Source organism: Polyangium jinanense, from assembly GCF_028435365.1.
In genome coordinates this window covers 57,672-152,696 of sequence record NZ_JAGTJJ010000016.1, presented here as the reverse complement: position 1 = coordinate 152,696, position 95,025 = coordinate 57,672, and the positions used below count along the sequence as shown (strand labels likewise).

Sequence of the window (95,025 nt, the reverse complement as noted above, 5' to 3'; positions counted from 1 at the left end):
TTCGCGGGGGTATCTTCCCGCTCGACCGCCTCTGTGGGGTCGTGGGGGGCTTACCCGCCGACAACGACGACCTGACCATTCGAGAGGATATCCGCGGCGTGCCGGCGATGCCGGACATTCATGGCCGCGGCGGACGACCAGGTGTTCATGGTCGGGTCGTAGATCTCGCAGCTCTGCAGCGAGACACCGTTCGTGGTCAAGCCGCCGGCCACGAGGACGCGGCCGTCCGAAAGGACCGTCGCCGTGTGGTAATTGCGGGGGACGGTCATCGGCGCGGCGGCGGTGATGGTGTTCGTCGCGACGTCGTAGATATCGACGACAGCCGTCGGTAAATCCCAGTTGCCCGTGGTCGCGCCGCCCGTGATGAGGACTCTGCCGTCTTGCAGGAGCGCCGCCGCGTGGTTCCAGCGCGGCGTGGTCATGGCCGGCGGCGAGGTCCACAACGGGTCGACGAGGAGCGACTCGCCCTCGATGTCGGCGAAGAGCTCGATCGTGGCCTCACGCGCGACGAGCTTCACGTCCACAGGACGCCCGTCCTCGGCCCAGGCTGCCGGCGCCGTGACGCGTACACGCGTCCCGCCCGCCGCGTCGAGCACCTCCACCGCGTCCCCGTCCTGCCGGAGCGCGGCGCCTTCGACGTCCCACGTTGCGACGGGCCCGTCCCCCGCCGTCGCGTGCTCGTCGAGCAGGAGCCACTCCTCATACCCTGCCTCGACGGCGGTCCAGAAGGACGAACCCCCCTCGCGAGGATACACGACCGCGAGGTTTTCGGGCGCGCCCGGGCCGACGATGCCTCGCTCTCGCACGCGGATCTCGAATCCGTCGGGCGTATGCAAAACGACTGCGCGGGTCGCCGCCGCGGGCAGGCTCATCATGAGCCCCCTGCGGCCGGAGGTGCGCGAGAGCGGGGACGGAGAGGCGAAGCCGTTCTCCACAGGGAGGAAGCTCTCTCCTACGTCGAGGATCGCCGGCGCTTTCTGAGGAAAACGCGCGCGGAGCTCCGTAGCGCCGGCGCCGGCTCTCCCACCGCGCCCGCCCGTATCATTGCTGATGCTCTCGCTCGGCGTGGACGTGTCGGGACGACAAGCGGCGCCGCCCGCGATACCGGCGATGGCGCAAAGGAAGACAGCGATTCGATTCTGCATGAATTCTCCTTGGCAGCTTGCACTGTGCTCGTCGCGCCCCCCGTAGCCACGGGACCGCATGCTGAAGCGCTTCGTGTCAAAGGGCCATGACACGGCCATCGTGCCATTTGCCTCGTGACAGAGCGAGAGCCGGGAGCGCCAGAAACGAGATCAGGACGCGTCAGAGCGAGGCACCCGGTTCGCCGCCGCACGCGCTGGTAACAGGACGGTGCAAAGGCCGGAGCGCCGGCGGCAGAGCGCCTGTATGGGCGCGAGCAGGCGTGCGGGAAGTCGTTCTTCCACTGGCGTTCGTTTGCGTGGTCGCCTCACAGGGTTCCGCGATTCGTAGGTTCCAGAACAGACAAAGGCTGGACGGTGGAAAGCGGGATCCGACCCGCAGGTCGACGCCGGCCCTTGCGCTTGTCCTGACGACGGCAACCCCTGCACGGACGACGTTTGCGACGCGAGCGGTGCCTGCGCGCATCCTCCGAGCTGCGCGTCGGAAGCCTTGAAAGGAGAAGCGTTCCGGCAGCAGCAGCAGCAGCAGCAGCGGCAGCAGCAGCAGCAGCAGCAGCGGCAGCAGCAGCGGCAGCGGCAGCGGCAGCTTGTCCCGAGGGTTGTCCTTTGACAGGGAAGCGCTGTCGGAAGAACATGTGCCTCGCACCGTCATGGCCCCTTCCGCCGATTCATCCTCCGCCGCTCGAAAAGGCGTCTCCACACCTCATGAGCCCGCGGATGCGCTGATGGACACGCTCGCCGCGCCTTCGAGCGCCACGCCTGCCTTCGCTCCAGGCAATCGGGCGATGCCCGCGGGAGCCTCCAGCGCCCATCTCCACTTGCAGCCCGGCACGGTCCTCAAACATTACGAGCTCATTCGCAAGCTCGGCGCGGGCGGAATGGGGATGGTGTTTCTGGCCCGTGACGTTCGCCTGGGCCGGCTCGTCGCCATCAAGTTCCTGCTCGAGCATACGGGGCAAGCGGCAACGCGTTTCCTCGCCGAGGCGCGCGCGACGGCGCAATGCAAGCACGAGAATATCGTCGTCATCTACGATGTCGACGACGCGCAGGGCTCTCCGTACATGGTCCTCGAGTATATCGAGGGCCGCACGCTGCGCGAGGCCATGACGGAGAGGGCGCATGACACCACGTCCGTGGTCGTGGAGCGGATGCTCCCCGTCGCGCGCGCCCTCGCCTGCGCGCACGCCATGGGCATCGTCCATCGGGATCTGAAGCCCGAAAATATCCTGCTGGCCGACGGCGGCCAGGTGAAGGTGGTCGATTTCGGCATCGCCAAGCAGGTCGCCCTCGATCTCATGCAAACGTTGCCCGCCACGCTCGCCTCGAAGTCCCCAATGCTCGATCTGACGCAGGATGGCGCGCTCGTGGGCACGATGCCGTACATGTCGCCGGAGCAATGGCTCGGCGAGCCGCTCGACGGGCGCAGCGATGTCTGGGCCGCGGGGCTCATCCTGTTCGAGCTCGCGACCGGCGCGCATCCGCTCGCGCCGCTCACGCTACCGGATCTCGTGGGGGTCTCGGATCTCGATATGCCGATGCCGAGCGCCCGTGACAAGCTTGGCGCGGGCCATCCGCTCGCGGAGGTGATCGATCGGTGCTTGAAGAAGCGCAAGAGCGAGCGAATCGGCTCGGCCAAGGAGCTCGTGGGGCTGCTCGAGCGACTCGGCGCAGAGACGACGAAGCCCGCGGCGCTCGCCGAGGACGAGAGCCCGTTCGCGGGCCTTTCCGCATTTCAAGAATCGGACGCCGCGCGTTTCTTCGGGCGTGACGACGATATCGCCGCGGTGCTCGGCAAGCTCCGCCATCAGCAGCTCGTCGCGATCGCGGGCGCTTCGGGCGCGGGGAAATCCTCGTTCGTGCGAGCGGGCGTCATCCCGGCGCTCCGGCGCGCGGGCCGCGAGATGGAGGCGTTCGTCCTTCGCCCGGGGCGGCGTCCTCTCGCCGCGCTCGCCGACGTGCTCGCGTTTTTCGTGGACAGCTCGGGCAACGCGGCCGAAGGCGGAGCCGATCCGGCGGCGATCGCCGAGCTCTTGCGGGCCCAGCCGGGAGCGCTCGGCGAGAGGCTGCGCGCGCGATGCAGAAAGCGCGGCGGCGAGCACCGCATTCTGCTCGTCGTGGATCAGCTCGAGGAGCTGTATACGCTGGGGAGCGATGCGTCGGAGCGGGCCGCGTTTTGCGCGTGCCTCGAGGGCGTGGCGGACGACGCGTCGTCGCCGCTGCGGGTGATCGTGACCATCCGTGCGGATTTTCTCGATCGCGTGTCGGAGGACCGGCGGTTTCTGTCGGCGATGACGCGGGGGCTCATGTTCTTGCCGCCCATGACGGCCGATGGGATGCGGAGCGCGCTCCAAAGGCCGCTCACGGCGGCGCGTTATCGGTTCGAGGACGAGGGGCTCTGCGACGAGATGCTCGGCGATCTCGGGGGGATGAAGAGCCCACTGCCGCTCTTGCAGTTCACGGCGACGAAGTTATGGGAGGCGCGCGACCGCGAAGAGCGGCTCTTGACGCGGAAGGCGTATCGCGCGCTCGGCGGCGCCTCGGGCGCGCTCTCGACGCACGCGGATGCGGTGCTCGCGGGGATGAGCGTGTCCGAGCAGTGCCTCGCGCGGGCGATCTTCTTGCGCCTGGTGACGCCGGAGCGGACGCGCGCGGTGGTGCGCTTGGAGGAGCTCTGCGCGCTCTCGGAGGAGCCCGCCCTTGCCGAGCAGGTGGTGCACCATCTGGCGGACGCGCGGTTGCTCTCCATCGAGGCGGGCGGCGAGCGCGAGGGCAAGACCGTCGAGCTGACGCATGAATCGCTCATCGAGCGGTGGGCGAAGCTCGAGCAATGGCTCGACGAGAACGAAAAGGACGCGGAGTTTCTGGTCGAGCTGCGGAGCGCGGCTTCGCAATGGGAGAAGAACGGCAAGGCAAAGGGGTTTTTGTGGCGCGACGAGGCGGCCAGCAAGGCGGAGCAATGGCTCGCGCGGAAGAAGGCCGAAGGCGACGCGGAGGGGACGCTCGGGCTCGGGAAGCGGGATCGGGGATATCTCGAAGCGGTCGTCAGGCTCGCGGAGCGGTCGCGGCGGAGGCGCCGCCAGGTGACCGGCGGGGTCATTGCGTTTCTCGCGTTCTTTGCATTCGTGGTCTCGCTCCTCGGCGTGCAGGCCAAACGCCAGGCGAGGCGGGCCGATGACAAGGCCGTAGAGGCCCAAGAGAGCGCCGCGGAGGCGCAGAAGAGCGCCGATGACGCCCGGAAGAGCGCTGCCCAGGCGGACAAGCGTGCGGCCGAGGCGCGTAATGCCAGCCGTATGGCGAGCGCCCGCGAGCATCAGTCCGACCCGACCCTGGTCCTCGCCCTCCTACGCGAGATGGAGCCTGCGGGCGAGCTTCCGCCGCGGTGGCGCGAGCTGGCCCTCTGGGCCAAGCATCAGGGAATCGCGAGCGTGGTTCTCTCCCACCAGGATGTCGTCTATTCGGCGGCGTGGAGCCCCGACGGCACGCGCATCGTCACCGTTTCAGGGGACAAGACCGCCTGGGTCTGGAACGCCGATGGCACGGGCAAGCCCCTGCGGCTCGACGGGCACCAGGATGTCGTCTATTCGGCGGCATTCAGCCCCGACGGCACGCGCATCGTCACGGCTTCGTTGGACAAGACCGCCCGGGTGTGGAACGCCGATGGCACGGGCAAGCCCCTGCGGCTCGACGGGCACCAGGATCGCGTCTATTCGGCGGCGTGGAGCCCCGACGGCACGCGCATCGTCACCGCTTCCGGGGACAAGACCGCCCGGGTGTGGAACGCCGATGGCACGGGCAAGCCCCTGCTTCTCGAAGGGCACCAGGCTAGCGTCCATGCGGCGGCGTTTGGCCCCGACGGCACGCGCATCGTCACCGCTTCCTGGGACAAGACCGCCCGGGTGTGGAACGCCGATGGCACGGGCGAGCCCCTGCGGCTCGAGGGGCACCAGGATCGCGTCTATTCGGCGGTGTTCAGCCCCGACGGCACGCGCATCGTCACCGCTTCCTGGGACAAGACCGCCCGGGTGTGGAACGCCGACGGCACGGGCAAGCCCCTGCGGCTCGAGGGGCATCAGGCTCGCGTCTATTCGGCGGTGTTTAGCCCCGACGGCAGGCGCATCGTCACCGCTTCCGGGGACAAGACCGCCCGGGTGTGGAACGCCGATGGCACGGGCAAGCCCTTGCTGCTCGAGGGGCACCAGGAGCGCGTCTATTCGGCGGCGTTTGGCCCCGACGGCAGGCGCATCGTCACCGCTTCCGGGGACAAGACCGCCCGGGTGTGGAACGCCGACGACACGAGCAAGCCCCTGCGGCTCGAGGGGCACCAGGATGGCGTCTCTTCGGCGGTGTTTGGCCCCGACGGCACGCGCATCGTCACCGCTTCCTTGGACAAGACCGCCCGGGTGTGGAACGCCGATGGCACGGGCAAGCCCCTGCGGCTCGAGGGGCACCAGGATCGCGTCGCTTCGGCGGCGTGGAGCCCCGACGGCAGGCGCATCGTCACCGCTTCCTGGGACAAGACCGCCCGGGTGTGGAACGCCGATGGCACGGGCAAGCCCCTGCGGCTCGAGGGACACCAGGATCGCGTCGCTTCGGCGGCGTTTAGCCCCGATGGCACGCGCATCGTCACCGCTTCCTGGGACAAGACCGCCCGGGTGTGGAACGCCGATGGGACGGGCGAGCCCCTGCGGCTCGAGGGGCACCAGGATCGCGTCTATTCGGCGGCGTTTAGTCCCGACGGCACGCGCATCGTCACCGCTTCGGCAGACAAGACCGCCCGGGTGTGGAACGCCGATGGGACGGGCGAGCCCCTGCGGCTCGAGGGGCACCAGGATGGCGTTTCTTCGGCGGCGTTTGGCCCCGACGGCACACGCGTCGTCACCGCTTCCTGGGACAAGACCGCCTGGGTGTGGAACGCCGATGGCACGGGCAAGCCCCTGCGGCTCGAGGGACACGGCGCACCCGTTGGCACCGGAGCAAGGGGAGGGGGGGCGTTTAGCCCAGATGGCGCCCAGATCGTCACCTTCTCGGATGACAAGACCGTGCGCGTGTGGAACGCAGATGGTACGGGCGAGCCGGCGATCCTCCGCATCCCCGAGTTCGAGGCCCATTCGGCGGCGTGGAGCCCGGACGGCACGCGTATCGTCACCGCCTCGCATAGCGGGATCGACCCAGCCACCGGCAAGATGAAGTCCTGGGCCACCGTATGGCCCCGCCTCCAGCGCTTCACCAGCCTGGAGGACCCGGCGCTCTGGACGGCCACCCGTTACTGCCCGCCCATCGAGCTACGAAAGGAGCTGCTCGGCGTATCCGAGGACGTCGCCGCCGAGCAGCTCGCGAGCTGCCAGCGCCGCGTCGCCGAGGCGAACGACCGCCGAGCGGCGCACCCTTGATACCTCGACGCCGAGGCGTCCCGCGAGCGCCATGGCCGGAGGTATGGCGACGCCTGTAGCGGAAAACCGGACCACGTGCTCAGGCGCCGAGCAAGAGGTCGCGGTCGGCCCGCAGAGTGGCCACCAGAAAATCGACCAGCACGCGCACCCGGGGGGTTTGCCGCAAGTCCCGGTGCACGGTTAGCCATAGCGGTTGCCCAGGCTCGCGCGGCATGGGCACGTGCGTCAGGCCCGGCGTCCGGTCCCCGAGGAACCTCGGCAGCACCGCCACCCCGGCGTCGGCCTGCGCGGCCTCGGCGAGGGCCAGCGATACATCGCTCACGAAGGCGGGCCGCACGCCCGGCGATAGATGTTGCAGCCAGGCCAATTCGACGCCGCTCGCAGGCAGCAGCAGCGGGTGCTCGTGCAGATCGTCCGGCGTCCGAACCGGGTGCCGAGCCAAATACGCGGCGGACGCATAGAAGCCGTGCCGCACCTCCCCGACGCGGCGGACCCGCAGCGATTCGTGCGACGTACGCACGAATCGCACCGCCAGCTCGGCCTCGCTGCGGCTGAGGTCGAGCACCGCGCCAGCCGGCAAAAGCTCGACGCACAGCGCCGGGTACTGGCGGCCAAAGCGCGCGAGGCGCGGGGCCAGGTACGCGATGCCGAAGGTCTCGGGCGAGGTCACCCGCACTGTGCCCTCCAGCGCGCCGCGCTGCGCATGGACCCCGCGCTCCAGCGCAAGCACCGCGTCCTCGACCTGGCGCAGGGGGGAAAGCAGCCGCTCGCCGTCGCGCGTCAGGACGTAACCTGCGGCCGTGCGCGTGAACAGCGGCAGGCCGAGAGCGCGCTCGGCCGCCTCGATACGCCGGCCGACCGTGGTGTGATCGACGCCGAGCACCGCGGCCGTCTTGGCCAGCGAACCGGCGCGCGAAAGCGCGGCGACGAAGCGCAGATCGTCCCAATTCATAGGCTGTGGATTCTTGCACGGCCGTCGGGTGCCGACGTGCATTCTCACCCGGCCTCTCGGGCGCTACGCCTGTCGAGTCCCCCCACCCCCACAGAGGTTTTCATGCGCGCCCTTCTTTCGCTCGTGTTCGGCCTCGCCCTCGTCGCCTGCGCCGATAGCCCCGCCCCTGATTCTGCCGATCCGTCGCCCGGCCCCGGAGCGCCCGTTCACACGCTGACGCTGCCAGCGAGGTATGCGTCGTCGTCCGACGTCGACGCCTACGCCGAGCTCGCGAATGGGCAGGCGAACGAGGAGACCGAGTTGATCTACGGGCTCGGCGATGGCTACCCGCGCGAAGTGACGCTCGTGCCGCAGGACGGCTACGTCCTTTCGTCCGATTGCCAGATGCACCCCGGCCCGGTGGTCTGGAAGTCGATCACCGACGTGCAGGGGACGGCCGCGACGGTCGAGCTCGTCGGCGGCGCGCTCGCTGTCGAGCTCCGGGAGGAGGGCACCGTGACCGTGCTCCTCGAGGGCGAGATCACCGGGCAGCACTGCCCCTCCGGGGACGGATCGATTGCGACCGCGCTGCCGCTCCAGCACCGGCTCGTGCTGCACGTCAAGCGCGTCGTCGGCTTCGTGGTCGAGCAGTTTCACCAGCAACTGGCCGGCTGCTGGGACACGATGGTGCTGCCGTCGGGGGCGCCGCTATGGGCGCCGACGGCACGCCCGCTCGATGCGACAGGAAAGCCCTTTTCGGCGATCAATGCGCCCGTGCCCGTTGCCCTCACGCTGCAATCGAATGGAGACCTGGCGCCTGGGCCCGGCGCCACCTACCTGACCGCAGGCCCAGGCTCGGTGACGGTATCGGTCGACACGACGCTGCCGGTGCAGGGGATGCACGCCTTCCAGGTGGTGGGCCCAGACGCGCTGACGTCCGTCGATGCCTCGTTCTACCTTCGCAAGGCCGCCCTCAAGGGCAACGTCTCCGAGCCCATCGAGGAAGGTGCGTCGTATGAGCTCTTCCTCCCCGAGCAGAGCAATGGTGTCGACCTCCACGTCGATGCGGCGATGACGACGCACGGAAAGCTCTGCGAGCACGTGCCGGGGGCCTGGTTCGCGTCGGCGTCGTCGACGCCCACGCAATGCGAGGCGAACGTGGGCGTCGTCGAGCCATACGCTTCCAGCACCATTCCGGTGGCCGCAATCGGCGACGCCGGCGAGTGCCGGCTTTCGGTGACGATTCCGGGCACGACGCATCGCTGGACGACGCGGTTCAGCATCGCGCCGTGAGCGCGGAGGCGGTTGCCGAGGGCTCGGACGCCTGTCAGTGCTCGAAGTCGAATACCACGGCGGCGTCCATGATGGGCTCGATGAACCTCGTCTTCACGTCGACGTGCACCGGATGGGTCAGATAGACATCGCGGGACTCGATGTCGCGGAACGTCATGCGAAACCCGAAATCCCAACCCCGGCCCGGAGCTTCGGGGCTGTTCTGCCGGCCCCCGACGTAGGCGTCGATTCCGGGGATCTGCTTCGGGAGGCTGGCGATCGCCTCCTCGGCGTCCTTCTTCGCCGACTCGGATGCGGTGGACTTCCAGCGAAGAATCACGAGGTGCTCGACGGGTTTCTTTTCCGTGGTGGACATGATAGGCATCGTAGTTCTCCTTCGTGAGCGTTGACCTCTCGAGGTCGCCATTCTATCGCGAGTGACCGGAGGGCGCGCTGTTCAGCGTGGAGCGCGTGAACGGACGCCACCAGGTTCGCTCGGAGGCAGAGCGATGGATTAGCAGCGTTCGTGCCAGGGTCGTGCTGAGGCGAGAGGAGCGCCGGCCGGGCAATACCCGGGCCCGCACGACGGATCATCATGTGCCGCCCGCGTCCGTGACAGTAACAGTGACAGTCACTGTTACTGTCACTCAGACTGTGTGGAAAGGGAGGGTTGGGGTGGGTGAGGTCAGAGCGAAAGCCGCCGACGTGCCAGGCCGAGCCGGGCATACGCGGTGTCGAGGGGAATCCGCAACGTCCGAGCGATCTCCGGCATCGACCGGCCGTCGGTCAGATACGCGCGGGCCACCACCCACACCTTCCGGCTGAGCCTCCGGACGGCCCTCTCCACCCGTCGCGCGGCATCCATCGCCTCCACGACCCGCGGCTCGAACGTCGGCTCCGGCGGATCGCGGTCGGCGAGATGCTCCACGCGATATCGCAAGAGCTTTTGGTGATTCGAGGCGACATAGAACGCAATCGTAGAAATCCACGACCGCGCGCCCTCGGGCGTCACGAGGCTGTCCCAGCGGCGCCAGGCGATGACGAAGACCTCCTGCACGAGGTCGTCTGCCTCCCGCTCCGGGACGCCGCGCTGCAGAACGATGGAGCGGACGAAGGGGCGGCATTCGCGGTAAAACCGCTCGAAAGACGCCTCCGGGGAGGGAATGTGTGTAGGTTTTTTGGCGGATTCAGGATGGACGTCTACATTAGGCATAGCCTGGAACTCCGTTCGTGCGGGTTTCGGGTCAGACGCCGGTCGGTGATGTGAGCGCCGGCCGGCGTCGCTTTTTTGTGTCTCATGGTTTGTCGGGGAAGGCAATGGGAAAGTGGGGGATATGGTTCGTCTAGGAAGAACCAGGATCCATCGGGACTGCGTGGCGCGGCCGCTTGAATGAGAGGAAGATCCAAGCTGGCAGAAGGCGTGCGCCTCCGCTTCCGTTACGGTTCATTCGCCGCGCATCGTCGGGTCGTGGCTCGCTTGCCGCCTGACGTCCCCATCACAACATGATGGTCAGGACGCTCTCGAGAGCGACCGGGAGGGAGAACTCCATGAAAAAGTCATCCCTGGCTTGTTTCGCAGGCCTCACCGCGCTACTGGTGGCGACCAGCGCGTTCGCGAGGATCGACTTTACCTTGAACCCACGCGAGGGCGAGACCACGCTTCGGGCTGGTTTCTCGGGTGACCCATTTCTCGTGATTGTCACGGCGGGTGGGTCCAACAACGTGAGCTCGGTCCGCTCCGGCTGCGAAGGCTTCGTTGCGGATGCGCCAGACTACCGCGTCCGTCGCGAGGGCGTCTCGACCTTGCTGCGCTTCTACGTGACGTCGGGCGAAGATACCACGCTGCTCATCTCCGACCCGTCCGGCCAATGGTACTGCTCCGACGACTCGTATGGCACGCGGAATCCGACGATCGATTTGTCGAACGCTCCGGAAGGCCGATACGATATCTGGGTCGGCACCCGCTGGCCAGACCGCTCCGCGCAGGCCGTCCTGAGCGTTACAGAAGCGGAATCGAATCATCCATAGCGCAGCCCCTCATCTTCGCCCCCGCTATCGCGAAAGCAGGCTGCCACGTCCCGAGGCACGTCTACCGGCGCCCCCTACCGTCGCGTGAGGCGGTGCAGGGGGCCGATGATGTGACGCAGCGTGTTGCGCAGCTGCGCAGCGGCAGCAGCGGCAGCAGCAGCACGCCGCCCTCACGACCGATACGGAGCCTGGGGATGTCGCCCCACCGACGCTCGAGAAAGAAATCGTCGCCGGAGAGATCACTTCAGCTCCAGCCGGCCACCTATCGCGTCTCGGTGCTCGCCACCGCGCTCTTCGGCGTCGCGTTCCATGCCTCCCGCGCAGTCCACGTGACCACGCTGCTCGGGCTCGACGCCGACGTGCTCGACACGCGCTACGTGACGCAGGTCGGCGGGGAGACCCACCACGTGCTCGTGCCGTGGCGGGTGCGTGGGGTGCTGACGATGGGCGTGGACTGGGTGCTTTGAGAGAAGGTGGGTGCGGGTTCGACATTCACGCGGGCGCGGTGATCGATGGCCGCGATCGCCGCCGTGTGGAGAGACTGTGCCGGTATCTGGCCCGGCCGCCGATTGCATAGGAATGCGGCGCTGCGCAGGCACGTCGTGGCCTCTCGGCGCCCCTCGGCCCTGGCGATGGAGCCAGCCCCTACGACGTTGAAGACACCAGGCACACGGTTGACCGCCGCGCGAGATGCGTGCTACGCGCCCGAGGAGGCGGAAATCCTGGTTTATTTGTCCTAGGTGCTCCCGTTCACGTCGTATGGCTGCATTCCCTTGCACGCCACGCCAAATTCGACGACGGTCGAGCGCGCCGCCCTCCCCGGGCGCGCCTCGAACTGGAGGTCCCGCAGGATGGCTGGAAACGTGCTCGGTGCAACGCGCTTCAACGCGCCCGGAATCTTCCAGGGCGTCGCCTTTTCGCCGGACGCGCGTGTGCTCGTCGGGCTCGTCGCCGGCAAGAAGCGCGCGCGACTCCATCGCTTCCGTGTTCCGGATGGACAACCCCTCGATCCCATCACCGTCCCCGGCACCTTCACGGAGCTCGCCGTCCTGCCGGGGGGCGACTTCCTCCTCTGGTCCCGCGAAGGCGTGGCCCGGTTCACCGCCGATGGCGAGCGCATCTGGCACGTCGGCACCGCGAAGACCGGCGCCTTCGACTCCGTCGCGCTGAGCACCGATGGAACGTCGTTCGCGACGCACGGGCGCGATTCGATCGCGAGCATCTTCGACGCGCGCACGGGCAAGCGCGAGGGCGTCATCAAGGAAGACGGCGAGATCTACGCCTTTGCGTTCGCGCCGGAGGGTCGGACGTTCGCGACCGGTGGCGAGAAGGGCGTCGTGCGCGTCTTCGACCAGAAGACCCGGAAGGAGCGCGCGAAGCGGAAGAGCACGAAGGTCCTCGCGCTCGCGTTCTCGCCCGACGGGGAGCGGCTCGCGGGTGGGCATGGCCAGGGGAGAATCCTCTTCTGGGACGCCGGGACCCTCACCCCGATCGCCACGAGGCACCTCCCGACCCACCGCTTCTTCGCCGAGGAAGCCGGCGGCGACGTGGATCGAGGTCCGGCGGCCTGCCGGTGGCTCGCCTTCTTGCCGGGGGGCGGGCTGGTCTCGTACGGGAACGAGCACGCGCTCCGCTGGTGGACGGCGGACGGCGCCGAGGTCCGCCGCGTGACGGTCTCTCGCCAGCACGCGCAAGGCTCCGCCATGGCCATCGCGCCGGGAGGCGCCTGGATCGCGACGGGCGCCACCGCCTCCGGCCTCGGCGTGTGGAGTGGCACGGGCGAGCGTGTGACGGGCGAGCCGGCGCTCGCCGAGCCCCGCGCGATCGCGCTGACCCGCGATCGCCTCGTCGTCGCCACGCCGTGGACGCTCGTCTCGCTCCGCCGCGGCGACGGCACGCTCATCGAACGCCCTTCCCACGGACCGAACACCGCGATCGGGGCCCTGCCGGACGGCGAGCTTCTCGTCGTCGGCGAAGACCACGCGCGGGTCGTCCGCGAGCTTTCGGACGCCGAGCGGCGCCTCTTCGACAACGCCGCGAGCTCGCCCCGCCCACGGGTGAGCATCTCGCGCGACGGGAAGACCGCCCTCTACGCGGCCGACCTCGTGCTCGAGGTCTGGGATCTCACGCGCTCCGTGCGCACCGCCGCGCTCTCGCACGAACAGCGCGTCACGGCATTCGCCTACGGTCCGGGCGACGGCTGGGTGGTCAGCGTGTCCGAGGACGTCCGGATCTGGCGCCCGACCACCCCGGACGAGCCCGTTCGCACGATCGCGCTCCCGGACGGAGCACCCGCGTACTGCGGAGGCGTCGCGGTCTCCAGCATCGGCTGGATCGCGGTGAGCGTCGACCGGTCGAGTGGCAACCACGATTCGAACAGCCTGCTGGTCTTCATCGATCCGCGCTCCGGCGCCGTGACGGCGTCGCTCCCTCACCCCGTCATGCGCCTTGGTCAGCTCGCGTTCGTCGACCATCGGCGGGTCGTCGTCGTCGATTCCGCCGGGCGGCTTCGCACGGCCGATGCCGAGACCGGCACGTGGCTCGACGAGCCCGCCGCGGAGGACATCGACGTTCACGGGTTCGCGATCCGCGCGCTCGCGGCGTCGGACGACGGCACCGAGATCGCGCACGTGGACGGATGGGGGAACGTCGTCGTGCGCGCGTTCCCGCGCACCGGCGAGGAAGCTACCACGCCCTTTGATCTCGGACTCGACGCCGCGGCGGAGAAGCCCGCCGAGGATCCGACGAAGCTGTTCGAGAAACGCCTCGCCGGCACCCGCTTCCTCTATGCGGGGAAGTTCCAGAGCTCGGCGCTGGAGGTTCGGACGAGCAAGGAGTTCCGGGAAGAGACGCTCCGCGAGCTCGGCGGCGAGGTCACGAAGAAGAGCAAGGACGCCACGCACTTCGTCCCCGCGCTCATCCCGTACACGAAGCACGTCCCCTCGAAGGTGGAGCTCGAGATCGACGCACGCATCGCGAAGGGCGAGCGCGTCGTGAAGATGAGCGAGAAGAAGCTGAACGAGCTCCTCTTGCCCACGTTCGCCGAGGCCCGCGCGATGCTGCGCGGCGAGATCCCGGACGGCATCGCTCGCTGGAACCGCTGGCGCTCCCGCTGGCAGACGGAGTACGGCGAGTTCATCTCCCTCGCGGGGATGGATCTCGAGGGGATCGACCTCCGCGGCGCGAACCTGGGCGCCGCGCCCCTCCAGGAGGCGAAGCTCGCGCGCGCCAATCTCGCGGGGGCCGAGCTCTACGACGCCGTCTTCCGCGGCGCCGACCTCCGCGGCGCGAACCTCGACGGCGCGCGCTGCGGTCGGGTCGACTTCACCCAGGCCGACCTACGCGAGGCCCGGCTCGGCGCGCAGCTCGGCGGGGCGCGGTTCGACGGCGCCGATCTGCGTGGCGCCGACCTCTCCGGCGCGGATCTGTCGTACACGAGCTTGGCCGGCGCACGCCTCGAGGGCGCGCGCTTTCCGGACGGGTACACTCCAAGCTGACCGGATCAGCCTCCCCGCCGCACGGCGCGGGGTCGTTGAGGCGCGTCATCGCGGATCGCTCGACACCTCCGCCGCGCGATCGTCCTCGAAGCGCAGACCGAGCACCTCACCGCCGGCGACATGGTGTGGCCCGAAGGATCGGAGGGCCGCGAATGCGTCGCGCTGGAGGTCGATCTCGGCCCCGGCCGTGAAGATGCCCGCGAGCCACAGGAAAGGGAAGTTCCACCAACGCCATTTCGAGAGATCGGCCGAAAAGCTCACGTAAAGCACGTCGGATGCGCGATCGCGACGGATCGTGAGCGCAAGGCTGACGTATCCGCGCCGGCAGAGGTATTCGCTGCGATCTTCGTCACTGTGCTCGAGGTCGGAAGTGACCGCGATGCCGCGCTGGCGGAGCGCCGCGACGACATCCCTCGCTCGGCAGGCGCGGGCCGGGATTTCGAGGATCAGTGGGCAGGACACGCGAGGAGGGGTAGGCGGCGCGAAGGGCTTTGTCCAGGTCCGGCGGCGGGCACACTTGTTGTGCACCGCTCGACCTTCGGCGCGACACCGCCGGCGCCGGGGCGGCTGCGTCATTCGGTGGGTGCGTCATCCCTAGGGAGCAGCTGCCACTGCCGGCGCGACGCCCCAGAAGTTCGTCTCGAAGAGGTCACCGAGGCGCTGCGCTACGAAGTGGCGGCGCTCTCGTCGCGCCCCCGCGCATCGACGCGTACCGCCCCCTCCGCGACAGCGCGTTCCGGGCGATCGATGCTGCGCTCGCCGCCGCTCCCGACCCTGCACCCGTCGCCGAGCGCATCGTACAGATCGCGGGGAGCGACGCGCCCGCGCTGCATCATCGCGTCGGGATGTGGGCGCACCTCTTGCCGCGCATGATGCCTGAAACCATGTTCGAGCGCGGCCTCCGTCGGAGGTTCCTGCGCGGAGTCGAGCAGGCGTAAAGGCGGGAGCTCGGACGCGATTGCCAAGCTCGACGAGATGCTCCTCCCCGATCGCCGCAAGTTCGACCTCATCCAGGTCGTCCGCTGGCACCCGGACAATACGAAAGAGGTTTGCCCGAGCGGAGCGATCCGGATGACGTGGGGCTGACGCTCGACCCCGCGCGCATCGATGATTCTCCGAGCCGCATCCAGGTGAAGGGGATGCGCTTCAGCCACTTTCCCGTGGGAAACGAGACGCTCGTCGGGGCGCGCTTCGAAGACTGTCGTTTCTTGAAAATGAAGTTCAGCGCCGCGAACATGAACAACGTCGAGCTCCTCGGCTGCACGATCGTCGAGACCGCGATGAATTTCGTGGCGCTCGGGCTCGCGACGATCCGGCGCTCGACCTTCACGCGGTGTAACCTCGTGGAGGTGGGGTTTCACCGCGCGACCGTGGAAGACACGCGCTTCGAGAGCACGCAGATGACGCTGGGAAGGTTCGTGAATTCGACGTTCCGCGAGGTGGACGGGCGCGGGTGTTGGATGAACAGGGCCCTCTTCCGTGAGGCTACGTTCGAGGATTGTGATTTCCGCGGCGTGGACCTGCGTGATGGCAGGTTCGAAGGAGCGACGTTCGTGCGCTGCGATCTGCGCGGCGCGAAGATCTCGCCGAAACCCGGGAGCCAGCCGCGATGGCGCTTCGAAGAATGCCAATCGGACGGCCCGTTGCCGCCGGCCGTAGGGGATCCCTAAGGCCCCGTGACGTCCTCGAACATCGGCGGCTCGCCGCGCGTGCCGTCGAGCGTGGCGCCGAGGAGGTTCGCCTCGCGAAACCTGACGGCGCGCATCGTGGCTCCGGTGAAGCGCGCGGAGCAGCCGCACACGCTCGAGCGGGCCGGGATCCGCCTCGATCCGCACCCCGAGCCCGAGCGCATTTTTCTGATCGTTGAACGCTTTTGGGTCGCGGAGCAGGAGCTCGAGCCATCCATCGCGGTCGTTCGGAGAGAGCATGATCGCTCCGCCGGCGACGGGCGCCCAGAAGTGCGATGAGTTTGGGGCGAAGTTCCAGCTCAGGGGCGCATGCAAAGCATCCGCTCTGGCGGTGATACGATGGGGGCGATGCTTTCTCCGCAGGACAAGGACGCTTGGCTCGAGCTGCTCCGGCGCGACGTTGGTGCCTTCAACGCGCAGAGGAACGCGCTGCCGCACCCTACGCGCATCGATCTTCGTGGCGCCGATCTCGCGGGGCTCGATCTCGGCCTGGCCATGCTCGGGTGGTGCGATTTGACGGGGGCTCGGCTCGCGGGCGCTCGTGTCAGAGCTCTCGCGCTCGTGAAATCGCGCCTCCAGGGAGCCGACCTCACGGACATCGAGGTGATCGATCCCGAGCAGCGAGAGCGGCTCGAGCTCATCCGTTGCCTGTGGAACGACGTCAGCCTCTTCAACGCGCGGCGGCGGGGCCCCTGCCCGAACCTCATCTCCGCCGATTTGTCGGGCGCCGACCTCGGCGGCGCCAATCTCGGCAGCGTCGTGCTCGATCGGGCCAACCTCGAGGGCGCGGATCTCTCGCGCGCGGATCTCGCGGAGACGGCGCTCGCCGACGCGAACCTCGAGCGCGCGCGTTTCGCGGGCAATGCCCTCAAGGCCACCGACATGCGCCGGTCGCGGCTCGCGGGCGCCGACTTCACGGGCGTGAAGCTCAAGTTCGTCAGGCTCGATTGCGCCCACCTCGACGGCGCGAATTTCGAGCGCGCGGTCCTCGATACCTGCCCCATGCAAGACGCAGAAGGGCGGGGCGTCTCGTTTCGCGCGGCGACCTGGCGCAGCATTTTTCCCATTTGCGCTTCGCTGCCCGAGGCCGATTTCAGCGGTGCCTCGTTCGAGCGCGTGCGGTTCACCGAGACCCGCCTCCGCGGCGCTCGGTTTGCCGGCGCCTCTGCGCGTGGCCTCATATTCCGCCGCGCCGATCTCGAGGGCGCGGATCTCGAGGGTATGACGGGCGAGCCTCCCACGTTCGAGGACGTCGTGGGGTATTGAGGCGAAAGGCTCGCGGGCCGCAAAACCATCGAATGTCCTCTCACTCGTCGGGTTCGTCATCCTCGTCATCCTCGTCGGTCGACCATTTCGGCGCGAATGGCTCGAGGACGGCCACGACGTCCGCGAGCGGGGGGCGCCGGCCGGGCGTGGGGTCGAGCCCCTGCGCCACGATGGCCGCGAGCTCGTCCGGGCCCGTCCATGCGCGCCGCTCGCCGCGCCGCATCGCCGCGGCTTGCTCGTCGAAATCGCCGGCGAACGGAGGCTCGCCCGTCGCCCAGCGCGTCAGGATGGCGCACAACGAAAAGACGTCGGCTCGATCCGTCGGCTTCGCTTGGTCGAGGAGGATCTCCGGCGCCATGTAAATGGCGGGCCAAGGAGCCATCGGCGCCGGGGGGTTCACCGTTTGGAGGAATCGATCGTGCCGCGGTAAAACGCCCGTGATCAGCGTGCGCTTCGCGCGTACGTCGAGGTACACGAGCTCGGGGCGCAGGCCGAGCAAAAAGAGCCCCGCCTCGTGCGCGCCCTTCACGATTGCCGCGAGCGCGATCCCCAACCCGGCTGTCGTCGCGAGATCGAAGGGCCTTGATGTCGCCGACGATCCGACGCTTGGCCGTCCGAGCGGCTCTTCCTCGGCGAGCGCGTCGAGCTCCACGCCTGCGGGGGCGTCGTCGAGGGGGCCGACATACCGCAGATTCCCCACGCCCGGGACCGCGAGCTCGAGCTCGCGCGCGAGTTCGTCGAGCGAGCGCGCCTGCTTGCCGCCCAGGGTGACGAGGATCGTTGGGCCGTTCGGGTTCGTCACGTCGAACCCGCGATGAAAACGCCCCTCGGGCAGACCCCGCGCCCGCTCGGCGATCCCGTACCTCCTTGCGGCCATCGTAGCGCCGAGGGGGAACGCCTGCGCCGTCCTGCCGCTTCGTATCGCGGCATAATGCTTCTTCGCGTCTTCGAGGAGCCCGCGCAGCTCGCCGCCCTCGATGAGCTCGTAAATGGATCCGCCGCGCCACGTGTCGCGGGCGATGGCCCATACCTCGTCGCGGCTCGTGTCGAACGGCGGATCGGCCCAATATTTCGACGGCAGATCGTCCGGCTCCTCTGCCCGCCAAATCGTGAAGACGTTTTCGAGGTGAAACCCTTTGCCGCCGGGGGCAAGGCGGGCGTCGATCTCGGGGGCCAGCACGTCCGAGAGGCCGTACTCGAGCGTGTCCAGCACGAGCCCGAGCGGGTCCTCCGTGACCTGGATCCGATTCTTCGTCGCGTACACGATGCGCATCGTCGCTTTACCTGGTGCTGCCTCCGCCGCCGCCCGCCGGGGGGGCTGCACCTTCATCTTGATGTTATTTAGGCTCGTCTCGGAAATCCACCACGATTCGATCGGACCGGGCACGCCGTTTTCGACCTCGCGTGCGACCGTGACGTGAACGAGCACGGGGGCCTTGCTCCCGGCGGTGTACCCACGGTTTCACATGATCCGATTTCATGGAGTACTCGCCCCGAATGCGGCGCTGCGCAGGCACGTCGTGGCCTCTGCACGTCCGTCGGCTCTGGCGGTGGAGCCAGCTCCTGCGACGTTGAAGACACCAGGCATGGAACAGCTATCGCTGTTCGGGCAGATGGAGGCTCCGTCGGGACTCGAGCGACGTGACGTTCCTGTTGACCGCGAGCGGGTGGACGGTCGAGCAGGTCGCGCACGGCCGGTGCATCCGCGCGTTCATCACCACCCGCGACGAAGGCGACTACAACGTGGGTCACACGGTGTTGCTCTACGAGCCCATCACCCCCTGAGCGCTCCGGCCAAGCGCTCCACGCGCACGCCCTGCCCCAGCGACGTACCGCCGAGGGACGCGGCAGGAAATTGCCTTCAAGACGGAGCGCGGGGAGCCCCAGGGCAGGAAGCGGGTCCGAATGGTGTATAGGGATACGGTTGGCCGCCGCATGGGACGCATGCCACGCGCCGAGGAGGCAGAAATCCTGGTTGATTCGTCCTAAGCGCCGAGGCAGCGGCCGGTCATCGAGGCTTGACGGCCGCGAACATCCCGACGGTGAAGACGCCGGCGCTGCGCGCGTCGTCGAGGGCCTTCTTTCCTTTCTGGAACATCTCTCCCTCGGGGCCCTCGTAATGTAGCCATTGCGCCTGCTCCGCCGGCGTGGCGCTGCCTCGCGACTTGACGCCCTCGTACATGTCGCGAGCCATGGTCACCTCGAGCCCTGCGGCCTCCATCATTTTCTTGTAGCTCTCGACGGTGCCGTGCCCCGGGATCGCCGTAGAGTCGTTGAGGGGCCGCATGAACTGCATGATTTGCTCCTCGGTCTGGTGATCACCGAAGGGCCGCTGCAACCAGTCCATGCCGCCCAGGCGGCCTCCCGGCTTCAGGATCCGGCAAAGCTCGCGGAAGAGTGCCGGTTTGTCCGGGATGTGGCACACCGATTCGTAGAAGGTGGCGGCGTCGAAGGTGTTGTCCGGGAAGGGGAGATTCTTGTAATCGGTGTCTCCCACGGTGATGAATCGCGCCTTCGCGGCGAGGCCGAGCTCCGCGGCTTTGTCCCGGGCTCTCTGGTTGAGGCGCTCGTTGTTGGTGATCCCGACAAAAGATGCAGACGACACCTTGGCCATGTGGAGCGTGGGTCCGCCGATCCCGGAACCGAAGTCGAGGGCCCAGCGGCCCTCCTCGAGCCCGACCAGCGACACGATCTGCTCCTCGAGTATCTCGCACGCCCGCCGGGGCGAGACGCCGCTCGCCTCTGCCTCCGGGTCTCCGTGGTGCCAGCGGTCTCCCATGAATTGCTCGTAACAATGGAGCGCGGTGTCGTAAAACTCTCGAACCTTGGCCTCGTAAGTCATTCGTAATCCTTTCCTTCGTCGTAGCTCGTGAGCAGCCGCTCGCCCGTCAGTTTCGGGCGCGCCCGATGGCGTCGATGACGCGATCGCATTCCTCTTCCGTGTTGCACGCGTGGGGCCCCACGCGCAGGACGCCACCCGGGCGCGTGTCGATGTCGATGCCGTCACGCGCGAGCTCGGCGACGATACGCTCGCCCTCTTCCACCGCGAGACATATCGATCCTCCGCGCGCATGAGGCGGGCGGGGCGTCCGGATCGAGAGCCCGCGCTCGTCGGCGCGCGCCATGAGGCGCTCGGTGAGCGAGAGATTGCGTGCGCGGATGGCCTCGACGCCTGCGTCGAGCACGAATTGAAGCCCGGCCCGGGCCGTGTACACTGGCTCGATGGCCGGCGAGCCCTGCATGAAGCGGCGCGCGCCACGAGCGGGCTCGTAGGAGGGCGCAAAGCCGACCATCTCGCGATGGCCAATCCAGCCCGGGTAGACCGGCTCGAGCGATTCCGCGAGCGCCGGACGCACGTACAGGAACGAGAGGCCGGTGCTGCCACCGCACAGCCATTTGTGCGTTCCGCCGACCAGAACGTCGACATCGAGCGCCGCGACGTCGATCGGGACGACGCCGACCGCCTGATAGGCGTCGACCACCACGAGCGCGCCCCTCGCGCGCGCGACCTCGACGATGGCGCGCAGGTCCGCGAGCGCGCCCGTCCGTGGTGATACGAGCGACAAGGCCACGACGGCCACGCGCTCGTCGATCCGCTCGACGAGGCCGTTCGTCGGCGTGGCCCCGTCGGTCGAGGGCACCTCGATGACCTGGAACCCCCTGCGCTTCTGGGCTTCCCACAGGTATTGCGACGAATGAAAGTCGAGCGCGGTATAGAGGATTCGATCGCGTCGTCCTCGAGGCACCTGCGTCGCGGCGATGGCGGCCTGCGCTGCGGTCGCGCTCGGCATCAATGCCACAGCGTCGCGCGGCGCCGCGAGGAGCCGCTCGAGCAGGCCGATGAGCTCCTCCATGCGCTCGATCCAGAGCGCCATACCGCGGTTGCGCAGGAAGAGCGTGCGGCGGTACTCGTCGAGGTCGATGAGCATCTGCTCCGGAAACGGGCCCACGCTCTGCGTATCGAAATAGGTGCGCTCTCGGAGCACCGGGAACCGCGCGCGGAGAGCGGCGAAGTCCGGCGCAGGCGGCGCGCCGCTCATCAGAAGCACCTCCGGTACATCCCGTCGAAGAACCTCCACGAGCCATTGGCCACGGCCCGCGCGCCGCGCCAAGCGGCCTCGAGGGGGGACCCGCTCGAGGGCAAGAGCCTCGCGAGCTCCATCGATTCGTCGGCGTGGTCGACCTCCAGCTGCTCGTGCAGATGCAGCCATTCGAGCGTCTGGGGCGCGACAGAGCGCTGGCGGCGGAACTCGTCGGCGACGAAGGCGTCCACGTGTTTGCCGTAGATCTCCACGACGAGGCTCGCGCCGAGGCCCTCGTAGGGGTCGGCCGTGACATAAAGCCGCTCGAGCTCGAGGCCCAGATCGCGCCCGGGTCGCACGAGCTCGTCGGTGATCTCAGCCGACGAAAGCGTGGCCGCGATGCCCGCGAACATGTGCTCGAAGAGGTTGCGGTGGGCGCGCGAGAAATCGCCATTGCCGAGCTCGTCGTTGAGCTGCTTCGCGAGGATGCAGCGGATGCGGTCGTCCTCTACGCGCGCCGTGAGCGCCGCGAGGCGCTGGGGAAAATCGAGCGTGATGGCCGCGCGGAAGTTGGCGAGCAGCTTCCATAGCCGCTCGAGGTCCACGGGCTCGCGCCGGAGGCGTTCGAAGAAGGGGTGCGCCGTCGCCGGTGTCGCCTCGTAGTGGCGCACGACCTCGGTGGCGGGCTCGAGGGCGGGGGCGGGCTTTGCCTTCACGGTCGTCCGAGGCGGCTCGACGCGGTAGGCCTCCGGCCCGAGGTAAACTGTCACGCGCGGTTCGTCGACCCAGCGCAGCGACGCGTAGCTCTGCATTCCGGTCCCAGCATCGAGCGGCCGCTCGGCAAATGCCTCGAGGGGGCCTGCGAGCGCGTTGACGGAGAGCCCGTGGCGGCTCGCGTATGTCGCGATCCGATTGCGAGCCTCTCGATCATCCGGCGCATAAGCGCCCACGGGGAAGTAGATCGTGCTCGCCGACGGGCGCTCGACGTCACCCTCGACGAACGCCAGGCACGAGACCGGCCCTTTCGCCATGAACGGCCCGTCGCCGGCGAGCGTCGCGCAGAACTCGGCGACGTGCCCGGGCGAAGAGCTCCGCGCCGCGCCGCATGCGCGCTCGAGGTCGTCCAGCGAGGCCTGCAAGTGCCGGAAGTAAAGCTTCACGCGCGCGTCGCCGCGCGTCGACAGATCGAGGGAGCAATACAGCGGCACATCGAGCGCGGGCCCTCGCCCCATTGCGTGCTCGGCGACGACGGGCCATGCACCGGCGAAACCAAGCCGATTCAGCGTGGCCTCGGCGAGCGCTGCGCCGCGCGCGACGCCTTGCGCCTGGAGGTTCAGGTAAATCTTGAATGCAGGCGCGCGACCGGGCCAGAACGAGGCGGCATGCCAGGAGGCGAAGGCGCCCTGCGCGTCGGGATGGAAGAAAAGATCCTCGATCTGGCGCAGCCGGTCGAGGCGAATGTTGAAATCGCGCGCAAGCTCTTTGTGGAGAGCCGCGGCCGCCTCCAGGTTCGAGCGGAGCGTCGGCGGATCCGCGCGCCTCTCGACGAGGATCCGGAGCTCGGGGGAAGGCCCCCCGACGGCAACGGAAAACTCGTAGGGCGTATGATCGTCCGATGCATCCGATGGCCACGGCGGCGCCTCGCCGATGGGCGCGTCGGCCCAGGTCCCGAGCATGCGACGGAAGATGCCGCGCATCGCGTCGATCTGATCGTCGATCCCGACGGCCCGCGCGAGCGCCGTGAGGCGCCGCGAACCGAACTCAAAATGGCTCTGTGTCGAATGCATATCGCTTCCAAGCTCCATTACGACGCTACGTCCCATCGCGCCGACCGTATAAACGCGGCGCTCGTCCGCGGTCAAGAAGTGGACGTTCCGCGCGGTAGCACGTCGGAAGCGTGCCCAGTGGGTCGATTTTCTTGCGCCGTGGTCACCCCGAATGCGGCGCTGCGCAGGCACGTCGTGGCCTCTGCACGTCCAGCTCCTGCGACGTTGAAGACACCAGGCATGGAACAGCTATCGCTGTTCGGGCAGATGGAGGCTCCGTCGGGTTTTGACGTGGGCAAGAGACGGCGTGCTTGCGGTCCGGGACCGTGACGAACACGTCAATGGCTGTCACCCTTCGCGTGCTTGCTGGCACGCGAAGGGGCGATCGCGCCGTCCGGCGCGATCATGCGTAGCCTTGACGGGACCGGGTCGCACTGCGCGCGCTCGGCTGGTGTTGCGTCCTCTGGGCAGCCATGATCGGCCAAAACGCGTTCGAGGCCGGGGAGGTCTGCGAATACGAACGTGTCCTGTTCCCCGGGCGATGGGGTATCACGGTCGCAAAGGCAGGGTCGCGGTCGGTGGCGGGCACGCGGAGGCGCCAAGCCTGACGCAGCCGCCGGGAGAGGTTCGTACGGGGCCGGATGGAAGACCCGTGCGCGTGATGAGGCCGGAGTCGCGGCGCAGGGAGGGTCGGTCCGGCGGAGGCGGGGGTCGAGGGTGGGCGCGGGTACAGGTGGTCCGGCTTCGCTGGGGGTCGAGGGTAGGCGCGGGTACAGGTGGTTTGACTTCGCTGGGGGTCGAGGTAGGCGCGGGTACAGGTGGTCCGGCTTCGCTGGGGGTCGAGGGGGGGCGCGGGCGGGGGTGGTCCGACTTCGCGGAGGGTTGCCTTTCGAGCCTACGCTCGGGCGGGCTCGTTGGCGCTCGGCGAGCGCCGTCGCGCCCGCGGCGCCCTGAAGGAGCCACGCGTGCGCGTCTGGTGCCGGATGACTTCTGGTCTTTTATACTGAAGGAACCAAGGAGATCCCTGATGCTTCGCGACGAGTCCGATCCGTACTCCGCCGCCGTTTTCCTCGAATCATGGGCGCTCGAGATCCGGGCCGGATATACCCCCGCGGAGCACCTCGACCTCAGCGAACGCCTGAATGAGTACCTGGACATCGATGTCCCTCCGCATCTCGAGGCCCGCCTGGTTTCCGAGCTCACGCAGCAGACAGAGCGGCTGCTCCGCGAGGCGCGCGAGGTCGAGGCGACCTGGGCCGGGCCGACCATGAATGACCGCATCACTGCCGCGTTCGCCGATCTGCGCACACGAGGCATCCTCGCCAAGGAGCGCGCCGGGCTCACGATTCAAGACGGCTGGGGGTACGTGGGTCTCGAGGCCCGGCCGGACCATGAAGGCGCCGTGTTTTTCCACCAAGAGGACGTGTTCGACGCGCTCCGGGGGATGAGCCTGCCGCTTTCGTACGGGAGCGCGGGCGAGCAAGTCGAGGACCCCTCGCAGGCGCACGCGATCGCCGTCTCGGTACTGGACTCGCTCGCCAGCCACGGTGTGCCGGCGGTTTGGACCGGCCGCGTCGAGGATTGCATCGAGATCCTGCCATTCAAGTGGCAACGCCGGCGATGGACTGCGGCTCCCCGAGAGATCAGCGGCGCGACGCCGTGGCAGCGAGACATGAGGCAACTCGGGCTCTTTTCGGTATCTGCACGAGACCTGGAGCCGTTCATGCAGCCTGTCCGCGCCTACCGCACCACGTTCGGCTTCGACGCGCGGCTCTCCTTCATCATGCGTGGCGTGTGGAAGTTGCTCGGCGGCGAGCGCGGGCAGGTCGGGCACGGGGGCGATCCACACGTATTCGTGCCCGCCGGCGAGATGACCGTGATGATGCCCCGGGACGCGCTCTGCAACCTCGACCCCAGCGAGGCCGCAGCGATTCGACGGCGAGCCATGGCTGCCAGGCGCCCCGGCCCAGAAACGATGAGGGTCGTGCCAGAGCACAAGAAGACGATGGGTGAAACCGCGGCAGCCGAGACGCGCCGGCGGCCATGGTGGAAGATCTGGTGACGGTGTCGCCGTCTTCCGAATGCAGCGCTGCGCAGTCAGGTCGTGGCCTTTCGCGCGCTGGCAGCAGCGCGCGGAGAATCAGGGCAGCGGACCCAGGTAGGTCGCCGTCATCCCTTTCAGCAGAAACAGATGCTTGTCGCTCAGGTCGGCGAAGGTGCCTTGATTGACGACGATGTCGATCTCCGTGTCGGTCCAGCGTGTCGGTACCTGGATGACGGACTGCGTGCGGTTCTCCCACACGGGCGCGTCCGCAAGCTCGATGCGCTCGAAGCTGAAGTCCAGGTAGGGCATGGCGTGACCGAGGAACTCGCCCGCGTCCCCGTCCATGTCCACCGTGTTGGAGAGCAGGAAGTAGTCGATCTTGCCGCCGGTGCCGAGCCAGCCGGAGATCTCGCCGGTATAGCCGCGCGAGGCGTCCTTGAGCATCTGCCCGTTGGCGTAGAACGAGATCACGTCGTTCTCGAAGTCGGCAAGGATCTCGTAACGGATCCAGGTGTTGTCCTGGTAGGAGGCCGGAGGATCGGCGTAGATGCCGGGCATGCCGTCGTTGCTGCCCTCGGCCCGCGCCGTCAAGGTGCTCCCCTGCAGGGCGGTCCACACGTTGTGGTTGATGACGCTCGAATCGGTCCAATAAAAGCGGAAGTACTTCCCCGGCTCCTCCGTCGTCGAGAGGTTGACGTAGCAGGAGAGGTACATCTGCGGGTGATACTCGTTCGTGTCCCACAGGTTCCAGTTGCGCAGGCGGTAGTTCTGCGGATAGGCGTCGCGGATTTCTTGTGTGATCCGGCGCTGGAGCCACCGCCCCGACCGCGTCGGTCCGCCGGAGAGCTCGAGCGTGGCGCCGGACGCGGTGGCGGCGGCGTTGAAGTCCGTTGACGTCAGGATCGGGTAGATGCCGTCCAGGTGGGCGCGCCAGCCCTCCTTGGTGTTCTCCGCGGGCTCGGCCGAAGTCGCGTTGTCGAAGTCGGAGAAGCGCGCCACGAGGTGGCGCTTGCCGAGGAAGCGGTGGTCGCCGGCATTGGAATCGACCTTCGCGCCGAATCCGGTGCCATGGATGGTGAAATCGTCGCCGTGGCGGGAATGTGTGGTCGTGCCGGAGTTCGAGTTGCTCGACGCCGACGAGGCGGTGGCGTCGTCGCGGCCCGCGCAACCGCTGACCCAAGTGGTCGTGGCGAGCGCCGCGAACGCGAAGGCGCCCAGCACCTGGGGGAAACGCTGCGATTCAACTGGTCGCATGTGCATTCTCATGGTCGAGCCTCTCCTTGTGGGGCCGTATCGCGCCGCCCCCGCAGATGTTGCCTCGCGCATGCCCGCTTGTGCGCTCGCAATTCTGCAAAGGGTCGTTGCAAATTGGCGACCCAAGGGGGCCTGCGCGGCACGGTTTCGCCAAGAGCGCTCGTGCGTGGGCTGGATCCGGCCACTACCCTTGAACGCGAGAGGAGGTTCGCGTGGACGCGAACGCCGAGCGAGGCGGACGCTCAGGCGATGCGGAGCGCCAATTCGGCGAAGGCCGCTCGCACATCCCGGGGATTCTCGATCCACGGGAAATGCCCAGCTCCCTCGATGACGCGCTCGATGACGTTGGGCGTTTGGAATCTCGGCTCGCGAAAGCCGCCTTGCCAGACGATCCGATCGTCCGAGCCAGCCAGTCGAAGGACCGGCATTCGCGTCGGCCACCACCGGGCCTTGTAGACGTGGTCGAAATTCGCCTCCGACCACGCGACCGCCGCGCTGTTGTAAGGCATCCTCGCGAGGAGCTCGCGTCCCGCCGAAAGCCCGGCCGGGGTGAAGTTCCATTCCGCGGACGCCACCGCAACCGCGGCGATGTTCTCGTCGCGCGGATCCGCTTCATAGATCGCTGTCGCCGCCTCGACATCGGGCAACGGATTCGCCCGGGTCATCTCCACGAAACGAGGATACCAGAGGGCGTCCGGAGCGGTGTCCAGAAGCGCCAGGGCCTCGAGGTGCGGTTCCAGTTCGGGCGTCGAAAGCAGATACATGCCCCCGGTCGAATGTCCGGCGAAGACGACGCGCGGGAGCGCCCTGGCAGCTTCGGCCACGACCTGGGGCCAGGCATCAAAAGGACTTCCCAGGCTCCCTGGAGGGGCGCGATTGGAGCCATCTCCAGGCAGATCGACGAGCCAGATGGCCCCCGGCACATCCAGGATGTCGGCCAGCCCTTCGAGGCTTTCCGACCCGATGCCAGGTCCTCCCGGCAGGAGCAGCCAGTTGAGGTCTCCGGAGCGGTTGGAGTGACGACGCAACCGGACGCCCGACGGCGTAAAGAGGAGGTCGGTCATGCCGGCAATAGGTAGCGCAAAAGATGCCTCCGGCCAGGCCGTGGAGAGGGGATGGGACCCGTCGGGACTGCCGGTCCGCACGCAGCTCCTGTTCAGCCGCGATCCCGCCACCGGAGCGGAATGCCGAATCGCGGCGCGAGCGCCTCGACGCGGCCGCGCACCTCCTCGATGGGGACTTGCATTCGTGACGCGGCCTGGGATAACCACGCATCGTCGAGCGGCGCGCGTGGATCGATGAATGGAGCCGCGCCGTCGTAGTCCTCGCTGAGGAGCCGGCGTTCCCATCGCTCGACGCGACCCGACAGCGCCCGGAGGGCTTGCCGCCGGATCGAGGGATCCGGGTCGTCGAGGCGCTCCATCAGCAATGCCTCGATCGCCTCGCCTCCGATTCGCTCCAGCACTTCGACGGCGGCGCTGCGGACGGCCGTATCCGTATGCCGGAGGGGAGCCACGAGGGCGCGGAGGACGGCGCCTGCGCCCAGGCCAGCGAGTAGCCTCACCGTCGCATCGAGCGGGATTTCATTCGGGCGCTCGAGGTTTTCGATGAGCGGCACAATGGCCTCATCCGCTTTCAGCTTGACGAGCGCCATGATGGCTGCGCGCCGCACCCCTGTGTGCGCGTCATGCAGGAGCGCGACGAGCTGCGGAATGGAATCCTGGCCCCGAAGATAGGACAGATCGGTCGCGGCCTCGATGCGCGTGTCGGGGTCGGGGGCCCGAAGCTGCTCCAGCGCGCGCAGGATCGCCACGCGTTCGCCGCCCGGCAGCGGCGCGCGGCGTTGATAGGAAACGCCGCAGCCGCCGCAAAAGCCCTGGACGAAGGACTCGATACCCGTCTCGTCCTCGCGATAGACCTTGTGCTTTTTCTTGATTTGCAAGGCGAGGCCGCAGCTCGCGCAGAGGTCCTCCTCGTACGCCCGTTCCCAGGAGAGGCCGGACGTGCGCAGGACCGCGGCGATGAAGGCGTCCGGCGGCCGGTAGCCATGCTCCGCGACGTAGTGGTGAATCATCACCGGCGCGGCGAACCTCGTTCTGTCGTCTCCGACCACGCGGATCTCGCCGGTTCCGATGATCGGCTTTTTGTGGACGAACGCGCAGGTATGATTGCGGCGCGAGAGCACCGTTCGAGCACGCGTCACCAGGACCGCGAGCCGCACGAGGAATGCGGTGGACACGGACCCTACGGGAAACGAATGCCCAGGCTCGAGCCAGCCGATGTTGAGGATGGGCGGCGCCGGCGCGCTCGTGTCGTCCTCCGCTTCCCTTTTCGGATTCTCGTACGGGCTCAGATCCGCGAACCAGGCCATACAATCTCCAATGCAGTTTTCATGTCTGCGAGGTGAGGTAAACAAGGGAGCTCGAGCTCCGGCGGTGTGTGCGTCATGCTGGTGGCGTGGTACCTGGTCTGGGGATCACGACGAGCCCGCCAAACGCGACGAAATCGTGCTCCCCGCGGGTCGACCGAGCTCGACGTGGTTGCCTGCGTTTGCGGTCCGCAGGTCGCGAAGGAAAGCTTGGGGGTTTGCCATGGGCCTTTCCGCGCTCCGACGAGCCGAGGCTACACGGCTGGTCCCATTGGCTCAAGGCTCGATGCGCCGGAGCAGCTCCGGGACGTCAGGGTGGGGTGCTCGCCCAGGCAGAAAAATCCGCCGATCGGATCGAAAGCCCCGCCCTGTCGTGCCCGCGCGGAGAGCACTACGTTCTCGCTTGCAGGCGGTCCGATGACCGTCGGTCGAAGGAGAGCGGTCATGAAAACGGACGAGCACGGAAAACATGCGGTGATCTTCGGGCGCGAGCGTGCATTGAAATACGACAGCCAGGTGCGCCTCTCGATGGAGGGCTACGATGCCATGCACCAGGTCGCCGCGGAGGTGCTCGTCGCGGCGCTCTCGGGCCAGAAGGCCGCGTCGCTCTTGATGGTCGGCATCGGAACCGGGAGCGAGGTGAAGCCGTTCGCGCGCCACGCAGGAGCCGACTTTCATTTCACGGGCGTCGATCCCTCGCCGGAGATGATCGCCATTGCCAGAGAAAAGCTCGCGGCGGCAGGTCTTCTGGAACGGACGAGCTTGCATGCCTGCGAGCTCCGCGATCTCCCGCGCGGGCCTTCGTTCGACGGCGCGCAGATGATCGGCGTCCTGCACCATCTTCCGGACGATGAGGCGCGTATCGAACTGCTGCGGGAGATCGCCGGGAGGCTCGTGCCGGGGGCGCACTTCGTGATCGGTTGTCGGGTTGGAAACGAGCCGCTGCTCAGGGCCGTCGAGGAGCAGCGGCTCGTCGCGAATGGCTGGCCGCCCGAGGCGGCGGAGCACCGACGGAAGGCAATGGCATCGATGCGGATCCCGGCCTCGGATGCCGAGGTCTTCGCGCTCCTGGCCCAGGCAGGCTTCGCGGCGCCCCGTTTCATCTTCGGCGAGCTGCAGTTCCGCGTGTGGGTGGCGCGCTACGAGCCATCCTCGAGCGGTGCGTGACGTGCAGGTCATGTCCTCCACGACCGCAGCAGCAACGTTCCGGTAAAACCGATTCGTTCCCCGACGAACCTATCCCTTGTCCTCGCCGCGCTCTCGCAGTAGAGCGCCCTCGTGCCTTCCCTCTTGCACGAGGCGATCATCGAGCTCTTCCGCAACCGTCCCGTCCTGGCGGCGGAGCTCCTCCACGAGGCCCTGCACATCCCGCTGCCACCGTTCACGGAGGCCCGGATTGCCTCGGCGGATCTGACGAACATCATTCCGCGGGAGCTTCGCGCCGATCTCCTTGTCTTGCTCCTCGATGATCAACCTGTCCTGGTCATCATCGTCGAAGCCCAGCTCCAGTGGGATCCGGACAAGCCCTTCGCCTGGCCTGCGTACGTCGCCGGGGCGCGAGCGCGTTACCGTTGCCCCGCGTGCTTGCTGATCGTCACGCCCGACGCGGCGCTCGCGGCGCGTCTTTCCCAGCCGATCGTGCTCGGCCCTGGACAGGCTTCCCTCACGCCTCTGGTCCTGGGACCCGAGGGGGTGCCGGTCGTGAAGGACATCGACGAAGCCAAGGAAAGGCCGGAGCTCTCGGTCCTCTCGGCCCTCGCGCACGGACGAACGGAGGGAGGGATTCCCATCGCCGTCGCGGCGCTCGCCGCGGGCGCGGGGCTCGATGCGGAGCGCGCGAAGCTTTACGCGGATCTCGTGCTATTTTCCCTGGGCGAAGCTGCCCGGATGGCCCTGGAGAAGCTCATGAGCATCCCGAACTATGAGTATCAAAGCGAGTTCGCCCGCAAGTACGTGCAGCAAGGGCGAGAGGAAGGGCGCGCGGAAGGAAGCCTCGAACCCGTTGTGCGCCTGTTCGAGCGACGGCTCGCCCGGCCGTTGACCAGCGACGAGCGTGAGAACCTCGCCACGCAGCTCCGCAAGGAGGGCGCCACCCGACTCACGGACATGGCTCTTGATCTCTCCGCGGCAGACCTCGCTGCCCTGCTCGTTGCGAACAAAGGGCGCTGAGCGTTCCCAGCAGCTCCCCCCTCGCTAGTGCGCGCCCAGCGCCCGCGCCCGCTCCTCCGCAATCCGCTTCCGCAGCTCCTCCGTCATTCCTCGTTTTTGCGCCACCCGTTCGAGCGCATCCGCCGCCTGCGCATGCGCGCCCGCGCGGCTCGCGGCGTCCGCGAGCGCGAGCCAGCGGGCTTCGGTCGGTTCCTCGCGGGCTGCGCGGGCGTAGAGCGTGAGCGCGGAGCCGCTGTCGCCGCGGTTCTCGCGGATGCGCGCGAGGAAGGACGCGGTCTCGGCGCAGGCGGATGCAGAGAGGCACGTCGCGGCGAGGAGGTCTTTGCTGGCCGCGTCGATGCGCGCGATGCCGGGGACGCGGGAGGCGATCTCGATGCGGGCGCGCAGGCATCCGACGCGATCCATGACCCGCGCACAACGCGCCGCGAGACGGGCCTCGGCGTCCTCGCTCTTGCCCTCGGTGACGAGCAACTCTGCGCGGATCCGGTCGGCCACGAAGTCCCCGGGGAACGCGGATTCGAGCGCGGCCGCATGGGCTTCGATCTCGCGCGCGCAGCGGGCGCGGTCGTCACACGTGCCCTTCGCGAGCGCGTCGAGCTGGGCGTTCGCGGCGCGCACGCGGGGGCCGTGGGCGCCGGGGTTTCGCGCGATTGCCTCGGCGTCGAGGCGCGCGCTCAGCGCGGCATGGCCGGCGTTGCGTGCTTGCACCGCGAGCTCGTCGAGCATGGGCGCGCCGGCTTTGCCTTCGGGAACGGCGCCGGAAAGCTCGTCGTAATCTTTCGAGATCCGCGCCGCGAACACGCCCGCGGGGCCGACGAGCGAGCCGTCTTGCGTGACGGCGATCCGCAGCTCGAGCAAGGCCTGGCGGCGCGCGCCGCGGCTCGTGAGGACCTGCGCGAGCAAAAGGTGCGCGCGGCCGTTGACGTGGCCTCGTTCGAGCGTGCGTTGCAGCCACGGGAGCGCGCTCTCGCGTTTGCCCTGGTAGGCCGCGAGCGCGCCGATGAGCGGGAAATAAGGCTCGGCCGGGTGGCGGCGCATCGCCGCGCGGAGCGCGCCTTTCAGCGCGTCGTGCGCGGCGGGATCCGCAGGGTTCGTCGCGTCGTAGGTCTTGCGGATCGCGTCGCGCTCGGCACCGACGTCGGGATGGCCGAACCGGAACGATGCGGCGGCGAGCGCGAGGCCAACGAGGAGCGTGAGGGCCGGCGCGAGGCGCGCGAGCTTGCCCGGGGCCTTCGCAGCAAGGCCGCCGGACGGGCGCGAGCGCGCGCGATCGCCCCACAAGGAGCCGAGTACCGTCGCGAGCGCGAAGCAGACGGCGGGGATCTCCAGCGAGAGGTCGGCGAGGTTCTGGAGGAGGACCACGACGACGCCCGTGAACGCAGACGCCGCGAGTCGGCTGCGCAAGGCGCCGAGGCGCGAGGGAGCGAGCGCCCAAGCGAACAGGACGAGCGCCGCGAGCGCGACGGGCGCGCCCCACTCGACGAGCCACTGCGCCGGGAAGTTCTCGACGTACGCGAAGACGACGTGGCCCGAGCTCTCGCGGTACGCGGGGAAGACGCTCTCGAAGGCGCCGCGACCGATGCCGAAGATCGGGTGCTCGCGCAAGACGGGCAGCGCCCAGAGCACCATCTGGAGTTTGTCGAGGTTCTTGTCGTAGAGCTCGAACCACGTGTCGCGCGTGCCGCCGAGCAGCGCGAGCGCAGCGCCGCCGAGGAGCGCGCCGCCGAGGAGAAAGCGGAGCGAGGGGTCGGTGGTGCGGGCGCTCGCGCCGCGGCGCGCGGCGCGGAGCCGGAGCAGGAGCGCGAGCAGGAGGACGCCGAGGATCAAGGCGATCACGCCGCCACGCGAGGCAGAGGTGACGTCGACGGCGACGAGGAACGCGATGCCCGAAGCGACGAGCCAGCGCGGCGCGATCGGATCGTGCATGAGCACGAGGCCCATGCCCGCGAGCGCGCCGAGGTTCAGGTACCCAGCGAGGGTGTTCGGGTTGATGAGCGGTCCGACGTGCCACGGCGGCAGCGAGACCGACGGCGTATAAAAGCCGTAGACCTTGGTCATGCCCGCGAGGCCGTGCACGACCGTGACGAGCGCGACGGCGAGGGCCGAGGCGAAGACGGTGGTGATGCCCGTGGCCGCGCCGCGACGCGCGGAGACGGCCGCCGAGGCGGTGAAGATCGCGGCGTAGGAGGACCACTTCAGGGCCTCGACGAGCGTGCTGCCCGGATCGAGCGACAGGCTCGCGAAGCGCGGGCCCGCTTCGCCGAAGGGCAGGAGCGCGCGCGACCAGACGTCGGCGTTGCCCGGCGCGATGCGCTCGAGCACGGCCATGGGCAAGGGCACGGCTTGCAGGAGCGTGTACGCGGCGAGGGCGATCGCGAGGATCGCGGGCAAGGCGAGGGAGATCGATCCCTTGCGCTCTTGCTCGCGGCGAAGCGCGAGCGCGGCGGCGACGAAGGCGAAGGGCGCGAGGAGGGCGACGACACGGACGTGGACGCCGCCGAGCGCGAGCGCGGAGCTCGCGACGGTGAAGGCGACGAGGGCGGCGAGGGCGCGCACCGAGCCAGGCCTTCCGCGATCTCGGCTGGGGCTCGGTCGGGAAGTGGGAGGCATCCGAAGCTCGTGATCCGGGCGTGCGGGCGTGGCGCCAGTGTATCGCAGAACGATCGACCGCCGGGGCGCGAGATGTCGCCGCGCGTTCGTTGACGCCGGGCCGTGTTCCGCCGAGGATCGCTGGTCATGGAACGTGCGTCTTGCCGCGGGCGTCGCGGCCTTGCTTCCCTTGGAATCTCCGGCATCGCTGCGCTCGTGACGGGCGTCTGGCTCGGCGGGTGTGGCCTCGATGAGCTAGGGTCGGCGCCGCCGGGACAAGCGTCGTCGTCGTCCGCAGGCGGGAGCGGCGGTGACGGCGCGTCCGTGGGACCGGGCGGGACGGGCGGCGTCGGTGGGACGGGCGGCGCGGGCGGGGTCGCGGTGGGTGGAATGGGCGGCACGGGTGGAATGGGCGCCGGTGGAATGGGCGCCGGCGGAACGGGCGGCGCGGGCGGCGGGCCGGTGGTCATCCGGGAATGGGCGGCGACGCAGCCGGACCTCGGGGCCTCGACGCCTCCGACGTATTCGTTCCCGGACGGGTGGCTGGAGATCAAATGCGACACGATCAATCGGACGTCGCAGTTTGGCCCGCACTCCATTCGACGGCCTTACGGCGCGAATGCCGCGCGTCCGCGCAACGTGGGCAAGGGCTGGGGGCTCAGCGTGGAGAGCGTGCGGACGAACAAGCTCAGGAACAGCGATTCATGGAAGGGGACGGGCTGGGACAAGAACACGACGTACGGCATGGGCGAAGTCTCCGGCCAGTCGGATCCGGCAAACGAAATGCAGGCGGTCCTGTTCGACTCCCCCCCATCGCTCAGCGGGAAACAATCCTCGTACACGACGACGGGCGGGACCGGCTATTCCACGGCCTGGCTCAAGGGCAACGGGATGTTCGGGCCGTTCTCGCGGTTGGTCGTGGATCCCGACCCCGACAAGAACTGGCCGACCTCGGCGGTGATCGATGTGAACGATGGAATGGCGTGGCGACGCTACGAGCTCTCGAATGTCAGCGGCTACTTTCGACTGGAGACGCGGGGCGATAGCGACGGCGATCCGTTCCCGATTCTCGCGGACAAGTCCGTTTTCGCGTACGGGGCGCAGCACGAGCTCAACGTGAAATACCCGTCGAGCTACATCCCCACGCTGGAAGCCGAGCGGACGCGCGAGGCCGACATCCTGCGCACGAGCTTCGCCGCGTCCCTCCTGCCGGGAGGCTCTTTCCACGTGATCTTGAAGATCGCGCCGAACTACGCGTCGACGGAGAACGTATCCGACGAGCACCACCTCCTCTACATGTCGAACAGATTCGGTCTTTGGCTCGACCTCAAGAACTCGAAGGTGGTCCTCGAATCGGACGACAATCAGCTCGCGGGCCCGACGGGCGTCACGTGGAGCCGGGACCAGGAGCTCGTGGTGGAGGCCAAGGTCACGAGCGCAGGGCGATTCCTCTCCCTGAAGAACGCGTCCGGGGGGAACTTCGAGGTGAGCGACGTGGTGGCGACCCCCTGGCCCACGAACCTGCCCATCTACATCCTCAGCCGCGATACGGGCGCCCAGGAATGCGCGGATCTTCGTTCGGTCGCCTTCTACCAGCCAAACTAATCGTCGCGCGGCGACGTAAATGTATCGCGTTGCTGAAGCAGGATTCGGCTGAAAATCGGTCCCCGTGCGCTTGACGCGACCTCGCGCCGTGCGCAAAGAGACCTGGCTCTCCCGGAGAACCAAATGAGCAAAACTCTCGCGGTTGTTCTCGCACTCGGTGTTTGCGGCGGCGCCGGCGTGGCAGCGTTCGCCTACATGAAGAAGCCCGAGCGCGCTGCCTGCGTGCGTATCGCCGATCTCTGCGGTGAAAAAAACGGGACGAAGGACGACCTCGACAAGTGCGTCGAGGAGGTCGAGCAGTGGCGCAAGGTCGCCGGCGACGAGCCGGTCGACAAGGGCATCCAGTGCGTCGACGACGCCAAGACCTGCGGCGAAGCCATGGGCTGCGTCGCAGGTGCCGGCATGAAGGGCTTCCAGAACGTCGTCGACGACTTCTTCAAGGGCCTCGGCAAGGGCCTCGGCGGCAGCAAATAGCCCCGAACCGCCCTCACTCCGTCAAGATCGCACGTACGGCTTCCCGAGGTCGCGCCCGCCCGACGGCAAGGGCGCATCCTCGGGAAGATCCAGGCAACGGACGAGCCCCTCCTCGATCCGGTATCGATATCCACTCTCCGGACAAATCATGATCCCATCGGGCCCAGGCCTGCCGAGCTTCTGCCCGTGCCGGCTCATGAACCCCGTGCGCCGCGCAGGGACGCCCGTCATGAGCGCATAATCGGGGACGTCGCGCGTGACGAGCGCGCCCGCGCCGACGAAGGCATGCCGGCCGATGGTCGTGCCGCACAGGATCGTCGCATTCGCGCCGATGGTCGCGCCGCGGCGGATCAAGGTCTTTTCATAGAGGCCGCGGCGATCGATTTCCGCGCGCGGGTTCGTGACATTCGTCAGGACGCACGAAGGGCCGAGAAAGACCGAATCCTCGACGATCGTGCCCTCGTAAAGGGAGACGTTGTTCTGGATCCGGACGTCGTCCCCGACGATGACGCCGCTCGCGACGAAGACACCCTGGCCGAGCACGCAGCGCTTGCCAATGCGAGCGCCCGGCATGACGTGGCAGAAATGCCAGATGCGCGTGCCTTCGCCAATGGAGGAAGGCTCGTCGACATAGGAGGAAGGGTGCACGAAAGGAGCTTGCATCAATCAGCGGCTCCCTTGCTCCCAGAGCCCGAACGGGCCATGCACGGCGCGCGGCGGGCCGAGGACGGCCGCCGCAGGGCTCGCCGTGCGCCCGAGGAGGAAGCGCGCGCGGGCTTCGGCGAGGCGGCGCGGGAGGCCGTCGGGGGCGTCGAAGGTCGAGGCGGAGGCGGGTTTGCGAGGATCGAGGTCGCGATCGAGGACGACGTCCTCGGGGCGGCCGAGGGCGGCCGTGATGGCGAAATGGCCGTAATCGCGGACTTCGACGAGGATACGCTCGCCCGGGGGGACGAGCTCGCGCGCGGCGGCGCCGATGGCGACTTCGTCCGTGCGCGGGACGAAGTCCTCACCGCGGAACCAGCGGCGGACGATGACGAGGCTGAAGACGAGGAGAGCAATGGCCGCCGCGCCAGCGCCGAGGCGGGCATTGCGGCCGGCGCGCGGGAGCAACGTGGCCGCGAGGTCCCCGACGAGGAGCGCGCAAAGGAGGAGGCCAACGAGGAGGGCACGCTCGGGGTGATGGGTCGGGGCACCGTCCTTGACGAGCGCCGCCGAGAGGGTGACGAGCTGGAAGAGGGCGAGAGCGAGCGGGCGCGCATAAGGGCGGAGGGTTTCGCGGGCCCATGCGCGGAGCGAAGGGAGCGCGGCGAGGGCGAGGAGGATGGCGAGCGCGCTGAAGAGCTCGGGCTCGTGGCGGGCCATCGCGACCGGGTAGGCGAAGAGGCGCGCGAGAAGCGCGTCGGCATCACCGCCGAGGGCGCGGCGATAGGCGGCGACGCGATCGAGGGAGTCGAAGGCGCTGCCGCGGGCAAAGTGGTTCCAGAGAACCCAGAGCAGAGGGCCGAGGAGCGCGAGGGCCGCCGCGAGGATGAAGAGGACGCGGTGTTTGCCGGAGCGTTCGCGATCGCGGAGGGCGTCGAGGCCGGTGAGCGCAGCAAACGCGGCCGCGATGGGCCAGACGTCGTACCGAGAAAGGGTGGCGCCGAGGAGCGCGAGGCCGCCGAAGAGGCGCGCGCGAGGTTCGCGTGGGCCGACGAGGGAGGCCATCGCGAAGAGGGCGAGCGCGGCGGTGGGGAGCTCGGGGACGGTGGCGACGCCGAGGCGCGCGCTCCAGGGGAAGACGGCCGCCAGGACGGCGCCGAGGAGGGCGGCCGTTCTGTTCTTCGTGAGGCGCTCGGCCGCGAGCGCGACGAGCACGGCCGAGAGGACGCCGAGGACGAACGCCGTGACGCGCGCGACGAGGAGCGTACGTCCCGCGCCGATCATGGCGGCGCCCGTGATCCAGAACGGGAAGGGGAGCCAGCTCGTGCCGGTCGGATCGAGCTTCGGTGTGTGGGCGAAGTCCTGCGCGATGACGACCCGCGCGAAGTCGTCGTCGCTGACGGCGCGGAAGCCCGTGGCGATCACGATCGCCACCGCGGTCACCTTGACGAGCGCAACGAGGCCGAGATCGCGCCTCTCTAGCAACGCGGGCAAGTGGATCCGCCTCGGGCGCGGAATTACTTCGGCTGCGAGGTCTCGAACTGCTTGAGCTCGCGATCACCCGCCGAGGACAGGTACGCGAGGGACATGCTGGTGAGCATGAAGATCGCGGCGCAGATCGCGGTGAGGCGCGTCATGAAGTTGCCCGCGCCGCGGCCGCCGAAGACCTGCGCGCCGCCGCCGAACGACGAGCCGAGGCCTCCGCCGCGGCCCTGCTGCAGGAGCACCACGAGGATCAGGAAGATACAAACGATGACGTGGATGACGTTGAGCAGAGTGGTCAGCATCGGCGCACGGCGACGTTCTACCCTCGTTCAGCGGCTTCCGCCAGCCGCTCGGCGCTGTCGATGATCTTGCCGAAGCCAGACGCGTCGAGGGAGGCGCCGCCGACGAGGGCACCGTCGACGTCCGCCTGCCCGAGGAGGCCCTCGGCATTGTCAGCCTTCACGCTGCCGCCGTAGAGGATGCGCGTGGAGGCGGCGAGCTCCTCCGAGACGCTCGCGCAGAGTTCGCGGATCTTCGCGTGGACCTCCTGCGCGTCCTCGGGCCTTGCGACCTTGCCCGTCCCGATCGCCCAGACCGGCTCGTACGCGATGACCCCGAAGCCAGGGCGCTTGCCGAGCTCGTCCAGGAAAGCGCGCGTCTGGCGCTCGACGACCTCGAGCGTCTTTCCAGCTTCGCGCTCCTCCAGGGTTTCGCCGACGCAGGCGATCGGGTGGAGCTCGGCGCGGATCGCGGCGGCGATTTTTCGCGCGATGAACTCGTCCGTCTCGCCGAAGAGCTGCCGGCGCTCGCTGTGACCGAGGATGACCCAGGTCGCGCCGGAGTCCTTGAGCATCGGCGCGCTGATCTCGCCGGTGAAGGCGCCGGCGGGCTCGGGGTGCATGTTCTGCGCGCCGAGCATGACCGCGCTCTTCGACTCCCAGAGCTCGTGTGCGGCCGCGGCGAGCGCCGTGAACGGCGGGCAGATCACGACGTCGACGCGGGCCGAGCGGCGCGCCGCCTCGACCACGCTGACGGCCAGGCTGCATGCATCCTGGCCGCCGGCGTTCATCTTCCAGTTGCCCGCGATGAGAGGGCGGCGCGCGACGTTCACGACGCTTCCTCCGCCACGGCCGAACGAAGCGCCTCGACGCCCGGCAGCTTGCGGCCCTCGATGAGCTCGAGCGCAGCGCCGCCGCCCGTCGAGATGTGACCCATGCCCTTCGCGATCTCCTCACCCGCCGCGCGCACGGCCGCCGCGCTGTCGCCGCCGCCGACGACGGTGAAGCCATCGGCGCGGCTCATGATGCGCGCGATCTCGAAGGTGCCGTTCGAGAACGGCTTCGATTCGAAGAGGCCCATCGGACCGTTCCAGAAGACGGTCTTCGCGCGCTGGATCGCGTTCCCGAAGAGCTCGACCGTCTTCGGGCCGATGTCGAGCGCCATGGTCCCGTCGGGGATCGCGTCGACACTCACGGCCGTGCCGTTCTGCGCGTCGAGGCTCTTGGCCACGACGACGTCGACGGGCAGGAGGACCGACGCGCCGCGATCACGCGCCTTCTGCAGGATCGTGCGGGCGAGCGGGAGCTTGTCGTCCTCGATCTTGCTCGACGCGACCTTCTTGCCTTGCGCCGCGAGGAACGTGTTCGCCATGGCGCCGCCGATGCAGAGCGTGTCGACGACGTTGAGCAGCGACTCGACGACGGCGATCTTGTCCGAGACCTTCGCGCCGCCGAGCACCGCGACGTACGGCTTCTCGGGACGATCGAGCAGCCGAGCGAGCGAGCGCAGCTCCTTCAGCATGAGCAGGCCCGCGGCGCGATCGCGGATCATGCGAGGCAGGGCGTGCACCGAGGCGTGCGCACGATGCGCCGCGCCGAACGCGTCGTCGACGTAGATGTCCGTGAGCTCGGCGAGCTGACGCGCGAAGTTCTCGTCGTCCTTCTCTTCCTCTTCGTGGAAGCGGAGGTTCTCGAGGAGGCAAACCTGGCCCGCGCGCAGGTCGTGCGTGACCTTCTTCGGGCCGTCGCCGACGCAGTCGTCGGTCAGGTGCACCTCGTAGCCCGTGAGCTCCGCGAGGCGCGCGCCGGCGGGCTCGAGGGAACAGCCCTCGTGCTTGCCCGGCTTCGGTCGTCCGAGGTGCGAGGCGAGGATGACCTTCGCGCCCGCCTCGACGGCGAGCTTGATCGTCGGGATCGACTCGCGGATGCGCGCGTCGTCGGTGATCGCGCCCGTCTTCTTGTCGAGCGGGACGTTGAAGTCGACGCGGATGAAGACGCGCTTGTTGGCGAGTCCGGAGTCCTTGGCGAGGTCCTCGATCGAGCGAATGCCGGTGAGCTTCATGGTCTCACACGCCCTTCGCGGCCATGAGCTTGGCCAGGTCGATCATGCGGTTCGAGAAGCCCCACTCGTTGTCGTACCAGGAGAAGATCTTCGCGAACCTGTCGCCGATGTGCTGCGTGAGCGTGGCGTCGAAGATGCTCGAGTGCGGGTTGCCGATGTAGTCGCCCGAGACGAGCTGGAGCTCGGTGTACTCGAGGATGCCCTTCATCGGGCCCTCGGCCGCGCGCTTCATCGCGTCGTGGATCGCGTCCTTTGAGAGCGGCTTCTCCGTCTCGACCGTGAGATCCACGAGCGAGACGTCGACCGTCGGGACGCGGATCGCCTGGCCGTCGAACTTGCCCTTGAGCTCCGGGATGACTTCGCTCAGCGCCTTCGCCGCGCCCGTCGACGAGGGCACCATGTTCACCGCCGCCGCACGCGCGCGTCGCAGATCACCCTTGCGGTGCGGGAGATCGAGGATGTGCTGGTCGTTCGTGTACGAGTGGATCGTCGTCATGAGGCCACGCACGATCCCGAAGTTGTCGAGGATGACCTTCGCGACCGGCGCGAGGCAGTTCGTCGTGCACGAGCCGCACGAGATGACGCTGTGCTTGGCCGGATCGTACTGGCCCTCGTTGACGCCCATGACGACGGTGAGGTCGTGGCCCTTGGCAGGCGCGCTGATGATGACGCGCTTGGCGCCCGCGTTCTGGTGCGCGATGGCCTTCGACTTGTCGGTGAAGAGGCCCGTGCACTCGAGGACGACGTCCACGCCGAGGTCCTTCCACGGCAGCTCCGCGGGATCCTTCTTCGCGAGGACCTGGATGCGCTTGTCGTCGAGCGCGATGTAGCCGTCGCCGTGGCTCACCTTCGCCGCGCGGAACTCGCGATGAATGGAGTCGAAGCGCAAGAGGTGCGCGAGCGTGCCGGCGTCCGTGAGATCGTTGATCGCCACGATCTCGAGATCCTTCTCGCCGCGCTCGACGAGCGCGCGCACGATGCAGCGACCGATCCGGCCGAACCCGTTGATTGCAATCCTCGTCGCCATCGGAGACTCCTGGAAAAAGTGTTGAACGGCGCGATACGTAGTCAGGGGGCTTCGCAGGGTCAAGCGACAGTAGTGTGGCGAACGTCACGGTCGGACGTTGAGGGGGCGGAAAGGGAGTTCAGGAGGGCAAGGGGGCTCGGTGAGCGAGTGGCAGCCGAGGTGGGCGGGGCGAGGGGGTGTTGGGCGCGAGAGGGAAGGGAGGGGGCGCGGGCGGGGGGTGGGATCCTGTGAGGTGGAAGGGTGTTTCCCGCGGCGAGGGGGGAGCTTCTCGGGGAGGAGAGGGGCTTCTCCGACGTCAAGGCGGAAACGACTCGTCGAGGGAAAAGCGAAAGAGAGCGCCCCGTTGCGTGTAAACGAGAAGCTCGCGAGCTGGATCGGCGAACGCGATCATCTCCGCTTGATCGAAACGCGGGCCGAAGTCCATTTCGGCGAGCAACGCACCTGTCCGCGTATCGTAAATGAGCAACCTCTGGCTCTCTTCCCAGGGCAACAACGTGGGCACGACAGCTATGAGATTGCCGCTGGGCGAAAACTGCGTCTTCCAGAACCATCCGAAACGAGGCCAGTGCCCGGAGAGTTTCACCGCATGCCCATCGGACTGATTCAATACCCAGAACGGGTCGGATGATCCCCTTATCAGGGCGAGGGTACCCCTCCGCGTCTTGGTCACGGAGCTCGTCAACGCTTCCATCGGCACGGGAGGGCCTGCATCCTCGAGCTTCACGCTTACCTTGGTCGTGTGTTCGGCGGCGTAATTTTTCTCCTCGGCATGGCGAAAGGGACCTACGCCTCCGGTGATGGGATCAATCGGGAAGTAGCCCCCCGGCTTTGGGGGTGAACGGTACTCCAATTCTGGGGGAATATCATTTGAATGGTCATAGAAGAATCTGCCTCCGCCTGCGGTTCTCAGCAGGGTCGTCAAGACACCATCGTTTGCCCGCCAGACCGCGAGGGAGCTGGGTTTCCTCCCCCACGAGTTCATCGTAAATTCTCCGATTTTAATCTCGGCCGAGAGTGATTCGTTGCCCGTCCAATGTTTCACGAAAGTTATTTGGGCGTTCTCTGGAACCCTCAGCTTTACGCATTTCCCATCGCCGAGCATTCTTGTGCCGTTGCCCATGCTGTGTGTCGCGACGAAGTGCGTGGCCCCTGGAAGCAGGGCAAAAACCGCGCCCCCGGGAGCGCTCGTCAAGTAGGACTGCGTGTCGATGGACAACAAGCCAAGGCGTTCTCTGGCGTCGGCCCTCGTCACGAGAATATCCGAGCCCGGAAGAACACTATGGATGAGGACATCCGGCTTGAATTTTTCGCGACCTGTGCTCGCGTCGATGATGGTAATGTCCTGTTTGATCGTCTGGAAGAGATAACGCCCGGAGCCCGTGAATTCCATGTCACGAAAGAAGCCCTGGTTCTTCCGCCAGCGCTGCTTTCCGGAGCGCACATCCCAGACGGTCACGAAACCGGCGGACGCCTTGTATTTGAGGTCGCTCGGCAGCCCACGGGACAAAGCTTCTTCGAAATGCCGGGAAAACCATGTCACGGCGGCGCTTCCGTCCGGGGAGAGCGCGACCTTGTCGGCTCCTCCCACGTCGGCGACTTCGCCCAAAAGCTCGCCCGTGTCCGTGGACCACACGCGGAGGCCCGTGGTCAGCGCCGCGAGAGCGCGACCATTCGCACTTGGCGCCACGTCGACCAGCGCCGATCTCCCGTTCACGACCAGCCGGATGGGTCCGGTGGAAGCCTCGGTTGAGAGAGGATTCACGGAGAGCTCCCAGCGATCGGCAACCCAGGTCGTCTTCACCCAAACGCGACCGACCTCGACCTCGGGGGAATTGTTGAATCCTTGCAGGCTGAGCCACCGCTCCCCATCGGGGAAAAGCCACGCTCGCGGCGCCGGAGGTTTTTGAGAGTTCAGGACCTTGGTCAGCGCCTTGGGGTGCACCTCGGCGAACCGGAAGACGCTCGTGAAGTTCCACTCGGAACTCACATATCCATCGAGCGCGGGGCGAGGAAATTTGGTGATCGGTGGCTGCGGATAATTGGAAAGCTTATCATTAATGAGCGGCATGGTCCACACCGCGTCTTTGTCTTCGTCGGTTCCTTCTCCGCTCATGAGGTCGACGCGGCGAAACCCTGTCTTTGTTTTGAAGATCCCTGTGCGCCCGTCCGGCGTGATCATGAGGGGCCACAGTTCGGCACCCGGCGGGAGATCAATCACGCGACGGAGCGTCAAGTCGGCCACATCCCACACAAATAGCCCGTGGCCTATGGTGAACATGCGCTTGCCGTCACGCGTCGCAAAGTAGCCGATGCCAGGCGTGACGCGGTCGTCACCGCCCACGGCGAGGAGTTTGACGTGGTCCCCGCCGAGGGTGACGCGTGGCATCACCCACGTATCCATACCCGGGCCGTCGACAGGGCGGAGCGTAAAGGCGTTCTCCGTGTTGTCCTTGCACGGTTCCGGCGGCGTTCCAGGGTGCGTGACACTCAATAGGAAGACAGGTCCGGGAGAAGAGGCGCACGAGGCAGGCGCCATCAGGAGCATCCCCGCGAGAAGCGCGCACGCATGGGGTCGTTCGGAGCAGACCATAACCGCACTCTCGCATGTCGGAGGGCGTGTTCCCAGGGCAGAAGGAGGCGTTTCGCCGGGGCGCCGCCCCGGACCCCGCGGGGGCTATCCGCCCCTCGACCCGGACCAGGGCAAGCCCTGGACTCGGGGTGGAAGAACTGCGCTCCGCGCAGTTCTTCCAACGGGCCCGTTGGCAATCGAAAGGGCAGCGTGGCTGTCTTGATTGGCAGGGTCGTAGCCTGTTCGATGAACTGCGCATCGCGCAGTTCATCGACCCTGGGTCCAGCCCCTGGCTGGTCCGGGTCCAGGGGCGGATAGCCCCTGGTGGGGCCTGGGGCAACGCCCCAGCGCGGCGGCTTCGCTCTTGACAGTGCGCTCTTTCCCGTGCGGACTGGCCGTATGGCAAAGCAGGTTACGGATCGACAAGGCGCTGTTGCGCTCGTCGCGTCGGCGGCGGACACGCACGCGGTGCGGTTGCAGCAGAAGTTTCAAGCCATCTTTGCGGAGCATTTGAGGCCGGGCGAGGTGATGCCCGACGTCGGGCTCGTCGCGAACCTCATTGGAAGGCGGCTCGGCGCGGTGAATACGGCGCTCGTCGAGAAGAGCGACGCGTACGACAGGGAGCTTTCGGATGACGCGGGCCCGCGTGAACGGCGCGACGAGGCGGCGGCGAGGTTGACGAGCGAAATCGTGGAGATTCGCGGCACCCTCGAAGCGGCTTACGGCCCGGCCGTGCTGCGCGAGCTTGGGCTCGACGGCAAGACCGAGGTCGAGCCGAAGGCGATTCTGGCGAAGGCGAAGCGGCTCGTCGACGAGCTTGGACGGCCCGTGAGTGCCTGGCCCAAGCCGCGACGAAAGGGGGTGATGCTCGACCCGGCTGCGTGGGTATCCGACCTCTTGGGGCCAATTGCGACGCTGGAGCAAGCTTTGGCCGACGTGGCGCGCGAGGCGCGCGAGGCGCAGGCGGCGAGCGATGCGAAGGCCACGGCGATGGCCCACAACGACGACGTATTTGCGCGCTCTGCGGGTTGTCTCTCGGGGCTCTTGCGCCTCGTCGAGGAGGACACGCTGGCGCGGCAGGTGCGTCCGTCGGGGCGGCGTCCGGGTCGGGTGGCGGAGCCGGAGGAGTCGGCGGGCGGGGAGGAAACGAGTCCGGAAGGGCAAGAGGCCTGAAGCATGATCGGACGCACGATCCTTCTCTTCGGCCCCGCGATGGTCCTCGCCGCCGCGTGTGGATCCGACGTCCCCGATTCCCCGCCGAGGCCGCTGCCCGACGATTGTTCGAACCCCGCGGTGCGTGATGCCCTCGGGGATCAGTCCGCAGGGCACAAGACGTTACGCGTCCGCGCGCGGATCGCCACGAATGCCGCGGGGGAGCTGGCCGTCCCGACGTCCCGGCCCATGTTCGACATGGTCACCCTCAATGCGCATTTCGCAGCGGCCAACATTCAGTTCCTGCTGGTGGACGTCGAGAAGCTCCCCCCGGACGACGCGCTCTACGACATCCCGTACGGCGCGAGCCCCCTCTGCGGGGGCGATCTGAGCTCGCTCTCCGACGACGCGATCCCGATCCTCTATGTGAACACGATCGACTTCGGGAACGGCAACATGTATGGCGGCAAAGGGAATCATTGCGGCGCCATGATGACCGTATACACCTCGTATGCGATGTTCGGTGATCTCCACGGCGACTTCTCGGACCCGGAGACGCTCACGCACGAGATCGGCCACGTCCTCGGCCTGAGCCACACGCATGAGTGCTATGAGAATGCCGATTATCCCGAGGATCCGAAGCTCAACGGGGACCTCGTCGCGGACACGCCGTACGATCCGGGGCCCGTCGGCGACTCGCTCCTCTCGTGCGCGGGCGGCGCGCTTCCAGGTCAGTGTACGATGGACGCGAATTCGTGTGCCGTGGATTGCGCCGACGGATCGACGCCCGACGTCCGCAACTTCATGTCCTATTTTCAGGGATGCCGGAGCCACTTCTCCGCCGGACAGGCGGTCCTCATGCGGTGCGACGTCGAGAAGGTGCACCCGGGCGCGCGGTGCGAAAATCGGTGGGCCGAGGGCTTCGGAGAGGAGTGGGAGGGGTCCCCAGCCTTCGATGATGGCTACAAGAGCTGGCACATCGCCGACGTGGACGGCGACAAGAAGGCCGATGCCATCCTCCATTACGTCGACTCGGCGCCCGTCGCCTGGGAGGTCGCGCTCTCGAACGGCACGTCGTTCGATCAAGGCTCGGTATGGAGCGCGGACCATGGCGTCTCCGCAGACGGCGCGGTCGGGGACGTGGATGGAGACGGGAAAGCGGACGCCATCGCCGTCAGCGAGGAGGGCACCTGGTCCGTGGCGCGCTCGACGGGGACGTCATTCGCCGAGCCTTCGATCTGGGTCGAGCAATTGCCGGGCGGGTACCCCTACAGACGGCCGCTCGCCGCTGATGTGAACGGCGATGGCAAGGCCGACGCCGTGTCGTTCGATGACGAGGCGGGGAGATGGTCCGTGGCGCTGTCGACAGGGACCTCCTTTTCGACGCCCGCGCCCTGGATCGAAGGATTCGGCGCAGGTTCGGCGGGCCAATTCCTCGCCGATGTGGACGGCGATGGCAAGGCCGACGCCATCAGCTTCTCGGGCGACGATATGTTCACTCCGAGGTATTTCTTGCACGTGGCGCGCTCGACCGGGAGCTCGTTCGAGCCGCCCACGTTGTGGTTCGAACGGCAAGGCAGGACCGAAGACGTCGATATGCTCTTCGCGGACATCGACAAGGACGGGAAGGCCGACGCGATTCGGTATCTTCAGTGGATCGCAGCCTGGTACGTCAACCTCTCGACCGGGACGAGCTTCGCGGAAGGTTACGGAGCCGCCGGCGGCCTCGGCCAGGGGATCTGGTTTCCCGGCTTCGAGGACCAGGCCTTCGGCGCCGCGGGCGACGTGGACGGCGACGGCAAGGCGGACCTCGTCGCGTTCGACTGGCGCAAGGCGGTCTGGACGACGAACCTCTGCCGATAGCGAGAAGCCCCTTGACAAGAGGCTCGCCTTTCCGGCGACCGCCTCCGCTCAGCCCCCCGCGTAGCAGCAGAACGCCGATCCATCCTCGGCGACCACGAGGATCCGCGGCGCGCGGGGCCAGACCAGCAAAAGCCCGCTCGTGACCGACGGATCGAGCGGGACGCGGATCCACCCGCCCTCCTGCCGTTGGAGCAGGCGCGCGTCCGCGCCCACGGCCCACGCGCCGCCCGTCAAAGGATCGACCGCGACACCCACGAGATCCCGCGTCGTCTGCACGCTCTCGAGCGTCGCCACCGCGCCGCCGTGCCCAGGCTCGACGCGGAGCGCATGTCCCCCGCTGCCCACCGCGTACGCGACGCCGCCCGGTCCCGCCGAGACCGCGTAGAGGTGCCCCGTGCGCCCCCACGGCACGTCACGCGCGCCGCGCTCGCTGATCTCCACGAGCGTGCCTTGCATGCCGACCGCGATCACGTGTCCGCTGCTCGTGCGCGTCACGCCCGCGAAGCGCGCGTTGTCCGGCGCGGCGAGCGTCGCCTTCGCGCCTTCGTTCGGCAAGAAGAGCACCACGCCGCCCGGTCGCGAGGCGCGCTCGCCGACGAGCACGATCCCCCGATCGTCCGCGTGCGCCGCGAGCAGCGTGAGATCGTGCTCCGGGAGCGGGATCCGCCGCAGCCCGCTGCGCGGCGAGAGGGCCGCGCAGAGCCCGGTATCCCCGAAGAGAAGAAGCTCGCCCGAGGGAAGCCGCGACAGACCTCGCACGGCCCGCACGTCGAGCCCCGCGGGCAGCGGCGCCAAAGACCACGCGCCGTGCGCGAGCCGATAGAGGCCCCGCGTGCCGAGCGCCACGATCGCGCGGCCGTCCTCGACGACCATCGCCGCGCGCAGCCGCTCGCCCGCGATCGCGGGGCCGAGCATCTCCCACGCGGGCATCGGCGCGGCGACGGGCGCGGCCGAGGGCGGCGGCACGGGCATCGCGGCGGCGAGGCGCGCGCCCTCGGTGGATCGCGGGAAGACCGAGTCGAAGCTCACGGGCTCGTCCGGCGCGCTCCCGCCGCTCGCGGTCGGCCGTACCGCTTCGCGCAGGAGCGGCTCGAGCGCGAGCCAGAGCTCCCGGATCGATCCATGCCGTTGGTTCGGATTCGTGCTCGTCGCGCGGCCGATCTCGCGGTCGAGCGCGACCACGAGATCCGGCCGATCCCGCAGCTCCGCCGGGAGCGTCGCGCGCACGCGGCCGAGCTGCGGCCGGTCGCCCGTCACGAGGCGCAGGATCGCCTTCGGCTTCGGCTCGCCCGACTTCGGCGCGAACGCCGCGGTCCCGCAGAGAAGTTCGTACAACACGGCCGCGAACGAGTACACGTCCGCTTCGGGCCCGAACGGCCCCTGCACCTGGCCGAAGCTCTCGGGCGCGCCGTAGAGAAAGTTCGGCGGATCCATCGGATCCTGGGGACCGAGATGCGTGACGAACCCGTCCGTGATGCGGGCCGTCTCCTGGCCGCGCTCCTGCGCGATGAGCACGTGCGAGGGCTTCAGATCCCGATGCACACAGCCCGCCTCGTGCGAGGCGAAGAGCCCCCGGGCCACGTGCCCCATGATGCGCCGCGCGCGTGCCGCGGGCAGCCCGAAGCCGCCGTGCGCGGCGATCACCCGCGCGAGGTTTTGCCCCGGCAGGTACTCGCGGATGAGGCACGGCAGCGCGCCGCGTGGGCTTTCGATCGTGCCGTGATCGAGCACGTGCGCGAGCCCGCGACGATCCGTGAGCGACGCGAGAGCGCGGTGGAGGAAGGTCGCCTCGCGGGCGAACCGCGTGAGCGACGCCGCTCCATCCACGAGCTCGGGCCGAAACACCTTCACGGCGACGGGCGCGCCGAGGTGCTCGCTCGTGGTCTTGAAGACCCAGCCGGATCGACCTTCGCCGACGAGCTCGCCGATCTCGTAACGGACGCCCTGGGCGCCATGAAGCACCCGGCCGATCAGGCTTTGTCGGAGTTCGGCGTCCACGAGAGCCAAGCTCTACGAGGAAAATGGAGCCGCGAAAAGACGCGAGCGCGAACCCCTCGTGCTCCGAGGGGCCGCGCTCGTACGTTCGTCAGGTTTCGGTGGCTCGTCTTACACGCCGAGGAGCGCGACGAGCTTCTCCTTGCTCGTCAGCCCCGCGTGCGAGCCCGCCTTCGCGCCGCCTTTGAAGACGATCACCGTGGGCACGCTGCGGACGCCGTAGTTCGCCGTGACCTTCGGGTTCTCGTCGATGTCGAGCTTCCCGACCTTCACCTTGCCCTGGTACTCGTCGGCGAGCTTGTCGACGATGGGGGCGAGCGCCTTGCAGGGGCCGCACCAGGTGGCGGTGAAATCCACGAGCACCGGGACGTCGGACTTCAGGACCTCGGACTCGAAATTCGCTTCAGTGAAGGTGTGGACGTTCTTGCTAGCCATGGTGCCTCGTTACTCCGCCGGGCCGTTGGCGCCTGTCGCCGGTACCCGCACGATCCGGTAGGGCAACGAAACGTAACTTCGAGATTTGGAGCCGACAAGGCTTCCTGCTGACGCTCCCTTTCTGCTACATGACCCCACGCCTCTCCGTGCGTCGGGGAGCACACGAGCTCGAATGGCCCCGCGGATTCTCGTCGTCACGCCGACCTACAACGAGCGTGACAACCTCCCGCGCTTCGTGCGCTCCGTGCTCGAGGTCGTCCCCGAAGCGCACGTTCTCGTCGTGGACGACGCCTCGCCCGATGGTACGGGCGCCGTCGCCGACACGCTCGCCGCCGAGGACCCGCGCACGACCGTGCTGCATCGTCCGGGCAAGCTCGGGCTCGGGACGGCCTACGTGGACGGCTTTCGGCGCGCGCTCGAGCTCGGCTACGACGTCGTCGTCGAGATGGACGCGGACCTCTCGCACGATCCGAAGTACCTGCCCGCGTTTCTCCGGGCGATCGAGGAGGGCGCGGACGTCGTGCTCGGCTCGCGCAACGTGCCCGGCGGCGGCGTCGTCGGCTGGGGGCCAGGGCGGCACGTGCTCTCGAAGGGTGGCTCGCTCTACGCGCGGAGCATCCTCGGCGTGCCGATCCGCGACCTGACCACGGGCTTCAAGGCGTTTACACGTCGCGCATTGCTCGCGATCGACATCGAGACGCTGCGCTCGAACGGCTACTCGTTTCAGATCGAAACGACGTACCGCGCGCTGCGGAAAAACCTGCGCGTGACCGAAGTGCCGATCGTGTTCGTCGATCGGCGCGCGGGTCACTCCAAGATGAGCCGCAGCATCTTCGCCGAGGCCGTCGTGGAGGTCTGGCGGCTGCGCTTCGACGCGATGACCGGCAAGCTCTGACGTCAGCGCATGAAGCCGCGTCGTTGCAAGCTGACGACGCGGCCCAAGGCGACGACCTTGAGCGCGGCCGGATGGTTCTCGTACTCGTCCTGCTGCATGTGCGCCTCGGCCACGATGCGCGCCTTGAAGCGCTGGAACATCGGTAGCTTCTTCGTGAGGCTCTCGGGCAGGTACGCGGGCATCGCCGACGGCGAGCCCGGGGGCACGAGGACGCTGCGGATCCAGGGCTCGCCGAAGACCGTGCGTTTCTGATAGTGCCGCTGCTCGAGCAGCATCCGCTCGGTGTGCGAGTCGAGGTAGCTCGGCGGCAGCATGCGGTTGCCTTGCGCGAAGGCGTCCTTCACCTGCTGCGTGAGCCGCTCGGCGACGCCGCTCGAGGAGGACAGCCACGGCGTCTTCAAGAGCTCGTTCACCGTGTCGACGGTCTCCTTGAGCTTCTTGTCGCCCGCGATGAGCGGCGAGACGGCGGTGACCGTGGCCTTGAGCGTCTCGAGCTCGTCGAAGGGGAAGGTGAGCTCGGCCGAGACGAGCACGAGCGGCGGCGTGAAGGTGCCGTCGTCGGCGACGGCGTCGGCGATGGCCTCCTGGATGCCCTCGGCGTCGGTCGTCACGCCCCGCGTGAGCACGGCGAAGACGTCCTTGCGATCACGGACGTCGGGCGGCTCTTCGGGCGGCGGCTCGTCGTCGAAGTCGAGGTCGCGCGGCTCGGGTTTCTTGTCGAGCAGGAGCTTCCAGTTCGGGTGCTCGCGCATCTTCGGCGCGGCCTTCGGGTCGTACCAGATGAGGTCGACGACGTCGCGCACGGGGCCGCGATGCGTGTACGGGCGCGGTGAGACGGCCGGCGAGGGCGAGGGAGAGCTGTCGCTCGGCGTGGACCACTGGCCCGCGGCGGCGGCCGCATTCGAGGCCGCGGCGGCGCCGACAGTCGCGGCGTTCGCGACGGCGACGGGCGGCGGGGGTGTGGCCTGCGAGGCGCTGGAGAACGCGGCGACGGCGGCCGCACCGGCGAGGCCCGCGGCGGCCATCGCGGTCGCCGTCGGGGTGATCGGGCTCGGCGGGGACAAACTCGCGGCCATGCTGCCGACGGTCGGCGTCGAGATGTTCTCGCCTCCGCCTGGGCGCGCGGACGGGTTTGCCCAGGGGCTGTCGAGCGGCGAGGGGTTCGGCGAGGGAGCGGCCTGCGGGACACGCGCGGGCGGAGGCGGCGGCGGCACGGACGGCTGCGCGGCGGGCGGCGTGAACGGCGTCGCGGGCGGCGGCTGGGACGGCGTGGCGGCGGGCGCGAACGGCGTCGCGTTCGGCACGGCCGGCGAGGGGACGCTCGCAGGCGACTTGCGCGCGGCCGAGAGCCACGGCGGCGCGGCGTCTCCGGGCTGCGGACGATCGGCCGGCGGATGCTGCGGCGTGCTCGCGGCGGGCGCCACGTTCTTCGGCGTGATGAACGGCAGGCCGCCCGCGGGCGCGACGCGGGGCTGCGGCAACGCGTTGTCCGCGCGCGGCGCGCTCATCTGGCTGAGCGCGGAGACCGCAGGCGACGGCGACGGTGGTTTGGCCGGGATGTCGCCCGCCACGTCGGGCCGCAGGAACGGCACGGTCGCCGGTCGATGCGGTTTGCCCGGGGGCGGCGTCGGGCGCGCGGGCGCTTCCGACGGCGTCTCCGGGAGCTGCTCGCTCGCCTGCCCGCTCGCCACGAGCAGACGCTCAACATCGGCCCACGTGAGCCGCTGCCCCGGCTCCTCCATCGCGACCACCACGCGCCCGAGCCCGTGTGGTCTGTCGAGACCGATCTGCCCGCGCCACGTCAGCGTGCATTGCGCCCGGTCCGTGTCGATCCAGAGCGTGTCGCACTTCATCGTGAGGTCCTGCGGGTTTCCGCCCGGCCGGACCACGAAGGCGCGTGGATGCAGCCCCGGCAAGCTCGTCACCATCCGCGGGTGCTGCGGGTGCAGGTTCTCGAGCACGATGCGCTCGTTGTCGCGCAGCTCGTCGAGCTGCTGATCGCGCGGGGCGCAGTCGAAGTACGCGGGATCGATGTCGTCGGGCACCGGCTGCTCGCGGACGATCTGCTGCGAGAACGACGACGCGTGCGCGCCGAGCGCCTCCATCCGGCCCGGCCACGTCGGCGCGATCGGGCCGTACCCGATCGGGGGGATCACGTCCGCGCGGCTCTGCACGAGCAGCCCCGGCGGCTGCAAGTTCGGCACGGGGGAGACGCCGTACGCGTCCGGCTGTGCGTCGGGCCGGATGCCCACCGGGTTCAGCGTGTCTGGACCCCCCGTCGCGCGTTCGTAGCGCAGCGGCACCTTCGTCACGCGGTTCGTCTCGCGCACCGCGCCGTCCGGGCCGAACACGCGCTCGCCGAAGGCCTCGATCGATTTGTCGATCCCGCCGACGACGAGGCGCGTGAGGATCGACCGGGACGCTTCGCCGCGCGGGGCGAACGCGTTGCCCACGAGCACGACGTCGGCGCGCACCTTGAACGGAACGAGATCACTCGGCGAGTACACGCTGCGCGCGGGATCGTCGTTCCAGTGGTTGTCGTCCTCGTTCGGATCGTCCTGGTTCGCGGCGAGGCGCGACTGAACGGGCGCGAGGTCGTACGTGGCCTTGCAGACGACCGTGAGGACCCACCCGCCGCGTCGTGGCTGCCAGAGCAGCGACGCGACCCGGAAGGGACAAACCGTGACGACCTCCATGGCGGAGTGATACTAATCGACCGTCGCGAAAGCGGATACGGGGGTTCTGGCATGACGGCGATGATCTCGACGCGGCCGTGGTTTTTGGCGTGTCTCCTGTCGCTTTTTACGGTCGCGTGTGGGCCGCCGTGGACCGTGGTGGCGAAGGCCGTGCCGAATCCGTTCGTGAACCAGCGAAGCTTCGCCGTGGAGCCCGTGCACTTCGAGGGGGTCCGGATCGGCGAAAAGAGCGAGGCGGAGTACCAGGCGTCGAAGGACGCGGAGCAGCAGTCGAGCTGGGACGAGGACAAGCGGGCGTTCGCCAGCGAATTCGGCCGGGAGCTCACCGAGGAGCTGCCCGAGGTCCAGTTCGTGTCCGTGCCCGCGCCGAGCCCGTTCGTGGTGCGGCCCGTGGTCACCTTCATCGAGCCGGGTTTTTACGCCTACGTCGCGGCGCGGCCCTCGGAGGTGCGGATGACGCTGGAGATCTGGGGCCCAGGGCCGCAACGGCTCGACGTGCTCGAGTTCCGCGCCGTCGTGCCCGCCACGATGACGAACCCTTCGAGCGGTGGGCGTCTACGCAGCGCCGGCGAGGTGCTGGGCGCGCAGGTGGCGGAATACCTGCGGACGCGCGTCTTCCCCTAGTCCCGAGGGGGACGCCTCGCGTCCCCCTCTCGACCGGGCAAAGCCCGGCCGATTCACCCCCCGAGGCGATCTCGCTTCGCGATCTCGCAGAGCGCCGATCGGCGCTCTCCCTAATGCAGCGTGTACCAGTCGCCGTCGTGCTCCACCTTGGGCACCTCGGCCTCCGGCGGGAACGCCTTGCCGATGTCCTCGCGCTCGCGCTCCGCGTCGATGTTGTCGATGCGCTCGATGAGGAGCGGCGCGGGTGCGGGCCGCGGGCGTGGGCGCGGGGGCGAAAGGGGCGCGGGCTCGATCGCGAGGGGCCGCGGCTCGTTGCGGGGCGCGGGCGTCGCTGCCGCGCGGCGACGCTCGACCACGCGCCGCGCGAAGAGGACCAGCACGCCGAGCGTCCAGACGCCGATCCCCGCGAGGAACACGGGCAAAAAGCCGTACCGCCGCGCGAGATCCTGCCGCCACGCGAGCTCGATCTGCGCGAGGGGCGCTTCCTGCGCGGCCGCGAGCGCCTGCTCGAACGGCTCGCCGCTCCGGGCCCGTTCGAGCGCGCCCACGAACGCCGCCCGGTGAGGTTTGTCCGTCAGGAACCGCGCCAGATCCGCGGCCTGCGCATACGCGAGCGACGTCTCCGGCGCGTCGGCCGGCAGGCCTCCTTCGAGCGCCGCGATCCCGTGCAGGCGCCGTTGCAGCGTGGCGAGGAGGAGCGACTGCGCGCGGATCGCCGAGGCCTCGCCGGCCACGTGCGCGGCGAAGCCCTCGTGCAGCCAGAGCGGCGCGGGCTTGTGGTCGAGCGCCTCGTCGAGCGCCACGTGCGCGAGCGCGTGCGGCAGGGCCACGCCGAGATCCGTTGGCTCGAGGGATCGATGCGAGCCGAGGCTCGTCACCACGAGCCCCTGCTTCGAGAAGGCGAGCGCCGGCGCATACCCGGGCACGTCCTCCATCGGGCCGAGCGAGCGCACTTCTTCGGGCACCGCGGCCACGCGAATCTCCACCGCGCCGAGGACCTCGCGGCCGAGCAGCTCGCTCATGGTTTTTCGCGCCCGAAGCACCGCAGGAATCGCGGCGCGCACGCGCTCGTGCGCGGACGGGTGGTAGGCGAACGTGAGGCCTGCTTCCTGGAGCTCCAGGTATCCCGTGGGGCGCGCGGGAACGGCCGCGCGTGGATCGGTCACGACCGGCGCGTCCTGCGGGCGCGGCGCGGCGAACGCGTTCGGGGCGACGAGCCACGACGCGACCGGCACGAGCGCGAGCGCCGAGGACCACACCCTCACGGTGCGACCTGCCCTCTCAGCCGGACCATGCCCGTCGAGTCTTCCGTCACCTTCGACGTGATCAGCACCGCGGCGCCCGCGGCCACGATCGCGCCGACCGGCCCCCAGAACCAGGCCGACTTGTAGAACGGCTTCGGCGTCGGCTCCTCCGGCTTCGCCGGGGCCTTCGTGCTGGTTTGCTTCGGCGCGAGCGGCGCCGGAGCCGCGGCTTGCGGCACGATCACGAGCTTGCGCAACGTCGCCGCGGCGCCCGGCCACGTGTAGCGAATCTCCCCGGCCTCGCTTCGTTCGATCGTCGGCCCGAGCTCGATCGACTCGTAACGCGCCGTTCCCACGCGGAGCACCCGCGCGACCGGGCGATCTCCGGCCATCGACACGGCGACCACGATCTCGGCCTTTTGCTCCGCTCCGAGCGAGGCGAGCAGCCTCCGGCTCGGAGCGTCGTCGTTCGTCGTGAGCGCGCTCCGCACCTCGGCGAGCTCGCGCTCCTTGGCGGGCGCATCCGCCGCGACGGCCTCGCCGGCGAGCACGCGCGCCGCCCGATCATCGAGGCTCGGCCGGAGCGCCTCGTCCCGGTAGATCTCGCGCGCGAGCGGCTTTGCCGCCGCCTCCACGCCGCTCCCGATCGCCACGACGACCGCCCCGCGGCCTGCGGGCGCCGTCGCCGTCGTCGCCCCCGACCCTCGCGCCTCGGGCTCGGCCGCCATGCTGACGCCCGCGGAGCCGAGCCACGTCCCGCACCCGGCGAGGGTAAGGGCGAGCACACGAGAACGCATGTGCGGATTTTACGGAGTACCTATCGCCCCGTCAAAGTGTTTTTCGGTGAGCACGGGGCCCATTCTGCTCACAGCTCGCGCTCGTAGACGCGATATTTCTTGTAAATGCGCCCGCCCATCAGCCGGATACCGGCATTGATGGCCGCGTTGTCTTCCAGCGTCCACGAGAGCTCGCCGCGCTCGAGGCCGAGCAGGTGCGCTGCGCGGTTCATGGCGACGTAGAGGAACGCGGAGAGCCCCGCGTACTTGCGCACGTGCCGGTACTTCTTCTTGATGCCGAGGATGATGAGCCGCGCGCTCTTCGGCCCCTTCACGCGCAGCCGATAAAGGAGCTTCGCCACGTTGAACGGGAAGAGTTTTCCGTCGAAATCGTGGATCACCTCGTTGAGGTTCGGTAGCGCGAGCGCCACCGCGGCCGGCTCGCCGTCGATCGAGACGAGGTAGGTGATCTCGGGGAACAGGATGAGCTTCATGTCGGCCGCCATCTTGGCGAGCTCGCGCTCCGAGAGCGGCACGAAGCCCCAGTTGTCGCTCCACGCATCATTGAAGATGTCCATGAGGACGCGGACCTCTTCGCCGAAACGCTTCGGGTCCAAGTGGCGGGCCGTCACCTCGGGCATCTTGAGGATCTCGTCGTACGCCTTCTGCGCACGCGTCGGCACCGAGCCGACGTCGTACGACCACGCATAGAAATCCTTGAGCTTCTTCAGGCCTGCCTGCTCGATGAGCCCGCCCTGGTAGGGCCGGTGATGGGGCATCATGATCATCGGCGGCGTATCGAAGCCCTCGACGAGGCAGCCGAGCTCCTCGTTGATGTTGAGCGAGATCGGCCCGCGGAGGAGCTTCATCCCCCGCGCGCGGTTCCAGTCCGCGGCCTTTTCGAGCAGGGCCCGCGCGACCTCCGGGTCGTCCATCGTATCGAGGAACCCGAAGAACCCGGCCGCGTCCTTGTGCCGCTCGAGGTGCGTGTGGTCGATCTGGGCCGTGATACGCCCGACACGGCGCCCGTCCCGGTAGGCGACGAACGCTTGCGCGTCGCCGTGATCGAAGAACGGGTTTTTCTTCCGGTCGAGCCGGTCCTCGACCTCCATGTCGAGGGGACGCACCCAGACGGGATCGTCCGCGTAGATGTCCCGCGCGACGTCCAAGAAATCCCGCCGCCGCTTCTTGTCCTTCTCGCCGAGCTCGACGATCTCGATGGCCATTGCCCGCCGTCCGTACCGTTCAGAGGCCGGCGACGCAAGAGGAAACGAGAGCGTACCAACGAAATGGGGCGGACCGCGTACGGACCGCCCCATTTCGTTGCCTCACGCGAGGCGCGTGGCTTCAGTTGATCTGGATGTTCAGGCCCGACGTGCCGTTCTGGCCCTTGCCGCCCACGCCGCCCTCGGGGTTCGTCCCGCCGTTCGCGCCGAGGCCGACCGCGCCCGTCGAGCAGCTATTGCCTTCGTACGTGAACGTGACGCCGCTGGCGCGGGCGAGGCACGCGCTCGGGCCGCCGCCGCCGCCGCCGCCCGGGCCGCCCGCGCTGCCCTTGCCGCCGTTGCCGCCCTTGCCGCCGGCGCCGCTGTCGTCGCTGTTGCCGCCGCCGTTCCCTCCGATGCCGCCCGTCTGTCCGAGCGCGCCATTGCCGCCGAGCCCGCCATTGCCGCCGGCGCCCGTCTGGATCTCGTTCTTGGACACCACGACCTTGCCGGAGGCGGCGAACACGCCGAAGCTGCCGCCGCCGCCCTTGCCGCCCTTGCCGCCGTTGCCGCCCTTGCCGCCGCAGCCGCCGCTCCCGCCGCCGCCGCCCTTGTCCCATTCGCCGAAGCAGAGCCCGTCGCCCTTGCCGCCGCCGCCGCCGCCGCCGCCGCCGCCGCCCTTGGCCGTCTGGGCGTTTGCTCCGTCGGTGCCGTGGGCCGGCACATAGAGACTGGCCATCACGCTGCCGAGTGAATTGCCACCCAGGCCGGCCGCGCCTTGCGAGGAGGGGTCGCCATTCTGACCGGTCCCACCGGTGGGCCCTGCGCCGCCGATGCCGGGCGTGCAGCTGTTCGCCGACGAACCTTGCCCGCCCGGCGCGCCGCCGTTCCCGGGCGAGCCATTCTGCCCCGCGGACGAATTCGCGCCGCCGTCGCCGCCCTTTCCGCCGGGCGCGTCGCAGACCTGCGCCGCGCCGCCGAAGCCGGAGTTGTTGTTCTCCGCTGCCCCGTTCGTCCCATTGATTCCGTTCGGCGCCTGCGACTGCGCGTGCGCCGTTCCGTTCGCCCCGACGTCGCCGCTGTTGGCGTTGCCGATCACCATCTTGTTGTACCGCACATAAAGCTGCCCGACGCCGCCGCCGAGCCGCACGCCGTACGTGCTCTCGCTCGCGCCCTGCGGCGTCGCGGCCTCGATCGAGATTCCCTCGATGTGCGTATCCTTGTCGATTTGCGGCGCGTAAAACACCGTGCCCACGGCCTTCACCGTGGTCGTCACCGCGGACGTCCTCCGGAAACGGAAATCGGCGTTGTTATGATCGAATCCGCCGTAAATGCTGATTCCCGAGACCACGGTCACGGCCTCGTTGTAAATCTCGCCCGAGAGGCAGACCGACGGCACTCCCTTGGCCTGCGCCTGCTGGATCGCCGCGGCGATCGTCTGCATCGGCTCTTGCCGCGTGCCCGCATTCGCGTCGCTGCCCGCGCCCACCGAAACGTAGATGCATTGCTCCGCGACGCCGTCCGTACCGTCGCAGTTGTCGTCCTTGTATTGGTCGTCGATCGGGTCGCTGTCGGCGCTCACCAGCGTGCACTGGTATTCGCAGCCGCACTGCTCGCCGGTGAGCGGGTTTCCGTCGATGTCCCAGGTGCCTGTGGGGCAGCCCATGGAGCATGGATCGACCATCCCCCCGCCCGTCCCGCCGCCGCCGGTCCCGCCGCCTTCGCCGCCTGCGCCGCCCATCCCCCCGGAGCCGCCTGCGCCGGCCTCGCCACCCGCGCCGCCCGAGCCGCTCGACGCGCTCGCGCTCGAGCTCGATCCCGAGCCGCCGCCCGCGCCGCCCGCGCCGGCCTCGCCGCCCGAGCCGCCGGAGCCGCCCGAGTTGCCGGAGCCGCCGGTGCCGCCGGTGATGGTGCCTCCGGACGTCACGGACCCGCCTTCGGCGCAGCCCGTGATTGAAACCGCCCCTACCAACCCGATCAAACCCAGTGTCGTACCAAGATGAAGACGCGCGCGCATGCGTGGATCTTTCGCTCCCGCGCCATCGGTTGGCAAGGAATTTCTTTTCTTTTGACGAACACCGTACAGCCCGAATGTGATCGTCCGACCCGGGTCGTCCGGGCGTGTCGGAATGCGAGCGCGGGCGACGCCCGGCCAGGTTGACGCCTCTCCCCCCGATCGTGCACCATCGAGGCATGAACCGTATCCACGCCGCTTTGCTTCTTCTATCGGCATGCGCCCTCGGCGTAGCCTGTGCGCCCGACTCGAACCTGCCTCCTGGGAGCAATCCCAGCGGCGCCGGCGCTGGCAACGCTGGCGGCGCGGGTGGCATGGGCGGCATGGGCTCGGGCGGGGATATCTTCGTCGGGGGCAACGGCAGCAGTAGCTCGAGCGGCGTCGTGGATCCCGGATGCGGCCTCATCACCGAACAAGGAAAGTCCGTGCCGCTCTCGCTCTACATCGCGTTCGACAAGTCGAGCTCGATGGTGGGAACGAAGTGGAACAGCGGCGAGGCGGGGCTCGCGGCGTTCGTCAACGATCCGACGTCGGCCGGCACCTCGGTCGCGCTCAATTTTTTCCCCCTGCCGGCCGAGTCCACATGTGATCAGATGCTCTACAAGCCGCCCGTCGTGCCCTTCGGCGAGCTGCCGGCGAACGCCGAGCCGATCATTCAGGCCATCGCCGCCGAGGACCCGAACGGCTTCAAGACCCCGATCTACCCCGCGCTCGGCGGCGCCATCCTCGCCTGCGCCGACGCATTGCAGCAAAAGCCGGGCACGGGTTGCGCCGTGCTCCTCGTCACGGACGGCGCGCCCGTCGGGCCCGCGCCCGTGTGCAGCGGCGTCAATCCGGAGGACCCGCAGGTCATCGCGAACCTCGCGGCGACGGGCCTCTCGCAATTCAAGGTCCGCACGTTCGTGATTGGCCTCCAGGGCGTCCCGCAGGACACGGCGAACCTGATCGCGGCCGCGGGCGGCACCGATTCGGCCATCCTCGTCGGCAGCGTGAACGTCCAGGTCGAGTTCCAGAATGCGCTCGCGAAGGCCCGCGGAAAGGCGCTACCTTGCGATTACGAGATTCCGACGAAGGTCTCCGGCGGCGAAGTCGATCCTGGCTTCGTGAACGTGCTCTTCACGCCGTCGAGCGGCGGCGAGCCGGAGACGATCCTCCAGGACAAGGATTGCACGAACGGCCTCGGCTGGTATTACGACAATCCCGTCGTCCCCTCGAAGATCTCGTTTTGCCCGACTACCTGCGACGCCGTCCGCAAGGATTTCGGCGCGAAGGTGCAGATCGCCCTCGGCTGCAAGACCGAGGTGGCCAAGTAAAACCCGAAGCGCGCGCGGCCTCGAAAAACGCTAGCGCTGCGCGCGCTTCGACGCCCAGCGGATTCCCGATTGCAAATCCGCCTTCGTCACGAACGTGCTCATGTCCACGCCGAGCTCCACGAGCGCCTGCGCCACGGCCGGCTGCATGCCCGTGAGCGCCACCTCCGCGCCGAGCAGCCGCACGGCTTGGGCCACGCGCAATAGCCCGTCAGCGACCTCGTTGTCGACCGACGGCACGCCCGTCACGTCGAGAATCACGTGCTCCGCGGCGCGCTCCGTCACGGCCTGGAGCAAGGTCTCGGTGACGAGCGTCGCCCGTTCGGCCGTCAGCGTCCCGACGAGCGGCATGGCGAGCGCGTTTCTCGTGAGCGGGATGATCGGCGCCCCGAGCTGACGTAGTGACTCGCGTTGCGCGTCGATAACCTGCTGCTGCATCGCACAGCGCTCGTCCTGCTCGCGGATCCGTTCCGTGATGTCCTCGGTCACGCCTGCGAGGCGGTAGGGCTTGCCGTTCGCGTCGTGATAGGCGTACCCGGTGCCCCGCACCCAGCGCAGCTCCCCGTCGGGACGGACGACGCGGTGCTCGACGCGATACGAAGGCTCCCTCTCCGTGAACACGCGCGCCACGGCCGCCTGGACGACATGCTGGTCGTCCGGATGCACGCGCGCCATGAAATCGGTCATGTTGCTCCCGAACGTCTCGCGCGTCAGGCCGTAGATCGCGAGGACGGTGTCGGTCCACGTGATGACGTCGCGCGGGATGTCCCAGGTCCACACGCCGATCCCCGCGCTCGACAGCGCGTCGTAAATCCAGGGGGATTGCTTCGCGCGCTCCGCTTCCTCGGCCGCGAGCTGGGCTTCGAGCTCCGCGATGCGTTGTTTGGCTCGGGCGAGCTCGCTCGCGAGCTCGCTCGGGGAGTCGTTTTTCTGGGTCATGTCCCGGACACTGTCCCGCCAAGGGACGAACCGGTCAAGGCCCTGGATTCGGGCTCGGCGCTTCTCCGGAGGGATCGTGCGGCAGGCTTCCGCGGCGGGAACGGAAGTACGAATACGGGGTGTAGCGTAGGAAATTCGACACGCGCGACGTGTAGATATCCGCCGAACGCTCGATCTGCCGCGCCAGGTGGCTCTTGTCGTTGCCCGTGCGCAGGAGCAGGCCCCAGCGCGGGTTTGACACTTCAGCGGCGGCCTTGGCGAGTGGGGCGATTCGATCGTCGAGCCCGGCCAGCGCTACTTTGATGGCGCCAAGCCGCGCGAGGACCTCGTCGCACGACGGCGCGTCCTCGGGCAAACCATACCCTTCCTTGTGCCGCTGTGCAAGGAGCCGGAGCTGGCAGGAGGCGAGTTCGAGCGCCTCTTTTTCCTCCATCAGGGCGCCGAGCCGCGCCTCGTCCACGCGCGACGCGTACGCCGCCCGCACCTCTTCTTCGAGCTCCCACAGGATGAGCGCCGTTCGCCAGCGCAGGACGCTCTTCGACACCCGGACGTCGCCCCAGATGTGGTCGCCCACGTAAAGGATCTCGTCGCCCGAGATCCCGAGAGAACGCTCCACCTGCGTCGCGTCACCGCCGAGGTACGATCCGCCCTCTTTGAGCGGCCCGATCCAGGGCCGGAGCAGCCCGTCCTCGCTCACGACCTCGAAGAGCGGCGATTTCTGCATGAAGAAATCGGGCTTCCGCGCCTGCACGATCACCACGTCGAAGAGATCACGCCACCGCATTCCGTTCGGCAGGAAACGCTCGAATGCATAACGCATCATCGCGTCCGTGTATCCCCACTCCGAGTTCGTGATGAGCAAAAGCTTCTTGCCCGCCCGCTGCTGGTCGAGCAGCGCGAGCGGCGCCTCCGGGTCGAGCACAACGAATCGATCCGGATCCGCGATGATCTCGGCCTTCAGGCGGCCCTCCATGTGCGCCTCGTCGAGGCCGCTCTTCACGAGCCGGTACAGCTGCTCGTAGCCCGTCCCCGGCATCCTTCCGGCGTCCGCGAGGTCGACGAGCTGCGCGTACATGCACGCCTCGGAGAGCGAGAAGAGCGTGTTCAGAAAGACGAACCGTGGCTCGGCGAGGTCGATGATCGTCCGCGCGTATGCCGCGCGCATCGGCTCGAAATCGAGCATCGACGTCCCGTGCATCGCACGTTTTACGTACCCGAAGCGGTTCACCTTGAGCAGGTTGCCGAGCTCGGTGTCGATGATGAGCCCGCGGATCACGAGCTCCGGGTCGAAGCGCAGATCCTCGACCGGATAGCCGCGCGCGAGCAATCGCGTCCGGAGGTGCTCGTACGCCAGGCGCTCCCACTCGCTCACCTGGTAATGGATGAGCGTGTAGTCCATGTCGTAGCCGATCGCCTTGATCGACCGCATGTTCATGGTCCGGTTGCAAAAGATGCCCCGCTCGCGCAGCGGCTTGCCCGGCAGACCGTCGAAATGCGACATTCCTCGAACTCTCCTCGGCCCTGCAATTCGTGTTCAATAGGGCGGTTTCGCCGTCGCGTACGGCTCGGCGAGCCCCGTCTGGAAAAACTCCACGTACTGCGCCTGTCCCTCCGGCGAGAAGATGAGCTCGCCGTGCACGGCGAGCTTCGTCCCCTCGATCCGGTCGAACTGCGACATCACCAGCGTCGAGCCCGTTTCGCCGTTGCCCGAAAGCGGCCCCTCCGCGGCTTCGATTCCGCTCACCGGGCGGATGGCATTCATGAGCGTCATGCCCGACGCGCGTGCGAGCGCTTCGCTGGTCGAGTTCGGGACGATGGTGTCGTTCATGACCACCTGCAAGAGCACGTCGCGCGGCTTTGATTCGGGTGCGCCGGGCAGACGTTCGCCCGACGCGAACCGAGCGTAGTTGATCGGATCGCCCGGGTCTACGATCGCCTGCGTCACGGCGAAGAACCGGGCGAGCGCGCCGTCCGGCGTCTTGGGTGGACGCATCGCGTCGACGAGCAGGCCGAACGTGCCGGAGTCGCGGAGCAGCATCATGAGTCCGTCGCCGCCCACGTTCCAGACGGCTTGCCGGATCTCGGGCGCGAGCGCGAGGATCGTCGGCCCCTGCACGGACCCGAACGAATGGCCGATGTAGAGGATACGCGAGGTATCGAGGTCGGGCTCGCCGTCCGGGGCGCCTGCGGGCAAGAGGTCGAGGGATCCGAGCGTATCGATGAGCCGCACGAGCTCGAGCTGATCCGAGGCCATTTGCCGGAAGTTGTCTCGCGCCTTGCCGATGTCGAAGTCGCCCGTCGCGCTGTCGACGCCGAAGAATCCGAACGCGGCGAGCAGGGCATTCTGGTCCGGCTTTTTCGCGCGCGAGCCGTGCTCGGGCGCGTCGATCCCGAAGACGGCCGCGCCGTTCGGGTGAATCGCCGCGAGCCTCTGGGCCGTGCCCCACGTGCCGTCCTTGTCGCCGCCGAGCCCGTGCCCGTAAATCACCACCGGCCTTTTCCCGCTCACCTCGGCCTTCGAGAACGCCAGGAACACGTCGAGCCCGACCTTTTTGTTGGCGACCGGCGTCCCTCCCTCGAACGACCATTTCCCCGTCTCGCCGCGGTACTCGGGCGCCTCGTACACGCCGCGGAATCGCACGCGCCCACCCGGCTCGGCCGGCGTCTCGACCTCGAACGGCGTGAGCAGCGCGGGCGGCGGCGCTTTTCGCGCGGCGACGCCCATCGCCTCGATTCCAGCGCGCACCGTGGCCGTGGTGAAGGCCGTGGCGAGCACGATGTCGTCGGCGCGGAAAATGCCGCTCGGCTCGACGTCGGCGATCGCCTTGCGCACCTCGTCGCCGTATTCGCCCTCGGCGCCGCCTTCGAGAAGTGCCTGCATGTCCGGCGATCGCCGCACGGGGGCGCCGTCGTCCCCGCGAAGCACGTTCGTCGCGACGAACAGGTACCGCGTCCCGGGCCGGAGCGGCACGGCGGGCTCTGCGACCAAGGTGAAATCGTCCGGGTAAAACCCGTCGTCGGGCTGCGGGAACCAGCGGGGAATCAGCCCCACGGGTGTTCCGTGCTCGGGCGAGTCCGGGTCCACGTCGACGAGGTAGAGCGGCGCGCCGGGTTTTTTGTATTCTTCCGCGTCGAGGATGGGCCCGACGAGCGGCGGCTCCGCGTACGGCGCGAGCACGAGCGAACGCGCGTCGATGGGGCCGCTGAAATTCACCACGACGCCGCCCATCGTGGAGAAGCCGTCCATTTCGTTCAGCAGATCGATCGTGCCCTGGTAGCTCGTGATCAGCGGATCGGCCGCTGTCTCGGGCCCGATGTGCACGCGCCGGCCCGTGGCCGCGGCCGTGTCGGCCGTCGTGTATCGATCGGACGGATAGGGCGAGAGGGCGGTCTCGGCGGCCTTGCCGTAGAGCGCGACGACGCCGGTTTCCGGCGGCACGGGCAGCTCCGCGGGGTCGCTGCAGGCGGCGAGGAGCAGGGCGGCGAGGGGAAGGGGGAAGGCAAGAGCGCGGCGCACGCAGGCAGCATACCGAGAGATGCGCCGCGCCTCTAGATCCTTGATCGCTTCAGGGCATCTTGCAGGCCATGAAGTAATTCGTGATGCCGAACGAGAGCAGGCCCTCGCCGCCCCAGGTGGGGTAAGCCGCCTCGAGCTGCGCCACGGCCTCGTCGGCGGTCGCCGCGGCTTCGAGGATGGGCTTTGCGTCGTTCAGGTACTTCTTGTCCTCGTCGATCACCGTGGCCGTGGCCTTCTCGCCGTGGCCCGGATAGAACGTCGTGAAGCCCTTCGTGGCGAGGGCGTCGAGGTTCTTGATCCAGCCGTCGAAGTTGCACTCGGCGAGCCAGAGGTGCTCCTTGTTGTAGATGAGATCGCCCGCGAAAAAGGCCTTCTGCTCGTTCAGCGCGAGCCCCGCGGCTTCCACGCTCTCGCCCGCGTCGCCGATCTCGACGACGTCGAGCGTATGCCCGTCGACGGTGATCGTGGTCTCCGCGAGCGCGGTGAACGTCACGACCTTGTCGGGCACCTGGCCGGGGAAGTTCTGCTGGGCGAACGCGAGCGTGCCGTCCTTTTTCGCGTCGTAATCGGCGAGGACCGCGGCCGTCGTCACGAACTTCGCGTCCGGGAACGCGGAGCGAATGACCTCCATCCCGAGGTAATGGTCGGGGTGGGCGTGCGTGAGGAAGACGGCCTTGAGCTTCTTGTTCGTGCCCTTGACGAGCTCGACGACCTTCTCTGCCTCCGCGGTGAAGAACTGACCATCGACGAGGACGACCTCGGTCGGGCCCACGATGAGGTGCGAATCGACGCCGAATCCATCGGGCGAGATGTGCGTCTGCACCTCGATCTCCGAGCCGCCGCCGGCGCCGCCGCTGCCGCCGGCGCCGCCGCTGCCGCCCGAGCCCGACGAAGAGGAAGACGTCGAATTGTTGTTATTGTTCGTATCGTCGCCGCAAGCCACGACCGCGAGCGCCGCGCCGAGGCCGAGCGCGAGCCAAAGACCCTGCTTCATGGTGAATTCGCTCCTTGCGAAGGATGAAAGCAACGCGAAGCTAAGGGGTGGGCGCACGACTGTCAAACGCGGAATGTATTGGCGTGAGCGATGTCACCCATGCAGGAGGTGAATATGGAAAGCCGGGCTCGCCACCGCCGCCGCACAGGGGGCCAAGACCGATCGCTCGAAGCGCGCCGGAGCTGCTTTGCGCGGTTGCAGGCCTGTCCAGGCGCTGCGATTGCTTTTTCGATACTTCCCCGAGGGGAGCCGCCGCTGGCAGTTGACGTGTGCGCTGGTTCGAATGACGCTTCCATCGGCGCAGGGTCTCTGCCCTGTCGTTGTGCGCTCGACAGCGGCCCGCGCCAGGTTGGAGGTGGGCCATGAGATGGTGCTCGTCTGTTTCCCGCTCGTCGCGACTCCTGTTGACGCTCCTTCCGCTGAGCGTGCTGCTCGTATCTGGCTATTGCCTTGCGGCGCGGCCGGAGGATTACACTCCTTCGATCGTCTTCGCGCTGCGGCATTCGGTAACGCAAGTGAATATTTTCGGCGGACCCAAAGAGAACGTGTCGTCCCTCTTTGGGGGCGATCGAGGTGCGCGCTCGGGAGAAGGATATTCCTGGTATTCTTTCAGGGACAGGCCGAGCGACCAGCCTAGCGGTTTCAAACTGCCTCCGGGTGTCGTCTTCGGACTCACGCACTCGGCGCACATGAATCCCAGCGCAGTCACTGTGTTCGGCAAAAATCCGTACAGGGACCGCGAGGCGCCTGCAGGGTTCACCAGGGAGTTCGGCGGCGATCTGGAGGCGCCGGCAGGTCAGGGGTACTACTGGTACGAGTCGACCGGGAAGGACTTCTCCGACTGGAGCAATCTCCAAAAGCTCCTGCCTCGGTGGACCGTCGTGGGGCTCAAGCATACTCAAAATCAACCATGGAAGAAGCTCACCTGGGACAACAAGACGTACGACCCCGCGATGCTGAGCGAGGCGCCACCTCTTGGGTTCTCACGTCAATGCGGCGGAGATCTCGGCGCGTCCGGCGGCCATGGGTTCTGCTGGTACGAAAAGATGACCGGAGTGGATTTCGTCTCCGAGCGCTCCTGTGGTAGCCTCGGACAAGGGCCGTGCTTGGAGGCAGGTCCCGTCACGTGCAGATGGGGCCATTGCCGTCAGGATCATACCCTGACCTGCAAACCCGGGCTGGACCTGTACAACAAGAGCACGTGTGTCCCCAGGTGGATCGACGTCCTGGACGTCTGGGGAGAGGGGCGCATTGTTACGAGTGGCCTCGTGACGGGCTTCGACGAGGCTTACAACATCAACTGGTTCAACAAGACAATTTCCAATGGCCCCGCCCGGGGCGAGAACATCCCGCGGCTGCTGCCCATCGAGGACTATGACCGGCCGCGCTTTCTAGTGTTCAATGACAGCGTGAAATACATCACTGTGATGGGGGCCCCCATTACGGCCGCTACTGCCGAGGAAATGTATCGCGTCATCGACAAGTCGCGAGGGATGGTCATCCTGTATGATCCCTGTCCCGTAGCCAGGAAGAACTTCGAGGACCATATGGGCCGCATGCGCCGGAAGAACGTGGATATCAGCGAGTTGTCTCCGTTCAACCAGATCAGGATCGACGGCGATGTCTACGTCTATGACTTTTCCGGGCATGAAGACCTGTGAGCCCGGAGTCGCACTCGTCAACCACGCCGAATCCGTCGGGCGGGATGTGCGCCTGAGCGATGCGAGATGGATGTTTCGGGGCCGGGTTGCTCTTCGGCGAATGCGTCAGCCGTTCGTGGGGTCGCCACCGCCCGGCGGCGGCTCCTCGGCTGCGCCCTCGCTCCTCGCCTTTCGGGCCGCACGCCCGGCCGTGACGAGCGACGGATACGGCGCCGCGCCGCCTTCCTTCCGTCGGATCCACGCGGCCGTGGTCGTCACCTCTCCATAAAGGCCGAGGAGCAGCGCAAAGGCGCGCTGGACCCGCTCGGCCCAGAGCGCTTGCTCCGTGCTGCGGGAGGCCGAAAGCTCCTCCAGGATCCGGTGGGACAGCTCGTCCGCGCGCGCGGCGTCGTCGGCGGTGTAGTGGACCTTGTCGTTTTCGAGCTGCTTCTTTTCGGCGCGGTAGATCCTGGCGAGCCGGGCGAGGTCCTGGGCGAGGTCGCGGTATCCCGTGCCGACGCGAATATCGGCGATCTCGCGGCCGGTGGGCGTGGCAGGGTCGAAATGGTAATCGCCGACCTTGAGCATACGCGTCTTGAGCGTGGTGGCGTCGTCCACGAGCGCGACGGGGAGCTTGGCCTCGGTGCCCTGGGCATGGGCGGAGAGGAGCGAGGTGGCCGCATACCAGGCCGCGAGGGCAGCGGCTTCGAGGTCGTCCAAGGCGGCGATGTCGAAGAGCTCCTTGGGCAGGAGCTCGAATCGGGCGCGCGCCTCCGGCGCGGTGAGCTCGCGGGCAATGCCGAGCGCGACGATGGCCGCGGCGTCGACGCTGGTATTCGGTGATTGGAGGCTGTCTCTGGGGATCTGTTCGAAGCGTGGGAGGAGTTTTTCGAATGCGGCCTTGGCGGCGTCGTGGTCGACCGGGGGTTTCTTCTTTTGGGGAGGGCTCATGGGCGGGACGCTACCATGAGGACGGGCGGATGGTAAACGGGGCAAGAAAGCGACCCCACGTGGCGAGCCCACGCCCCTCTTGTGGGCTGGTGACAAGTCTGTACACTGCCAAACATGAGCTCGACGGCAACGGGGCTTACGGCATCCTTGGGGCTCGCCCTCGGCTTGGGCTTTGTCTTCACGCCGCTCGGCTGTGGGAGCAGCCCCATGGGAAACCCGCGGCCCAGCTTTCACGGTTCGCACGATGGCCCGTCGGTCCCTGCTGCGACTGTCGCACAGCTCGAGGACTGCGCCGAGCATGGCGCAGCTCGCCTGAGGGACACGCACTACGCCATTATGTTCGACGTCGACGTGACGGCGGACGGTCAGGTCGACAAGGCCACGGTCCGGGAGTCGATGATCGGCGATCGGGAGATCGTGTCGTGCATGGAGGATGCGCTCCACGGCATGTCGTTGCCTGGGGTCGTCGCCTCCCTGCGTTCCTCGGGGCCGGTCTACGGCGACAGCGTCTCCCCGGAGGGACGGGCTCCCATGGGCCACCCCGCGGCCGCGGCCGCGGCGGCCGGCGCCGCCGTGAACCTGATCCCGATCGTGCTCATCGCCGGGGGGGTGACCATCCTCGTGGCCGTCACGGCGCATGTCGCGGAGGAGGTGGTCGAGGAGGTGGGCGAGGCGATCGAGGCGGCCCGTCGGCGGCGTGCGGTGGAGCAGATGTGTGCAACCGAACTTGAGAGGTGCCTGTCATACCGGCCGCAACCGGACTGGAATCAGGAGGATTTTGCTAGTCATAAGCACTGCAATTTTTGTTATTCGGAGTGCAAGAAGAAGGGGGAGTGGCCCGACTACAAGTGTCCGCGTCCTGGGTATCGCCCGAATTGAGTCCCATGCAGTATTCGGAGTGAGGCGTCATGCAATCTTCCCACGAAAATTGTCAGCTTTGCTGGTCCTGCCGAAAGCGGGAGGCGACACATTCGTACGCGGATGCAGGACGCATGCTCCGCGTGTGTGCTACCTGCTTCGACCGGCTGGAGGTGCAAGAGGCATTTGAATACAAATGCCTCGACATCAATAAATTCATGAACGACGAGCGATACGACGAAGCGCTCGCATGCCTGGATGCGTTCGAGCAAGAAAACCGTCATCGTGATCACGATGGTTGGCTGGCCCGAAGCGTCGCGTCGGAGCGCGAGTTCATCCTCTACGAAGCGGGCAGGTACGAGGAAGCGCTGCAAGCCTGCGAAGCCGTGGCGCGATTGGGGTTCGAGAACGTCACGGATCGATGGTCCAACGGCAGCGCAAAGGCGCTCAACTTGCAAGCGCTCGGAAGGCATCGGGAAGCCCTGGAGACCTTCGAGGAGGCATTCAGCCATCAGGATCCGAGATACGCATCGGCCATTCCATATTACTTGCCCACGCTGGTCGAGCTTTCGGAGAACGTGGGGCAGCCGGTCGATGAGAAATGGCGGCGCGTCGCAGAGGCGGGGGCGGAGGACTTTGCCGTCGAGATGCCCGTCCGGGACTCGCTCGGAGAAAGCATGCGCGCGCTCGCGGAAATGACCCGAGGGATGCCGTCGAAGAGGGAGAGGGAGTGGAAAGCAACCCACGGCGGCGGAGCTGGCACGGACGCAACGTGAGTCGACCGCCCGGAGGCTCCCGCGAGCCCGCGGCGGTCGTCGTGCGACCTCCGGACGGCTCGGCCGAGCCGCGGAGCGGTCGGTAGGCGACCCCCATTGAGATGAAGCCAACCTTCGGAGGTCGGGAGGTGACCGCCGAGAGGCTCGCGGGAGCCGGGAGGAGGTCGGTGGGTGACCCCATTTGAGATGAAGCCAACCTTCGGAGGTCGGTAGGTGACCGACGGGAGGCTCGCGGGAGCCCGCGCCGCTCTGGTCGCATGGGTGCAAGGCGCGTATGCTGTCAAACGGGGGACTTGATGACAACGAAGCTTGCGGCATCCTTGGCGCTCGCTCTCGGCCTGGGCCTCGTCTTCACGCAAGTCGGCTGTGGGAGCGGCCCCATGGGGAACCCGCGGCCCAGCCTTCACGCCTCGGCCGACGGCCCGTCGGTCCCTGCGGCGACCGTCGCGCAGCTCAGGGACTGCGCTGAGCATGGCGCCGCTCGCCTGACGGATACGCACTACGCCATCGTGTTCGATGTCGACGTGACGGCGGACGGTCAGGTGGACAAGGCCAAGATCCGGGAGTCGTTGATCAACGACCGGGAGATCATCTCGTGCATGGTGGATGCGCTCCATGGCATGTCGTTGCCCGGGGTCATCGCGACGCTGCGACCCTCGGGGCCGATCTCCGGCGGGAGGGTATCCCCGGAGGGACGCGATCCCATGGGGCACCCTGCGGCCGTGGTGGCCGGCGCCGTCGTGAACCTGGTCCCGATCGTGCTTGTCGCCGGCGGGGTCACCATCCCCGTGGCCGTCACCGTGCACGTCGTGAGCGAGATTCCCACGTCTACACGGGATACAACCGACGAGGAGCGCGAGAAGAAGCGCTGCAAGAAGGTAAAGCAAGAATGCATCGAATATTGCAGCGACACCACGCTGCCCACACCCGACTTTGGATGGAAGTTCCAGAAGTGCAAAAATGATTGTCTCGAAAGGCAAGGTTGCCCTCGGGATTCTTGATCTCAGACAGGAGCCAAAGGCATGGACCGAGATACGGCCAAGCAGATCATTGCCCGAATGGAGACCTGTATCGCCTTGCTAAGCGAAGTGGTTCAGATCGCGCATACGAATTGCGGCAAACAAGAAGACAGGGTCGTGCGCCGCGGCGTCGGGCATGTACTTTCGGAGATACAGGACAGGCTCACGGACCCGATCTATCGGGAGTACCCGGATCTCCTTCCTCGAGGCGTAGACTATGCGCCCCTCGCGGGACCAACGTTGAGCGAACTCGCTGCCAAGCTCGGGGCGACGGGCGCTACAGATTGAGAGGGAGCCAGCCAAATCCGCCGTGGGCCTTCGTAGGCCTTTCGTCGGGCCGGTCGAGACAGGACCAACCGACGAGGTGCTCGCTTCGAGAGCGAGGCGGCATCATCCCCAAAATGGTGCTGCGTCGTCCCAGGCCAAGGATTTTGCCGTCGAGATGCCCGTCCGGGACTCGCTCGGAGAAAGCATGCGCGCACTCGCGGAGATGACCCAAGAGATGCCTTTGAAGGCGGAGAGGGAGTGGAATGCAACCAACGGCGGAGACGCACCGTGAGTCGACCGCCCGGAGGCTCCCGCGAGCCCGCGGTGGCCGGCGAGCGACCGCCGGGCGGCTCGGCGGAGCTGGGGAGCAAGAAATGAGACGTTTGTCACCGTTTCGAGATAACAGACGTCCCGACGTATTTCGGTTAACGAAGAAGATCATGGCGAAGCTCGTCTTGGGGCTCGGGGCGCTTTTTCTGTACGGGAAGATTCCCTATGCGGATTGAGGACAACATGGCCGTTCTCGCCACACGCGTGCTCCAGTACCGCAGCGATAGCGGCGCCGTGAAGGACGTCACCCTCACGGTCTTTGCCCCACGCAAGACGGACCAGGCCGACTGGGAATGCGGATTCCAGTTCAGCCCGCCGCCCAACCAGAGGAACATCCACGTGAGGGGCGTCGACGCCATCCAGGCGCTCCTGAGTTGCCTCACGGTCGCCCGCAGCTACATCGAACATCCCACGGAGGAACGGTCGAGCTGGCGAGGGATGGTCCACGCGGGTCTGCCACGATTCGCCGAGAAGCCTGCGGCCTACCAGCCCCCCAGCATCCCCCCGCCCGAGGAGAATCCCGGGGGGCTCGAACCTCTCGCCGTCAGCACCCTCGGTTGCCCCGATGAGACGGGTCGCGCGCGAGAGCTCGGCCTCACGGTTTACAAGCCCTTTCGAGCCGACGACGGAACGTGGAAATGCGCGTTCGTCCTTGGTTCGCCCCTCGACGAGCCTGTTCGTCATGGCACGGGCGAGGACTTCATCGAGGCACTTCTGGACGGCTTCGCCCTGGCGCGCGCGACCTACGAAGCCATGGTCCCGGAAGGCTGGGAAGCGCCGCTGTCGGATGCGTTCTTGGGGCCCACGTTCTTGCCCTACAAGGTGGGCCGATCCTACGGGATGGAGCCGAGCAAGGACCTCGACATGCCCGATTTTTCAATGGCGTGAGTCGAGAATCCGCCGAAACGTCAAATTCATCCTCGCCCCGCGCCCCGCCTGCTTCGGCACCCCGTGCCGATCATGGTGCTGCGTCGTCCCGGGCCGAGGACTTTGCCGTCGAGATGCCCGTCCGGGACTCGCCCATCGAGCACTCAGGGCAGCGTGCCGGTGAACTGGACGCCGCCCGCGCCCTTGGCGAACTGCGGCGTGATGATGACGTTCGGGGGAGGCGGCTCGGGCCGGTTGGCGAGCCCGATGATTAAGCCCGTCAGGGAGAGCCCCACAAGTCCGCATCCCACAGCGCCTACGGCATACCAGGTATTCGCGGATGCGTCCCCTTTCGAGGCAAGACCAAAACCAATCCCAGCGGCACCGACACCGAACCCCATCCCAATGCCGCTCGCAACCATGAGGCCCTTGGGCCACGTGGGCGGGTCGGCCTTCGACGCTGTCGATATGTTTGCGTGGATCGATACGTTCATGGGGGTCGCTGGGAACGCGACGTAGTGACTTTGGATCCGCCGCTGCATCGCGATACTGAGTGTCTTCTCCTCTCCCGCCTTGACCTCCACGCTCGTTTCATAAAAATAGTAATCGTCCGCAATCGCTTTGATGTGGTGCTTTCCGGGTTCGACGTAAATGACCTCGGAGTAGGGCCAATCCCTCACTTGCTCGCCATCCACGGTGATGCGAGCGCCGGGGATGTTGACGCGCGGGAAAATCGTCCCGACCCGAGCCTTTACGGCCCTAAAGGCGGCGCGCACCTCCTCGTCAGTATGCACGGTCCTGTCTTGCACGTGGGCGAACATCAGGACCTCGCCCAGGTTCCGAGCTGCCGGCAAGAAGAGCCCCATTCGAGCCTGTGCAAACCCCAGCTCCGCTTGAACGTCCGAGAGGGGCTGATAGTCGTAGGCGGTCTGGTACTCATCGAGCGCCTCCTGCATCTTCCCTTCCTTTTCGAGCCTCTGAGCTTCCCGCAGGTGCTTCTGCGACGTTGGCGGGAACATCGCGAGAGATCGAGCGGACGTGTACGACGTGTACGGGATCTTGATGGACTCGGCCTCGTGACCGGGAGGCTTCGAAGAAGGATCCGCCAGAGCCGCCGACGAGACCGATACCGCGAGGAGAACCGTGCTTGCGAGGTGTAGGTACTTCATGGGAGTGAGCCTACACCCTGAAGCATTGGCCGGTCAAGACGAACCCTCTCCGCGGACGAACCCTACGTGTTCGCGGGCAAACCACTGGTTCGTCCCGGACCAACCGAGAAGGAGGAGCGCTTTCAGATCCTCGCGGGCAGGATCCGCCGAAACGTGAGGTTCATCCGCGCCCCGCGCCCCGCCTGCTTCGGCACCCCGTGCCGGTAATGGTGCTGCGTCGTCCCGGCCATCACCAGCAAATTCCCCTCGCCGAGCTCCAGCGTCACCTTCTCCCCGCCCTTCTTCTTCGGCTCCAGGACGAACCTCCTCTTCGCCCCGAGCGACAGCGACGCGATCACCGGGTTTTCGCCGAGCTCGGGCTCGTCGTCGGCGTGTTTGCCCATCGAATCGTCGCCGTCTCGGTAATGGTTCACGAGCACGCTGTTGAACGTGCAGCCGGCCGCCGCCTCGACCCGCGCGCGGAGCGAGGCGAGCGCGGGCGTCCAGGGGTTCGGCGTGAGCGACAGACCCGAATACGTGTACGACGCGCCCGGATCGCCGTGCCAGGCCGAAAGGCGGGGCTGCAGGATCGACTTGCCGAAGAGCCGGATCGTCTCCTGCCGGAACGGGACCTCCGCAAGCAGCGCGCTGAACGAGCCGCGGGCCTCGTCCGGCGTGAGAAACGGGTCGTGGAAGAGAAGGAATCCTCCGTGCTGGAGCTCAATCCTTGTCACGGGGGTACGCCCCTCCGCGTGGACCCTTGCGCGCCGCGAGCGCGATCGTCCCGGCGCTGCCCGCGAGCAAGAGCGCGCCCGGGCGCGACGAGCCCGCGAGCGCGAGGCCCGAGATGACGCAGAACAAACCAAACGCGAGCGTCGGACCGGAGAGCCGCCCATCCTCAGGCGAGCCGTCAGGGGGCACCGTGGGCCTCGTGCGGTACGGATGCGCCATGCGCTCATCGTATCAGGGCGGAGGGCAAAATGGTACGGGATCGAATCAATCCCAAGCGCCGTCCGCGCAGGCCCAGCCGTCCTCGCCGACGAGCGGGACGAACCGCACCGCGCCGAGCCTATGCTCCGAGAACCGACCGTCTTCCGGGCTCCGCGTGACGAGGACGAGCTCTTGCTGGTGTTCGTCCGGCCCGATCGGAATCACCATGCGGCCGCCTGGCGCGAGCTGGTCCAAAAGCGCCTTCGGCACGCGCGGCCCGCTCGCCGTCACCGCGATGGCGTCATAAGGTGCGCGCTCGGGATAACCGCGGGTGCCATCTCCAGTGACCACCCGGATGTTTCCGTAACGTAGCGATGTGAGCCGCGCGGCGGCCTCGGCGGCGAGGAGCGGGTGGCGCTCGACGGTGACGACCTCACGCGCGAGCTCGGCGAGCACCGCCGCCGCGTACCCCGAGCCCGCGCCGATCTCGAGGACCCGCGTGTCCGGCCCGATCCGCAGAGCTTGCGCGGTGAGCGCGACGATGTACGGCTGCGAGATCGTCTGCTGAGCGGCTATCGGCAGCGGTCTGTCGAGATACGCCTCGTGCTCGCGCCCGGCGGGCACGAAGGCGTGCCGTGGGACGCGACGCATCGCATCGAGCACCCGCGCATCCTGGATGTCGCGGCGTGCGAGTTGTTCGTCCACCATGCGGTGGCGCGCTTGCTCCATCGGGTCCATGGCGCGGACGTGCTCGACGCAATCGTCGTGCCGAGCCCCTTTCGTGTCGAGCGTCAAGAAGAGCACGCCGGAACCAGCCCTGCCACCCCCTTGCCCCGGGGCGGTCTCGCTCACGCAGGAGGGATGTTCGTCGCGCTAGGGTTTTTTGGCGCTCCGCCATAGAATGCGGCGGCGATGGTGACCAGGAGCAGCGCGAAGGGCGGCACGATGAAGACCAAGGGGAAGACGCAGGGCGGGGTCAAGGGCGCGGCAAAGAAGGCGACGAAGAGCGCGGCAAAGGCGCCTGTGAAGGGCGCGGGAAAGGCGGCGAAGGCCTCGGCGAGGGCGACGAAGGGCAGCGCGACGGCGAAGGTCGAGGCGAGGGCGAAGGCGGCGGTGAGGGCCGCGGCCGTGGCGCCGGTGGACTTCATCGACGAGCCGCCGCCGAGCCTGACGGGGCGACCGTTCCGGCGCCTGGCGTGGGGCTACGCGCTCCTCAGCGAGATGCGTGACGAGGCCATGAACGAGTTCGACGTCGAGGCGGGCACGAAGGTGGCCATCGAGGGGGAGCTCGATCGGCTCGCGTACGTGTACGTCGTGCAGATCGCCGCGGAGGATCGGTCCGTGGAGATCCTTTATCCGCCGAAGGGCGGGGCGCGCCGCATGCGTCCGGGCACGAAGATGCGCATCCCCGGCGGCTCGGGCTGGATCGTGACCACGAAGAAAGGCAAGATCCGCACGATCGCTTCGTCCGCGCCGATCACGGACGTGACCATCCTCGGCATCGACTGAGCCGGTTGTCAGGGGACAACTTCCACTTTTCCGGAAGAAGCTCCTTGCGGGCCTACTTCGAGGATGTTAGAAGTAGGCCCGTGACCTCGAAGCTGGATCGTCACGCCCAGCAGCTCAGCGCGCTCGGCCATCCCGTTCGCCTTCAGATCCTGCGCTTCGTCGTGCAGGGGGGGGACGAGGGGGTGTCTGCTGGGGAGATCCAGGCGCATGTCGATCTGCCCCCGTCGACCCTGAGCCACCACCTGAAGCGGCTCGTCGAGGCGGGCCTGTTCACGACCCGCCTCGAAGGCACGTTCCACTACTACGCGGCCGATTACGCGGCGCTGCGCGTCCTCACCGAATACCTCTGGGAGGACTGCTGCAAGCGTGGCAAAGGCGGACAGGGCGGCTGCTGCTGAAAGGCAGCCCCTTTTTTGCGCCTTGGTTCGAGTTTTTTGGAAGAAAGGAGACTCCGCATGAACGTCCTCAAGCCTCACGTGTCCCTGAACGTCGCGAACATCGAGCAATCCGTCGCGTTCTACGAAAAGGCGTTCGGCGTCGCGGCGACGAAGCGGCGCCCCGGATATGCGAAATTCGACCTCGAGGTTCCCTCGCTCAACCTGACGATGCAGGAGGCGCCTCGCACGGGCGTCAATGCCAGTCATTTCGGGGTCCAGGTCGCGACGACGGACGACGTCCTCGAGGCGAAAGCCCGCTTCGAGGCCGCGGGGCTCACGACGATGACGGAGGAAGATACGTCCTGCTGTTATGCGGTGCAGGACAAGGTATGGGTCGAGGATCCGGACGGGAACTCCTGGGAGGTGTTCGTCGTGAAGGCGGACGCGGCCGTCATGGGGGATTCTCCGGCGCTGAAAAAGGACGAGAGCGCGTGCTGCACGCCCGTCGGCCTCTCACGAAAGCCGGAGGTCAAGCCACAGGCCTCGTCGTGCTGCGGTCCGAAGACGGCGGAGTGATCGAAAAAACACCACGGCGGCGACCGATCACACGCCGCCGCCGTGCCCCCTCTCCAGCGCTGGAAACCCATGGACGGCATCGCCCGCAAGTTATCGTTCCTCGATCGTTACCTGACGTTGTGGATCTTCCTCGCCATGGGGCTCGGCGTGGCCCTCGGCTTCGCGGCGCCCGGTTTCACGGCGCTTTTGAATCGCCTGAGCGTGGGCACGACCTCGATCCCGATCGCCATCGGGCTCGTCGTGATGATGTACCCCCCGCTCGCGAAGGTCCGCTACGAGGAGCTCGGGAAGGTCTTTCGCAACAAGCGTGTGCTCGCGCTGTCGCTCGTGCAGAACTGGATCATCGGCCCGGCGCTGATGTTTGGCCTCGCCGTGCTGTTCCTGCGTGACAAACCCGAGTACATGCTCGGGCTCATCCTCATCGGGCTCGCGCGGTGCATCGCGATGGTCATCGTCTGGAACGACCTCGCGAAGGGGGATACCGAGTATTGCGCGGGGCTCGTTGCCTTCAACTCGATCTTCCAGGTGCTGTTCTTCTCGGTGTACGCGTATTTCTTCGCGACGCTCCTGCCCTCCTGGCTCGGGCTCGAGGGCGCGGTCGTGAACATCACGATCATCGAGATCGCGAAGAGCGTCGCCATCTACCTGGGAATCCCGTTCGCGGCCGGGTTTCTCACGCGCCGATGGCTCGTGTCCTCCAGGGGAGCGAACTGGTATCAAGAGCGCTTCGTCCCGCGCATCGGGCCGATCACGCTCGTCGCGCTGCTCTTTACCATCGTGGTGATGTTCTCCCTGAAGGGCGAGACCATCGTAGAGCTCCCGCTCGACGTGCTCCGGATTGCGGTGCCGCTCCTGGTCTACTTCGTCGTGATGTTCTTCGTCTCGTTCTTCCTGAGCAAGCGCGTCGGCGCGGACTACAAGCAGGCCACCACGCTCTCTTTCACGGCGTCGTCGAACAACTTCGAGCTCGCCATCGCCGTCGCCATCGCGACGTTCGGCATCCATAGCGGATCCGCGTTCGCGGCCGTCATTGGACCGCTCGTCGAGGTGCCCGTCCTGATCGGGCTCGTCAACGTCGCGCTCCGGCTCGGCAAGCGGTTCTTCCCCGGCGGCGTCGATGTCGCACCGGCGCCCTGCAGAGCGCCCGCCGCGGAATCGGAGGTCCACGCATGATGCCCAAGAGCATTCTCTTTCTCTGCGTCGCGAACTCGGCCCGCAGCCAGATGGCGGAAGGTCTTTCGCGGAAGCTGTTCGGAGAGCACGTGCGGGTCGAGAGCGCTGGCAGCAGCCCGTCCCGCGTCCATCCCTTCGCCATCGAGGTGATGCGGGAAATCGGGATCGATCTGACGACGCACGTGTCGAAGTCGGTGGACACGATCGACCCTGCGTCGGTCGACCTCGTCGTCACGCTCTGCGCCGAGGAAGTTTGCCCTGTGATCCTGGGCAAGATCGAGCGGCTCCACTGGCCGATCCCCGATCCCGCGAGCACCGACCCGACGCTGTCACGCGAGCAGATGCTCGCGCGCTTTCGCGCGGCCCGCGGGGAGATCCAGGCGCGTCTGGAGGGGCTCGCGGAGCGTCAGGGCAAAGGCCCCCGCCGATCCTCCACGTAGCGCCGCAAAAGCTCCGGCGTCTGCAAGGCGTACGAGCGGATCTTCTCCTCGAAGAGGAGCTTGATCACGCCGAATTCGAGGTGGAGCAACGCGCCGTAGGTGAGCAGGGTTTTTCCGTCGTCGGCGGGGTCGACCCGGAAAAAACCCCAGCAATCCCCGATGTCGTGGGGCCGCGTCGGGTCCATCCAGAACCGGACGAGCGAAGGGGTTTCCCGACGCGCGCGGACGGTGTATTCGCCCGAGACCTTGGCGCCGCCTTGACGGAACGTCAGGAAAAAATCGTCGCCCTTCCGGCTGACGAGGCGCGCTTCCTGCGTGAGCGGGAAAATATACCGGTACGAGCCCGGGTCGAGCAGCACGGCCATGACGTCGGCGGGCGGCGCCGCGATGAGCACGTACCCGAGGCCGCCGATGAAATCACCCTCGGGCAGCTCGACGTCGAAGGTCCGCTTGACGACCTCTCCCCGCGCGAGGCGGGTTTTCTCGTCCGCGGTGAGGGCGCCGGCGTGCGCTTGGCCCGGCCACGCGAGGACGAGGGCGCCGAGGACCGCGAAGAGGGCGAGGAAGCGGCGCGCCATGCCCACACGGTGGTGTCGCGTCGGTCCGGACGCAAGCCCCGACGACGAGCGCCCCTTCGGCCCAGCGCGCGCGTATACTCCCCCCCGCCATGTACGCCGGTCACCTCGATTTGACGCAGCCCCTCGTCTGGACCGTGGACGACGCGCTCTCGCCCGCCGACTGCGACGCGTACATCGAGCGCATCCGCGCGGGCCAGCAGGAGATCGCGCCGATCGTGGGCGAGGACGGCGAGCCGGAGGTCGATCTCGCGGTCCGGAACAACACGCGCGTGATGTGGGACGACGCGGCCGAGGCAGACGGTCTCGTCGCGCGGGTCGGGTCGCACGTGCCGAAGCTGCTCATGGGCATGAAGCTCGCGGGCGGCAACCCGCGCATCCGTCTGTATCGATACGGGTCCGGCGAGCAACACGGGGCGCACTGGGACACGGTGGTGCACCTCGACGGCGGCGTGCGCAGCCTGGTCACGCTGGTCTTTTACCTGAACGACGACTTCGAGGGCGGCGAGACCGATTTTCCGGAGCTCGAGCGGCGCATCAGCCCGCGGCGAGGGCGCGCATTGATGTTCCAGCACCGGATTCTGCATATCGCGACCGAGGTCGCGCGGGGCGAGAAGTTCGTCCTGCGCACGGACATCCTTTACAGTCCGGTCTGAGGCGCGCATGCGGAGCGGCGAGATCGTGGACGGGCGGTTCGAGCTGGAGTCGAAGGCGAGCTCCGGCGGCATGGGGACCATCTGGCGCGCGAAAGATCTCGCGACGAGCGAGATCGTGGCGCTCAAGCTTCTGCGCGATCCCGAGCACGGCGCCGAGCGATTCCTGTCCGAGGCGCGGATCCTCGCGCGGCTCGAACACCCGTGCATCGTGCGGCACGTCGGGCACGGGCTCACGGCCATCGGCGAGCCCTACCTCGTCATGGAGTGGCTCTCCGGCGAGGACCTCGCCACGCGCCTCGCGCGCGCGCCGCTCGAAATCGACGCGGGCCTCGCGCTCGTGCGGAACGCCGCGGAAGGGCTCACCGCGGCGCACGCGCGGGGCATCGTGCATCGCGACATCAAGCCGAGCAACATCTTCCTCGTCGGAAGGCGCGTCGATCGCATCAAGCTGCTCGATTTCGGGATCGCACGCGCCTCGACGGGCTCGACCGTGCTCACGCGGTCGAGCTCCGTGCTCGGCACGCCCGGGTACATGGCGCCGGAGCAAGCGCGCGGCGACGAGGTCGTGGGCCCACGCGCCGACGTCTTTTCGCTCGGCTGCGTGCTCTTCGAGTGTTTGGCAGGACGACCGGCCTTTCAGGGCTCGCACCCGATGGCGCTGCTCGCGAAGCTCCTGCTCGAAGAGCCGCCCGAGCTCGCGGTCGTGCGGCCGGAGGTGTCCGCCTCCGTGTCGAGCCTCTGCGCGCGTATGCTCTCGAAGGACCCGAGCCAGCGGCCGGCCGATGGCGCGGCGCTCGTGGCCGAGCTCTCCGCCATCAGCGGGACCTCGTCGAGCTCGCCGTCGGTCCGCAGCATGACGCCGTCGCGGCTCAGCGAGCGGGAGCGGCGGCTGCTTTCGATCGTGGCCATTGCGGGCACGGCGCGCGGCGCGCTCGACGAGGTCCGTCGTATCGCGGAGCCGCTCGGCGCGTTCGTGGATACGCTCGCCGGGGGCACGATCTTGATGGTGCTGCCCGGCGTCGGGAGCCCGGCCGATCAGGCGGTGCGGGCGGCGCGCGCGGCGCTGGCGATCCGGGCCGCGTCGTCGGATCGGACCATTGCGCTCGTGACGGGCCGCAGTGACCTCGCGGATCGGCTTCCCGTCGGGGACCTCGTCGAGCTCGTGGCGCTCCTCGTCGATCGCGCTCGCGAGGACGGCCGCCCCGGGGTGATCCTCGACGAGGTCACGCGCGCGCTGCTCGATCCACGATTCGAGGTGCAGGAGCACGCGGGCCATGCGTGGCTGCTCGACGAGCACGCGCGTGGCGAGGAGACGCGCACGCTGCTCGGCAATCCGAGCCCGTTCGTCGGGCGCGAGCGCGAGCTCAACACGATGCTCGATCTCCTGCAGCAGGAGTTCGACGAGCAGCGCGCGCAGTCCGTGCTCGTCACGGCGCCGGCGGGGATGGGGAAATCACGATTGCGGCAGGAGCTCATCACGAAGCTGCAAGACAAGCTCCCCAATCTTTGCCTCGCGGTCGGTCGCGCCGACGCGATGCGTTCGGGCGCGGCGTTTTCGGTGATCGCGTCGGCGCTGCGGATGCTGATGGAGATCGAGGTCGGTGAGCGGCGCGAGGTGCAGCAGGAAAAGGTGTCGTCGGCGGTGCGCGCGCTCCTGTCGGGAGAGGCGGCGGAGCGGACGGCGCCGTTTCTGGGCGAGCTCGTGGGCGCGTCGTTCCCGGACGAACGCAATCCGCTGCTCCGGTCGGCCCGCGAGAATGCGCCGCTCATGGCGGGTCGGATCGAATCGGCCTGGGTCGAGTTCATGCGCGCCGCGGCCCGAAAAGGGCCGACGCTGCTCGTGCTGGAGGATTTGCACTGGGGCGATGGTTCGTCCGTGAAGCTCGTGGACACGACGTTGCGCGAGCTCCGGGACGAGCCGTTCGCGGTGGTCGCGTTTGCCCGGCCCGAGGTTCACGATCTGTTCCCGCGCATCTGGGCGGAGCGGACGCACGAGGTCCGGCTCGGCCCGCTGCCGCGCCGGGCTGCATCCGCGCTGGTGCGCGCCGCGCTCGGGGACGACGTCGACGACGCGCTCGTCGCGGGACTCGTGGCGCGGTCGGAGGGAAATGCGTTTTACCTGGAAGAACTCGTCCGGGCCTTCACCGAGGGGCGCAGCAGCGGCGGATTGCCGGAGACGGTGCTCGGGATGGTGGAGGCCCGGCTCGCGGCGCTCCCGCCGGACGTTCGCCATTTCTTGCGCGCGGCCAGCGTGTACGGGGAGGTGTTCTGGCCGAATGGGGTGAGGCGGCTGCTCGGCGGTCGCAGGCCGGTGAACGTGGACGCGGCCCTCGATTATGCCGTCGCGCGGGAATTCGTGACGCGCCGGAATTCGCGGCGGTTCGTCGGCGAGGAAGAGTATGCATTTCGGCACGCGCTCCTGCGGGAAGGGGCGTATGCGATGCTGACGGAGCGGGACCGCGCGCTCGGGCATGGGCTCGCGGGGACGTGGCTCGAGCGCGTGGGCGAGCCGGATCCGTCGGTGCTGGCGATGCATTTCGAGCGCGGCGGGCAGGGCCCGCGGGCCGCGTACTGGCACGCGCGGGCGGCGCAGACGGCGATGCGCGGCAATGACCTCCAGGCGGGCGTGCGGGCGGTCGAGCGGGGGCTCGCGGCCGGGCCGACGGACGAGGTCGCGACGGACCTCTGGGCGCTCAGGGCGCGCATCGCTTCGGCCTCGGGCGATTACGAGGCCTCGCTCGCCGCGGCGGAAGAGGCATTGCGCCGCACGACGCCCGGGTCCGTGGCCCATTGCATCGCGCTGGAGGGCGCGATCGGGGGCGCGATGCTGCTCGGCCGGCACGAAACGTTGCAGGATCTGAGCCGCCGCGTGTTGCAGACCGAGCCTGCCCCGAATGCGCTCTCCGCGCTGGCGCGGGCGCTCGCCCCGCTCATCGCGGCGCTTGCGGCCACCGGGAATGGGGACGCGTTCCTGTTCCTCGAAAAAATGCGCGCGAACATGGGGGCTGGCATCGAGATGGAGCCGTCGCGGGCCGGGGCGCTCGCGTATGCGTCGGCGATGGTGGAGAAGAACCTCGCCCGCAATCCGTGGCTCGCGCGGCAGCACGCGCTCGACGCCGTGCGACTCCTGGAGCAGGGCGGGGAGCGGCACGTGGTGCCGATCGTCACGGCGGTGCTCGTCGGCATTTGCACGGACCTCGGCGCGTTCGAGGAGGCCGAAGTTTGGCTCGATCGCACCGAGGCGCGCCCGCCGAGCATGGCGGCGAACGTGGTCGCGGCGTATCTCGCGCAGCTCCGGCTCGCGCAAGGCCGCTTCGAGGAGGCCATCACGATGTCACGCTCCGTGGCGGAGCGGGTGCACGGCAGGGACGGCAACGTCGTCAGCGTGCTCGGTTCTCTCACGCTGATCGAGGCCCATATCGAGCGCGGCGACGTGGAGGCGGCCGAGTCGCTGATCGACGCCACGAGCAGCCGCGGAAATCTGATCGTCGCCGCCTCGTGCGCGTGGTTCCGGTCGAGGGCGCTGCTCGCGCGGGGGCGCCCTGCCGAGGCGGTGAAGGTTTGTCGCGAGGCGCTCGGGCTGCACCGGCAAATCGGGCCGCGCGGGGTGGAGCGCGTGCTGCTCACGCTCGCCGAGGCGCTCATGGCGGCCGGGGACGTGGAGGCGGCGCAGGTGACGCTGCGCGAGGCGCAGGACGAGCTCGGCGCGCGCGAGGCGGCCATCGGCGATCCCAGCTACCGGCGGCACTTCGTTGAGCGTGTCCCCGGGAACGTGCGGATTCGAAGGCTTTCGGGGACGTGGCTCGGGGGAAGCTCGGCGCAATGATGCTCGGTGACGGGTCGATGTCAGCCACGTAGACAACGTGGCAGCGGCGTGACGCAAGGGTGTCGCATGCGCCGCGCGATTGCCTCGACGTTTCCGCTCGATTAGGCATCGCCCGCGTGAACGGGCCTCCGCCTTCGGAATGTCGTCGTCTTTGCCTCGCGCTCGCGCTCGGGCTCGTGGCGTGTGGCGGCAGGACCGAGGAGCAGGCGCGCAAGGCCGAGATCACGAGCGTCATGGCCCGGGCCGACGAACCGCTCCTCCGCGCGAGGCCGCGCCTCTGCGAGGGCAAATACGCGCGGATGGCCGCGAGCGCGTACGATTTTTATCGCGGAACCGTGCCGCTCTCGCTCCACGATTATCGAGGGAACAATTTCGGCTTCGGCGCCTCCGCGTTCGCGCTCGCCGGGCCACTCGTACCCGCGCTCGGCGATCCGCACCCGGAGAACTTCGGCGCCTTGCTCGCGGCCGACGGCACGCTCGCGCTGGAGCCGAACGATTTCGACAGCGCGGATTTTGCTCCGTATCTCTGGGACGTCCGCCGCCTCGTCGCGGGAATGGCGCTCGCCGCGCGCCTCGCGAACGCGGAGGATCCGGCTGTCCAAGCGGCGACGGCCGCGGCGTCGCGTGAGATCGCGCGCGCCGCGGCGGAAGGGTATGCGGAGGCCATCGCCGCCCTCGCGAAAGGCGCGCCGCGCGAGCGGATCACGGAGGGCGGGGGAGATCCGAACCTCGACGATCTGTTCGAGCGTTCGATCGAGGATCGGGATGCCCGCGCGGAGCTCGACGAGCTTTCGCTGCTCGAAGGCCCGGAGCGTCGTCTTCGTCGTGGTGTGCTCGATCCGGAGGAGCCGACGGGGGTTTATCTCGACGTACCCCCGACGGCGTATGCGGAGCTTCCCGCGGCGATCGAGCAATACCGCAAAACGCTCGTCGATCCGCCGCCGCCTGCCTTCTTCACGCTGCTCGACGCCGCGCGCGAGCTCGGCTCGGGGGTCGCGAGCTTTACCCGGGTGCGCGTCATCTTGCTCGTTCGCGGGCCGACGGACGATCCGGGCGACGACGTCGTACTCGAATTGAAGGAACTCGCCGACAGCGGGCTCGCGGGGCTCTATCCGCCGGGCGTGTTTTACGACGGCGTCGCCGAGCGCGTGCGCCGCGCGTCGCGCGCGGCCTGGGCCCGGCCCGACGCGGAGCCGCTCTGGGGTACGACGGAATGGATGGGGTTCGTCTGTCAGATCAAGCGCGAGAGCGAGGGGCAAAAGACGCTGCGGACGAGCCGCATGGTCGAAGAGCGAGGCAGCCCGGCGGCGCTCGCGAGCCTCGGGCGCCGGCTCGGCGGCGTGGTGGCCCGCGCGCATGCGGCGGATCCCCTGGGGACGTCGTGGGCCGTGGGGGATGTGGCCGAGGTGATCGGGCGTGATCCGGCGGGGTTCGTCGCGGAGCAGGTCGAGGTCGGGGATCGATATGCGGCGCAGGTGCTCGTCGATTGGGGGCTGTTCCGCGAGGCGCTCATGGAGCGCGGGCCTCGGCTCGGGATTCCGATGGATCCGGCGGATACCCCGCCACCCGATTTGCGAGCGCTTTACGGCGACGCCCATGTGCCCTGATTGGAGCGACGAACTCGCATGCGCATATATGCCCTGACGACGATTTTCGCGGCGATGATTGCCTCCGCGGCACCTTCCGCGGCCCAGGAAACGCCCGCCCCCGCAACCGCTTCCGCTCCCGCGCGCGCTCCCGCTCCCGCTTCCGCGCGCGCTCCCGATTTCGACGGCACCGCGGCGCCTCCGACCGCAGCGGGGACCACGGGGCTGAAGGTGACGCCGGGGCTCGAGATGTTCGCGCAATACGCGGTTCGTTGGACCGCGACCGAGCCGGGGCAGCGCTCGTGGTTTCACCTGTTCGAGGTGCCGCGCGTGCACGGCGCGATCACGGGGGAGTTTGGCCCGGCCGTGGGGCGTGTGGTGCTCGAAGGCGTGCGCTCGGCGAGCGAGGGCGCGCTGATCGGCGTGGCCGGCGATAGCATCGTGCTGCGACTCCGCGAGGCGTGGGCCGGGGTCAAGTATTCGTCGTGGTTCGTGTTCGCGGCCGGCGTCGTTCCGACGCTCACCGTGCCCGAGCTCGAAGGGACGTGGCGGCTCAGGGTCGTCGGGCCCGCGCCGATCGAGCAAACCGGGATGCTCTCGCCCGCGGACCTCGGCGCGACGGCTCGCGTGAATCTGCCGCGGAAATATGGGTTCGTCGCCGTTGGCGCGTACAACGGCGAGGGATACACGAATCGGGAGCTGAATCGCGGGAAAAACATTGAAATCGCGGCCTCGGTGCATCCCGCGCCCGGTGGGGCTGCGCGGCCGCTCGCGATCTTCGGGTCGTACGTCGTTGGTTCGTCGGGTACGGGGCTTTCCCGCGCGGACCGGCTGACCGGATCGGTGCTGTGGCAAGGCACGCGGGTGCGCGCGGGCGCGTCCGTGACGCACGCGTGGGGGCTCGCGGACGACGGCGCGCGAAGGTCGCTCCTCGTGGATGGATTCGTGCGGATCGAACCCGTGGATCGGCTGATGTTCGGCCTGCGCGGCGCTTACTGGGATCGGGATCTCGGCGGGGTGGGGGACACGGTCGCGACGCTGACGGGTTCGGTCGGGTATCGCGTGGCGCAGCCGCTCGAAGGGCACGTCGCGGTGACGCGGCAGGCGCCGGGGGACGTCGCGCGGGCGGCGCTGCCCGGCTCGGATTTCTGGGAGCTCCGGCTCGCGAGCCGGGTCGTTTTCTGAGGAGAGGAGACCACAAGATGGCGAGAATGGAGTTTTTCCTGGCAAGTATGTTCGTCGCGGCAACCGCCGTGCTCGGTTGCTCGGAGGCAACGGAGAATCCGCCTCCCACGGGGAGCGCGAGCAGCTCCTCGGGGCAGGGCGGCGGCGGCGGGAGCGGCGGCGGCGGGCAGGGCGGCGCGGGCGCGGGCGGCTCCGGCGCGGCGAAAATCGTGATCAATGAGATCGCGGCGACGGGCGCGGAGGAGTGGATCGAGATCGTCAACGTGGGCGACGCGGTGATGGATCTCGACGGGTACGGGATCGCCGATCAGGACGGCGACGTGCCGAAGGTCGCGGAAGCCGTGCGTTTCGAGGCCGGGACGAAGCTCTCGCCGGGCGCGTACCTCGTCATCGTCGCGGGTCTCGACGCGCCCGGATCCGGACCGCAATCGGAGTGCCTCGCGGAGGGCGGGCCGGCGACCTGTTATCACGCTGGATTCGGAATCAGCGCGTCGAACGGTGACAAGATCTTTTTCCTGTCGCCGAGCGACGCGATCGTCGCGGAGGCGGAGTATCCGCCGGCCGCCGTGGCGGATGGGCAGACGTATGGCCGGGTGCCGAACGGCATCGGCGATTTCGAGGCCTGTGAGCCGACACCCGGCGAGGCGAATACGAAGGCGCCTTGAGGGTCAGTTCGGGACGATGGCGAACGCGACGCCCGGGATGTTGATGCCCGGGCCGCCGAGCCGGAGCGTGCCCTCGACGAGGGAGATGCTCTTATCGGCCTGGTTCACGGTCTTCACCGTGCCCACGATCATCGCGGCGTCGGCCACGCCGGTCGGGTTGATCGGCATGGCGACCGGCTGCATGTAGAGTTTGTCGCCGTCGAGCCGCGCCCACACCTCCTGCCGCTGCTGGTTGCCGAAGAGCTGGGGTTTTACCATGAGGGTCATGCCGCCCGGGCGCGGAGTGTCGCTCGCTTCGAGCACGTAATCGAGCGGGGTCATCACGCCGCCCGGGCCGGGGACCGTGACGGTCATCTTCATGGTCTTGGGCCACGTGCCGATCGCGGGGTTCGCCACGACGAACTCCGTGCTCCGCTCGCCCGAGGTCGCGCCGCCCGAGAGGAACGGGAGGCCCGGCAAGACGCGGAATCGATACTTGGCGCCCGCCGTGAGCGGCGCCGTCGGGACAAACTCGGCGCGGCCGCCGGTCACCACGATCGAGCCTGAAACCTTCTCGCCTGCCTCGGTTTCGAGGATGACGTAGTCCGCGGCGACGTCGGCCGCGGTTTTCCCGGGCTGCGAGTCGTCGATCGGATCGGCGAACGCGATGCTCGGGCGGATGTCGGGGTAGACCGCTTCATCGCTGTCGATGTCGGGCCAGATCGCGAGCGGGTGCGCGCCCTTCGGCGTGAGCTCGCGCAAGAACTGGAGCAGATCGGCTTTCTCGTCGGCCGTGAGGTCGGCCTGTACGTAATTGACGGCGACGTCGAGCGCCGCTTCGAGGCTTCGCCCCTGTCCCTTCACGAAATACACGCCGTGGCGGTAGACGCCGAGTAGCGAGGGGATGTCGGCCGGTTCGCCCGATTTGCCGACGGGGATGTATTCGCGCGACGTGTAGAGCGGCGGCGCGTGGCAGCCATAACAAGCGGCTTTGCCCTCGAAGATGTCTTTGCCGCGGAGGGCCGCCTCCGTGAAGCTGCCGTCGACACGGGTATGGCCCGTCTCGCGCGGGGCGCCGAGCAGCGAGCCGAGGAACGCCTGCAGGCCGAGCGCTTCCTCGGGCGTCGCCGGGCGGCCGACGATCGAGCTCGGGCCCTGATAACCAAAATTGTCCGCGTTCGATACGTACGCGCCCCATTCGAGCGGCGTCGTCGCGTCGAGGAGCTGGAGCGGCCGGACGTTGTGCCAGATCTGCGGGCCGAAGCGCCAGACCATGCCGTCGTTCTGGGTTTCGACGTGGCAACTCGAGCAGGCATGGTTTGCCGCGAACGTGCCGCCGGGGCGCGTGAAGACGCGCTCGCCGAGGGCGACGTTCGTGGGGCGCGGATCCTCGGCGAGCGCAACGGTCTGCACGACGGCGCCGGCCGCGTCGAGGAAGCTCGCCTCGAAGCTCTGGTAGCTGTGGACCGCGACTTCATTTCCAATCTTGACGAGCGCGCGCGCGCCGGGGCCGACGGCGGTGCGGGCTTTTTCGGCGAGCGTGGCGCGGTCGAGGGCCACGACGACGTCCGAGGATTCGGACGAGACCCAGATCGTGTCTCCCACGCCGAGCACGCCCGAGGGATTGACGACCGCGCCGCCGGAGCCCGATTGCCGCGTGAGATCGGCGCGGCGAAGGACGGTGCCGTAGTCGGGTTTGGCCGGGTCGGCCCCGAGCACGACGACCTCGTGGAAAAACGGCATGGCGTTCGGCGCCGATTGCGAGGGCTCAGGGTCGCCGTCGGTCGCGGCGACGTAGAGCTCGCTGCCATCCTCCGAGAGCGAGATCGACCGGAGATCCGCGGCGACGCCGGAGATCGCGAGCGAGACCTTCTGCGTCTCGGTGTCGACGATCCAGATGTCCTCGTCGTCGCCGGGGCCGTAGGTGCCGCGCGTGTCCTTGATCTTGTTGCCTGAGCGATACGAGGCGACGAAGAGGCGTTTTCCGTCGGCCGAGAGCGTGAGCGCGCGCGGGTCGAAGCCGACGGGGATCGTGCCCTTGACCTCGCGTTTGTCGAGGTCGACCACGGCGACCTTGCGCATCGTGGCGAGCGAGACGTAGAGCGTCGTTCCGTCGGGTGAAATGGCGAGGCCGCTCGGCTCGTCGCCGACCCAGAGCGCGTCTTCGAGGACGTTGCGGTCGCGATCGACGATGCCGACCGTGTCGCTGCCGCGCTGCGCGACGTAGACCTTCTTGCCGCCGGCATGATGCGCGATTGCCGCGGGCCAGGCGCCGACCGTGATTTCGCCGTCCTTCTTCCACTGGCCATTGTCGGCGACGAGGCGCGTGACGGTGTAGGAGGCGCCATTCGCCGTCCAGAGCTCGCCGTCGACCGCGGCCGCGCCATAGAGCGGCGTGAGGTGGTGGTTGCGGAAGCGCGCCTGCGAGGTGCGCGCGACGGCACGGAGCGTGAGCTCGGTTTGCGCGGGGTCGTTCAGGCGGAAGGTGTAATCGCCGGGGACGTCGGGCGTGAAGCGCGGCTCCGGGGCGCCGGTGTTGTAGACGGCGTTTTTGCTGTCCGCCGGGGCCGAGACGACCTGCCACGCGAGCTCGGCGGGGCAGCCGGGGTCGGTGAGGAAGCGCGGCAGGTAAAACGTCTCGCCGAGGGTGTGGGCGCGCGGGTTCTGGAGCGGGAGGAGCGCGTCGGCGCAGGCGAGCCCGGGGGTGCCGGTGCTCGAGCTTCCGCCGCCAACGCCGCCCGCCCCGCCGGCGCCGCCGGCGCCGCCGCTGCCCCCGCTGCCGGAGGCGCTGCTCGAGCTCGTGCTCGTGCCGGGGTTCGACGGGTCGTCACTGCAGGCAACCGCGGCAAACGGCGCGCAGCCAACGAGGATCACGAGGAGCTGAGATAGGCGCAAGGATCTCATGTTTGTACACCCTTTGTGAAAGGTGCGTACACGGTCGCAGACGCAAGAGTCCCTTGCAAGATCTATTTTAGACCTTTTGTGATACGAAACTACCGGGAAGGTGATCAGGCCCGCTGGAAATCCGAGGGACGGCGGCGGGCGAGGTAGTCGGCGATCGGGGGCAGGGCGCGGACGTCGTCGAGGAAGCGCTGGAGCGAGCCGTGGCCGTCGAGGCAGGTGGCGACGACCTCGCGGTGCGATTCGAGGGTGTCGAAGGCGAGGAAGTCGGCGTGCGTGGGCGTGGGGCCGGCGAAGTAGAGGGCGCCGCGCTCTTCGGATTGTTCGAGCAAACCTTCGAGGATCGCGCGGAAGCGAGGGAAAACGTCGCGGAAATGCGCGTCGGTGGCGGCTTGATCTTTGAGCCAGCCCGGGTTGTAGGCGACGCGGTTCCACGCGGTGCGGAGCTCGACGACGGTCTCGGCGACGATGTCGGCGCGGACGCGTTCGTCCTCGTTCATCCCGTCGAGACCGAAGACGCGGGCGAGGTGGCGGAGGATGGCCTGGCTCTGGGGGATGACGCGTTCGCCCCCAGATGAGCGCTCGATGAGGACGGGGACCTGGCCGAGGGGGACGGTCTTCTTGAGGGTTGGCCAATCGGCGCGCGGGATGCCCCGGTCGACGTGAGGGGCGCGCGCGTAGGCGAGGAGGAGGCGGATCGACTCGGCTCGGCCGCGGATGTCGAAGTAGATGAGCTCGCGCTCGGGATCTTGGCTCATGCTCGCGAGGAGACCCGAGCCGGCGAGGGGCGTCAATCGGACCTCGGGTCCGTTTGCCCAGGAACGCGATCCCGCGCGAAAGAGGCTCGACGCGGCGCGGGATCCCTTGCTAGAAACGCGGGGAGCATGGCGACCATCGAGCTCCTGCGTCACGGCCGAGAGATGGGGGCCCGGCTCGCCGCGGACCTCGGCGAGGCGACGCGGGTCTGCATCGCGGTGAGCCGCGCGGAGGCGAGCGCGCTCGCGGTGGTCGATCTCGTGGGGTTCGTCGAGCGCGGCGGCGAGCTTTTGCTGCTCGCGGGGCTCGGCGGATATGGGACGGAGACGGCGATGCTGCGCCGCTTCGAGCGGATGCCGGGCGCGCGATGCCGCCTCTACCACGCCTGGGGCGGGACGGCGTTCTTGCCGCGGCTCTACGTGCTCGACAGCGGCGCGCGGCGCGTCGTCTACGTGGGCTCGTCGGACCTCGCGGCGTCGGGGCTCGCGCGGGACCTCGCGGTGAACGTGCGGATCGAGGGGAGCGCGTCGGAGCCGGAGCTCGAACGGCCGATGCGGCTGTTCGAAGAACTCTTCTGGTCGGAGCTCTCGTGGCCCTTGTCGGAGGCGTTCGAGGCCGAGTACGAGGCGCTGCGCGTGGTGCGCCGGGCGGCGATGGAGCGCGCGCCGGATCCTTCCGCCGAGGCGCGGCTCGACTTCTCGGTGGCGCAGAAGCTCGGCGAGCAGCGAGCCAAGGCCGCGGCGCGGCGGCACTTGCTCGTGGTGACGGCGAAGAACTACACGCTTTGTATGCAAACGAAGAGCTTCGGCCGGCGCAGGCAAGCGGAGCTCGAGCGGTACGCGAAGGGCGACCCGTTTTTTTTCCACGTGACCGGGCGCGGTCGGGGGCTGCGGGCGATGGGGATGTTCGTGGGCGAGACGTATCGGGACGACGCAGCGACGTTCCGGGGGATGGACGGCGGAGCGCAGCCATTTCGAAAAAAATTCGTGGTGCTGGGAGAGCTCGGCAAGGAGATCCGGACGCGGCCGATCCTGGAATCCTTGCGGCCGGGCGCGCCGAAGCACTGGTTCAATGGGTTCGTCCAGGATAGCCACACGCTCTCGGTCGAGGATTTCGAGGCGCTGCGCGGGGCGTTCGTCACGGCGCTCTCTGCGGAGCAGGCGAAGGCGAAGGGCTAGACGCCGTCCGGACCGGACCCCGCGGGGCCCGGACGGTCACGGGACAAACCGGATCACGGACAAACCGTGGTCCCCGGTAAAACCATGCTTGACGTTCGGGGAAAAACCGAGCATGGAAAGAGCCTTGGTCAGGTGCGCAGCCGGCGTCTTCCGATGAGGACGCGTACATGCGCAAGGAATCGATCCGACCGCGGACAACGAAAACGAGCATCAGCAGGAACGCTACGGCGGTGGCGACGAATCGAAGAACGAGAAACGTACGCGCGGACGAGGACGAGGCTCCGGAGGAACTCCCGACGGAGCTCGCACTCGGCAGCGATGGGCTGATCTACGTGAATGCCGAGGGCATCGATCCGGCGAGGTATGCCGGGCGCAAGATGTTCACGGGATTCGCGATGACACCGGAAGAGGCGGAGCGCGCCGTGGAGGAAATCCATCGGCTCGCCTTCAACGTGACCGTCAGCGTGCAGGCTGGGAAACCGAGGTCGAAAACCAAGAAAGGAGGGGCCTGAGCGCGATTAAGGATCCGCCACGCGGACGTCGAGGAACCAGGGGCCGCTATCCTGGCCGAGCCCATCGATCTGGATGAAGTACGTGCCCGGATCGAGGGTGAGGTCGAGGAAGCTCTTGTTTTGGCCGTAACCGACGGCGCAAGCCTTGGGGACCTCGACGCCGGGGCAATCGGGCCCTTTGCGGACGTCGAGTAGTGTCGTGTAGCCCGATCCGCCCATGTCGAGCACGACGCGTTTTTTATCAGAAAGCGAGAGCCCGAGGAGCTGGTCGCGTGCCCCGCCCTCGGGCCCTCCACCTTGATCACACCCAGCATTGAAGCTCGGCGCGGCATTCGCGGTGTTGCCCTGGAAAAAACCGCCCGTCTCGGGGATCATGAGCACGTCGGCGCAAGCGTCGGCGAACGGTACGATCAAAGGCGGGATGGTCTTGCGGACGAACGCCGTGACCTGCACGGGCTGGCCGAGGAGAGATTCGGCGACGACCCGGTAATCGCCGGCCGGGACGTTGCGCTTGCCGACGCGGAGCGGCGATTGCGAGCCCATGTCGCAGACGAGCTGGTCGGACGGGCCTCCGCAAAGCGGAAGGGCGAGCGCGACGGCGCCCGTGTCGCCCTGGGAGATTCGCTGGACGAGGAGGACGTCGGAGGCGACGGGCAAGGCGAGCGTGTAGGCGGCGTCGACGGCGCCCGGTAGGCAGTCGAGCTTCACGTCGTCCTGTCGTTCGAGGAGGTCGACGTCACGTGTGACGTTCGGCGTGATCGCGGGAGCGCCTTCGCAGGTCTCGTCGGGAAGAGGCTCGGTGGGCGGCTCGATCACGACGGTCGTGGAGACGACCGTGGGCGCGGAAGCCCCGACGGCGACGTGATACGTGCCCGCCGGGAGCGCGTGGCGAAAGACGTCGACGATCGGCGCGTTCTGGCAGGTGATCTCGTTTTCGGGCAGCGCGCAGGCCGCGTCGCGGAGGGAGATCACGGGGAAGCCATCGCCGTCGACGGAGCTCGCGTAGACGTGGACGTTCGCGGGGGAAGCGAGCTCGAAGCTGTAGAGGAGCTCGCCGGTGAGCGGGGTGCAGGCGATGCCGACGTCCGTGGCGGCGTCGATCAAGGTGGAGAAGAAGGGGACGCCGAAGGGGATGGGCTCGGCGAGGGCGCAGGTCTCGTTCGTGGGAACGGGCTCGGGCGGGAGGAAGGCGACGTCGAGGAGGACGGGCGTGTCCGCGTCGGCGAAGACGTAAAGCGGGAGGGCAACGGCCTTCGCCGGATCGCCGAGGCCGCGGCCACGAATTTGGGCGAAGCGGCCACCCTGGAGGTGGAAGAACGACTTGCCGCAGGTGATTTCGGTGGAGGGATCGCCGCACTGGCCGAGGAGCGCGATGGCGACGTCAGGGCCGTTCGTCCGCGCGGTGATCTCGACGTCGAGGGGCGAGCCGGCAGGGAGGACGATCGCCGCGACGACGTCACGCGCGGCGGGCTGGTTGTCGACGTTGCAGGAGGCGGCGAAGTTCGAGGCGGCGGCGGTGGTGTCGATCGTGTAGGCGCCGGGCGCGTCGATGACGAGCGGATCGCCGCAGGCGTCGTGCTCGGGCGAGGCGCAGCCGCTCTCGTCGACGGCGCCGTCGCAATCGTCGTCCGTGCCGTTCGCGCAGACCTCGGGCAGCGCAGGGGAGACCTTGGGATCGGCGTCGTCGCAGTCGCCCTTCGCGACGCAGTGGCCGTCGGGCGCGCCGTCGCCGTCGGCGTCGCGCAGGACGTGGGTGCAGGCGCCCGTGGACTCGACGCAGGTGTCGATGGTGCAGACGTCGCCGTCGGAGCAAGCGACGGGGGCGCCGGGGAGGCAGCCGAGCTTGGGTTCGCAGCGCTCGACGCCGTCGCAGTAGGCGCCGTTCTGGCAAGCCGCGTCGTCGGGGCTGTGGCGGCATCGCGCGATCGAGACGTCGCAGGTGTCGACGGTGCAGGCGAGGGCGTCGTCACACTGGGCGTCGTCGTTGCAAGGGCCACCGAGGGTGTCGTCGGGCGTGCCTCCGTCGTCGGGATTACCGCCGCCGGCGCCGCCACCGTCGGGCTCGTCCGCCGCGTCGGGGCCGGCGTCGACGGTGAAGGGGTTCGGCGCGGTGGATGGCCCACAGGCGCTCGTGAGGGCGGCCGCGGGGAGGAGGGGCACGATCCAGCGGAGATGTCGCGAGAGCCGCGGCCGCGGGTCCTTCGTCTCGGCGCTCGTCATGGCAAAGGAAGGAGGGGCGAGGTCCGCCTTCAGCGTAGCAGGGCAGGACGGGTTCTGGCATCATGCGTCGGCGCGATTTCTCGAAGAAAGCGCAGAGGACGGAGATCGGGTGACGAGCGATCGATTGACGCGCAACGAGCTGACGTGGCTGCTCGCGCAGGAAGCCCGCACTGCAGCGCAGAAGCTCCGCCAGGGAGTGATCATCCAGGACGGGCCCCCGGGCTCCGTTCGCGTGCCCGACGGCGAGAGCACGGTCGCAGTGGAGACGACGCTGAACCAGCTCGACGAGGCCGTCGGCATGCTGGCGTCGCTCCACGGGCATCCTGCGAGCAGAGGGCGGCGAGGCAAGATCGATCTCGCGCAGCTCATGTGGGAGGTCGCGCCCGAGGCGCGGGTGCAGATCGAGATGGGCGAGGGCACGACGGTGTTCGGCGACGAGGCCGAGCTGCGTCGCATGCTGCTCTTGCTCGTCGGTCAAGCAGGCGATCCGGCGAACGCGAAGGGCACCTCCGAGGTGAGCGTGCGCCGCGAAGGCGAAGAGGTGAAGGTCAGCGTGGTGCTCGGTCCGGACCAGCCCGCGACGTTCGAGTCGGAGCGTGCGTGGCTGTCGCGCATGGCGATCCGGCACGGAGGACGTCTCGAGCTCGACGGCTCGATGCAAACGCTGGTGCTGCCGGCCGACGTGGACATGCAGCGGCAGGAGCTCGAGAACCTGAAGCGCGAGCTGAAGGCCGCGCAAGAGCAAGGCGAGGCCTACGCGCGCGAGCTCGCCGCGGTGTTCGCGAGCGGCGGCGCGAAGGTGTCGAGCACGCCGCCGGCGAGCGCGTCGATCGAGCCGGTGAGCAGCGAAGGGCTCGCGGTGCTCGTGGCCGGGGTGCGAGGGCTCGTATCGGAGCTG

At 68.2% G+C, this 95,025-nt stretch carries 78 protein-coding genes (1 of these 78 cut by a window edge); 37 read left to right on the top strand and 41 right to left on the bottom strand.

The window, feature by feature from the left end:
- Window positions 1-50: 50 nt before the first annotated feature.
- Together KEG57_RS25410 and KEG57_RS25405 are read right to left on the bottom strand one after the other, a co-directional pair.
- Entirely contained in the window at window positions 51-1,145 is a 1,095-nt protein-coding gene (locus tag KEG57_RS25410) for a Kelch repeat-containing protein (RefSeq protein WP_272458854.1), read from the bottom strand.
- 160 nt (window positions 1,146-1,305) lie between these two features.
- Complete coding sequence (locus KEG57_RS25405) at window positions 1,306-1,794, bottom strand: hypothetical protein (RefSeq protein ID WP_272425603.1); 489 nt, start codon at window positions 1,792-1,794, stop codon at window positions 1,306-1,308.
- Window positions 1,795-1,867: 73 nt separating this feature from the next.
- Here KEG57_RS25405 and KEG57_RS25400 point away from each other — a divergent pair, with 73 nt between their 5' ends.
- Window positions 1,868-6,532, top strand: a complete 4,665-nt coding sequence (locus tag KEG57_RS25400; protein ID WP_272425602.1) for an nSTAND1 domain-containing NTPase — start codon at window positions 1,868-1,870, stop codon at window positions 6,530-6,532.
- Between the two features lie 79 nt (window positions 6,533-6,611).
- Here the strand turns inward: KEG57_RS25400 and KEG57_RS25395 are convergent, their stop codons facing one another.
- Window positions 6,612-7,484 (bottom strand): LysR family transcriptional regulator, encoded by an 873-nt coding sequence (locus KEG57_RS25395; protein WP_272425601.1) that lies wholly within the window; start codon window positions 7,482-7,484, stop codon window positions 6,612-6,614.
- Between the two features lie 102 nt (window positions 7,485-7,586).
- Between KEG57_RS25395 and KEG57_RS25390 the strand changes: the two genes are divergently transcribed.
- The gene (locus tag KEG57_RS25390; protein ID WP_272425600.1) at window positions 7,587-8,756 is read left to right on the top strand and encodes a hypothetical protein; all 1,170 of its coding nucleotides are present in this window, start codon (window positions 7,587-7,589) and stop codon (window positions 8,754-8,756) included.
- Window positions 8,757-8,790: 34 nt separating this feature from the next.
- On the opposite strand, the gene KEG57_RS25385 is transcribed toward KEG57_RS25390, so the two are convergent.
- Together KEG57_RS25385 and KEG57_RS25380 are read right to left on the bottom strand one after the other, a co-directional pair.
- Window positions 8,791-9,111 carry a Dabb family protein gene (locus tag KEG57_RS25385; protein ID WP_272425599.1) on the bottom strand — a complete coding sequence of 107 codons (321 nt, stop codon included), beginning with the start codon at window positions 9,109-9,111 and terminating at the stop codon, window positions 8,791-8,793.
- Window positions 9,112-9,420: 309 nt separating this feature from the next.
- The gene (locus KEG57_RS25380) at window positions 9,421-9,948 is read right to left on the bottom strand and encodes an RNA polymerase sigma factor (RefSeq protein ID WP_272425598.1); all 528 of its coding nucleotides are present in this window, start codon (window positions 9,946-9,948) and stop codon (window positions 9,421-9,423) included.
- Between the two features lie 335 nt (window positions 9,949-10,283).
- On the opposite strand from KEG57_RS25380, the gene KEG57_RS25375 reads away from it, so the two are divergent.
- From KEG57_RS25375 to KEG57_RS25365, 3 genes are all read left to right on the top strand, one after another.
- Window positions 10,284-10,763, top strand: coding sequence for a hypothetical protein (locus KEG57_RS25375; RefSeq protein ID WP_272425597.1), 480 nt, complete (start codon window positions 10,284-10,286; stop codon window positions 10,761-10,763).
- Between the two features lie 194 nt (window positions 10,764-10,957).
- On the top strand, window positions 10,958-11,230 hold the full coding sequence (locus KEG57_RS25370) for a hypothetical protein (protein ID WP_272425596.1): 273 nt from the start codon (window positions 10,958-10,960) through the stop codon (window positions 11,228-11,230).
- Between the two features lie 384 nt (window positions 11,231-11,614).
- Window positions 11,615-14,260: a pentapeptide repeat-containing protein gene (locus KEG57_RS25365; protein ID WP_272458853.1), complete on the top strand. Its 2,646-nt coding sequence runs from the start codon at window positions 11,615-11,617 to the stop codon at window positions 14,258-14,260.
- Between the two features lie 45 nt (window positions 14,261-14,305).
- Here the strand turns inward: KEG57_RS25365 and KEG57_RS25360 are convergent, their stop codons facing one another.
- Complete coding sequence (locus tag KEG57_RS25360) at window positions 14,306-14,722, bottom strand: hypothetical protein (RefSeq protein ID WP_272425594.1); 417 nt, start codon at window positions 14,720-14,722, stop codon at window positions 14,306-14,308.
- A gap of 587 nt (window positions 14,723-15,309) precedes the next feature.
- On the opposite strand from KEG57_RS25360, the gene KEG57_RS25355 reads away from it, so the two are divergent.
- The 3 genes from KEG57_RS25355 to KEG57_RS25340 all read left to right on the top strand — a co-directional run bounded on the left by KEG57_RS25355 (window position 15,310) and on the right by KEG57_RS25340 (window position 17,214).
- Window positions 15,310-15,930 carry a pentapeptide repeat-containing protein gene (locus tag KEG57_RS25355; RefSeq protein WP_272425593.1) on the top strand — a complete coding sequence of 207 codons (621 nt, stop codon included), beginning with the start codon at window positions 15,310-15,312 and terminating at the stop codon, window positions 15,928-15,930.
- Between the two features lie 105 nt (window positions 15,931-16,035).
- Entirely contained in the window at window positions 16,036-16,227 is a 192-nt protein-coding gene (locus KEG57_RS25345) for a hypothetical protein (protein WP_272425591.1), read from the top strand.
- 69 nt (window positions 16,228-16,296) lie between these two features.
- The gene (locus KEG57_RS25340) at window positions 16,297-17,214 is read left to right on the top strand and encodes a pentapeptide repeat-containing protein (RefSeq protein ID WP_272425590.1); all 918 of its coding nucleotides are present in this window, start codon (window positions 16,297-16,299) and stop codon (window positions 17,212-17,214) included.
- Between the two features lie 40 nt (window positions 17,215-17,254).
- Here KEG57_RS25340 and KEG57_RS25335 read toward each other — a convergent pair whose 3' ends face one another.
- Entirely contained in the window at window positions 17,255-18,643 is a 1,389-nt protein-coding gene (locus KEG57_RS25335) for a serine/threonine-protein kinase (RefSeq protein WP_272458852.1), read from the bottom strand.
- A 212-nt stretch (window positions 18,644-18,855) separates the two neighbouring features.
- Between KEG57_RS25335 and KEG57_RS25330 the strand changes: the two genes are divergently transcribed.
- Window positions 18,856-18,999, top strand: coding sequence for a hypothetical protein (locus KEG57_RS25330; protein ID WP_272425588.1), 144 nt, complete (start codon window positions 18,856-18,858; stop codon window positions 18,997-18,999).
- 223 nt (window positions 19,000-19,222) lie between these two features.
- Here the strand turns inward: KEG57_RS25330 and KEG57_RS25325 are convergent, their stop codons facing one another.
- The 3 genes from KEG57_RS25325 to KEG57_RS25315 are packed head-to-tail and all read right to left on the bottom strand — an operon-like array spanning window position 19,223 to window position 23,023.
- The gene (locus KEG57_RS25325; RefSeq protein WP_272425587.1) at window positions 19,223-20,056 is read right to left on the bottom strand and encodes a methyltransferase domain-containing protein; all 834 of its coding nucleotides are present in this window, start codon (window positions 20,054-20,056) and stop codon (window positions 19,223-19,225) included.
- A 46-nt stretch (window positions 20,057-20,102) separates the two neighbouring features.
- Window positions 20,103-21,254: an aminotransferase class V-fold PLP-dependent enzyme gene (locus tag KEG57_RS25320; RefSeq protein ID WP_272425586.1), complete on the bottom strand. Its 1,152-nt coding sequence runs from the start codon at window positions 21,252-21,254 to the stop codon at window positions 20,103-20,105.
- Complete coding sequence (locus KEG57_RS25315) at window positions 21,254-23,023, bottom strand: iron-containing redox enzyme family protein (protein WP_272425585.1); 1,770 nt, start codon at window positions 23,021-23,023, stop codon at window positions 21,254-21,256. The genes KEG57_RS25320 and KEG57_RS25315 overlap by 1 nt, the downstream gene beginning before the upstream one ends.
- Before the next feature lie 955 nt (window positions 23,024-23,978).
- Between KEG57_RS25315 and KEG57_RS25310 the strand changes: the two genes are divergently transcribed.
- The gene (locus KEG57_RS25310) at window positions 23,979-25,064 is read left to right on the top strand and encodes a DUF6891 domain-containing protein (RefSeq protein ID WP_272425584.1); all 1,086 of its coding nucleotides are present in this window, start codon (window positions 23,979-23,981) and stop codon (window positions 25,062-25,064) included.
- Window positions 25,065-25,142: 78 nt separating this feature from the next.
- Here KEG57_RS25310 and KEG57_RS25305 read toward each other — a convergent pair whose 3' ends face one another.
- The 3 genes from KEG57_RS25305 to KEG57_RS25295 all read right to left on the bottom strand — a co-directional run bounded on the left by KEG57_RS25305 (window position 25,143) and on the right by KEG57_RS25295 (window position 28,671).
- On the bottom strand, window positions 25,143-26,372 hold the full coding sequence (locus tag KEG57_RS25305; protein WP_272425583.1) for a hypothetical protein: 1,230 nt from the start codon (window positions 26,370-26,372) through the stop codon (window positions 25,143-25,145).
- 170 nt (window positions 26,373-26,542) lie between these two features.
- Window positions 26,543-27,364, bottom strand: a complete 822-nt coding sequence (locus KEG57_RS25300; RefSeq protein WP_272425582.1) for an alpha/beta fold hydrolase — start codon at window positions 27,362-27,364, stop codon at window positions 26,543-26,545.
- Window positions 27,365-27,456: 92 nt separating this feature from the next.
- Window positions 27,457-28,671, bottom strand: coding sequence for a HEAT repeat domain-containing protein (locus KEG57_RS25295; protein WP_272425581.1), 1,215 nt, complete (start codon window positions 28,669-28,671; stop codon window positions 27,457-27,459).
- 441 nt (window positions 28,672-29,112) lie between these two features.
- Between KEG57_RS25295 and KEG57_RS25290 the strand changes: the two genes are divergently transcribed.
- Window positions 29,113-29,835, top strand: a complete 723-nt coding sequence (locus KEG57_RS25290) for a class I SAM-dependent methyltransferase (RefSeq protein WP_272425580.1) — start codon at window positions 29,113-29,115, stop codon at window positions 29,833-29,835.
- Window positions 29,836-29,946: 111 nt separating this feature from the next.
- Window positions 29,947-30,837 (top strand): hypothetical protein, encoded by an 891-nt coding sequence (locus tag KEG57_RS25285; RefSeq protein ID WP_272425579.1) that lies wholly within the window; start codon window positions 29,947-29,949, stop codon window positions 30,835-30,837.
- Between the two features lie 24 nt (window positions 30,838-30,861).
- On the opposite strand, the gene KEG57_RS25280 is transcribed toward KEG57_RS25285, so the two are convergent.
- Window positions 30,862-33,393 (bottom strand): O-antigen ligase family protein, encoded by a 2,532-nt coding sequence (locus tag KEG57_RS25280; protein ID WP_272425578.1) that lies wholly within the window; start codon window positions 33,391-33,393, stop codon window positions 30,862-30,864.
- A gap of 180 nt (window positions 33,394-33,573) precedes the next feature.
- Between KEG57_RS25280 and KEG57_RS25275 the strand changes: the two genes are divergently transcribed.
- Window positions 33,574-35,031, top strand: coding sequence for a phage head spike fiber domain-containing protein (locus tag KEG57_RS25275; RefSeq protein WP_272425577.1), 1,458 nt, complete (start codon window positions 33,574-33,576; stop codon window positions 35,029-35,031).
- Between the two features lie 123 nt (window positions 35,032-35,154).
- Entirely contained in the window at window positions 35,155-35,505 is a 351-nt protein-coding gene (locus KEG57_RS25270; protein ID WP_272425576.1) for a hypothetical protein, read from the top strand.
- A 21-nt stretch (window positions 35,506-35,526) separates the two neighbouring features.
- Here the strand turns inward: KEG57_RS25270 and KEG57_RS25265 are convergent, their stop codons facing one another.
- The 7 genes from KEG57_RS25265 to KEG57_RS25235 all read right to left on the bottom strand — a co-directional run bounded on the left by KEG57_RS25265 (window position 35,527) and on the right by KEG57_RS25235 (window position 43,388).
- Entirely contained in the window at window positions 35,527-36,153 is a 627-nt protein-coding gene (locus KEG57_RS25265; protein ID WP_272425575.1) for an acyltransferase, read from the bottom strand.
- A gap of 18 nt (window positions 36,154-36,171) precedes the next feature.
- Window positions 36,172-37,641: a glycosyltransferase family 39 protein gene (locus KEG57_RS25260; protein WP_272458851.1), complete on the bottom strand. Its 1,470-nt coding sequence runs from the start codon at window positions 37,639-37,641 to the stop codon at window positions 36,172-36,174.
- A 23-nt stretch (window positions 37,642-37,664) separates the two neighbouring features.
- Entirely contained in the window at window positions 37,665-37,934 is a 270-nt protein-coding gene (gene secG / locus KEG57_RS25255) for a preprotein translocase subunit SecG (RefSeq protein ID WP_272425573.1), read from the bottom strand.
- A 17-nt stretch (window positions 37,935-37,951) separates the two neighbouring features.
- Complete coding sequence (gene tpiA, locus KEG57_RS25250; RefSeq protein ID WP_272425572.1) at window positions 37,952-38,743, bottom strand: triose-phosphate isomerase; 792 nt, start codon at window positions 38,741-38,743, stop codon at window positions 37,952-37,954.
- Window positions 38,740-39,972 (bottom strand): phosphoglycerate kinase, encoded by a 1,233-nt coding sequence (locus KEG57_RS25245; protein ID WP_272425571.1) that lies wholly within the window; start codon window positions 39,970-39,972, stop codon window positions 38,740-38,742. The genes tpiA and KEG57_RS25245 overlap by 4 nt, the downstream gene beginning before the upstream one ends.
- A 4-nt stretch (window positions 39,973-39,976) precedes the next feature.
- A complete protein-coding gene (gene gap / locus KEG57_RS25240; protein WP_272425570.1) occupies window positions 39,977-40,999 on the bottom strand; it encodes a type I glyceraldehyde-3-phosphate dehydrogenase in 1,023 nt (340 codons plus the stop codon).
- Between the two features lie 295 nt (window positions 41,000-41,294).
- Window positions 41,295-43,388, bottom strand: coding sequence for a WD40 repeat domain-containing protein (locus tag KEG57_RS25235; protein WP_272458850.1), 2,094 nt, complete (start codon window positions 43,386-43,388; stop codon window positions 41,295-41,297).
- Window positions 43,389-43,967: 579 nt separating this feature from the next.
- Between KEG57_RS25235 and KEG57_RS25230 the strand changes: the two genes are divergently transcribed.
- Both KEG57_RS25230 and KEG57_RS25225 read left to right on the top strand, forming a co-directional pair.
- Complete coding sequence (locus KEG57_RS25230) at window positions 43,968-44,741, top strand: hypothetical protein (RefSeq protein ID WP_272458849.1); 774 nt, start codon at window positions 43,968-43,970, stop codon at window positions 44,739-44,741.
- A gap of 3 nt (window positions 44,742-44,744) precedes the next feature.
- Window positions 44,745-46,583 (top strand): FG-GAP-like repeat-containing protein, encoded by a 1,839-nt coding sequence (locus KEG57_RS25225; RefSeq protein WP_272458848.1) that lies wholly within the window; start codon window positions 44,745-44,747, stop codon window positions 46,581-46,583.
- Window positions 46,584-46,631: 48 nt separating this feature from the next.
- Here KEG57_RS25225 and KEG57_RS25220 read toward each other — a convergent pair whose 3' ends face one another.
- Both KEG57_RS25220 and trxA read right to left on the bottom strand, forming a co-directional pair.
- A complete protein-coding gene (locus tag KEG57_RS25220; RefSeq protein ID WP_272425566.1) occupies window positions 46,632-48,581 on the bottom strand; it encodes a serine/threonine protein kinase in 1,950 nt (649 codons plus the stop codon).
- 108 nt (window positions 48,582-48,689) lie between these two features.
- Complete coding sequence (gene trxA / locus KEG57_RS25215; RefSeq protein ID WP_272425565.1) at window positions 48,690-49,013, bottom strand: thioredoxin; 324 nt, start codon at window positions 49,011-49,013, stop codon at window positions 48,690-48,692.
- Between the two features lie 172 nt (window positions 49,014-49,185).
- Here trxA and KEG57_RS25210 point away from each other — a divergent pair, with 172 nt between their 5' ends.
- On the top strand, window positions 49,186-49,908 hold the full coding sequence (locus KEG57_RS25210) for a polyprenol monophosphomannose synthase (RefSeq protein ID WP_272425564.1): 723 nt from the start codon (window positions 49,186-49,188) through the stop codon (window positions 49,906-49,908).
- Between the two features lie 2 nt (window positions 49,909-49,910).
- Here the strand turns inward: KEG57_RS25210 and KEG57_RS25205 are convergent, their stop codons facing one another.
- On the bottom strand, window positions 49,911-52,604 hold the full coding sequence (locus KEG57_RS25205; RefSeq protein ID WP_272458847.1) for a DUF2169 family type VI secretion system accessory protein: 2,694 nt from the start codon (window positions 52,602-52,604) through the stop codon (window positions 49,911-49,913).
- Between the two features lie 51 nt (window positions 52,605-52,655).
- Here KEG57_RS25205 and KEG57_RS25200 point away from each other — a divergent pair, with 51 nt between their 5' ends.
- Window positions 52,656-53,228 (top strand): hypothetical protein, encoded by a 573-nt coding sequence (locus KEG57_RS25200; protein ID WP_272425562.1) that lies wholly within the window; start codon window positions 52,656-52,658, stop codon window positions 53,226-53,228.
- 110 nt (window positions 53,229-53,338) lie between these two features.
- On the opposite strand, the gene KEG57_RS25195 is transcribed toward KEG57_RS25200, so the two are convergent.
- The 4 genes from KEG57_RS25195 to KEG57_RS25180 form a co-directional block, all read right to left on the bottom strand.
- Entirely contained in the window at window positions 53,339-54,493 is a 1,155-nt protein-coding gene (locus KEG57_RS25195) for a peptidase MA family metallohydrolase (RefSeq protein ID WP_272425561.1), read from the bottom strand.
- Window positions 54,490-55,269 (bottom strand): hypothetical protein, encoded by a 780-nt coding sequence (locus KEG57_RS25190; protein ID WP_272425560.1) that lies wholly within the window; start codon window positions 55,267-55,269, stop codon window positions 54,490-54,492. Before KEG57_RS25190 ends, KEG57_RS25195 begins: the two co-directional genes overlap by 4 nt.
- Window positions 55,270-55,337: 68 nt before the next feature.
- The gene (locus KEG57_RS25185) at window positions 55,338-56,474 is read right to left on the bottom strand and encodes a hypothetical protein (protein WP_272425559.1); all 1,137 of its coding nucleotides are present in this window, start codon (window positions 56,472-56,474) and stop codon (window positions 55,338-55,340) included.
- A gap of 121 nt (window positions 56,475-56,595) precedes the next feature.
- Window positions 56,596-58,380 carry a PE-PGRS family protein gene (locus tag KEG57_RS25180; protein ID WP_272425558.1) on the bottom strand — a complete coding sequence of 595 codons (1,785 nt, stop codon included), beginning with the start codon at window positions 58,378-58,380 and terminating at the stop codon, window positions 56,596-56,598.
- Window positions 58,381-58,646: 266 nt separating this feature from the next.
- Between KEG57_RS25180 and KEG57_RS25175 the strand changes: the two genes are divergently transcribed.
- Window positions 58,647-59,780, top strand: a complete 1,134-nt coding sequence (locus KEG57_RS25175; protein WP_272425557.1) for a vWA domain-containing protein — start codon at window positions 58,647-58,649, stop codon at window positions 59,778-59,780.
- Between the two features lie 30 nt (window positions 59,781-59,810).
- Here the strand turns inward: KEG57_RS25175 and KEG57_RS25170 are convergent, their stop codons facing one another.
- From KEG57_RS25170 to KEG57_RS25155, 4 genes are read right to left on the bottom strand one after another with little or no spacing between them, the layout of a single operon-like run.
- A complete protein-coding gene (locus KEG57_RS25170) occupies window positions 59,811-60,716 on the bottom strand; it encodes a PAS domain-containing protein (RefSeq protein ID WP_272425556.1) in 906 nt (301 codons plus the stop codon).
- A gap of 34 nt (window positions 60,717-60,750) precedes the next feature.
- Complete coding sequence (locus KEG57_RS25165) at window positions 60,751-62,217, bottom strand: HAD-IG family 5'-nucleotidase (RefSeq protein ID WP_272425555.1); 1,467 nt, start codon at window positions 62,215-62,217, stop codon at window positions 60,751-60,753.
- 33 nt (window positions 62,218-62,250) lie between these two features.
- The gene (locus KEG57_RS25160; protein ID WP_272425554.1) at window positions 62,251-64,233 is read right to left on the bottom strand and encodes an alpha/beta hydrolase family protein; all 1,983 of its coding nucleotides are present in this window, start codon (window positions 64,231-64,233) and stop codon (window positions 62,251-62,253) included.
- A 49-nt stretch (window positions 64,234-64,282) separates the two neighbouring features.
- Complete coding sequence (locus KEG57_RS25155; RefSeq protein ID WP_272425553.1) at window positions 64,283-65,227, bottom strand: MBL fold metallo-hydrolase; 945 nt, start codon at window positions 65,225-65,227, stop codon at window positions 64,283-64,285.
- A 425-nt stretch (window positions 65,228-65,652) separates the two neighbouring features.
- On the opposite strand from KEG57_RS25155, the gene KEG57_RS25150 reads away from it, so the two are divergent.
- Complete coding sequence (locus tag KEG57_RS25150) at window positions 65,653-66,888, top strand: hypothetical protein (RefSeq protein ID WP_272425552.1); 1,236 nt, start codon at window positions 65,653-65,655, stop codon at window positions 66,886-66,888.
- Window positions 66,889-66,993: 105 nt separating this feature from the next.
- On the opposite strand, the gene KEG57_RS25145 is transcribed toward KEG57_RS25150, so the two are convergent.
- Complete coding sequence (locus tag KEG57_RS25145; RefSeq protein WP_272425551.1) at window positions 66,994-67,818, bottom strand: hypothetical protein; 825 nt, start codon at window positions 67,816-67,818, stop codon at window positions 66,994-66,996.
- Window positions 67,819-68,025: 207 nt separating this feature from the next.
- On the opposite strand from KEG57_RS25145, the gene KEG57_RS25140 reads away from it, so the two are divergent.
- The 4 genes from KEG57_RS25140 (at window position 68,026) to KEG57_RS25125 (ending at window position 71,956) form a co-directional block, all read left to right on the top strand.
- Window positions 68,026-68,697, top strand: coding sequence for a hypothetical protein (locus KEG57_RS25140; RefSeq protein ID WP_272425550.1), 672 nt, complete (start codon window positions 68,026-68,028; stop codon window positions 68,695-68,697).
- 197 nt (window positions 68,698-68,894) lie between these two features.
- On the top strand, window positions 68,895-69,452 hold the full coding sequence (locus tag KEG57_RS25135) for a hypothetical protein (protein ID WP_272458846.1): 558 nt from the start codon (window positions 68,895-68,897) through the stop codon (window positions 69,450-69,452).
- A gap of 296 nt (window positions 69,453-69,748) precedes the next feature.
- Entirely contained in the window at window positions 69,749-70,453 is a 705-nt protein-coding gene (locus tag KEG57_RS25130) for a hypothetical protein (RefSeq protein ID WP_272425548.1), read from the top strand.
- 798 nt (window positions 70,454-71,251) lie between these two features.
- A complete protein-coding gene (locus KEG57_RS25125) occupies window positions 71,252-71,956 on the top strand; it encodes a DUF6968 family protein (protein WP_272425547.1) in 705 nt (234 codons plus the stop codon).
- 143 nt (window positions 71,957-72,099) lie between these two features.
- Here the strand turns inward: KEG57_RS25125 and KEG57_RS25120 are convergent, their stop codons facing one another.
- The 4 genes from KEG57_RS25120 to KEG57_RS25105 all read right to left on the bottom strand — a co-directional run bounded on the left by KEG57_RS25120 (window position 72,100) and on the right by KEG57_RS25105 (window position 74,865).
- Window positions 72,100-73,104, bottom strand: a complete 1,005-nt coding sequence (locus KEG57_RS25120) for a peptidase associated/transthyretin-like domain-containing protein (RefSeq protein ID WP_272425546.1) — start codon at window positions 73,102-73,104, stop codon at window positions 72,100-72,102.
- A 122-nt stretch (window positions 73,105-73,226) separates the two neighbouring features.
- Complete coding sequence (locus KEG57_RS25115; RefSeq protein ID WP_272425545.1) at window positions 73,227-73,817, bottom strand: alpha-ketoglutarate-dependent dioxygenase AlkB family protein; 591 nt, start codon at window positions 73,815-73,817, stop codon at window positions 73,227-73,229.
- Complete coding sequence (locus KEG57_RS25110) at window positions 73,804-74,034, bottom strand: hypothetical protein (protein WP_272425544.1); 231 nt, start codon at window positions 74,032-74,034, stop codon at window positions 73,804-73,806. Before KEG57_RS25110 ends, KEG57_RS25115 begins: the two co-directional genes overlap by 14 nt.
- A 45-nt stretch (window positions 74,035-74,079) precedes the next feature.
- Window positions 74,080-74,865, bottom strand: a complete 786-nt coding sequence (locus tag KEG57_RS25105; protein WP_272425543.1) for a protein-L-isoaspartate(D-aspartate) O-methyltransferase — start codon at window positions 74,863-74,865, stop codon at window positions 74,080-74,082.
- A 60-nt stretch (window positions 74,866-74,925) separates the two neighbouring features.
- Here KEG57_RS25105 and KEG57_RS25100 point away from each other — a divergent pair, with 60 nt between their 5' ends.
- The 5 genes from KEG57_RS25100 (at window position 74,926) to KEG57_RS25080 (ending at window position 78,088) form a co-directional block, all read left to right on the top strand.
- The gene (locus tag KEG57_RS25100; protein WP_272425542.1) at window positions 74,926-75,522 is read left to right on the top strand and encodes a DUF4384 domain-containing protein; all 597 of its coding nucleotides are present in this window, start codon (window positions 74,926-74,928) and stop codon (window positions 75,520-75,522) included.
- Window positions 75,523-75,602: 80 nt separating this feature from the next.
- Entirely contained in the window at window positions 75,603-75,920 is a 318-nt protein-coding gene (locus KEG57_RS25095) for an ArsR/SmtB family transcription factor (protein ID WP_272425541.1), read from the top strand.
- 57 nt (window positions 75,921-75,977) lie between these two features.
- Window positions 75,978-76,475, top strand: coding sequence for an ArsI/CadI family heavy metal resistance metalloenzyme (locus tag KEG57_RS25090; RefSeq protein WP_272425540.1), 498 nt, complete (start codon window positions 75,978-75,980; stop codon window positions 76,473-76,475).
- A gap of 42 nt (window positions 76,476-76,517) precedes the next feature.
- Window positions 76,518-77,648, top strand: coding sequence for an ACR3 family arsenite efflux transporter (arsB, locus tag KEG57_RS25085; protein WP_272425539.1), 1,131 nt, complete (start codon window positions 76,518-76,520; stop codon window positions 77,646-77,648).
- Complete coding sequence (locus KEG57_RS25080; RefSeq protein WP_272425538.1) at window positions 77,645-78,088, top strand: arsenate reductase ArsC; 444 nt, start codon at window positions 77,645-77,647, stop codon at window positions 78,086-78,088. The genes arsB and KEG57_RS25080 overlap by 4 nt, the downstream gene beginning before the upstream one ends.
- On the opposite strand, the gene KEG57_RS25075 is transcribed toward KEG57_RS25080, so the two are convergent.
- The gene (locus KEG57_RS25075; RefSeq protein ID WP_272425537.1) at window positions 78,055-78,666 is read right to left on the bottom strand and encodes an SRPBCC family protein; all 612 of its coding nucleotides are present in this window, start codon (window positions 78,664-78,666) and stop codon (window positions 78,055-78,057) included. The two genes, KEG57_RS25080 and KEG57_RS25075, sit on opposite strands and share 34 nt — an antisense overlap.
- 89 nt (window positions 78,667-78,755) lie before the next feature.
- Here KEG57_RS25075 and KEG57_RS25070 point away from each other — a divergent pair, with 89 nt between their 5' ends.
- The 5 genes from KEG57_RS25070 (at window position 78,756) to KEG57_RS25050 (ending at window position 86,581) form a co-directional block, all read left to right on the top strand.
- Window positions 78,756-79,319 carry a prolyl hydroxylase family protein gene (locus tag KEG57_RS25070; RefSeq protein WP_272425536.1) on the top strand — a complete coding sequence of 188 codons (564 nt, stop codon included), beginning with the start codon at window positions 78,756-78,758 and terminating at the stop codon, window positions 79,317-79,319.
- 7 nt (window positions 79,320-79,326) lie between these two features.
- Window positions 79,327-83,145, top strand: coding sequence for a serine/threonine-protein kinase (locus KEG57_RS25065; protein ID WP_272425535.1), 3,819 nt, complete (start codon window positions 79,327-79,329; stop codon window positions 83,143-83,145).
- A 116-nt stretch (window positions 83,146-83,261) separates the two neighbouring features.
- On the top strand, window positions 83,262-84,752 hold the full coding sequence (locus tag KEG57_RS25060; RefSeq protein ID WP_272425534.1) for a DUF2252 family protein: 1,491 nt from the start codon (window positions 83,262-83,264) through the stop codon (window positions 84,750-84,752).
- An 18-nt stretch (window positions 84,753-84,770) separates the two neighbouring features.
- On the top strand, window positions 84,771-85,916 hold the full coding sequence (locus KEG57_RS25055) for a hypothetical protein (protein ID WP_272458845.1): 1,146 nt from the start codon (window positions 84,771-84,773) through the stop codon (window positions 85,914-85,916).
- Window positions 85,917-85,933: 17 nt separating this feature from the next.
- Window positions 85,934-86,581 (top strand): lamin tail domain-containing protein, encoded by a 648-nt coding sequence (locus KEG57_RS25050; protein ID WP_272458844.1) that lies wholly within the window; start codon window positions 85,934-85,936, stop codon window positions 86,579-86,581.
- Window positions 86,582-86,584: 3 nt separating this feature from the next.
- On the opposite strand, the gene KEG57_RS25045 is transcribed toward KEG57_RS25050, so the two are convergent.
- Window positions 86,585-89,464, bottom strand: coding sequence for a YncE family protein (locus KEG57_RS25045; protein WP_272458843.1), 2,880 nt, complete (start codon window positions 89,462-89,464; stop codon window positions 86,585-86,587).
- A gap of 104 nt (window positions 89,465-89,568) precedes the next feature.
- Window positions 89,569-90,219, bottom strand: coding sequence for a glutathione S-transferase family protein (locus tag KEG57_RS25040; RefSeq protein WP_272425530.1), 651 nt, complete (start codon window positions 90,217-90,219; stop codon window positions 89,569-89,571).
- 126 nt (window positions 90,220-90,345) lie between these two features.
- Between KEG57_RS25040 and KEG57_RS25035 the strand changes: the two genes are divergently transcribed.
- The gene (locus KEG57_RS25035) at window positions 90,346-91,395 is read left to right on the top strand and encodes a phospholipase D-like domain-containing protein (protein ID WP_272425529.1); all 1,050 of its coding nucleotides are present in this window, start codon (window positions 90,346-90,348) and stop codon (window positions 91,393-91,395) included.
- A gap of 230 nt (window positions 91,396-91,625) precedes the next feature.
- Window positions 91,626-91,907: a hypothetical protein gene (locus tag KEG57_RS25030; protein ID WP_272425528.1), complete on the top strand. Its 282-nt coding sequence runs from the start codon at window positions 91,626-91,628 to the stop codon at window positions 91,905-91,907.
- 6 nt (window positions 91,908-91,913) lie between these two features.
- Here KEG57_RS25030 and KEG57_RS25025 read toward each other — a convergent pair whose 3' ends face one another.
- The gene (locus KEG57_RS25025; RefSeq protein WP_272425527.1) at window positions 91,914-94,127 is read right to left on the bottom strand and encodes a putative metal-binding motif-containing protein; all 2,214 of its coding nucleotides are present in this window, start codon (window positions 94,125-94,127) and stop codon (window positions 91,914-91,916) included.
- Between KEG57_RS25025 and KEG57_RS25020 the strand changes: the two genes are divergently transcribed.
- Window positions 94,126-95,025 carry the 5' portion of a sensor histidine kinase gene (locus KEG57_RS25020; protein ID WP_272458842.1) on the top strand. Its footprint extends 612 nt past the window's final position, so 900 of the gene's 1,512 nt are visible here — the first part of the coding sequence; its start codon is at window positions 94,126-94,128; the stop codon falls past the right edge of the window. The genes KEG57_RS25025 and KEG57_RS25020 overlap by 2 nt on opposite strands.

What these genes read in the sequence shown, in the direction of transcription:
- KEG57_RS25410 (WP_272458854.1), bottom strand. Translation starts at nt 1,145, where the DNA reads ATGCAGAATCGAATCGCTGTCTTCCTTTGCGCCATCGCCGGTATCGCG.
- KEG57_RS25405 (WP_272425603.1), bottom strand. Translation starts at nt 1,794, where the DNA reads ATGACGGTGCGAGGCACATGTTCTTCCGACAGCGCTTCCCTGTCAAAG.
- KEG57_RS25400 (WP_272425602.1), top strand. Translation starts at nt 1,868, where the DNA reads ATGGACACGCTCGCCGCGCCTTCGAGCGCCACGCCTGCCTTCGCTCCA.
- KEG57_RS25395 (WP_272425601.1), bottom strand. Translation starts at nt 7,484, where the DNA reads ATGAATTGGGACGATCTGCGCTTCGTCGCCGCGCTTTCGCGCGCCGGT.
- KEG57_RS25390 (WP_272425600.1), top strand. Translation starts at nt 7,587, where the DNA reads ATGCGCGCCCTTCTTTCGCTCGTGTTCGGCCTCGCCCTCGTCGCCTGC.
- KEG57_RS25385 (WP_272425599.1), bottom strand. Translation starts at nt 9,111, where the DNA reads ATGTCCACCACGGAAAAGAAACCCGTCGAGCACCTCGTGATTCTTCGC.
- KEG57_RS25380 (WP_272425598.1), bottom strand. Translation starts at nt 9,948, where the DNA reads ATGCCTAATGTAGACGTCCATCCTGAATCCGCCAAAAAACCTACACAC.
- KEG57_RS25375 (WP_272425597.1), top strand. Translation starts at nt 10,284, where the DNA reads ATGAAAAAGTCATCCCTGGCTTGTTTCGCAGGCCTCACCGCGCTACTG.
- KEG57_RS25370 (WP_272425596.1), top strand. Translation starts at nt 10,958, where the DNA reads ATGTCGCCCCACCGACGCTCGAGAAAGAAATCGTCGCCGGAGAGATCA.
- KEG57_RS25365 (WP_272458853.1), top strand. Translation starts at nt 11,615, where the DNA reads ATGGCTGGAAACGTGCTCGGTGCAACGCGCTTCAACGCGCCCGGAATC.
- KEG57_RS25340 (WP_272425590.1), top strand. Translation starts at nt 16,297, where the DNA reads ATGCTTTCTCCGCAGGACAAGGACGCTTGGCTCGAGCTGCTCCGGCGC.
- KEG57_RS25325 (WP_272425587.1), bottom strand. Translation starts at nt 20,056, where the DNA reads ATGACTTACGAGGCCAAGGTTCGAGAGTTTTACGACACCGCGCTCCAT.
- KEG57_RS25320 (WP_272425586.1), bottom strand. Translation starts at nt 21,254, where the DNA reads ATGAGCGGCGCGCCGCCTGCGCCGGACTTCGCCGCTCTCCGCGCGCGG.
- KEG57_RS25315 (WP_272425585.1), bottom strand. Translation starts at nt 23,023, where the DNA reads ATGCATTCGACACAGAGCCATTTTGAGTTCGGTTCGCGGCGCCTCACG.
- KEG57_RS25305 (WP_272425583.1), bottom strand. Translation starts at nt 26,372, where the DNA reads ATGCGCGAGGCAACATCTGCGGGGGCGGCGCGATACGGCCCCACAAGG.
- KEG57_RS25300 (WP_272425582.1), bottom strand. Translation starts at nt 27,364, where the DNA reads ATGACCGACCTCCTCTTTACGCCGTCGGGCGTCCGGTTGCGTCGTCAC.
- KEG57_RS25295 (WP_272425581.1), bottom strand. Translation starts at nt 28,671, where the DNA reads ATGGCCTGGTTCGCGGATCTGAGCCCGTACGAGAATCCGAAAAGGGAA.
- KEG57_RS25290 (WP_272425580.1), top strand. Translation starts at nt 29,113, where the DNA reads ATGAAAACGGACGAGCACGGAAAACATGCGGTGATCTTCGGGCGCGAG.
- KEG57_RS25275 (WP_272425577.1), top strand. Translation starts at nt 33,574, where the DNA reads ATGGAACGTGCGTCTTGCCGCGGGCGTCGCGGCCTTGCTTCCCTTGGA.
- KEG57_RS25270 (WP_272425576.1), top strand. Translation starts at nt 35,155, where the DNA reads ATGAGCAAAACTCTCGCGGTTGTTCTCGCACTCGGTGTTTGCGGCGGC.
- secG (WP_272425573.1), bottom strand. Translation starts at nt 37,934, where the DNA reads ATGCTGACCACTCTGCTCAACGTCATCCACGTCATCGTTTGTATCTTC.
- KEG57_RS25245 (WP_272425571.1), bottom strand. Translation starts at nt 39,972, where the DNA reads ATGAAGCTCACCGGCATTCGCTCGATCGAGGACCTCGCCAAGGACTCC.
- gap (WP_272425570.1), bottom strand. Translation starts at nt 40,999, where the DNA reads ATGGCGACGAGGATTGCAATCAACGGGTTCGGCCGGATCGGTCGCTGC.
- KEG57_RS25230 (WP_272458849.1), top strand. Translation starts at nt 43,968, where the DNA reads ATGGCAAAGCAGGTTACGGATCGACAAGGCGCTGTTGCGCTCGTCGCG.
- KEG57_RS25225 (WP_272458848.1), top strand. Translation starts at nt 44,745, where the DNA reads ATGATCGGACGCACGATCCTTCTCTTCGGCCCCGCGATGGTCCTCGCC.
- trxA (WP_272425565.1), bottom strand. Translation starts at nt 49,013, where the DNA reads ATGGCTAGCAAGAACGTCCACACCTTCACTGAAGCGAATTTCGAGTCC.
- KEG57_RS25210 (WP_272425564.1), top strand. Translation starts at nt 49,186, where the DNA reads ATGGCCCCGCGGATTCTCGTCGTCACGCCGACCTACAACGAGCGTGAC.
- KEG57_RS25205 (WP_272458847.1), bottom strand. Translation starts at nt 52,604, where the DNA reads ATGGAGGTCGTCACGGTTTGTCCCTTCCGGGTCGCGTCGCTGCTCTGG.
- KEG57_RS25200 (WP_272425562.1), top strand. Translation starts at nt 52,656, where the DNA reads ATGACGGCGATGATCTCGACGCGGCCGTGGTTTTTGGCGTGTCTCCTG.
- KEG57_RS25190 (WP_272425560.1), bottom strand. Translation starts at nt 55,269, where the DNA reads ATGCGTTCTCGTGTGCTCGCCCTTACCCTCGCCGGGTGCGGGACGTGG.
- KEG57_RS25185 (WP_272425559.1), bottom strand. Translation starts at nt 56,474, where the DNA reads ATGGCCATCGAGATCGTCGAGCTCGGCGAGAAGGACAAGAAGCGGCGG.
- KEG57_RS25175 (WP_272425557.1), top strand. Translation starts at nt 58,647, where the DNA reads ATGAACCGTATCCACGCCGCTTTGCTTCTTCTATCGGCATGCGCCCTC.
- KEG57_RS25170 (WP_272425556.1), bottom strand. Translation starts at nt 60,716, where the DNA reads ATGACCCAGAAAAACGACTCCCCGAGCGAGCTCGCGAGCGAGCTCGCC.
- KEG57_RS25165 (WP_272425555.1), bottom strand. Translation starts at nt 62,217, where the DNA reads ATGTCGCATTTCGACGGTCTGCCGGGCAAGCCGCTGCGCGAGCGGGGC.
- KEG57_RS25155 (WP_272425553.1), bottom strand. Translation starts at nt 65,227, where the DNA reads ATGAAGCAGGGTCTTTGGCTCGCGCTCGGCCTCGGCGCGGCGCTCGCG.
- KEG57_RS25145 (WP_272425551.1), bottom strand. Translation starts at nt 67,818, where the DNA reads ATGAGCCCTCCCCAAAAGAAGAAACCCCCGGTCGACCACGACGCCGCC.
- KEG57_RS25140 (WP_272425550.1), top strand. Translation starts at nt 68,026, where the DNA reads ATGGGAAACCCGCGGCCCAGCTTTCACGGTTCGCACGATGGCCCGTCG.
- KEG57_RS25135 (WP_272458846.1), top strand. Translation starts at nt 68,895, where the DNA reads ATGAACGACGAGCGATACGACGAAGCGCTCGCATGCCTGGATGCGTTC.
- KEG57_RS25130 (WP_272425548.1), top strand. Translation starts at nt 69,749, where the DNA reads ATGACAACGAAGCTTGCGGCATCCTTGGCGCTCGCTCTCGGCCTGGGC.
- KEG57_RS25125 (WP_272425547.1), top strand. Translation starts at nt 71,252, where the DNA reads ATGGCCGTTCTCGCCACACGCGTGCTCCAGTACCGCAGCGATAGCGGC.
- KEG57_RS25120 (WP_272425546.1), bottom strand. Translation starts at nt 73,104, where the DNA reads ATGAAGTACCTACACCTCGCAAGCACGGTTCTCCTCGCGGTATCGGTC.
- KEG57_RS25110 (WP_272425544.1), bottom strand. Translation starts at nt 74,034, where the DNA reads ATGGCGCATCCGTACCGCACGAGGCCCACGGTGCCCCCTGACGGCTCG.
- KEG57_RS25100 (WP_272425542.1), top strand. Translation starts at nt 74,926, where the DNA reads ATGGTGACCAGGAGCAGCGCGAAGGGCGGCACGATGAAGACCAAGGGG.
- KEG57_RS25090 (WP_272425540.1), top strand. Translation starts at nt 75,978, where the DNA reads ATGAACGTCCTCAAGCCTCACGTGTCCCTGAACGTCGCGAACATCGAG.
- KEG57_RS25080 (WP_272425538.1), top strand. Translation starts at nt 77,645, where the DNA reads ATGATGCCCAAGAGCATTCTCTTTCTCTGCGTCGCGAACTCGGCCCGC.
- KEG57_RS25075 (WP_272425537.1), bottom strand. Translation starts at nt 78,666, where the DNA reads ATGGCGCGCCGCTTCCTCGCCCTCTTCGCGGTCCTCGGCGCCCTCGTC.
- KEG57_RS25070 (WP_272425536.1), top strand. Translation starts at nt 78,756, where the DNA reads ATGTACGCCGGTCACCTCGATTTGACGCAGCCCCTCGTCTGGACCGTG.
- KEG57_RS25065 (WP_272425535.1), top strand. Translation starts at nt 79,327, where the DNA reads ATGCGGAGCGGCGAGATCGTGGACGGGCGGTTCGAGCTGGAGTCGAAG.
- KEG57_RS25055 (WP_272458845.1), top strand. Translation starts at nt 84,771, where the DNA reads ATGCGCATATATGCCCTGACGACGATTTTCGCGGCGATGATTGCCTCC.
- KEG57_RS25050 (WP_272458844.1), top strand. Translation starts at nt 85,934, where the DNA reads ATGGCGAGAATGGAGTTTTTCCTGGCAAGTATGTTCGTCGCGGCAACC.
- KEG57_RS25045 (WP_272458843.1), bottom strand. Translation starts at nt 89,464, where the DNA reads ATGAGATCCTTGCGCCTATCTCAGCTCCTCGTGATCCTCGTTGGCTGC.
- KEG57_RS25040 (WP_272425530.1), bottom strand. Translation starts at nt 90,219, where the DNA reads ATGAGCCAAGATCCCGAGCGCGAGCTCATCTACTTCGACATCCGCGGC.
- KEG57_RS25035 (WP_272425529.1), top strand. Translation starts at nt 90,346, where the DNA reads ATGGCGACCATCGAGCTCCTGCGTCACGGCCGAGAGATGGGGGCCCGG.
- KEG57_RS25025 (WP_272425527.1), bottom strand. Translation starts at nt 94,127, where the DNA reads ATGACGAGCGCCGAGACGAAGGACCCGCGGCCGCGGCTCTCGCGACAT.